Here is a 113,691-nt window from a genome sequence, read left to right as displayed (position 1 = left end):
GACGACCAGGACGGTGACGAAGCTGCCGATGGCGGCGATCTGGATGCCCTCGTAGGCGAAGCGCAGGACCAGGCAGGAGGCGGCCGCGGTGGCGAGCGAGCCGGCGGCGACGGCGATGCGGCGGGCGGTGTAGCCGTGGTCGTGGTCGACCCAGGTGGTGCCGAAGAAGCGCAGGGGCTCGGGGCGGGGGCCCGGGGAGCCCGCGGGGGTGGCCGGAGTGCCGTTCTTCTCGCTCACGCGTCGATTATCGCTCCGACGTGGGGGTGGGCTGCGTACGGGTTCCAAGAAAGCCACGTCGATCGGGTGCCAGTTCCGGCGAACCCGAACGGGCCGGGTTCCGGTTCCCGTGAACCGGAACCCGGGCGGGCTCAGGAGCAGCGTGGGCGGACGTAGCCGTCGCTTCCGGTGAGCACATAGGCGTCCGAGACGTACTCGCCGGTGTCGATGTTGTCCCAGATGTTCGACCTGCCGTAGGGACCGGTCACGTAGGTGCCCGGCGTCTGGCAGTAGATCGGGATTCTGGCGCCCTCGGGCAGGACGCGGACGATGGCGTACTGGGTGCCGGGGCCCCGGCGGACGTTCAGGCGGACGCCCGGTGCGACCGAGTAGTAGGGCACCGCGCTGGTCGTGGCCATGGCCGTGGTGGCCATGGCCGTGGCGACGGGCTCTGTCGAGTCGGCGCCGGACTCCTCGGATCTGTCGACCTCTTCGACACGATCTGCGGACATGATCGAACCTCCCCCGTTGATCCCCATGACGGCCATGGGGTCCCGTTGATTCCCCCAAATCACGCCACGCACACATGTGCGTGTTTGGAACATGGAGGCTAGCAAGCCGCCTCTGTCTCGTACGAGTCATCGACTAGGCTCCGTGCGTCGCGCGCGCCGACGAACAGCACGGGGGTGGTCCCATGGCGCCACAGCGGAACGCCGGAGCGGGCGCGGAAGCGGAACTTCCCGAGTACGCCGGTCACTACCGTCTTCAGGAGCGCCTGGGCTCCGGCGGAATGGGCGTTGTGCATCTGGCCCGGAGCACCTCGGGCATGCAGCTCGCGGTGAAGGTCGTGCATGCCGAGTTCGCCAGGGATCCCGAGTTCAGAGGGCGTTTCCGGCAGGAGGTCGGGGCGGCGCGCAGGGTCAGCGGGGCGTTCACCGCGCCCGTCGTGGACGCCGATCCGGAGGCCGAACGGCCCTGGATGGCCACGCTGTTCATCCCCGGCCCGACGCTCTCCGACCATGTGAAGCGGAATGGCCCGCTGGAGCCTTCGCAGTTGCGCCGGCTGATGGCGGGGCTGGCGGAGGCGCTGCGCGACATTCACCGGGTCGGCGTGGTGCACCGGGATCTCAAGCCGAGCAATGTGCTGCTCGCCGAGGACGGGCCGAAGGTCATCGACTTCGGTATTTCCCGGCCAAAGGACAGCGAGCTGCGGACCGAGACCGGGAAGTTGATCGGTACGCCGCCGTTCATGGCACCCGAGCAGTTCCGGCGGCCACGGGAGGTCGGGCCGGCCGCGGACATCTTCGCACTCGGGTCGGTGATGGTGCACGCGGCGACGGGACGGGGGCCGTTCGACTCGGACAGTCCGTATGTCGTCGCCTACCAGGTCGTCCATGACGAGCCGGAGCTGACCGGCGTACCGGAGAATCTGGCACCACTGGTGCTGCGCTGCCTCGCCAAGGAGCCCGAGGACCGGCCGATGCCCGACGAGCTGATGCGGGAGCTGCGGTCGGTGGCGGCGTCGTACGACACGCAGGCGTTCATTCCGGCGCCGCGGGCGAGTGCGTCGGACGAGAGCGTGGAGCCGCCGAGGGCGCCACGCGCCGAGCCGCCCCGCCCCCGTCCCGTAAGACGCCGGGCCAAGCTGGCGGCGCTCGGGGCGGGTGCCCTCGGGCTCGTCATGGTCGCCGCGCTGGCCTCGGTGCGGTTGCTCGGCGGGGACGACCCGAAGCCGCCGGACACCGCGCCGCGCTCCGCGTCGCCCGCCTTCAGCGCATGGGCGCAGGCACCCGCGCCCGGGAAGGGCACGCCCCAGTGTTCCTACGGCGCCGGGAAGGTGCTGTGCGCGCAGACCGGCCTCGTCTACGCGCTCGCCCCGGGGGACGGCCGTCTGCTGTGGCGGCATTCCGTCGACGCGTCGCACGTGAGCGGAGCGCCGACGGTGGCCGGCGGCCTCGTGCACCCGTCGTCAGGGCCGGGCAGTCGGCTGGAGGCGCTCGATCCCGCGACGGGCAAGGCGCGTTGGCAGCGGAAGATGCCCGCGTACAGCGCAGCGGTGAGCGTCAAGGGCATGCTGCTGCTCACCGGCGCCGGCGGCATGGTCACCGGCGTGGACGCCGCCACGGGTGACACCGAGTGGAAGCGTCCCGTCCCGGGGCACAAGGAGCCGTACTTCCTCACTTTCGCCGGAGATCCGCTGGCGTACACGGCGACCGCCTCCGCCGACGGGTCGGGCACCCGGGTCACCGCGGTGGATCCGGCCACGGGGGACGTGCGCTGGGACGCCCGGCTGAAGGGGTCGCTGGAGCCCGTCGGCGTGTCGGACGGGTCGGTCTTCCTGATCGCCGTCGACGGGATCTACGGCGAGACGAAGACCGTGGTCCGCTACACCCCCGCCGACCGGACCACGCGGCGTGTGACGCTGCCGCTGCCGGTCCAGCAGGCGCACGGCTCCGTGCGCGGGAGCGTCGTCCATCTCGTGGGCGCCGGGGGTGCACTGGTCGCCGTCGACATGGACAAGGGCGAGCAGATCTGGAACCAGGAGACGTCCGTGACGCGGATGTCGTCGCCCGTCGCCGACGGCCGCCGGGTGTACGTCAGCGCCCCCGACGGCCGGCTCCTCGCCGTGGACGCCCGCGACGGCAGGCTCCTGGGGCAGACGCCGGCCCGGCTCGCCGACAGCAGCGAAGGGGTGGCGGCCGTGCTGCCCGAGCCGCTGCTCGCCGACGGCCACGTCTACGCCTCCGCGCCGGACGGCACCGTGTTCGCCGTCGATGCCCGTACCCCGGCGGCCTGGTGACGTAGCCCAAGGCGAAGGGGCCGCCCCCGAAGGGACGGCCTCCTGCCGCCGACCTACGGGGGTCAGCCCAGCTTCGTCACGTCCCGCACCGCGCCCTTGTCCGCGCTGGTCGCCATCGCCGCGTACGCCCGCAGCGCCGCCGACACCTTGCGGTCGCGGTTCTTCGGGGCGTACGCCCCGTTCAACGCCTGCTCGCGGCGGGCGAGTTCCGCCTCGTCGACGAGCAACTCGATCGAGCGATTCGGGATGTCGATGCGGATCCGGTCGCCGTCCTCGACGAGGGCGATCGTGCCGCCGGACGCGGCCTCCGGGGAGGCGTGGCCGATGGACAGGCCCGAGGTGCCGCCGGAGAAGCGGCCGTCGGTGATCAGGGCGCAGGTCTTGCCGAGGCCGCGGCCCTTGAGGAAGGACGTCGGGTAGAGCATCTCCTGCATGCCGGGGCCGCCCTTGGGGCCCTCGTAGCGGATGACGACGACGTCGCCGTCCGTCACCTGCTTGTTGAGGATCTTCTCGACGGCCTCTTCCTGCGACTCGCAGACGACCGCCGGTCCCTCGAAGGTCCAGATGGACTCGTCGACGCCGGCCGTCTTCACCACGCAGCCGTCGACGGCCAGGTTGCCCTTGAGGACCGCGAGGCCGCCGTCCTTGGAGTACGCGTGCTCGACGCTGCGGATGCAGCCGCCCTCGGCGTCCTCGTCGAGCGCCTCCCAGCGCTCGGACTGCGAGAAGGCCTCTGCCGAGCGGACGCAGCCGGGGGCCGCGTGCCACAGCTCGACGGCCGCCGCCGAGGGCGAGCCGCCCCGCACGTCCCAGGTCTTCAGCCAGTCGGACAGGGAGGGGCTGTGGACGGCGTGCACGTCCTCGTTCAGCAGGCCGGCGCGGTGCAGTTCGCCGAGCAGGGCCGGGATGCCGCCGGCGCGGTGCACGTCCTCCATGTAGTACGTGCGGTCCTTGGCGACGTTGGGCGCGACCTTCGCCAGGCAGGGCACCCGGCGGCTGACGGCGTCGATCTGCTCGAGGCCGAACGGGACCTCCGCCTCCTGGGCGGCGGCCAGCAGGTGCAGGATCGTGTTGGTCGAGCCGCCCATGGCGATGTCGAGGGCCATGGCGTTCTCGAACGCCGCGAAGGTGGCGACGGAGCGCGGCAGGACCGTGTCGTCGTCCTGCTCGTAGTAGCGGCGCGTGATGTCCATCACCGTGCGAGCGGCATCGACGTAGAGCTGCTTGCGGGCCGTGTGGGTGGCCAGCACCGAGCCGTTGCCGGGCAGGGACAGGCCGATGGCCTCGGTCAGGCAGTTCATCGAGTTGGCGGTGAACATGCCGGAGCAGGAGCCGCAGGTCGGGCAGGCGTTCTCCTCGATACGGAGGATGTCCTCGTCCGAGATCTTGTCGTTCACCGCGTCGGAGATCGCATCGACCAGGTCGAGGGTGCGGACCGTGCCGTCGACCAGCGTGGCGCGGCCGGACTCCATGGGGCCGCCGGAGACGAAGACCGTCGGGATGTTCAGGCGCAGGGCCGCGTTCAGCATGCCCGGGGTGATCTTGTCGCAGTTGGAGATGCAGATCAGGGCGTCGGCGCAGTGGGCCTCGACCATGTACTCCACGCTGTCCGCGATGAGGTCGCGGGAGGGGAGCGAGTACAGCATGCCGCCGTGGCCCATCGCGATGCCGTCGTCGACGGCGATCGTGTTGAACTCGCGCGGGATGCCGCCCGCCTCACGGATCGCCTCGCTGACGATCCGCCCCACCGGCTGGAGGTGGGTGTGACCCGGGACGAACTCGGTGAAGGAGTTCGCGACGGCGATGATCGGCTTCCGGCCGATGTCCGCACCCGGTACACCGGAGGCGCGCATAAGGGCGCGGGCGCCCGCCATGTTGCGGCCGTGGGTGACTGTGCGGGACCTCAGCTCGGGCATCGTCGCTCGCTCCTTCAGAGACTGCGATCAGAGACTTCTGACTGTTGACGAGCGTACGCCGGTCATCCAGCGGGCGGGACGAGGTGTCCGGAATACGGGATGTATGTCTCGCGGGCCAGGTACCCGAACGTCACCGCCCGGTGAGATGCCCCTGCACCACCGGCGCCACCCGCGCGATGATCTCCTCCATGCCCACCGACGCGATCGGCTCGATCTTGATGACGTACCGCATCATCGCGATGCCCACCAGCTGCGCGGCCGCCAGCTCGGCGCGCAGTTCCGCGTCCGGGGCGTCGATCTCGCCGGCGATGCGGCGCAACAGCTGAGCGGTGACGAGCCGCCGGAAGACGGCGGCCGCGGCCTCGTTGTTGAACGCCGACCTGACGATGGCGAGCAGCGGCTTGCGGGTCACGGGGTTCTCCCAGAGCCCGAAAATGACGCGGGTCATGCGCTCCCCGACGTCGTCGAGAGGCCCTCCCAGCACCGCGTCCCGCGCCTTCAGGGCCGGGGCGAAGGCGACCTCCACCGCCGCCTCGAAGACCTGCTCCTTGGTGCCGAAGTAGTGGTGCACGAGGGCCGAGTCCACGCCGGCCGACTTGGCGATGCCGCGCACGGACGTCTTGTCGTAGCCGCGCTCGGAGAACTCCTCGCGGGCGGCGTCGAGGATGCGGTCGCGGGTGCCGGCGGATTCCGTACGAGGGGGGCGGCCCCGGCGTCGGCCGGCGGAGGCGTCGGTCACGGCCGGGACACCCTGACCGCCGAGGCCAGATGGAGCCGCGTGAAGGCGAGCGCCTCGGCGAGGTCGGCCTCGCGTTCGGCGCCGGACATCGCGCGGCGGGTGTTGACCTCGATGACGACATGCCCGTCGAAGCCGCTCAGGGCGAGCCGCTCCAGCACCTCGGCGCAGGGCTGGGTGCCGCGGCCGGGGACGAGGTGCTCGTCCTTGGCCGATCCCCTGCCGTCGGCGAGGTGGACGTGCCCCAGCCGGTCCCCCATGCGGTCGATCATGTGCAGCGCGTCGGCCCGGGCGGTCGCCGTATGGCTGAGATCGATCGTGAAGTGCCGGTAGTCGCCCTTCGTCACGTCCCAGTCGGGGGCGTAGGCGAGCATCTCGCGGTCGCGGTAGCGCCAGGGGTACATGTTCTCGACGGCGAACCGCACATCCGTCTCGCTGGCCATGCGCCAGATGCCGGCGACGAAGTCCCGGGCGTACTGGCGCTGCCAGCGGAACGGCGGGTGCACCACCACCGTGGAGGCCCCCAGCTTCTCGGCGGCGGCCTGGGCCCGCTGGAGCTTGGTCCACGGGTCCGTGGACCAGACGCGCTGTGTGATCAGCAGACAGGGGGCGTGGATGGCGAGGATCGGGATGCGGTGGTAGTCGCTCAGCCGCCGCAGTGCCTCCATGTCCTGGCTGACCGGGTCGGTCCACACCATGACCTCGACACCGTCGTACCCGAGGCGCGCGGCGATCTCGAAGGCCGTCGCCGTCGACTCCGGATAGACGGAGGCCGTCGACAGGGCGACCTTCGCATCCGGGATGCGCACCGCTGGTTCTGCCACGAAGGACAGAGTACGGGGCGGCACGGAGAACGCGGGAACCCATGGGTGTACGGCTGCCGGGAGGGCTCAGTACCGGCCAGGTGTGCGAACTGGGCCTATGCCGGATGGGTGGGGTGGGGGTGTGTGGCGGGGTTCACGCGGGGCGTGCACCCCACGCCTCTGTCACCCCACCGCCAACTGATCCAGCTTCCGCAGGATCACGCCCTCCCGCAGCGCCCACGGGCACACCTCCAGCGTCTCCACGCCGAACAGGTCCATCGCCCCCTCGGCCACCAGCGCCCCCGCCAGCAGTTGCCCCGCACGCCCCACCGAGACCCCGGGCAGTTCGGCACGCTGCGCAGCGGTCATCCCGGCCAGCCGCGGCACCCACGCCTCCAGGGACTCCCGCTTCAGCTCCCGCTGGGCGTACAGGCCCTCCGCCGAGCGCGCCGCGCCGGCGATCCGGGCGAGCTGCTTGAACGTCTTCGACGTGGCCACGACGTGATCAGGCGTCCCGCGCCGGCTGAATTCGCCGACCGTACGAGCGATCTCCGCCCGGACGTGCCGCCGTAGTGCCCTGATGTCCTCGGCCGCCGGCGGATCCCCGGGCAGCCACGCGGCCGTCAGCCGTCCCGCGCCCAGCGGCAGCGACACCGCGGCGTCCGGCTCCTCGTCGATGCCGTACGCGATCTCCAGGGACCCGCCCCCGATGTCCAGCACCAGCAGCTTCCCGGCCGACCATCCGAACCACCGCCGGGCGGCCAGGAAGGTCAGCCGCGCCTCGTCCTCGCCGGTGAGCACCTGCAGCTCGACGCCGGTCTCGCCCTTCACCCGGGCCAGCACGTCATCGGCGTTGCTGGCCTCGCGCACCGCGGACGTCGCGAACGGCAGCACTTCCTCGACGCCCTTGTCCTCGGCGGCCTGCAGCGCCTCCAGGACGACACCTATCAGCCTGTCGACGCCCTCGGGACCGATGGCCCCGCTGTCGTCGAGAAGCTGGGCAAGGCGCAGCTCCGCCTTGTGCGAGTGCGCGGGCAGCGGGCGCGCGCCAGGGTGTGCATCCACCACCAGCAGATGCACCGTGTTCGATCCCACGTCGAGGACACCGAGTCTCATGTACGGAACGCTACTGCCACCCGGTCGATCCTCCGTCCCCTCCGTCCTCGAAGTCGCAGGTACCGACGCCGTACCCTGGTCCCGTGCCAAAGACGAAAAAGGCGAAGAACGACAAGGCGGCCAAATCCGGCAAGGGTTCTTCGCAGGCAGAGTCAGCCATGACGTCGAAGAAGTCGAAGAAGTCCAAGAAGGGCTCCATGGAACCGGACGAGAAGGGGCTCGACTTCGCCCGCGCATGGGTGGAGTTCCCTGATCCGGCGGACGACGAGCAGGTCTTCCGCTGCGATCTGACATGGCTGACCTCCCGTTGGAACTGCATCTTCGGCAGCGGCTGCCAGGGCATCCAGGCGGGCCGCGCGGACGACGGCTGCTGCACGCTGGGCGCGCACTTCTCCGACGAGGACGACGAGAAGCGGGTCGCCGAGCATGTGGCGAGGCTCACGCCGGAGATCTGGCAGCACCACGACGAGGGCATGGAGCACGGCTGGATCTCGGAGGACGAGGACGGCGACCGGCAGACCCGTCCCTTCCAGGGCTCCTGCATCTTCCAGAACCGGCCCGGCTTCCCGGGCGGCGCGGGCTGCTCGCTGCACATCCTGGCCCTGAAGGAGGGCCGCGAGCCGCTGGAGACCAAGCCGGACGTCTGCTGGCAGCTTCCGATCCGGCGGACGTACGACTGGATCGAGCGGCCCGACGACACCCGTGTGCTCCAGGTGTCGATCGGCGAGTACGACCGCCGCGGCTGGGGACCGGGCGGCCACGACCTGCACTGGTGGTGCACCTCGGCGACCTCGGCGCACGGCGCGGGCGATCCGGTGTACGTGTCCTACCGGGCGGAGCTGACGGAACTGATGGGCAAGGCGGGCTACGACCGCCTGGTCGAGCTGTGCGAGGAGCGCCTGGCGTCGCACCTGCCCCTGCTGGCACCGCATCCGGCGGATCCTGTCGACTGAGCGGCGCTCAGCCCTACGACCCCGACGGGCTCGGCTCACCGCTTCCGCTGGGTGGTGGTGTCGAGTTCGTCGGGTCGGGCGGGTCGGGTGATGACGGCTCGGGCGACGAAGGCGGTGGCTCGCTCGTTGTGGGCTCGCTGGGGGTGGGGTCGGTCGGGGCCGGGTCGGACGGGGGCGGTGTCGTCGGGGTCGGGTCGGGTCCGGAGGACGAGGGCGGCGGGTCTGCGGGGGTTGCGGGGGTCGTCGGCTCGGTGGGGCGGGGAGCCGGGTCGGAGGGGCTCGGGGCGGTGCCGTAGCCCTCGATGGAGACGACGGCGCCGGCCGGTGCGATCGCCACGCGCGCGCTCCAGTGGCCGGAGGGCTCGCGCAACTGATCGACGTACACCTTGATCGTCAACGACTCGCCGGGCGCCAGCGTTCCCGCCGACCGGCTCAGATAGAGCCAGTGCGCCCCGGTGCTCGCCGACCAGCGCACCGGCGTGCGTCCCGTCGCCGTGAGGGTGATGAGGGTGGTGTCGCCGCTGCTGTCGGCCGCGACGTCGAGCTGCCCGGCGCCCGCCCCGCGCGCGCCGCTGACGCTGACGACCTCCACCAGGACGTCCGTCCCGTGCTCCTCGCCGAAGTGGCCGCCGGGCCGGGTGCCGGCGTTGCCGGTGTTCTCGTACCCGCCGTCGGCGGCCTCGCCGTCGAGGGCTCCGGGGCCGTGTGCCTCGCTCGCGCTGGCGGTGCCGCCGTCGGCGCCGTCGGCGGTCGGGGTGGACCGGTAGGCGGCCCACAGGGCGAGGACCGGGGCGGCGACGACGGTGGCGACGACGGTCGTCGTGACGGCACGCGCGCGTAGCCGGTCCCTGCGGGCGGCACGATCCTTCGGGTCCATCGGAAAGCCACGCCTGTCGAAGCGCGGCACGGCGCCGCCACGCGCGCGTGGCTGGTGCGCGAGGGCCATGTGCAGGGCCGCGCGGGGCGCCTGAAGGATGGGCAGTTCGGCGGGGGTGACGGCCGCGCCGGGCCACCGGCCGGGGATCGCGCGCTCGGCGGTGCGGCGGCAGCGCGGGCAGTCGTCGACGTGCCGGACCAGTTCGCGGCGCAGGGCCGTGCCGAGCACGAGCTGGTTGTCGCCGGTGAGGCGGGCGACGCTCGGGCAGGCGCCGATCTCGACGACGGCCAGGGCCGCGCGGGTGCGCTCGACCTCGCAGGCGGCGGAGGCGAGCAGTTCGCGGGCGGTGGCCAGGTCCAGGCCGAGGACGGCGGCGACCTCGTGCGCGGCGAGGTGGTGGCGCACGGCGAGTTCGAGGGCCTCGCGCTGCTCCGGGGTGGTGCCGGCGGCCTCCGGCCAGGCGAGCAGGGCGAGTTCGCGGCGCCGCTGCTCCTGGACCGCGTCGGCTTCCGTCCCGGCGGCCCGCTCCCCCGTCGGCCGCTGCGCGCCGGACCGCGCCGCATGGCTGCCCTGACGTTTCTGCTTGGCCTCGGCCAGCTTGCGCAGACACGCCCAGCGGGCCAGCGCGTACAGCCAGGGCCGGCGGTCCGCGGCGGCCTGAGGGACGCGCTGTCCGCGTCGCTCGGCGAGGGCGAGGACGTCGCCGAGGGCGGCGGTCGCGGCGTCGTGGTCGCACAGGACGGACAGGCAGTAGGTGAACAGCCCGTCCAGATAAGGTTCGTAGCGCGCGGGCGGCCGCTGCGCCAACGTACGCGCCGCCGCACGATCACGCGCCTCCCGGTGCGCCCGATGCGCGCCGGCGGTGCGGGTCGAGGTCTGGGGAGTGCTGCTCATCATTGGTGGACCGTAGGCGGCTCGCGGCGGCGCCTTCTGCCTGCTTGAGCTGTTTTAATCCATACGGGTGAAACGATCCCTCAATGGGGGACAGGAACGCGGGATTCCGTGGCTCGTCCATGACGAGCCCGGGTTGTCAGTGGTCTCGGCTACGGTTCCTCACATGGCTGCCCGTACCAAGACCACGAAGGACCGCCCGTCCTACCGCTGCACCGAGTGCGGCTGGCAGACGGCCAAGTGGCTCGGCCGCTGCCCCGAGTGCCAGGCGTGGGGGACGGTCGAGGAGTACGGCGCGCCTGCGGTCCGTACGACCGCGCCGGGGCGGGTGACGAGCTCTGCGCTGCCCATCGGGCAGGTCGACGGGCGGCAGGCGACCGCGCGCTCCACCGGGGTCGCCGAACTGGACCGGGTGCTCGGCGGGGGTCTGGTGCCCGGCGCCGTCGTGCTCCTCGCGGGCGAGCCGGGCGTCGGCAAGTCCACGCTGCTGCTGGACGTGGCGGCCAAGGCGGCGAGCGACGAGCACCGCACGCTGTATGTCACCGGCGAGGAGTCGGCGAGCCAGGTGCGGCTGCGCGCCGACCGCATCGGTGCCCTCGACGACCATCTGTATCTCGCGGCCGAGACCGATCTGGCCGCGGTGCTGGGCCACTTGGACGCGGTGAAGCCCTCGCTGCTCATCCTCGACTCCGTGCAGACCGTGGCCTCCCCCGAGATCGACGGCGCGCCAGGCGGCATGGCCCAGGTCCGCGAGGTGGCCGGCGCGCTGATCCGGGCCTCCAAGGAGCGCGGGATGTCCACGCTCCTTGTGGGACACGTCACCAAGGACGGGGCCATCGCCGGACCCCGCCTCCTGGAGCACCTCGTGGACGTGGTCCTCCACTTCGAGGGCGACCGGCACGCGCGCCTGCGCCTGGTGCGCGGCGTCAAGAACCGCTACGGAGCGACGGACGAGGTCGGCTGCTTCGAACTGCACGACGAGGGCATCACGGGCCTCGCCGACCCAAGCGGACTTTTCCTGACCCGCCGTGACGAACCGGTCCCCGGCACCTGTCTGACGGTCACCCTGGAGGGCCGCCGCCCCCTGGTCGCCGAGGTCCAGGCGCTCACCGTCGACTCGCAGATCCCCTCCCCCCGCCGCACCACGTCCGGTCTGGAGACCTCCCGGGTCTCGATGATGCTGGCCGTCCTCGAGCAGCGCGGCCGGATCAGCGCGCTCGGCAAGCGGGACATCTACTCCGCGACGGTCGGCGGGGTGAAGCTGTCGGAGCCCGCCGCCGACCTCGCCGTCGCCCTCGCGCTGGCCTCCGCCGCGAGTGACACACCTCTCCCCAAGAACCTCGTCGCGATCGGCGAGGTCGGCCTCGCGGGCGAGGTCAGACGGGTCACGGGCGTGCAGCGCAGGCTGGCCGAAGCCCACCGGCTGGGCTTCACCCACGCCCTCGTACCGGGCGACCCGGGCAAGATCCCTCCCGGCATGAAGGTGCTGGAAGTGGCCGACATGGGGGACGCGCTCCGGGTCCTTCCGCGCTCGCGTCGGCGAGAGGCCCCACGGGACGACGAGGACCGCCGGTAGACTTTGCCCTGGTCTCGCCCGTCCGTACGAACCGAATGTGCGAAACGGGAGCGCCCCAGAACCTGCGACCGGAGGAGTGCAGTGGCAGCCAACGACCGGGCAGCAGCTCCCGGAAAGTCCGGTGGGAGCTCCGGTGCCGATGGCCTGATGCGCGCCTCACTGAGCGCCGTGGCACCCGGCACGGCCCTGCGCGACGGCCTGGAGCGGATCCTCCGCGGCAATACCGGCGGACTGATCGTGCTCGGCTCCGACAAGACCGTCGAGGCGATGTGCACGGGCGGATTTGTCCTGGATGTCGAGTTCACGGCGACGCGGCTGCGCGAGCTGTGCAAGCTCGACGGCGGCATCGTGCTGTCGTCCGACATGTCGAAGATCCTGCGCGCGGGCGTCCAGCTCGTCCCGGACCCGACGATCCCCACCGAGGAGACCGGCACCCGGCACCGTACGGCGGACCGGGTCAGCAAGCAGGTCGGCTTCCCGGTCGTCTCGGTCTCCCAGTCGATGCGGCTCATCGCCCTGTACGTGGACGGGCACCGCCGCGTCCTGGAGGACTCGGCGGCGATCCTCTCCCGCGCCAACCAGGCCCTGGCCACCCTGGAGCGCTACAAGCTCCGCCTGGACGAGGTCGCGGGAACGTTGTCAGCGCTGGAGATCGAGGACCTGGTGACGGTCCGCGACGTCTCGGCGGTGGCGCAGCGCCTGGAGATGGTCCGGCGCATCGCGACCGAGATCGCCGAGTACGTGGTGGAGCTGGGCACCGACGGCCGCCTTCTGGCCCTCCAGTTGGACGAGTTGATCGCGGGCGTGGAGCCCGAGCGCGAGCTGGTGGTGCGCGACTACGTCCCCGAGCCGACGGCCAAGCGCTCCCGCACCGTCGACGAGGCGCTGTACGAGCTGGACGCCCTCACCCACGCCGAGCTGCTCGAACTGCCCACGGTGGCACGGGCGCTGGGCTACACCGGCTCCCCCGAGGCACTGGACTCGGCGGTGTCCCCGCGCGGCTTCCGGCTGCTGGCGAAGGTCCCGCGGCTGCCCGGCGCGATCATCGACCGCCTGGTGGAGCACTTCGGCGGTCTGCAGAAGCTGCTGGCCGCCAGCGTGGACGACCTGCAGACGGTGGACGGGGTCGGCGAGGCCCGGGCGCGCAGCGTGCGCGAGGGGCTGTCGCGGCTGGCGGAGAGCTCGATCCTGGAGCGGTACGTCTAGTAGGGCTGAAGGGGCGGCGGGGCTGTCATCGCGGCGCTTCCCGGCGGAGCGCTCAGTCGTTCTCCAGCACGAACGACGTCTGCGCCGTGCCGAACCCGGGCGTCTTGGCCTCCACCAGATACGTCCCCGGCCCGGCCGACCCGGCGGCGGGCGTCGCGCACTGCGGGGCGCTCGCCCTGCGGTCCCACTTCACGGTGTAGGTGATGCTCGAACCGGCGGGCACCCGGAACCGCAGGCTGCCGGAGACCTCGGGGCAGTCGGCGGAGGACCACAGGTCGTCCTCGGAGCCCGCCTGAGTGATCGTCACCACCGCGTTCTTCGGGCCGAGATCGACCTTGCAGTCGTAGGTGGAGGTGTTCGTCGCCGTCAGCAGCAGGGCGGGCGTCTCGCCGGGCTCGTACGCGTTGTCGCGGCTGCGTACCGTCAACTTCATCTGGCCCGAGACGCAGTCGGGCAGCGTGGAGTCCGAACCGACCGTGTCGTCCACACCAACGCCGCTGCCCGAGCCGCCGCCCGCGGACCCGCCGGAGCCCCCGGTGGTCGTACCGTCCCCGGACCCGCCACCGTCACCGGACCCCGAACCGCCCGAGCCCGAGCCGGGCGTCGACTCGTCGCGCCCGCCCGGCGCTTGGCTGATCGCCGGCCCGGAGCCCGAGGGACCCGGTGTGATCGTGGAGGGTGCGGGATTCTTGCCGTCGGATCCGCCCGCGTTGTTCTTGCCGCCTCCGTCGCCCGAGGTGAGCAGCCAGGTGAGCAGCAGTGCCAACAGGGCGACCACGGACAGCAGTACGGCCCTCCGTCGCCAGTAGATGGAGGAGGGAAGCGGCCCGACCGGATTGCGCAGAGATCCCACGGCGCAAACTGTACGAGAGATCCGCGCGTCAACCTGCGCCACCCGCCGCTCAGGACGACAACTTTTCCGGATCATCATCCCGGCAGGCGCCCGTCGTCCGCCGCACGCCCCCTGTCTTCCGTCAGGGGTGACACCTGTCGATCGCGGGGTGTGACGGTATCGGCGCCCCGCCTACGGTCCGTGACCATGGACTTCGAGGACGCGGAGCGCTACCGCGACATCACCGGCTTCGCCCGGCACACTCCAATGTGGGTACAGCACACGGCCGAGATATGGACGGAGGCCGGACTGCTGCTGTTCGCCGCGCTGTTCGTGGCCGCCTGGTGGCGGGCCCGGCGCGACACACCCCGGGCGTTCGCGATAGCGGCCCTTGCACCTGTGGCCACGGCTGTCGCGTATGTCTGCAGTGAGGGGCTCAAGTCCGGCGTCACGGAAGAACGTCCGTGCCGGGCGGTGGCCGGCGCCGTTCCCTCCCTCGCCGCCTGTCCGCCGCCCGGCGACTGGTCCTTCCCCAGCAACCACGCCACCATCGCGGGCGCCGCGGCGGTCGCCCTGGCCCTGACCAGGCGCGCGCTGCTGCGGCTGACGGTGCCGCTCGCGCTCCTGATGGCCTTCTCGCGGGTGTTCGTCGGGGTGCACTATCCGCGTGACGTCGCGGCGGGGCTGCTCCTCGGTGCCGTCGTCGCGGTGGTGGCCGTGCGGCTGGGCACTCGTCCGGCGGTCCGGCTCGCGGAGGCGATGCGGGCCTCGTCGGCATCGGCCGTGCGGTGGTTCACGGGGCCGGGGCCGGAGCGCGTCCCGGCGTCGTACGACATGCGCCGGGCCTCATGACGCCACCAGCCCCGCCTCGTACGCCACGATCGCCGCCTGTACGCGGTTGCGCACGCCCAGCCGGTCGAGCGTCGCGCTCACATACGCCTTCACGGTGCCCTCGACGAGGTGCAGGCGGGCGGCGATCTCCGGGTTGGACAGGCCCGCGCCGACGAGCCCGAGCACCTCGCGCTCGCGCGGGCTGAGTTCGGCCACGCGCGCGCGTGCGGCGGCCTCGCGACCGAGGCGTCCGTCGCTGCCGCCGAGGCCGTCGATGACGTACCGGGCCACCTTCGGCGACAGGAAGGCCGCGCCGCCCGCCACCGCCCGTACGCCGGCGATGAGTTCGTACGGGTCCCCCGACTTCAGCAGGAAGCCGGTGGCGCCACCGCCGAGCGCGCGGGCCACGTAAGCCTGTTCGGAGAAGGTGGTGAGCATCGCGACGGCCGTGCCGGGGGCGGTCCGTACGATCTCCTCCGCGGCGGCCAGCCCGTCCAGGCGGGGCATACGGATGTCCAGCAGGGCGACGTCGGGGCGGTGGGCCCGCGTCAGTTCGACGGCCGCGCGTCCGTCAGCGGCCTCCGCGACGACGTCGATCTCACCCCCGCTCGTCAGGATGGCGCGCACGCCGGCCCGCACCATCGCCTCGTCGTCGGCCAGCAGTACGCGGATCACGGTGCGAACTCCTTGTCAGCGGAAGTGTCTTGGGAGAGCCCGACCCTGGGGATCACGTCCTTGGCGACGAGTCGTCCCGCGTCGTCGAAGCAGAGCCGGAAGTGGTCGACGGAGACGAGGAGTTCGCCGCTCGCGCGGTAGTAGCGGCAGGCGCTGCCCTTCGGGGGCGGGCCGGGCGCGCGATCCACGGGCGCGTCGCGCACGGCGCGGTCCGGCAGGACCTGGGCGATGTCGTCCGCCGAGGCGCCCAGGCGCAGTTCGGCGTACGCGGCGGGCGGCAGCACCGAGTGGGTCTCGGTGTACGCGTACCAGGTGAACGCCCCGCCGACGAGCACGACGCCCGCGCCGACGGCGGCCACGAGGGCGAGGGCGACCCTGCGGCGGGCGTGGGTGAAGGGGGTGTGCGGGGCCGACGGCGCGCTGGGCGTGCGGGGCTGTTCGGGGACGTACGCCCGGACGCGGAAGCCGTCACCGTAGGGACCGGCCTCGAAGTCGCCGCCGACGGCGGTCACGGCGGCGCGGAGGGCTTGCAGCCCGGTGCCGCCGGAGGGCGCGGTCATCCGGTCGGCCACTGCGACACCCGGCCCGCCGTCACTGGCCACCGCGGCCGTCGTCCCCACCGCCGGGCCCGCGGCCGCCGTTCCGTCCGCCTCCCCCACCACCGCACCCCGCGCGCCACCACCAGTCACCGCGGCAATCGCCCCGTCCACCTCCCTCACCACCGCGCCCGGCCCATCACCACGGGCCACCTCGCCCGCCGCCCAATTCGCCTCCCCCACCGCCGGGCTCCGACCGCCACCATTAGTCACCTTGGCGACCGTCCCGTCCACCTCCGCCACCACCGCGCCCGGCTCACCACCGGCCACCGTGCCCGCCGCCCCATCCGCCTCCGCCCCCACCACCGCACCCGCCCCACCACCACTGGTCACCGTGACCGCCGCCCCATCCGCCTCCCTCACCACCGCCACCTTGACCCGGCCCCCCGGTGCGTGCCGGGCCGCGTTGGTCAGTGCCTCGCGGACCACCCGGTACAGGACGTGCTCGGCGACGCCGCCCGGAGGCGTCCCCAGCGCACCGGCAGTCCCGACTCGGCGGCTCGGGCGATGAGTTGCCCGATGGTCTCTCCCGGCGGGGTGAGGGCCAGCGGCTCGTCCTCCTCGCGCAGGACGCCGATGATGCGGTGCAGCCGGTCGGTGGCGTCGGCGGCGGCCGCGCGCAGGTCGGCGACGGCGGTGCGGTGGTGGTCGGGGAGGTCGGGGGCGACCTGGAGGGCGCCGGCGCGCAGCGCGATCAGGCTCAGCTCGTGGCCGAGGGAGTCGTGCATGTCCTGCGCGATCCGGGCCCGTTCGCGCAGCCGCGCCCGCTCCTCGGCGATGCCCCGCTCGCCCTCCAGGCGCGCGGCCCTGCTCCAGCCGGCCTCGGTGAGCCGACGGCTCTGGCGCCAGTAACGGCCGCCGAGCCACGGGAAGACACAGCCGAACAGCAGCGTGCCGGTCAGCACCACGCACTCCGGCGCCGGATCGACCCCGAACAGCGCGATCCTCGCCGCACCGAGACAGCCGACGCCGGCGAAGACGGCCACCGCGTACCGCACCCGCGCCGCGCGCAGCCCGAGCAGCAGCGCGAAGACGCCGAGCGCCGGGCCGTAGGAGACACTGAACAGGGCGGGGGCGGCGGCGAGGCTCAGTGCCGCCGTCAGCGCGAAGGCGGGCAGGGGGTGTCGCCGGGCCAGGGCGACCGCGGTGGCGATCAGGACGAGGCCGGCCAACTGCCGCCACGCGGCACGCGGCTCGTTCATGCCGAGCCGGTCGGCCGTGAGCGCCGGCGACACGAGGGCGGCCCACAGCAGACAGGCCCGCCATATGCGAGGACGTTCCATCCGCACGACGCTACAAGCGGGGGCCGGGGTGCGACTGCTGCCGATCGTCAGGTACGTCCCGAGTGCGCGGGTCGTGGGCGAGGCCCTCGACCGCGAGCATCAGCCGTCCGGCTCCTGCTCGGCGAGCAGCCGGCGGATGCCGCGCCGAGTCCGTCCTGTGTTCGAGGACGAGGGCATCAGCCGCAGCCACAGACGCACCACCACCGCCGCCTACCCACCGCGCCGCCCCCAGCATGGCAGGATCGGAAAGCCATGACTGCGCCCACGAAGCCCCCGCACCCCCACGCCGAAGCCAACCCCGACGGCCCCGACGGCCCCCTCGGCCGGCCGCTGCACAGCCCTGTCATCGACTGGTTCGACGACAACGCCCGCGACCTCCCCTGGCGGCGCCCCGAGGCCGGCCCCTGGGGGGTGATGGTCAGTGAGTTCATGCTGCAGCAGACGCCGGTCAACCGCGTGCTGCCGGTCTACCAGCAGTGGCTGTCCCGCTGGCCCCGCCCCGCCGACCTCGCGAAGGAGGCCCCCGGCGAGGCCGTCCGCGCCTGGGGCCGGCTCGGCTATCCACGCCGCGCGCTGCGGCTGCACGGCGCCGCCGTCGCCATAGCGGAACGGCACGGCGGCGACGTACCGACCGACCACGCCCAGCTCCTCGCGCTGCCCGGCATCGGCGAGTACACGGCGGCCGCCGTGGCGTCGTTCGCGTACGGCCAGCGGCACGCCGTCCTGGACACCAACGTCCGCCGTGTCTTCGCCCGCGCCGTCACCGGCGTGCAGTACCCGCCGAACGCCACCACCGCCGCCGAGCGCAAGCTCGCCCGCGCGCTGCTCCCTCAGGACGAGCGCACCGCCGCCCGCTGGGCCGCGGCCTCGATGGAGCTGGGCGCTCTGGTGTGCACCGCGAAGAACGAGTCCTGCCACCGCTGCCCGATCGCGGCGCAGTGCGCCTGGCGGCTCGCGGGCAAGCCGGCGCACGACGGCCCGCCGCGCCGCGGCCAGACGTACGCCGGGACCGACCGTCAGGTGCGCGGCAAGCTGCTCGCCGTGCTGCGCGACGCGCATGCGCCCGTTCCGCAGGCGGTGCTGGACCGGGTGTGGCACGAGCCGGTGCAGCGCGCCCGCGCCCTGGACGGTCTGGTGTCGGACGGGCTGGTGGAGCCGCTGCCGGGCGGGATGTACCGGCTGCCGCTGAGCTGAGGCACATCGCCGATCCGACCCGCATCGGCCGATCTGACACATCGGCAGTTCACAGGGACACGGCCCTCGCAACACACACTTCACAGCCGCCACACTGCCGAGACTTGGACATACCGCCACATAGCTGCATCAACTCTCCAGTCGTTTTGTCCTTTTCCTGATTCCGTTACACAACCGACGGACAGCCGAGCGCTAGCCGCAGGCTGCTTCGGACAGCGCCGTGACAACGCCTCCGTAGCTTCATTTCCGTACCCGACAGGCGGGGACGACTACGAAGCACAGGCAGCGAATCCGACGGCGAACAGACCGGTCGGGCACGGGGAATCTGGAGGCGGTCAACATGGCGCAGGGAGAGGTGCTCGAGTTCGAGGAGTACGTCCGCACCCGGCAGGACGCGCTGCTGCGCAGTGCCCGCCGGCTGGTCCCGGACCCGGTCGACGCCCAGGACCTGCTCCAGACCGCGCTGGTGCGGACGTACCACCGCTGGGACGGCATAGCGGACAAGCGGCTCGCGGACGCCTACCTGCGCCGCGTGATGATCAACACGCGGACCGAGTGGTGGCGGGCGCGCAAGCTGGAGGAAGTGCCCACCGAGCAGCTTCCGGACGCCTCGGTCGACGACGCCACCGAGCAGCACGCGGACCGCGCCCTGCTGATGGACATCATGAAGGTGCTGGCTCCCAAGCAGCGCAGCGTCGTGGTGCTGCGACACTGGGAGCAGATGTCCACGGAGGAGACGGCCGCGGCCCTCGGCATGTCGGCCGGAACGGTCAAGAGCACGCTGCACCGGGCGCTCGCCCGGCTCCGCGAGGAGCTGGAGAGCCGCGATCTGGACGCACGCGCGCTGGAGCGTGAGGAGCGGGAGCGTTGCGCGGCCTAGGCACGACGACGGGCGGCACCGGGCACACGGACACGGGTGACAGGGGCACGGACACCGGCCCCGGGAACCCGTACGGCGGCACCTTTCAGGCGGCGTTCACGGCGGTGGTCGTGGTCGTCGCCCTCGCCCTTTTCGCCTCCGCCTGCGCGACCGGCGGCACCGGCACCCGCGACGAGGGCCCGGCCCGCGCCGACATGGCGGGCGGCTCGACCGTCTCGCCGTCGGCCGTGTCGTCGCCGTCGGCCACGCCCACGCCGTCCGCCGTCCCGGACCGCAAGGAGGCCGCGCATCTGGTCAAGACGGACCCTTCGGTCTCGGCGCAGGTCAAGCGCGAGCTGACGCCGTGCGTGTCCGACGACTACCCCATCGACGTGTCGTACGGCGACCTGACCGGCGCGCCCGCGGAGGACATCGTGGTCAACGTGCTGTCCTGCGGCGACGGGGTCGGTGTGGCCTCGTACGTCTACCGCGAGCAGGACGGCTCGTACCGCAATGTGTTCAGCTCCGAGGAGCCCCCGGTCTACGCCGAGATCGATCGCGGCTACCTTGTGGTGACCAAGCAGGTGTACGCCCAGGACGACGCGCTGTCGAACCCGTCCAGCGAGGACGTGATCTCGTACCAGTGGGTCTCCGACCGCTTCGTCCTCAGGGACGACACCCGCACCGACTACGGCGACCTCGGCGACGGCGGGACGGCGTCGCCCGACAACTGAGGGCCGACGGCCGGCCGTGAACGCATCGGCCGCTCCGCGCGTCCCTCAAGTGGACATGTCGTGCGCGGCCGAGCAGCATCCGACGCACCCCCAGCAGAACACGAGGACTGAGAGCACCGGGATGGCAGACCAGACCCACGTCCTGTTCGTCGAGGACGACGACGTCATCCGCGAGGCCACCCAGCTCGCCCTGGAGCGGGACGGCTTCGCGGTCACCGCCATGCCCGACGGGCTGTCCGGCCTGGAGGCGTTCCGGGCGAACCGTCCCGACATCGCACTGCTGGACGTCATGGTGCCCGGCCTCGACGGAGTCAGCCTGTGCCGCCGTATCCGCGACGAGTCGACCGTGCCGGTGATCATGCTGTCGGCGCGCGCCGACTCGATCGACGTGGTGCTGGGCCTGGAGGCGGGCGCGGACGACTACGTGACCAAGCCGTTCGACGGTGCCGTGCTGGTCGCTCGGATCCGGGCGGTGCTGCGCCGCTTCGGACACGCGGGCCGCGCCGACCGGGCGGAGGAGGCCGGCGACGGCGCCGCCGGGAGTCTGCTGGCCTTCGGCGACCTGGAGGTCGACACCGAGGGCATGGAGGTGCGCCGGGCCGGGCAGCCCGTCGCGCTCACGCCGACCGAGATGCGGCTGCTGCTGGAGTTCTCGTCGGCGCCGGGCACGGTGCTGTCGCGGGACAAGCTGCTGGAGCGGGTGTGGGACTACGGCTGGGGCGGGGACACCCGGGTCGTCGACGTCCATGTGCAGCGGCTGCGGCAGAAGATCGGCCAGGACCGGATCGAGACGGTCCGTGGCTTCGGCTACAAGCTGAAGGCCTGAGCGGGGCCGGCATGCGGGGGATGTTCAGACGTCCGGCTCCCTCCGGCGCGGGGCGGGTCGGCCTCACGGAACCGGCGGAGATCGCCGCGGGGCAGAAGGCGGGTGTCCACATGGGTTCGCTCGTCGGTGGCCGGGTGCGCCCGCGCATCGGCGGCCGTATCGCCATACGCACGGGGCTGCGCTGGAAGCTGAGCGCGGCGATCGCCTTGGTCGGCGCGCTCGTGGCGATCGTGCTGAGCCTGGTGGTGCACAACCAGGCCCGGGTCTCGATGCTGGACAGCGCGCGCGACCTCGCGGACGAGCGCATCCAGATCGCCCAGCGCAGCTATGAGCAGTCCAAGCGGCTTAACTTCCCCAACCTCGCGATCGACGACCCGGAGCTGCCGGCGGCGCTGCGGACGAAGGTCGAGGAGGGCCGGCGGGCCACCTATGTCACCGACTCGCCGAGCGGCGCGCCCGACATCTGGGCGGCCGTGCCGCTGAACGACGGGCATGTGCTGTCGCTGCGCACCGGCTGGACCGACCGCAGTGAGCACATCCTCAACCGCCTCGACCAGGCCATGATCATCGGGTCCATCGCGGTGGTGCTGGGCGGCAGCGCGCTCGGTGTGCTCATCGGCGGGCAGCTCTCGCGCCGGCTGCGCAAGGCGGCGGCCGCGGCGAACCAGGTCGCCGGCGGCGAGCCGGACGTGCGGGTGCGGGACGCGATCGGGGGTGTCGTCCGGGACGAGACCGACGACCTCGCGAGCGCGGTGGACGCCATGGCGGACGCGCTCCAGCAGCGGCTGGACGCGGAGCGCCGGGTCACCGCGGACATCGCGCACGAGTTGCGCACCCCGGTGACCGGACTGCTGACGGCGGCCGAGCTGCTGCCGCCCGGGCGGCCCACCGAACTGGTCCTGGACCGGGCGAAGGCCATGCGCACGCTCGTCGAGGACGTCCTGGAGGTGGCCCGGCTGGACGGCGCCTCGGAGCGGGCCGAACTGCAGGACATCCTGCTGGGGGAGTTCGTCGGCCGGCGGGTCGCGGCGAAGGATCCCGGCATCGAGGTCCGGGTCGTGCATGAGTCGGAGGTCACGACCGACCCGCGGCGCCTGGAGCGGGTGCTGTTCAATCTGCTGGCCAACGCGGCACGGCACGGCAGGCCGCCGATCCAGGTCACGGTCGAGGGCCGGGTCATCCGGGTCCGCGACCACGGCCCCGGGTTCCCGCAGGAGCTGCTCGCCGACGGGCCCAGCCGGTTCCGCACGGGCAGCAGCGACCGCGCGGGCCACGGGCACGGCCTCGGCCTGACGATCGCGGCGGGCCAGGCCCGGGTGCTCGGCGCCCGCCTGACCTTCCGCAACGTGCGTCCGGCCGGGGCCCCGGACCATGTGCCGTCGGAGGGCGCGGTGGCCGTCCTGTGGCTCCCGGAGCACGCCCCGACGAGCACGGGGAGCTACCCGATGCTGCCGTAGCGTCCGGCAGCGTACGGCTCACTCGAACGGCTTGTCGAAGTCGAGTTCCGCGCTGCGCTCGGTCAGCGAGTACCAGTTGCCGTTGTCATCGCGGAAGATCGCCTCGATGCCGTACGGCCGCTCCTGGGGTTCCTGGATGAACTCCACCCCGCGCGCCTTGAAGGTCTCGTAGTCACCCCGGCAGTCATCGGTGTGGAACGCCCCGGCCCCGATGACGCCCTTGCCGACCAGCTTCTTCAGCGCCTCGGAGGACTCGGGGTCCAGACCCGGGCCGTCCAGGCTCATGAGCGCGAGCTCGACGTCCGGCTGTCCCTTGGCTCCTACGGTGACCCACCTCATGTCGCCCATCGACAGGTCGTTGCGCACCTCGAAGCCGATCTTCTCGGTGAAGAACGCCTTGGTCCGCGCCTGGTCGAACGTCCAGACGGTGGTGATGCCCAGCCCTTTGATCATGGCCCTGCTCTCCCCTGCTCTCCCTGTTCTGCCTTGCGGTTCCTTCCGTCACGTTAGGCAGAGGCGCCGTCAGCGCGCTTCTTCAGAGTTGCTGTCCTGCCGCCGGAAGCCCCCGGTCCAGAGCATCGCGTAGCACCCGGGTATCAGCGCGGCCCCGCGCCCGACGTGCTTGTCCCGGTACTCGCTCGGCGACAGCCCGGTGCGCGCCTTGAACTTCGCCGAGAACGTCCCGAGGCTGCTGAACCCGACGAGGTGGCATATCTCGGTGACGGTCAGATTGGCCGCCCGCAGATACTCCTCGGCCCGCTCGATCCGCCGGTGCGTCAGATATTGCCCGGGCGTCTCGCCGTACACCGCCTTGAAGGCCCGCACGAAGTGATACCGCGAGTACCCGGCGTGCGCGGCGACGGCGGCCAGGTCGAGCCCCGGGTCGGCCCACTCCCGGTCCATGGCGTCCTTGGCCAGCCGCAACTGCCGCACTTTGTCCATGCCGTCGATGGTGGCACGGGGCACTGACAATGCCCCTGAGCAGGGAAAGACCCCCCGTGGACAGGGAAAAGCCCCCGTGAACGGGGAAAGACCCCCGGTCACCCGAGGGCCTCTCCCAGCGTCGCGAGTCGTGGCCTCAGACGGCCTCCGCCATCGCCGCCTTCGGCTCCGTGTCCGTGCCGTCCGTGCCGTCCGAGCCGTCCGCGTCGGCCCCGTCCTTCGGCCCCTCCCCCTTGAGCGGCACCTCCTTGACGAACAGCGCCGCCGCCAGCGACAGCACGGCGATCACCGCACCCAGCAGGAACGCCGAGTGTGTGCCGGCCGACACCGCGTGCTGGTAGGCCTCCCGCGCCGCGTCCGGCAGCTTCGCCAGGCTCGCCGCGTCCAGTTGCGCCGACTGCTCGGTCACCCTGGAGCCCAGCGCCCCGGCCCGCTCGGCCATGACGTCCTGGACCCGGTTGTTGAACAGCGCGCCCATGATCGCGACGCCGAAGGAGGAGCCGAGCGTGCGGAACAGGGTGGTGGACGAGGACGCGACGCCCATGTCCTTCATCTCGACGCTGTTCTGCGCGACCAGCATGGTGATCTGCATCAGACAGCCCATGCCGAGGCCGACCACCGCCATGAAGACCCCGGAGGTGAAGCGGCCCGTGCCGGTGTCCATCGTGGACAGCAGGTACAGCCCGACGGCCATCAGCGCACTGCCGAGGACGGGGAAGACCTTGTAGCGCCCGGTGTTCGTGGTCACCCGCCCGGCGACCATCGAGGTGACCAGCATCGCGCCGAGCATCGGCAGCAGCAGAAGTCCGGAGTTGGTGGCGGAGGCGCCCTGCACCGACTGCTGGTACAGCGGCAGGAACAGCGTCGCGCCGAACATCACGAAGCCGGTGATGAAGCCGATCACCGACATCAGCGTGAAGTTGTGGCTGCGGAAGATGTGCAGCGGCACCACTGGCTCCGCGGCCCTGGTCTGCCAGAACACGAACCCGACGAGCGCGGCGACCCCGATGCCGATGAGCTCCATGATCCGTGCGGAGGTCCAGGCGTACTCCGTGCCGCCCCAGGTGGTCACCAGCACGATCGCGGTGATGCCCACGGTCAGCAGCGCCGCGCCCAGGTAGTCGATGCGCGCCTGCGCCCGCTTCTTCGGTAGATGCAGCACGGCACTGATCGCGGCGAGCGCGACGACGCCGAGCGGCAGGTTGATGTAGAACGCCCAGCGCCAGCCCCAGTGGTCGGTGATGGTGCCGCCGACCAGCGGTCCGCCGATCATCGCCAGCGCCATCACGCCGGCCATCATGCCCTGGTACTTGCCCCGCTCCCGGGGCGGGATCAGATCGCCGATGATCGCCATGACGCCGACCATCAGACCGCCCGCGCCGAGGCCCTGCACCGCCCGGAACGCGATGAGCTGGCCCATGTCCTGAGCCATGCCGCTGAGCGCGGAGCCGATCAGGAACAGCACGATCGACGACATGAACACGCCCTTGCGACCGTACATGTCGCCGAGCTTGCCCCACAGCGGGGTGGCGGCCGCGGTGGCCAGGGTGTACGCCGTGACGACCCACGACAGATGTTCCAGCCCGCCGAGTTCGCCCACGATCGTCGGCATCGCGGTGCCGATGATCATGTTGTCGAGCATCGCGAGCATCATCGTGATCATCAGCGCGAGCAGCACGACCCGGACACTCTTCGGCTGCTCTACGGGTTGCTCCCCCGCTCCCTTGTCGACTGCTTCGGTGTCCGCCATGATCCCCACTCCCCGGCTACTTACTTGACGCCCGGCTAGTTGTCTACACTCAAGGAAGGTAGGCGCGTAACTAGCCGGGCGTCAAGTAAGTTTGCTGGAAAGCCGAGGAGTACGAGGATGGGTGGCACCATGGACGGCACCAAGCAGCGGCGCCGCGGGGACACCCGCCAGCGCATCCAGGACGTGGCCCTCGAACTCTTCGCCGAGCAGGGGTACGAGAAGACCTCCCTGCGCGAGATCGCCGAGCGCCTCGAGGTCACGAAGGCGGCGCTGTACTACCACTTCAAGACCAAGGAAGAGATCATCGTCAGCCTCTTCGAGGATCTGACGAAGCCGATCGACGACCTGATCGAGTGGGGCAGGCGGCAGCCGCACTCACTCGACACCAAGCAGGAGATCGTCCGCCGCTACAGCGAGGCCCTGACCTACGCGGCCCCCCTGTTCCGCTTCATGCAGGAGAACCAGGCCACGGTCCGCGAGCTGAGCATCGGGGAGATGTTCAAGAACCGCATGCTCGGCATGCGCGACATCATCATCGACCCGGACGCCGACATGGTCGACCAGGTGCGCTGCATCAGCGCCCTGTTCACGATGCACGCCGGGATGTTCGTACTGAGGGACCTCGAAGGCGACCCCGAGGAGAAGCGCAAGGCCATCCTCGAGGTCGCCACGGACCTGGTCACCCAGGCGCACAAGGGCGCCCGGACGGCTCGCTGACTCAGATCGTCAGGCCCATGCCCCGAAGGAAGGCCACGGGGTCGATCGCGGAGCCGTAGTTGGCGGTCTTGCGGATCTCGAAGTGCAGGTGCGGGCCGCTGGAGTTACCGGTGTTGCCGGACTTGGCTATGTTCTGGCCGGTCTTGACGACCTGGCCGACCTTCACGTCGATGCGCGAGAGATGGGCGTACTGGGAGTAGGTCCCGTTGCCGTGCTTGATGACGATGGCGTTGCCGTACGCGGGACCGTCACCGGCGCCGTTGCCGCCGGCCTTGACGACGGTGCCGCCGTGCGCGGCCACGACCTGGGTGCCGCTCGGGACGGCGAAGTCCTGCCCGCTGTGGGTGGACTGCCACATGCCACCGGCCTGCGCGAAGCTGGCGGACTTCGTGTACTTCTTCACCGGCTTCACCCAGGAGACGGCCTTCTTGGCGGGCGCCTTCTTGGCGGGCGCCTTCTTGGCGGCGGCCTGGGCCTGTACGGCGGTGGAGACACCGGTGGCGGAGGTCATCTCGGCAGCGACCGCGCCTCCGGCGCCCAGTACGACCGAGGCCCCCAGGCCGGCGGCCAGCACAGCGGCACGGGTGCGGAACGCGGACGTACGGGGCGAACGAAGAGAAAAGCGCGGGGACATTCGAAACCTCACGGGGACGACGGCAGAGAAAACCACCCGGCACAGCAGGCGCCGCCGGATGGCCATCCCTTGGTAACCCCCGCCTCCTCGAACCCCAAAACCCCCTATCTACGACAGCGGCTAGTACTCCCCCGCAAAATTCCGTGCATCTTGACAGGGCACCCAATACGGACGAACCAGCGTCGACGCCGAAACAGATGGCCGATTTACGTACGGAAAGTCCGTTTTAGCCCGCGCTCGCGTTTCCACTATTCCCGCTAGTAACGGGCAAATCGCCTGTGCGGCATGTCACCGCCGAGCGCAATCAAGGGACCCCGGAATGTGACGGGCGCTACTCAGTGGACGCACGCCTCTGGCGACTTACCGCCCAGTAACCCTATCTTTCCCCTCACGCCATCCCCACCCACGAACATGCACGCGACAACAACACAGCGCACGTGACGTGAGAGGACTCCCCACATGACGCTTCGCCGCCCCTGGGTGCACCGCACAGCCGTGATCGGCGTCTCCGCGGTCGCCCTCGTGGCCCTCGCGGTCCCCGCCGAAGCCGCGACGCCGGCCACCGCGACGAGCACCTCCACCGCCACCACGGCCGCCGCCGAGGACGTCGACTACGACACCTGGCAGCGGGACTGCCAGGCGGTGATGGACCAGGCGCTGCCCTATCTGAAGCAGCGGATCGCCGACACCGAGCCGGGTGAGAAGCAGGCGATCGTCCTCGACATCGACAACACCACCCTGGAGACCGACTTCGGCTTCAGCTACCCGCAGCCGGCCAACGAGCCGGTCCTGGAGGTCGCCAAGTACGCCCAGGACCACGGCGTCGCGCTGTTCTTCGTCACCGCCCGCCCCGGCATCATCTACTCGGTGACCGACTACAACCTCAAGCACGTCGGCTACCAGGTCTCGGGGCTGTACGCGCGCGGCTTCCTCGACCTGTTCAAGGACGTCGCCGAGTACAAGACCGCCCAGCGCGTCGACATCGAGAACAAGGGCTACACGATCATCGCGAACATCGGCAACAGCGCCACCGACCTCTCCGGCGGCCACGCCGAGAAGACGTACAAACTCCCCGACTACGACGGGCAGTTGTCCTGATCCACCCGGCACAAGGTCACGGGGCCGGTACCTTTCGGGTACCGGCCCCACGACGCGGTGCGGGGCCCGACGGCTGGGGAGGCCCCATGAGCGCTGCCGACGAGTCACGCATCGAGCTCGCGGACGCCGTGCAGACCATCCGCGACGAACTGCTGACCGCGGCCCGGCGCTCGGCGGGGCAGGACATCGTCTTCGAACTCGGCGACATCCAGATGGAGTTCACCGTCGAGATACGCAAGGAGATCAAGGCCGGCGCGAAGGTGCGGGCCTGGGTCGTCGACGCGGGCGCGGACGGCACGAGAGCAGACAGCCGTACGCACAAGGTCTCCTTCACGTTGCGCGCCCAGGACGCCCGCGCCGGCGCGCCCCTGAAGATCCGCAACGACACGGAGGGAAGCGTCGGCGCGTTCGGCCGGGGCACCCCCTCGCCTCGGTGATGCTGCGCTCGGCCGTCGAGCGGTCCGTGGTGGTGCTGGCCGGATCGCAGGGCAGCGGGGTCATGCTGTCGCCCCGGCTGGTGCTGACCAGCGCCCACGTACTGCGGAACAGGGAATGGATCCGCACGGTCCATCCGGAGAGCGAGCAGCCCCTTCCCAGCCGGGCGGTCTGGCAGGACGAGGAGAGCGACGTGGCTCTCCTGCTCACCGGCGAGGAGCTGGTGGATCCGGAGCAGTGGGCGCTCGCCAGGCTGCGGTGGGGGGTCGTCGGCTCGCCCGATCCGCTGCCCGGCTGCCAGGTCGTCGGGTTTCCCGCCGTCCAACGCTTCGGCCCGGACCAGCAGTTGGAGTACGACCAGCTCACCGGCACCGTTCTGCCGATGGCGGGGCGGATCAGAACGATGCTGGTGTGCGAGTTCGACCGGGCTGCCGTCACCGCTCCCAGGCCCGGCGAGTCGCCGTTCGCGGGACTGTCCGGCGCCCCGGTGTTCGCCGGCTCCGTACTGATCGGCGTGGTGACCCAGGTGCCGGAGGGGCGGGACCACCGACGGGTCGAAGCGGTCCCCGTGCAGCGCGTCCTTCAGGCGCCGGGATTCCCGCACCATGTGATGGGAGCCGAGCCGGGCCATGTGCCCCCGGTGCTGGAGACCGTCGTACCCGGCCATCACCTTGACGACGAGCGGTTCGAGCAGCACTATGCGCGTGCCCTGAAGTCCCGGTACCGCAAGATCGAGATATTCGGGATCGACGAACTGGGCACCACCGAGACCAACTGGGATCTCGACACCGCGTATCTGAGCCTGGAGGCCCTGTCGGTTTCGCCGGGGCGGGAGAACGCCCCGGTGTCCAGGGCCGTCTCCGCGCCGCGCCGGATCAATGATCTGCTGGCCGACCGGCCACGGGTCGTGCTGCGCGGCGAGGCGGGCGCGGGCAAGACCACGCTGGTGTGGTGGCTCGCGTCCCACGCCGCCTGCGGCGCCCTCGATCACGAACTCGCCGAGCTGAACGACCTGGTGCCCTTCGTCATCCCCATGCGCAGCCTGCTGGCCCGGGCGATGTCCTTCCCCAGGCCGCAGGAACTGGCCACCGTCGCCGAGCTCCAGATCGACGAGGCACCGGAGGGCTGGGCGCGCCGCGTCCTGGAGGCCGGCCGGGCGCTGCTGCTGGTCGACGGCATGGACGAGGTACCGCCGGCGGACCGGGAGGAGGCGCGGCGCCGCCTCGCCGACCTGCTGGCGATGTATCCGCACAACCGCTGCCTGGTCACGGTACGGCCGCTGGCCGTGGCCGCCGACTGGCTCGACTCGGAGAACTTCGAGGAACTGCGGCTGCTGCCCATGCGGGACGAGGACATCCTGGCCTTCTCCAAGGCCTGGCACGCCGCCGCCCGCCTGGAGTGCGCGGGCTTCCGCGACCCCCACCGGGCCGCCGCCGAGGACACGAACCTGCGTGCGCTTCAGCAGGCCCTGGAACAGGAACTCGGGCGCAACCCCACGCTGCTCAACCTGTCCCGCACCCCGCTGCTGGCCGCGGTGGTCTGCGCGCTGCACCGGCGCCGCAGGGGCTTTCTGCCGGAGACCCGCTGGTCGCTGTACAACGCGGCGCTCACCATGCTGCTCGGCAGCCGGGACACCCTGCGCCGGGTCGGGGCGCCGGAGGGCATCACCCTCGGGGTCGAGGAGCACCAGCAGCTCCTCCAGCGGATCGCGGCCTGGCTGGCCCGCGGCGGGTACGCCGAGTTCAGCCACAAGCAGGCGCAACGTCAGATCGACCTCGCCATGCGGGGCATGCCCCAGGTGCGGCAGCAGGGCTCCGCCGAGGCCGTACTGACCCATCTGCTCAACCGCAGCGGTCTGCTCCAGGAACGCAACGAGATGGCCATCCAGTTCATCCACCGCACCTTCCAGGACTATCTGGCGGCGAAGGAACTCCAGGAGAGCGACGGCCTGGGCGAGCTGCTGAGCCATGCGGCCGACGAGGAGTGGCAGGACATCGTGCTGCTGGCCGTGGGCCACTGCCACCGCGGTGAGGTCCGCCGGCTCGTCGAAGGGCTGATCAAGAAGGGCGACGAGACGGAGGATCCCCGCACCCGCGGCGACATCCACCTCCTGGCCGCCCGCTGCGCGCTCAGCGCCGTGGTGCTGAACGAGGAGGTGCGCGAGCAGATCGCCGACCGCGTCCGCGCGCTGATCCCGCCCCGCGACGCCACCAGTACGGCCAAGCTGACGTCCCTGGGCCCCTATGTGCTGCCGCTGGTGCCCGAGGCCGGAGGGCTGAGTGCCGAGGAGGCCCAGTCGGTCGTGCACATGATCCGCGACATCGGCGGTCCGGCGTCCCTGCCCCTGCTGCGCCGCTTCGCCACGCACCCCGCGCACGAGGTCCGCAGGGTGCTGACCGCGACCTGGCCGCGCTACCCGGCGGACGACTACGCCCGCGAGGTCCTCGCCCACATGCCGCTGGAGGACGACGAGGTCGTCGTCGTCAACGCCGCGATGGCCTCCGCGCTGCGGTACTGCGGCCCCATCGGGCGCGTCTTCGTCAACATGCCGATCACCGGCGCGGACCTGGCGAAGGCCCTGCCGGAACACGGCATCCGCAGGCTCGACATACGCGAGAACCCGCTGCTGAACGACCTGTCGTTCGTCCGCAAGCTGTCCGGGCTGACGTCCCTGTCGCTCAGCGGGTGTCCGCGGGTGCGCACGCTGTCCGCGCTCGAAGGGCTGCCGCTCGGCTCGCTGCGCCTGGAGCTCTACGAGATGCAGAAGTCGGACCTGGCTCCCCTGCGGCGGCTCGAACAGCTCACCAGCCTGTCGCTGGTGGGGACACTGCTCGACAGCGAGATCCCGCTGCCCGCGGGGCACCCGACGGTCGAGAGTCTCCAGGTGACCAGCCAGACCACCATGATGATCAACGACCTGTCGCAGTGGCCCGCGCTCAGAAGCCTCATCGTGCGCGGCGACTGCCACGCGTACGCCCTGCTCCTGGCGGCCTCGCGGGCCCCCGCGCTCACCAGCCTCGACTTCTCCATCAGCTCGCTGAGACTGCCGCGCCAGGTCGTGCCCCCGCCCCTCAACAAGGAGGAGGAGCGGTTGCCGCGCAGACCGCGCGAGCTCGAACCCCTGCCGGCCATCCGCAGGCTGACGGTCCGGGGGGTGAACCACGGCGGCACCGCCAGGGACCTGGCGCGGGTGTTCCCGTCCCTGACCCGGCTCAGCATCGAGTGCGACGAGGACGCTCCCCTGGACCTGTCCCCGCTGCGCGATCACACCGGGCTGGTGATCCAGGTCAACGGGCGGGTGATGCCGCCGGTCAGCCGGGCGTGACATCGGAGCGGGGGCGGGAGCTGCCCGGGCGCCGGGCATGCGAAAGGGACCGGTGCTTCAGCACCGGTCCCTTTCGGTCGGCCTTACGGCCGTGAGGCTTACGCCTCCTTGCTCAGGTTCGGCCCGCCCGAGGGACCGGCCGCCTGCTCGATCGGCGGGACGTCCGGCAGGGCCGACTTCTCCTCGCCGCGGAAGGTGAAGGTCTTGGTCTCGCCCTCGCCCTCCGTGTCCACGACCACGATGTGGCCGGGGCGCAGCTCGCCGAAGAGGATCTTCTCCGACAGGGAGTCCTCGATCTCGCGCTGGATCGTGCGGCGCAGCGGCCGGGCGCCCAGCACGGGGTCGTAGCCCTTCTTGGACAGCAGCTCCTTGGCGGACTGGGAGAGCTCGATGCCCATGTCCCGGTCCTTCAGGCGCTCGTCCACCTTGCTGATCATCAGGTCGACGATCCGGAGGATGTCGTTCTGCGTGAGCTGCGGGAAGACGACCACGTCGTCGACGCGGTTGAGGAACTCGGGCCGGAAGTGCTGCTTGAGCTCGTCCTGGACCTTGTTCTTCATGCGCTCGTAGTTGCTCTTGGTGTCACCCGTGGCCGCGAAGCCCAGGTTGAAGCCCTTGGAGATGTCCCGGGTGCCGAGGTTGGTCGTCATGATGATGACCGTGTTCTTGAAGTCCACGACCCGGCCCTGGGAGTCGGTCAGGCGACCGTCCTCCAGGATCTGCAGCAGGCTGTTGAAGATGTCCGGGTGGGCCTTCTCGACCTCGTCGAAGAGGACGACGGAGAACGGCTTGCGACGGACCTTCTCGGTCAGCTGGCCGCCCTCTTCGTAGCCCACGTAGCCGGGGGGCGAACCGAACAGACGCGACACCGTGTGCTTCTCGCTGAACTCCGACATGTCGAGGGAGATCAGCGCGTCCTCGTCACCGAAGAGGAACTCGGCGAGCGCCTTGGAAAGCTCGGTCTTACCGACACCGGACGGGCCGGCGAAGATGAACGAGCCACCCGGACGCTTCGGGTCCTTCAGACCGGCGCGCGTACGGCGGATCGCCTTCGACAGCGCCTTGACGGCGTCGTCCTGGCCGATGACCCGCTTGTGGAGCTCGTCCTCCATGCGCAGCAGGCGGGACGACTCCTCCTCGGTGAGCTTGAAGACCGGGATGCCCGTGGCCGTGGCCAGCACCTCGGCGATCAGCTCGCCGTCGACCTCGGCGACGACGTCCATGTCGCCGGCCTTCCACTCCTTCTCCCGCTTGGCCTTGGCGGCCAGGAGCTGCTTCTCCTTGTCGCGCAGGGAGGCGGCCTTCTCGAAGTCCTGCGAGTCGATCGCGGACTCCTTGTCGCGGCGGACACCGGCGATCTTCTCGTCGAACTCGCGCAGGTCCGGCGGCGCGGTCATCCGGCGGATACGCATCCGGGAGCCGGCCTCGTCGATCAGGTCGATCGCCTTGTCCGGCAGGAAGCGGTCCGAGATGTACCGGTCGGCCAGAGTGGCGGCCTGGACCAGCGCCTCGTCGGTGATGGAGACCCGGTGGTGGGCCTCGTACCGGTCGCGCAGCCCCTTGAGGATCTCGATCGTGTGCGGCAGGGACGGCTCGGCGACCTGGATCGGCTGGAAGCGGCGCTCCAGGGCCGCGTCCTTCTCCAGGTGCTTGCGGTACTCGTCCAGGGTGGTCGCACCGATGGTCTGCAGCTCACCGCGGGCCAGCATCGGCTTCAGGATGGAGGCCGCGTCGATGGCGCCCTCGGCGGCACCCGCACCGACCAGCGTGTGCAGCTCGTCGATGAACAGGATGATGTCGCCGCGAGTGCGGATCTCCTTGAGCACCTTCTTCAGGCGCTCCTCGAAGTCACCGCGGTAGCGGGAGCCGGCGACCAGCGCGCCGAGGTCCAGGGTGTAGAGGTGCTTGTCCTTGAGGGTCTCGGGCACCTCGCCCTTGACGATGGCCTGGGCGAGGCCCTCCACGACGGCGGTCTTGCCGACGCCGGGCTCACCGATCAGGACCGGGTTGTTCTTGGTACGGCGGGACAGCACCTGCATGACCCGCTCGATCTCCTTCTCGCGCCCGATGACCGGGTCGAGCTTGGACTCACGAGCGGCCTGGGTGAGGTTCCGGCCGAACTGGTCGAGGACCAGGGACGTCGAGGGCGTGCCCTCGGCAGGCCCGCCGGCGGTGGCGGTCTCCTTGCCCTGGTAGCCGGAGAGCAGCTGGATCACCTGCTGCCGCACCCGGTTCAGATCTGCGCCCAGCTTGACCAGGACCTGGGCGGCGACGCCCTCGCCCTCACGGATCAGGCCGAGCAGGATGTGCTCCGTGCCGATGTAGTTGTGGCCCAGCTGAAGGGCCTCGCGGAGCGACAGCTCCAGGACCTTCTTGGCACGGGGGGTGAAGGGAATGTGGCCGGACGGCGCCTGCTGGCCCTGGCCGATGATCTCCTCCACCTGCTGGCGGACCGCCTCGAGCGAAATCCCGAGGCTCTCAAGGGCCTTGGCGGCGACACCCTCACCCTCGTGGATCAGGCCCAGGAGGATGTGCTCGGTGCCGATGTAGTTGTGGTTGAGCATCCGGGCTTCTTCCTGAGCCAGGACGACAACCCGCCGCGCGCGGTCGGTGAACCTCTCGAACATCGTTAATCGCTCCTCAGAGCGGTCAGGCAGTGGGGGGAACTTCCCCTCCCTGTCCTTCCGCAGCTTAGTCCCGCAAGCGGGGACCGCTCATTCCAACTGCCGACACCGTCGATGGCCTCCTGACCCCGCTAACGCCGACATCTGCTCCAACCCGATGGTGCGAGACGATGTTCCCGCAGGCCAGGTGGTTACCCTCACCATCAGTACGCCGATGGCGAACGTAAGACCCACTGTCCTGCGTGTCGCCCCCTCCCACTAGGGATGTCTTACCCGCTGGGACTGACACTCCATGCCGCGCCCCCCGGTTCCCTCCGCTACGGGCGAACAACCTTGCGCCACCCCACACCCCCGCGCGCCCCCTCGTTCGACACTCTGCGCATCCGTCAGTGCACCCAGCGTAACCCGCACGTCCATTCGGCGGTTGCACTTGGCATGGTCGGCACCCGCCCCACGGCCACCACCCGCCTCTCCACGGACCGAGCCGCGATCCCTCTCCCCCGTCGGCCGCTCGATCCGAGCGATCGGATCCGCCGTTGGTACGAGAACGAACTGGGCTGGCCGGTGGTGCCCGCGCTCCCCGGATCCCCGCCGAGCCTGCGCACGGGCCGGCGCTTCGACGTCCTGGACGTCCCGGCCGAGGCCGGCCGCGCGGCGCTGCGCCATCTGACCCCGCACTCCCCGGTGGCCGTCCGGGGCGACCGGATGCGGCTGCTCGTCGCGGCGGGCGCCGAGGACGAGGTGCCGGGGGTGCTGCGCTGGCTGGAATGGGGGGATCTGCCCCTGGATCTGAGAACGCTCGGCGAGGGCGACCTCATGGAGGCGCCGGTGCCTCCGGGACACGGGCCGCCGGAGATGGTGGGGGCGCCGGTGGTCGTACGGCACGCCGCCGGGGATCCGGGTCCGGCCGCGGCATCCGCCCGGGGCTCCCTCGGGGCCTGGGGGGCCGTGCAGCGGCCCGTCGATCCCGGGGACTGGGGGGCCGTACGGCATTCCGAGCCGGTGGGGCCCGGTGTCGTACGGCCGCTCGCCCTGGGCCGCTGTGGAGCCGCGCAGGGGGCCGCCGTGTGGCTGCGGCCCCCCGAGCCTGGGGGCGAGGTCGAAGCCTCGCTGCCGACCTTGTCGGCCCTCGGGGGCGGTGGGGGCGCCCCCGATCTCGTGCGGGTCCTGGACACGGTGGCAACGCAGTGCCACCGCCTTCGGCTGCGGCGCGCGTGCGCCCGGCCGTCGGCCTGTCCATAACGCAGGCCTTGCCCTTTGATCAGGCCGATCAGCTTGATCGGGCCGATCAGGCGTTGGCCTTCTCGTAAGCCTCGCGAATGGACGCCGGAACACGGCCGCGGTCGTTGACCTCGTAGCCGTTCTCCTTGGCCCATGCGCGGATCTGCGCGGTGTCCTGGCTGCCACCGGAAGCGGCGCGCGCCTTTCCGCGTCCACCCGAAGCGCGGCCTCCGGTACGACGACCGCCCTTCACGTAAGGCTCGAGAGCGCCACGGAGCTTGTCCGCATTGGCAGTCGTGAGATCGATCTCGTACGTCTTGCCGTCCAGCGCGAACGTCACGGTCTCGTCCGCCTCGCCGCCGTCGAGGTCGTCGACAAGAAGGACCTGAACCTTCTGTGCCACCGGATTTCCTTTCATCGATAACTTGAGGGCCTGGGGTCTGCGGCGTCCGCCGTTTCGCCGCCCCCTGTTATATGCAGTACTGCAGTACGTCGGAAAGCAAACCGCTTTTGCTGGAAAAACACAAACCCCCGGGAGAGACCCACTGGCCACTCCCGTCCGGAAACATGCGCGTTTCGGACATAGGGCACCTGGGCATGGCCTGTCGGGCGGAATACGGCTTCCGGAAGCTTGAGCAACCTTGAGGATCGCCGACGATCACAGATGCAGAAGCATCCGGCTGTTGCCCAAGGTGTTCGGTTTCACTCGTTCGAGACCGAGGAACTCAGCCACGCCCTCGTCATAGGAACGCAGCAGCTCCGCGTAGACATCGGTGTCGACCGGTGTCTCGCCGATCTCGACGAAGCCGTGCTTGCCGAAGAAGTCCACTTCGAAGGTCAGACAGAAAACACGTCGAACGCCGAGCCAGCGTGCGGTGTGCAGCAACTTCTCCAGCAACTGGTGTCCGACGCCGGCGCCCTTCAGGCCGGGCTTCACCGCGAGAGTGCGCACTTCCGCCAGGTCTTCCCACATCACGTGCAGGGCGCCGCAGCCGACGACCTCGCCGTTGTCGTCCCGTTCCGCGACCCAGAACTCCTGGATGTCCTCGTAAAGCGTCACCGTGGCTTTGTCGAGCAGGATGCGACGGCGGACGTACTCGTCAAGGAGACGACGCACCGCCGCGACATCGCTGGTACGGGCCCGGCGGACGGTGATGGCTTTTGCGGTGACTTCTGGGCTCTCCACCGAGGGGGTCTCGGCGGAGTGGCTCTCTGCTGACATGAGCGGACGCTATCGCCCGTCGGGGTCCTGTGCGGCGGCGGGGTTCTCGCGGGGGGTATCAGGGGTTTGGGGGCGACCGGTTTGACCGGCACGGGTTTGGCCGGCTCGGGTTTGACGGCCTTGGGTTTGGGGGGCGGCCTCGGTATCCGTGCCGGTGGTATCGGCGGCGCTGTGGCTATCGGTGCCGGTATCGCTGCTGCGGGTATCCGTGCCGGTATCGGCGCTCGTAACGCTGCCGCCGGTATCGGGGCGTTCCGGGGGTGCGGGGGTTTCCGGGCCCTGGACGATGCGTACGGCGTCCCGCAGGGCCTGGCGCTGTTCCTCGCTCATCATGCCGAAGAAGGCGACCAGCGCGGCGGCGGGGTTGTCACTCTGTGACCAGGCGTCGTTCATCAGGGCGGCGGCGTAGGCGGCTCGCGTGGAGACCGCCTCATATCGATAGGCCCGGCCTTCCGCTTCGCGGCGTACCCAGCCCTTCTGATGGAGATTGTCCAGAACGGTCATCACCGTGGTGTACGCGATGGACCGTTCCTGCTGAAGATCTTCCAGGACTTCTCGAACGGTCACCGGGCGGTTCCACTTCCACACCCGCGTCATGACCGCGTCTTCGAGTTCTCCCAATGGGCGAGGCACAACTCAGCACAATAGTGGGAGTTCTGGGTGTTGGCGTGCCGAGCAGGAACTTTCGCGGGCAAACGTGAACAAAAAGGGCGTGCGGTTCGGAAAGTGCCGGGCTTTGGGCTGGGCCGCGGCTCAGGCGTCCTGGCTCGTGGAGGCCTGGCGGGTGCCCTCCGCACGCGCGAGGACGGCGTCCACGACCGCGTCCTCCTTGGCCTTGTTGGCTCCGCCCTGGGTCTTCACGATCACCCTGATCACACCGATGAAGAAGATGGCCATGACGGTCGGGGGGAGGAGTGCGGAGACGTAGTCCATGCGTCCAGGGTAGCCAGGGGGTGGGCGCGGGAGGTGTGGGGGTTGCCCGGCCGGTGAGGGCCGGGCGGGGCGGCCAGGGGTGCTTCGGGTGGTCGGTGTCCGATGTTCGGGTCAGCCTGCGGCGAGCTGTTGGGGTGGGTTGGGGGGTGGCGGTGGGGTGGGCTTGCGACGGGGGAAGACCTCGCCGGGAGTGGGGATGGGGCGCGTCGGCTTGGGGGCGGGGGTGCGCTCCGGGCCCGGGGCGGGTTTCGGGGCGGCCGGTTTTTCGGCGGGCTTCTTGCGGGGTTGCTTGGACGGCTCCGGGGCGTTGGAGGCCTGGGCGGGGAGGCCTCCGGGGAGGGCCTGGAGGCGGGTGCGGGACGCGGGGATGGGCGGTCGGCAGCGGCGGAGGAGGGCGGCCGCGGTGGGGTTGCCGCGCAGGTTCTGGAGGGCGGCGAGGTCGTCGGCGGTCGGGGTGTAGCCGGTGCCGAGGGCCTCTTCGAGGAGGGTGAGGTAGCCGGCTGCGGTGCCGGGGAGGGCAGCGCGGTAGCGGGCGAGGTCGGCCATCAGGAAGGCACGCATCCGGGCGCCCTCGCGCATTGCCTCGTCGAGCGATTCGGCGAGGCGGAGACAGTCCTGGACGTCCTCGGCCGAGGCGGGGCTGGGGTGAAGGGCAAGAGCGAGGGCGCGGCGGAGCACACGCAGCTCCTCCACGCCGAACGCCATGCCGCCGCGGGATCCGTATGGCGTGGGCATGCGCCGACGATACGTGCTAATCAGACAAAAGCCGCATATAGGGATGGGTGTGGCGTGGGGTGACACTCGGGTGGTGGGGCGGGGTGTGGGTCGGGGACATGGCGGGGGGTGTGCTTCGCGTCAGCCGCGGGCATGCGGGGCGGCACGGGTGGTCGCGGGCGGGCACCCCGTCAGCGCCGGGCTGCGCGACCCGCCCCCGCTCGACCGACGGAGTCACATGCGGGAGACGTTGCGTTCGTAGACCAGGCGCAGCCCGATCAGGGTCAGCCACGGCTCGTGTTCGTCGATGACCGAGGATTCGCCCAGGACCATCGGCGCCAGCCCGCCCGTTGCGATGACCGTGACGTCGTCGGGGTCGTCCGCCAGTTCGCGGGCCATGCGGTTGACCACGCCGTCGACCTGGCCCGCGAAGCCGTAGATGATGCCGGACTGCATGGCCTCGACCGTGTTCTTGCCGATCACGCTGCGCGGCCGGGCCACCTCGATCTTGCGGAGCTGGGCGCCGCGGACGCCGAGCGCCTCGACCGAGATCTCGATGCCGGGGGCGATGACACCGCCGACGTACTCGCCGCGCGCGCTCACCGCGTCGAACGTCGTCGCCGTACCGAAGTCGACGACGATCGCGGGGCCGCCGTAGAGGTCCACCGCCGCCACCGCGTTGATGATGCGGTCGGCGCCGACCTCCTTGGGGTTGTCGGTCAGGATCGGTACGCCCGTCTTGACGCCGGGCTCCACCAGTACCGCGGGGACGTCGCCGTAGTAGCGGCGGGTCACCTCGCGCAGTTCGTGCAGGACCGAGGGGACGGTCGCGCAGATGGCGATGCCGTCGATGCCGTCGCCCAGCTCGTCGCCGAGGAGCGGGTGCATGCCCATCAGGCCCTGGAGGAGGACCGCCAGTTCGTCGGCCGTGCGACGGGCGTCCGTGGAGATGCGCCAGTGCTCGACGATGTCCTCGCCGTCGAAGAGGCCGAGGACGGTGTGCGTGTTGCCTACGTCGATTGTGAGGAGCATGCCCGTTCCTACTCCGCCGCTCGCAGGTCGAGGCCGATGTCCAGGATCGGCGAGGAGTGGGTGAGGGCCCCGACGGCCAGGTAGTCGACGCCGGTGTCCGCGTACGCCTTGGCGTTGTCCAGGGTCAGGCGGCCCGAGGCCTCGAGCGCCGCGCGGCCGGCCACGATCGCCACCGCCTCCTCGCACTCGCCCGGCGTGAAGTTGTCCAGGAGGATCAGATCCGCGCCCGCGTCGACCACCTCGCGCAGCTGGTGGAGGGTGTCCACCTCGACCTCGACGGGGACGTCCGGGAAGGTCTCGCGGACCGCCTTGAAGGCCTGTGCCACGCCGCCCGCGGCCACTACGTGGTTGTCCTTCACCAGGGCCGCGTCGGACAGCGACATGCGGTGGTTCACTCCGCCTCCGCAGCGCACCGCGTACTTCTCCAGCGCGCGCAGGCCCGGCGTCGTCTTGCGGGTGTCGCGGACCCTCGCCTTGGTGCCGTCCAGTACGTCCGCCCACGCGCGCGTGGCGGTCGCGATGCCCGACAGCCGGCAGAGGATGTTCAGGGCGCTGCGTTCGGCCGTCAGCAGGTCCCGGGTGCGGGTGGTGATGGAGAGGAGCTTCTGGCCCGCCTCCACCTCGTCGCCGTCCTCCACGTGGCGTACCACCTCGAACTCGTCCTCGCAGACGATCGAGACCACTGCTTCGGCGATCCTGAGGCCCGCCACGACGCCCGCCTCGCGTGCCGCGAAGTCGGCGGTCGCGGTCGCCTCCTCGGGGATCGTCGCGACCGTCGTCACGTCCACGCCATGGGCGAGATCTTCCTGGATGGCCACGTTGGCGATGTCCTCGACCTCGACCGGGTCGAGGCCCGCGTCGGCCAGGAGCTGGGCGAGCGCGGGGTCGAGGCCGCACTCCAGATACTCCTCGTCGGCACCGCAGGCGCAGTCGCCGCCGCAGCCGCCGTTCGAGGCGAGGGGAAGGTCGGGGGTGGTCACTGCTGTCACTGCTCCTGGGGCCGGGTCGGGGGGAAGTCTGCGGTGTCTGTGGTGTGCACGGCCAGTGTGCGGTCCGGGTTCAGGCGTACGACGATGTGGCGGCGCCATGTCGTGTCGTCGCGGTCGGGCCCGTCCTCGCGCCAGTGGCAGCCGCGCGTCTCCTCGCGCAGGTGCGCGGCGGCGACCAGGACGCGGGCCACGCACAGGAGGTTGGTGGCCTCCCAGGTGTCCACTCCGGGTTCGGCGGTCTTGCCGTTCTCGGCGAGGGCGTCGCGGGCCTCGGTGTGCAGTTGGTGGAGCTGGTCGGCGGCCTTGGCGAGGGAGTTCGCGGAGCGCAGGACGCCGGCGCCGTCGGTCATGATCCGCTGGATGGCGAAACGGGCCTCGGGCGCGAGCAGGGGGTGCTCGGGGGTCTCGGGGTACGGCACCGGGTGCGGGACGCGCGCGTGGAGGCCGTCGGCCGCGCGGGACGTGGCGATGTCCGCTGCGATGCGCTCGGCGTAGACCAGTCCCTCCAGGAGGGAGTTGGAGGCCAGGCGGTTGGCGCCGTGCACGCCTGTGCAGGCGACCTCGCCGCACGCGTACAGGCCGGGGACGGTCGTACGGCCGTGGGAGTCGGTGCGTACGCCGCCGGAGGCGTAGTGGGCGGCGGGCGCTATCGGGATGGGGTCGTGCACCGGGTCGATGCCGTGGGCGCGGCAGGCGGCCAGGATCGTCGGGAAGCGGTGCTCCCACATGTCGGCGCCGAAGTGGCGGGCGTCGAGGAACATGTGCTCGGCGTCCTGCTCCTGCATGCGCCGCATGATGCCCTTGGCGACGATGTCCCGGGGGGCCAGTTCGGCCAGTTCGTGCCGGCCCAGCATGAAGCGCACGCCGTCGGCGTCGACCAGGTGGGCGCCCTCGCCGCGTACGGCCTCGGAGACCAGGGGCTGCTGGCCCTCCGCCTCCGGGCCGAGGAACAGCACGGTGGGGTGGAACTGCACGAATTCGAGATCGCTGACCTCGGCGCCCGCTCGGAGCGCGAGCGCCACGCCGTCGCCCGTCGACACCGACGGGTTCGTCGTCGCCTGGAAGACCTGGCCCATGCCGCCGGTCGCCAGCACCACCGCGGGCGCGTGGACCGCCCCCACGCCGTCGTGCTGGCCCTCGCCCATGACGTGCAGGGTGACGCCGGCCGTGCGGCCGTCGGCGTCCGTGAGGAGGTCGAGGACGAGCGCGTTCTCGACCGTACGCAGACCACGCGCGCGTACGGCCTCCACCAATGCGCGGGAGATCTCCGCGCCGGTCGCGTCGCCTCCGGCGTGGGCGATACGGCGGCGGTGGTGGCCGCCCTCGCGGGTGAGCGCCAGTCCACCTTCGGAGGACTCGTCGAAGTGGGCGCCGGTCTCGATCAGCCGACGCACGGCGTCCGGACCCTCGGTCACGAGGATGCGGACCGCTTCCTCGTCGCACAGGCCCGCGCCCGCGACCAGGGTGTCGTCCAGGTGCTGCTCGGGGGTGTCGCCCTCGCCGAGGGCCGCGGCGATGCCGCCCTGGGCCCAGCGGGTGGAGCCGTCGTCGAGGCGGGCCTTGGTGACGACCACCGTCCTCAGGCCCGCGGCCTCGCAGCGCAGGGCCGCGGTGAGGCCGGCGACGCCGGAGCCGACGACCACGACGTCCGCGTCGATGGACCATCCGGGCTCGGGCGCGTGCAGTCGTATGCCTGTGCTGGTCACGAGGCGGCTCCGAAGATGAGGGTGACGTTGTCGATCAGCCGGGTCGTCCCGACCCGGGCCGCGACGGCGAGAACGGCCTCGCCCGTGAAGTCGTCGTCGATCTCGGTGAAGTCCGAGGGGTCGACGAGGGCGAGGTAGTCCAGTTCGAGCGGCGGGTCGAGGCGGGCGGCCTCGTCCAGAACCAGGCGGGCGGCGGCGCGCACGGCCGCCGCGGCGCCGGGCACGGCCTTGGCGACGGCGTGTGCGTCGGCCGCCGCGCGGGACTCCCCTATGGCGCTGAGCGCCTCGGCACGCGCACGCGTGGCGGGCACTTCGCGGGCCCGCGCGCGCAGCGCCTCCTGCGCCGCGTGCCGGTCGCGGCCCGCGAACAGGGCCTGGGAGAGCGCGAGCGCGGTGTGCCGTTCTTTGGGCGAGAGGTAGCGGTTGCGGCTGGAGAGCGCCAGGCCGTCCTCCTCGCGCACGGTGGGGACGCCGACGATCTCCATGCCGAAGTTCAGGTCGCGCACCATGCGGCGGATCAGCGCGAGCTGCTGGGCGTCCTTCTGCCCGTACAGGGCCACGTCGGGACGGGTGAGGTGGAGCAGCTTGGCGACGACGGTGAGCACGCCGTCGAAGTGGCCGGGGCGGGAAGAGCCCTCCAAGCGCTCCCCCATGGGGCCGGCGCTGATGCGGACCTGGGGTTCGCCGCCCGGGTAGACCTCCTCGACGGCGGGGGCGAACACGGCGTCCGCGCCCGCCTGTTCGGCGATCTTGAGGTCGGCCTCCAGGGTGCGCGGGTAGCGGTCGAGGTCCTCGCCCTTGCCGAACTGCAGCGGGTTCACGAAGACGGTGACGACGACCTCGCCGTCCGGTCCGGCGATCCCGCGCGCGGTGCGGATCAGGGTGGCGTGGCCCTCGTGCAGGGCGCCCATGGTCATCACGACGGCGCGGCGCCCGGCACGCGTGCGTGCGTGCAGTTCGTCGGCGGTACGCAGCAGGGTGGTGGTCATCGGGCGTCTCCCTCGGCGCCGTTGGTCCCGCCTGCGAGTACCCCGAGAAGGTCCTCGGCGAGTTCCGGCTTGAGCAGTCCGTGCGCAAGCGCGCGGTCGGCGGTCGCGCGGGCCATCGCGAGATAGCCGGCGACGGTCTGCGGGGCGTGCCGGCGCAACTCGCTGACGTGCGCGGCGACGGTTCCGGCGTCCCCGCGCGCGACGGGGCCGGTCAGGGCGGCGTCGCCGGAGCGCAGGGCGTTGTCGAGGGCGGCGCCGAGCAGCGGGCCGAGCATCCGGTCGGGGGCGGCGACGCCTGCCTCGCGCAGCAGCTCCATGGCCTGGGCGACGAGCGTGACCAGGTGGTTGGCGCCCAGGGCGAGCGCCGCGTGGTACAGCGGGCGCATCTCCTCGGCGATCCACTCCGGCTCGCCGCCCATCTCGATGACGAGGGCCTCGGCGGCCAGCCGCAGCTCCTCGGGGGCGGTGACGCCGAAGGAGCAGCCGGCGAGGCGCTGGACGTCCACGGGGGTGCCGGTGAAGGTCATCGCCGGGTGCAGAGCCAGCGGCAGCGCGCCCGCGCGCAGGGCGGGGTCCAGGACCTTGACGCCGTACCGCCCGGAGGTGTGCGCCAGCAGTTGGCCGGGGCGTACGGCCCCGGTCTCGGCAAGCCCCTCGACCAGGCCGGGCAGCGCGTCGTCCGGGACGGTGAGCAGGACCAGCTCGGCGCGCGCGAGGACTTCGGCGGGCGGCACGAGCGGCACGTCGGGGAGCATCCGCTGGGCCCGTCGCCGGGAGGCGTCGGAGACCCCGGACACGGCCACCGGGCGGTGCCCGGCGAGCTGGAGGGACGCGGCGAGCGCGGGGCCCACGCGGCCGGCGCCGACGACACCGACGGTGAGCCGCGCGGGGCGGTCCTTGGGATCTGGCTGTTGGCTTGTACTCACGCGACGGCGGCCTTCCCGTTCCAGTCCGCTCGGGGTACCGGACGATTTCTCGTCATGTTAACGCGATTGGTTCGAGAGGCGTTCGGTTGTCCACAGGCTGTGGGTTATCGCACGCCGCGCACCCATGGAACGCGGCACGGAAAACACGGGTGCCCGCGCGAGCCGACGCGGGGCATGATCCGGTGATGAGTAGTGATGCGACACAGAAGAGCGAACGCCCGCTGGAGCCGATATCCGACGAGGACCGGCGCAAGCGGCTGCATGAGCGGCGCATCGCCGCCCAGCGCAGCGCGCGGCGCGTGTTCGCGCGCCACGGTTTCCAGGAGACCCTCCGGGAGCGCCTGGCTCTGCTGGACGCGGCAAAAGACGTGTACGACCTGGACGAACCGTCGGACATCTACGGCAACGGCGTCGTCAAGGCCGTGGAGGAGAAGGTCGCCGCACTGCTCGGCCTGGAGGCCGCCGCGTTCTTCCCGACGGGCACGATGGCCCAGCAGGTGGCCCTGCGCTGCTGGGCCGGCCGTACCGGGAACCCGACGGTCGCCCTGCATGCGCTGGCCCACCCCGAGGTGCACGAAAGAAACGCGTTCAGCCAGGTCAGCGGCCTGCGCCCGGTCCGCCTGACGAGCGAGGCGCGGCTGCCGACCGCCGCCGAGGTACGCGACTTCGACGAGCCCTTCGGGGCCCTGATGCTCGAACTGCCCCTCAGGGACGCCGGTTTCGTACTGCCCACCTGGCAGGAGCTCACCGACATCGTGGAGGCGGCGCGGGAGCGCGACGCGGTGGTGCACTTCGACGGCGCGCGCCTGTGGGAGTCCACCGTCCATTTCGATCGCCCGCTGGCGGAGATCGCGGGTCTGGCGGACAGCGTGTACGTGTCGTTCTACAAGTCGCTCGACGGGTTCGGGGGCGCGGCGCTGGCCGGCCCGAAGACCCTGGTCGAGGAGGCGGAGGCCTGGCGGCACCGGTACGGGGGCCAGGTGTTCCAGCAGTTCCCCACAGCGCTGTCGGCCCTGGTCGGCCTGGAGCGGGAGCTGCCGCGGCTGCCGGAGTACGTGGCCCACGCGCACCTGGTGGCCACCGCGTTGCGCGAGGGCTTCGCGACGGCCGGCCTGCCGTGGGCGCGCGTGTACCCCGAGGTGCCGCACACCCACGACTTCCAGGTCTGGCTGCCGTACGACGCCGAGGTGGCCGTGGAGGCGGCGGTACGGACGGCCGAGCAGACCAAGACCATGCTCTTCGCCTACCCGTGGGACCAGAAGGGCCCGGGCCTGTCCTTCACCGAGGTCCATGTACGGGCCCCCGGCCTGGAGTGGACGGCGGACGACGTGAAGACGGCGGTCGCCGAGTTCGTGGCCCAACTGCCCCAGGAGGTCATCAGGTAGAGCGCGGCCGCACATGCAGCCACCGGCCCAGAGCCTGCCGTATCCGCCCGCGGGCCGGGCGCCCGGCGACGACGGCCCGGAACCGGTGGTGGTCGCGCCACTCGCGCACGACCTGCCAGTCGTGGGTGCCGGGCGGGGGCGGGGCGACCTCGCCGAGCCGGACGGCGCGGTAGGTGTCGAGGAGGTGCTGCTGCGTGATGCTCATGGCTAAAGGGCCTCTCGGGACGTAGGAGAGATGACGTACGTGGTGATCGGGCTCCGCGGCTGCCCCGGTGACCCCAGGTTCACCTCCCCGTGACCGCCGCGTCGCGTCGATTGACGGCGGCCGTCAATCGAGGGCCGCGTTGTCAGTGGCGGCGGGCACCATGGGGACATGAGCGTGACGATCGACATCGCGCGGCTGCGGCCGGAGAGTGTCGCCGTCGTGCCCTCGCCCCTGGCCGAGCTCGGCATGGCGCTGCACGCGCTGTCGGAGCCGGGGCACCACCCGGGCCTGCAGGGCTGGGTGACGGGCGTGACGGCCCGCCTTGACTCGCACCTGGCCGACCGGATGTGCGAGGCCGACTTCCTGTGGCGGTCGACGTTCTCGGATCTGTTCATGCCCTTCGCCGGCGTCCCGGGCCGCTGCACCCTCCCGGGGGCCACGCTGGCGGAGGAGCTGGACCAGCTCGACAAGCTGACGGACGAGCAGTTCGTGGACGCCGCCCTGGAGTTCACCTGTGCCCTGCCGTACAACACCCGCGGGCCCCACGCGCTCTCCGACGCCGAGGTACGGCACCGGGCGCTGGACCTCGCCGCCGCGCGCGGGCCGCAGCAACTGCGCTTCAGCGAGCGGCTGCTGGCGGATCCGCCGCGGATCCGGGCCTGGCTGCGGCAGTTCCTCCAGGACTGCGACGAGGCGTTCTTCGCGGAGACCTGGTCCCGGCTGCGCCACCAGCTCGCCGCGGACGCCCGTCACAAGACGGACCTCCTGCGCCACAAGGGCCTCGCGGAGGCGCTGGCCGCGGTGTCCCCGGCGGTGACCCTCGACGAGACCGCCGCGCGGATCACGGTCGACAAGCTGGGCGAGGGCCATACGGCCGTGGGGGACGGCCGGCTCCTCCTCGTCCCGACCAGCCTGGGCTGGCCCCACCTGATGGTTCTGCACCGCCACGACTGGCAGCCGGTGCTGCACTACCCGGCCGGCTCCTCCGAGCCGGCCGCCCCGCCCACGCTCGAGCAGTTGGCGCTGCGGATGACCGCGCTCTCCCACCCGGTACGGATGCGCATCTGCCGCAACCTGGCCCGCAGTGCCTACACCACGGGCGAACTGGCGCAGGCGCACGGCATGACGGCGCCGGAGATATCCCGGCACCTGGGCGTCCTGAAGAAGGCGGGCCTGCTCACCACCCGCCGCCGCGGGCGGTACGTCCAGCACCAGCTCGACGTGACGATGGTGGCCCGGCTGGGCAGCGACTTCCTGGAGGGGATCCTCAGATAGCGCCCGCGCGGGCTGTACGTCACGCGCAGGGCCGTACGTCAGTCGAACCGGATGTGCCGGATCCCGACCCCCGCCTGCCGCAGCCGGGTCCGCAGCGCGCCCTCGCTGTTGGGCCGCAGCCGCAGACCGGCCAGGACGGCGATGCGGTCCGCGGTCTTCGGCACGGTCGAGTGGTCCGTCCACAGCTGCTCGGCGAACTCCGGCTCGCGCAGCCGCTCCAGACAGTGGTCGAGCTGCCGCACGGCCCAGCTCTCGCGGCGCAGTCCGGCGTTCTTCCCGGCGACGTACCGAAGGATGTGCCCGAAGCCGCGCTCACGCAGCCGCCGCAGAACGGTCTCGCGCTCGGCGAGGAGTGTGAAGTGCCGTACGTCATGGCCGAGTTCACCCAGTCGCCCGACCGTCTCGGCGAAGTAGTCGGAGTCGGTGACCGTCATGGGGGCGATCACCACACCGTCGTGCTTGGTGAGGGCGAGGTCGAGGACCTCGACGACGCCCTGCCGCCAGGAGGTCAGGTCCTGGAAGTCGCCGCGCAGTTCGGGCGGGAGCGTGCGCCGCAGGCCGAAGCCGATGTGCTCGGGGTCGCAGATGACGCTGCCGGGCAGCCGGCGCCGGATCTCGTGTGCGGTCTGTGTCTTGCCGCCCCCGAAGGGGCCGTTGATCCACAGGAGCATGGCGCAGACCCTAGTGCCCGCCGGCCCGCACCAGCCCCGTCTCGTACGCCAGGACGACCACCTGCACCCGGTCCCTGAGGCCCAGCTTGGTCAGGATGCGGCCGACATGGGTCTTCACGGTCGCCTCGGACAGCACCAGCCGGGCGGCGATCTCGCCGTTCGACAGGCCCTGGGCGACCAGCACCATGACCTCGCGCTCGCGGTCGGTCAGCCGCTCCAGCTCCTTGTGCTGGGGCTCCTTGCCGCTGGACGGCAACATGGGCGCGAACCGGTCGAGCAGGCGCCGGGTCGTCGACGGGGCGACCACGGCGTCGCCGCTGTGCACCGCGCGGATGGCGCCGAGGAGCTCGCCGGGCGGCACGTCCTTGAGCATGAAGCCGGAGGCGCCCGCCTTCAGCCCGGAGAAGGCGTACTCGTCCAGGTCGAAGGTGGTCAGGATCAGCACCTTGGGCGGGTCGGGCTCCGAGCAGATGCGGCGGGTGGTCTCCACGCCGTCCAGCTTCGGCATGCGCACGTCCATCAGCACGACGTCGACGGGGGTCGAGCGCAGCACCTGGAGGGCCTCGACGCCGTCGCCCGCCTCCGCGACGACCTCCATGTCCGGCTGGGCGGCGAGCACCATCCGGAACCCGGTGCGCAGCAGCACCTGGTCGTCGACGAGCATCACGCGGATCGTCATCGGGGTCCTCTTCCGTGTCTTCCGTATCCGTCTACAGGGCCATTACAGGTGTCAGCAATGGGCATGGCCGGTCGTCAGTGTGCTGGTTTGAGCGGCAGCAGCGCACTGATGCGGAATCCTCCGCCGGGGCGCGGTCCCGCGTCCAGGGTGCCGCCGACCATGCCCACCCGCTCGCGCATGCCGATCAGTCCGTGCCCCTGGCCGTCGGCGCCGCCGTCCTCGTACAGCTCGTGCGGGGCGCCCTTGCCGTCGTCCTCGACGAGCAGCCCGAGCCCGTCGTCGAAGTAGACCAGGCGCACGCTGGCGCCCGTGTTCGGGCCGCCGTGCTTGCGGGTGTTCGTCAGCGCCTCCTGCACGATGCGGTACGCCGTCAGCTCGACGCCGCTGGGCAGCGGGCGGGGGGTGCCCTCGATCTTGAAGTCGACCGGGAGGCCGGAGGTGCGGCACTGCTGGATGAGCTCGTCGATCTGCTCGACGTCGGGCTGCGGGACGTACTCGCCGCCCTCCTGGTGTTCGCCGGTGCGCAGCACGCCGAGCAGGCGGCGCATCTCGGCGAGGGCCTGGCGGCCGGTGGAGGAGATGGTCTCCAGGGCCTTCTTGGCCTGGTCGGGGGCGGCGTCGAGGACGTAGGCGGCGCCGTCGGCCTGCACCACCATCACGGAGACGTTGTGCGCGACCACGTCGTGCAGCTCGCGCGCGATCCGGGCGCGTTCGGCGGCGACCGCGACCTTGGCCTGTGCCTCGCGCTCCTTCTCGAGCCGGGTCGCGCGCTCCTCGAGCTGCTCGTAGTAGGCGCGGCGGGTGCGGATCGAGTCGCCCAGCACCCAGGCGAGCACGAACGGCACGGTCAGGAAGATGATCAGGGCGATGCTGCCCAGGACGCTGGAGTCCTGCTCCGGCCAGCGGAACTGGGCCAGCGGCGACGCGCACAGGCCCACGCCGAGCGCGAGCCGGGAGGCCCAGCGGGCGCCGGTCGCGGCCACGGTGTAGACGATCACCAGGAAGGCGAAGTTGGCGGGTGTCGTCGCCACGTTCAGCACCAGTTGTGCCAGTCCCACGCCGATGGCGAGCACCAGCATCTTCTCCGGCATGCGCCGGCGCAGCGCGACCACCAGGCCCAGCAGCAGGACCACCGTGACGATGGCCGCCTCGGAATCCGTGCCCGGAGGGTTCTGCCCGCCCTCGTCCCAGACGGCCACGGTGACCACAGAGATCCCGAACAGGAAGACGGCCCAGAAGCTGTCGACCCATGTCGGGTGCCTGCGGATGAAGTCGTAGAGGCGCTGCACGTAACCCAGCGTAGGGAAGCGAGATGCGTGCAGGGGTCAACCGGAGGGCCGATCCGCACCCCGCGCGCGTACTCCCCAAGGTGGAGGCTGCGTTCCTCTGGGCGCTTAGCCTGGTCCGGTGACAGCAGAGGCGGCGGGCGAGTGGCGCGGGTGGCGCGCGGCGGCGGAATCGGCGCTCTACGGGCCGGGCGGCTTCTACCGCCGCCCCGAGGGACCGGCCGGCCACTTCCGTACGTCCGTCCACGCCTCGCCGCTCTTCGCCCGCGCCGTGGCCCATCTGCTGTGCCGGGTCGACGAGTCGCTGGGCCACCCCGCCACCCTCGGCTTCGTGGACATGGCGGCGGGCCGCGGTGAGCTGGTCGCGGGCGTACTGGCCGCCCTGCCCGCCGAGGTGGCGGCACGCACGCGTGCGTACGCCGTCGAGATCGCCGACCGCCCCGAAGGCCTGGATCACCGCATCGAGTGGCTGCCGGAGCCCCCGCCCCGGATCACGGGCCTGCTGTTCGCCAACGAGTGGCTCGACAACGTCCCCGTCGAGGTCGCGCAGGCGGACTCCGCGGGCGTAGCGCGCCGGGTCCTGGTACGGCCGGACGGCACCGAGCGCCTCGGGGAGCCGGTCGCCGGGGCGGAGGCGCGGTGGCTGGGGCGGTGGTGGCCGTTGGGCGGCACCGAGGGAGCGCGGGTCGAGATCGGCCTGCCCAGGGACGAGGCCTGGGCCGCCGCGGTCGGGACGCTGGAGCGGGGCCTCGCGGTCGCCGTGGACTACGCGCACACGGCGGCGGCACGACCGCCCTTCGGCACCCTGACGGGCTTTCGCGAGGGCCGTGAGACGGCGCCCGTGCCGGACGGTTCGTGCGACATCACGGCACATGTGGCGCTGGACGCGTGCGCGCTGCCCGGCGCCCGCCTGCTGTCCCAGCGCGACGCGCTGCACGCCCTGGGCATCACCGGCGCACGCCCCCCGCTCGAGCTGGCCTCCACCCGCCCGGCGGAGTACGTACGGGCCCTGGCGACCGCGGGCGAGGCGGCCGAGCTGACGGCGACGGGCGGACTGGGGGACTTCGGCTGGCTCACGCAGCCGGTTGGGATTCCGGACGTACTGGCGCCTTGAAGCAGGCACGCCCTACTTGTCGATGTCCCCCACCACGAAGAACATCGACCCCAGGATCGCCACCATGTCCGCGACCAGCGTCCCCGGCAGCAGCTCGACCAGCGCCTGGATGTTGTTGTACGAGGCGGAGCGCAGCTTCAGCCGGTACGGGGTCTTCTCGCCCTTGCTGACGAGGTAGTAGCCGTTGATGCCGAGCGGATTCTCGGTCCACGCGTACGTGTGCCCCTCGGGGGCCTTCAGCACCTTGGGGAGCCGCTGGTTGACGGGCCCGGGCGGCAGCTCGGCGAGCCGGTCGAGGCAGGCGTCGGCGAGGTCGAGGGAGTTGTGGGCCTGCGCCAGCAGACACTCGAAGCGAGCGAGGCAGTCGCCCTCCTTGCGCGTCACGACCTTCAGGACGTCCCCCAGCTCGCCGTAAGCGAGGTAGGGCTCGTCGCGCCGCAGATCGAAGTCCACGCCCGAGCCGCGCGCGATCGGCCCGCTCACGCCGTAGGCGTGCACGGTCTCCGGCCTGAGGACGCCCACGCCCCGCGTGCGCCCCCGGAAGATCTCGTTGCCGATCACCAGGTCGTCGAAGCGGTCCATGCGCGAGCGCACGTCGGCGACGACGGCACGCGCGCGCGTGGTCCACCCGGCCGGCAGGTCCTCCTTCAGCCCGCCCACCCGGTTGAACATGTAGTGCATGCGCCCGCCGGAGACCTCCTCCATCACATGCTGGAGCTCCTCGCGCTCCGTGAAGGCGTAGAAGATCGGCGTGATTCCGCCGAGCTCCAGCGGATAGGACCCGAGGAACATCAGGTGATTGAGGACGCGGTTGAGCTCCGCGAGCAACGTCCGGGTCCACACGGCCCGTGCGGGTACCTCCATACCGAGCATGCGTTCGACAGCGAGGACGACGCCCAGCTCGTTGGAGAAGGCCGACAGCCAGTCGTGGCGGTTGGCGAGCATGATGATCTGCCGGTAGTCCCGCGCCTCGAAGAGCTTCTCCGCCCCGCGGTGCATATAGCCGATCACGGGCTCCGCGCTCACGATGCGCTCGCCGTCCAGCACGAGCCGCAGCCGCAGCACGCCGTGCGTGGACGGGTGCTGGGGCCCGATGTTGAGCACCATGTCGGTGCTCTCAGCGGCGCCGCCGATGCCGACCGTGGTCTCCGTCCTGGGAGTCATGGACACAGTCTCTCCTACGTACGCTGGCCTCATGGAGACGGGGAGCCCGGAGAACACGGGTATGGCGGAACAGGAGCGGACAGCGGCCGAGCAGGAGCGGGCAGCGGCCGAACCGGAGTGGACCGGGCTGCCACCGGGCGTGCTCCGCATGCGCCGGCTGTTGCTGGTGGTGTGGCTGGGCCTGCTGACGATCGGCCTGGCCGCGCTGCTCGGCCTGCTCGCGGGACCGGCCTGGGCGGCCTTCGCACTGCTGCCCCTGGCGCTGATGGTGTGGGGCTGGGTGATGCTCGGCCGCAACTGGCGTTCGTGGCGCTACGCCGAGCGCGCCGACGACCTGCTGCTCAGCCGGGGCGTGCTGTGGCGCCAGGAGACGGTGGTGCCGTATGGCCGTATGCAGCTCGTCGAGGTCACCTCGGGCCCCGTCGCACGCCACTTCGGCCTGGCCGGCGTGCAACTGCACACGGCGGCTGCGGCGACCGACGCGACCATCCCCGGTCTCGACCCGGCGGAGGCGGAACGGCTGCGCGACCGGCTCACCGAGCTGGGCGAGGCACGATCGGCGGGGCTGTGACGGCGCCGGGCGTCGACGACGCCGTACGCGATCAGCGCCCCGTGACCGAACACCGCCTGCACCCGATCACACCCCTCAGGCGCGCGTGGGCCCCGGTGGCGGTCCTGATCGGCTGGGCGGTGCACGACCCCGACCAGGCGCAGCGCCAACTGACCAGACTGACCACGACCACCCTCCTGCTGGCACTGGCCGTGATCCTGCCGGCGGCCGCCCTCTACGGCTTCCTCACCTGGTGGTTCACCCACTTCGCGGTGACCGACACCGAGTTGCGCATCCGTACCGGGCTGGTGTTCCGGCGCAGCGCGCACATCCGGCTGGAACGCATCCAGGCGATCGACGTCACTCAGCCGCTGCTCGCGCGCGTGGCGGGCGTGGCGAAGCTGAAACTGGACGTCATAGGCACGGACAAGAAGGACGAACTCGCCTTCCTGGGCGCGGAGGAGGCGCGCACCCTGCGCGCGGAACTCCTGGCCCGCGCGGCGGGTTTCGCCCCCGAGACGGCACACGAGATAGGCGAGGCCCCCTCCCACCAGCTGCTGCAGGTCCCGCCACGGGTCCTGGCCGTATCCCTCGTCCTCACCGGCGCGACCTGGGGATCGCTGGCGGCCGCGGTGGTCGTACCGACGATCCTCTGGCTGACCACGCAGAGCGCCTGGACGGTCCTGGCCACCGCGATTCCCCTGGTCGGTGCGGCGGGGGCGAGCAGCGTGGGTCGCTTCGTCACCGAGTACGAGTGGACGGTGGGCGAGTCTCAGGACGGGCTGCGCATCGACCACGGCCTCCTCGACCGCGCCCATGAGACGGTGCCGCCGGGGCGGGTCCAGACGGTACGGATCGTCGAGCCGCTGCTGTGGCGGCGGCGCGGCTGGGTGCGCGTGGAGCTGGACGTGGCGGGCTCCTCCAACTCCCTCCTGCTTCCCGTGGCCCCGCGCGAGGTCGCCGAGTCGGTCATCGCGCGCGTACTGCCCGGAGTGACGGTCCCGCCGCTCGCGTCCCTCTCCCGTCCCCCGCGCCGAGCGGCATGGTGTGTGCCCCTGTGGTGGCGCGGCTACGCCCTGACGATCACGGACGCGGTCTTCGCCGCCCGGACGGGCCTCTTCCGCCGAAGCCTCGCCCTGGTCCCGCACGCCAAGGTCCAAAGCGTCCGCCTGACCCAAGGGCCCTGGGAGCGTCGCTGGGGCCTCGCCGACGTTCACGTGGACACCGGGGCCAACAAGACGGTGACGGCCCGTCTGAGGCCCGCCGAGGAGGCGTCAAACCTCCTGCACGGCCAGGCGGACCGCTCCCGAACTGGCCGCCGCGACGCCCGCCCGGACCGCTGGATGGCGTAAATCACCGCGGGGGGCGCCTCAAAGGGTTCCTCGCCCCCAGGGGCTCCGCCCCTTCGACCCCGGGCGCTCTCTGGGGGCGACGCCCCCAGACCCCCGCTGCCGGCCCTGAACGGGCCTTGTCCTCAAACGCCGGACGGGCTGGATTGTGCGGGCCGACGTTGAAAGGTGACGCCCCCCAGCGGGTGGGTGGGGGCTCGGGACGGCGACGGCCTGACCTCGAACGCCGGACGGGCTGGAGGGTGCGGGCCGACGTTGAAAGGTGACGCCCCCAGCGGGCGGGTGGGGGCTCGGGACGGCAAGGACCTGACCTCACACGCCGAACGAGCTGAAAGGTGCGGATCCGCGTCGAGGAGGTCGGCGGGCCCTCAACCCGTCATCAGGAGACCGCGCTCCGCAGCCCCTGCACATCAATCTGCTCCGTCTCGTCATGAGCCGTCAGATCGATGACCTGCCCAACGCCCCGCGACTCCTCGTCCGCCGGCTTGAACTCGGCCTCGGACTCGGCCTTGTGCAGCGCGAGGGCCTCCTGCCCGACCACATCGGCGAGGTCCTCGTTCTGGACGGACTCCAACGCGGAGGGACCGGCCCCCTTCTTCGTACCGAAGAAGTCGAAACCGCCTTCCACCGCCGGACGCCGCACAGGCGTAGCCGGCGCGACGGCCACCGCGGTCGGCGCGATGAAGTGCCCCGACGGCTGCTGAGCCGCGGGCAGGGCCGGCCGGGCCGGGGCGAGTGCGCCTGCCGGGGTGACGGCGGCCGCGTGCTCATGCCCGTCGACCGCCCCGGACTTCCCCTGCGGGTCGTCCTCCAGCGCGGGCTCGGTCTCCGACCCGCCGGTCCCCTCCGCCTCGCCGGCCCCGGACCCGTCCTTCACAGGCTCACCGTCGGAAGGACCATCGCCCTTCGGGGGCTCGTCGTTCGGAGGCTCGTCCTTCGGAGCCTCCCCCTTCGAGGCCCCGTCCTTCACCGACTCGTTCTTCACGGACTCGTTCTTCGACGGCTCGTTCTTCAGGGACACGTCCTTCGGCGGCTCGTTCTTCAGGGACGTGTCCTTCGCGGACTCATCCACCCCTGGCTCGCCCTCAGCCGACTCGTCCCCGGCCGAAACCGGTTCGTCCCCCGCCGGCACCCCGTCCTCATCGAACCGCGCCAACGCCGCCTTGGCCCGCAGAAACAGCCGAGACCCCTCCGGCGAGAAGACCCCGGACGCCCCCTCAGCCACGTCAGCCACGTCAGCCACGTCACCAGCCTCGGATCCGACCTCGGTCTCATCCTGGGCCTCGGCCGCGGGCTCCACCTCACCCGCACCGTCAACCGGCCCCGCCGGCAACGCCTTCGCCGGAGCCGCCGCCTCTATCTCCAGAACCCGGCGCTCCTCCAGCACACTCGCCCGCTCGGTCTCCGAGGTGGCATACCGCCGCAACAGCGCCGCGTGCTCATTACGCAGCCCCGCCAGCTCCGCCCGCTTCCCCCGCAGCCGCTGCTCCAGCTTCACCCGAAGCTCGCGCGACTCCTCGAGGTCGGTCTCCAGCTCGGCGACCCGCTCCTCATGCCGCCACTCGTCGCTCGCACGCGCGCGCGTGAGGTCGGCGACCTGCTTGCCCGCCTGCGTGTCCCAGCGGCGCATGACGACCGCACCGACGACCGCCGTCGCCGCGGCGGCCCCGGCCAGGCCGCGCAGCACCATGGCCTCGGTGAACACCCAGGGGGCGAGCGCACAGACAACGGACACGCCAGCGATCGCCGACGGGGGCAGCAGCCTGTGCAAGGGCGGTGAATGGCGGTGACGTCCACGTGGCATGGCCAGAAACTTACCGCGCGTAGGCGAATCTTGGTGCCCCGCCCCGTAAAAACACGGCCATCCTGAGCCGTTCACACGCCATCGGCAATCAGAACAGCCGCCGAATTGCCCAAGAACCAAGATCACAAAGCCCTGGAGGCCACGTCAGCCCGCACGCAATCCCCGCTCAACCGCCCGCTCATCCACTCCAATGTCCCCGGAATCTCCCGCCGCCAGGTGTTGAAGTTGTGCCCTCCGCTTTCGAGGATGATCGACGACATCCGGGTCACCCCGTTCGCCTTCACCCGCTCAATGAACTTCAACGTGTCCTTGTAGTTGGATTCTCCAACTTTGCTGCTGCTGACGAGCAGTGAAGTGTCCGGCGCCGGCATGTGCTTGAGGTACCACCACAGGTTCGCGCGATTGCGCAGTTCCCTGTCGCCCTGGAAGAGATCCCCCGTCGTGGCGTCGATCGGCGCCTTGTAGTACGCGGAGAGCCCGGCCCCCGCGCCGTACACCCGCGGATGGTGCATGGCGAGCTTCAACGCGCAGTAGCCACCGGTGGAGTCCCCGATGATCCCCCAGCCACCGGGCCCGTCACCCACCCTGTAGTGCCCGCTCACGGCATCCGGCAGATCCTTCGCGAAGAACGTCTCGGTCTGCGGCCCGCCGGGAATGTCCACGCACTCCGTGTCCCGCGGCGGCGCCACCGTCGGCCGCATCATGACCAGCACCATCGGCCGCATACGGCCGTCCGCGACCAACCTCCCGGCCGTGCGCGGATAGTCCAGCTTGTCCACCAGCGCCCGGGCCGTCCCCGGATACCCGGTCAGCACGACGGCCGCCGGGAACGTACGCGTGCGATATCGCGGCTGAAAATACTCGGGCGGCAGAGAGACGAACGCGGGCGTGGCGATGTGCGACGTACGGCCCACGAGCCGGATCTTCTGGATCTGCCCGCCCACCTCCGGCCGCGCGCTCACCGCCCCCGGCACCCGCTGTGTGTCGACGACCTCCAGCCCTTCGCGCCCACGCCCCGGCGTGTGGTCCACGACGACCCCCTGCCCGTCCTCCTGCCCGAACAGGTCGGCCCAGCTCGCGTAGAACCCGAAGGCCTGGTTGGCGACGAGACCCACCGCCGCGAAGATCGCCAACTGTGTGGCCAGCAGCAGCCCGACCCGCCCGGCGACCGCCCGCAGCCCTCCCCTCGCCAGCCGTGGCCACAGCCATACCGTGCCGACGAACAGCCCTGCGGCGACCGCGACCGCCAACGCCAGCACCTTGTCGCTCGTGAGACCCATGCCTGATTCCTGCCTGCGCTCTCCCCCGGGCGGCGCCGGCCGCGTCGACACGCCGACCACGCCGCCTCCCCTGCTCCTTCGCAGAGGCTTGCCCCGGACTTTCCTTGGCCTTTGAAACGGTTTTGGGGAGCCGAGTGAACCTCTCCCCTCGAGACACCGTCCTAGAGGGCGCAATGTCGCCGGATGCCCGAATCGGCACCGGATCCAAGGTCTCTCGCAGAACTAATGGGATGCGATGTCTGTCAGGACAGATGTGGAAATGTCGGGCAAGGTTCCTCAACGATCGGGCCAGGTAGGCCGACTGTCGAGCCGCGTACGGCACGTGCTGCGCGGCCCGCGCCCCGAGGCCGTCCCCGTCCTCCTCGGCCGGGCCTGCGCCCTGGTCGGCCTGCTGGACATCGCCGCGGGCGTCTTCCCGCGCTTCCGGCACAGCCGTATGCACGCCATCGCCGAGGTGCTGCCGGGCTCGACAGGCCCGTTCGCGGCCGCGCTCTCGCTCAGCGCCGGCGTGCTGTTGCTGCTGCTCGCGCACGGCCTCAAGCGCGGCAAGCGACGGGCCTGGCGCGCGGCCGTCGTCCTGCTGCCGGCCGGAGCGGTGGCGCAGTTCACATACCGCCACTCCCTCATCGGCGTCCTCATCTCCTTCGCCCTGCTCGCACCACTGCTGCGCCACCGCGACCAGTTCGCCGCACTGCCCGACCCGCGCAGCAGGTGGCGCGCGCTGGCCAACTTCGTCCTCATGGGTGCCGGTTCGCTCGCCCTCGGCCTCGTCATCGTCAACGCCCACCCCGAGACCCTGGTGGGCGACCCGAGCCTGGCCGACCGCATCACCCACGTCCTGTACGGCCTGTTCGGCTTCGAGGGCCCGGTCGACTACCACGGCACCACCTCCTGGACGGTCGCCTTCTCCCTCGGCGCCCTCGGCCTGCTCACCGCCGTCACCACCATCTACCTGGCCTTCCGCCCCGAGCACCCGGCGGCACACCTGACCGAGGACGACGAGGACCGGCTGCGCGCCCTGCTGGCCAAGCACGGCGGCCGCGACTCCCTCGGCCACTTCGCGCTGCGCCGCGACAAGGCCGTCGTCTTCTCCCCCAGCGGCAAGGCCGCGGTGACCTACCGCGTCGTCTCCGGCGTGATGCTCGCCAGCGGCGACCCCATCGGCGACGTCGAGGCCTGGCCCGGCGCCATCGAGCGCTTCATGGACGAGGCCAAGGCCCACTCCTGGACCCCGGCCGTCATGGGCTGCTCCGAGACCGGCGCCGAGGTGTGGACCCGCGAGACCGGTCTCGACGCCCTCGAACTGGGCGACGAGGCGGTGGTGGACGTCCCGGATTTCTCGCTCACCGGCCGCGCGATGCGCAACGTGCGCCAGATGGTCAAGCGCATCGAGCGCGCCGGTTACGAGACCCGGGTACGACGTGTCCGTGACCTCGGCGAGACCGAGCTGGAGCGCATCCGCCGGGCCGCCGACGACTGGCGCGGCACCGACACCGAGCGCGGCTTCTCCATGGCCCTGGGCCGCGTCGGCGACCCGGCCGACGGCGACTGCCTCATCGCCACCGCCCACAGAATTGAAGGGGCGGCGCGAAGCGCCTCAGGTAGGGCGGTGGTGGGCGACGGGTGGGACGACGAGGAGCCCGGTCCGTACGGCGACCTCAAGGCGATCCTGCACTTCGTGCCCTGGGGCACGGACGGCGTCTCGCTGGACCTGATGCGCCGTGACCGCTCGGCCGACCCCGGCATGAACGAGCTGCTCATCGTCGCCGCCCTCCAGGCCGCCCCGAAGTTCGGCATCGCGCGCGTGTCGCTCAACTTCGCCATGTTCCGCTCGGCGCTCGCACGCGGCGAGAAGATCGGCGCGGGTCCGGTGCTGCGCGCCTGGCGCGGGCTGCTGGTCTTCCTGTCCCGCTGGTTCCAGATCGAGTCCCTGTACAAGTTCAACGCCAAGTTCCGGCCCCGCTGGGAGCCCCGCTTCGTGGTCTACCGCGCCTCGGCCGACCTGCCCCGCCTCGGCTTCGCCGCCATGCAGGCCGAGGGCTTCGTGAACCTGGCCCTGCCACTGCCGCGCTTCCTGCGCCACCGCAAGGCAGCACCCCGCCCGTGCCCGCACCGGGTGGCGGAGCGGGACGTCCGGGCGGCGTAACCGCCGCGCCCGTACCCGGCCCGGTCCCACCCGCGGCCGTCCCAGCCCGGCCCGAGCGGCAGCCCCCACCCCCCAAGGCTCCCGCTCGGGCCGCGGCACGTCCCGGACCGCGCTGGGCCTACGCTGAACATATGAGCAAGCAGAGCGGACGCGGGCGTGTCGCGGGCCTTCCGGCGTGGGACCGCTGCGCGGTCATGGGAGTGGTCAACGTGACCCCCGACTCCTTCTCCGACGGCGGCCGCTGGTTCGACACCACCTCCGCCGTCAAGCACGGCCTCGCCCTGGTCGAGGAGGGCGCCGACCTGGTCGACGTCGGCGGCGAGTCCACCCGCCCCGGAGCCACCCGGGTCGACGAGGACGAAGAGCTGCGCCGCGTCATCCCCGTCGTCCGCGGCCTCGCCGCCGGAGGCGTCACGGTCTCCGTCGACACCATGCGCGCCTCCGTCGCCGAGCAGTCCCTCGCCGCCGGCGCCGCACTCGTCAACGACGTCAGCGGCGGCCTCGCCGACCCCGCGATGATCCCGGTCGTCGCCGACGCCGGAGCCCCCTTCGTCGTCATGCACTGGCGCGGCTTCCTCGAGGGCGGCAACGTCAAGGGCGTCTACGACGACGTCGTCGCCGAGGTCGTCGAGGAGCTGCACGCGCGCGTGCAGGCCGTTCTGGCCGGCGGCATCGCCCCCGACCGCATCGTCGTCGACCCCGGCCTCGGCTTCTCCAAGAACGCCGAGCACGACCTCGTCCTCCTCGCCCACCTCGACCGCCTGCTCGCCCTCGGCCACCCCCTCCTCGTCGCCGCCTCCCGCAAGCGGTTCCTCGGCCGGGTCCTCGCCGGAGCGGAGGGCGCGCCGCCGCCCGCCCGGGAGCGCGACGCCGCCACGGCCGCCGTCTCGGCACTCGCGGCGCACGCCGGCGCGTGGGCGGTGCGCGTACACGAGGTACGCGCCACGACGGACGCGGTGCGCGTCGCACGCGCCATCGAGGCGGCACGCGACATCGAGGAGGCGCGCGGCGCCGCCGACGCGCCCGGCGCGAACACCGCCGAGACCGGCGACCCGCACGGCGCCGAAGGAGCCCGGTGAGCGCCCCCCACACCGACGTCGAACAAGTGGAAGCCGCCAACACCGCCTTCTACGAGGCAGTGGAGCGCGGCGACTTCGAGGAGCTGTCCTCGCTCTGGCTCACCCCCTCCGACCTCGGCGTCGACGAGACCTACCACGACCCGGCCGACACCGGCGTGATCTCCTGCGTGCACCCCGGCTGGCCGGTGCTCACCGGACGCGGCGAGGTCCTCAGGTCGTACGCCCTGATCATGGCGAACACCGACTACATCCAGTTCTTCCTCACCGACGTACATGTCTCCGTCACCGGCGACACCGCCCTGGTGACCTGCACCGAGAACATCCTCAGCGGCGGCCCCGCGCCCGACGCCGGACAGGAGCTCGGACCGCTCGTGGGCCAGCTCGTGGTCGCCACGAACGTGTTCCGGCGCACGCCCGACGGCTGGAAGATGTGGTCGCACCACGCCTCGCCGGTGCTCGCCGAAAACGACGAGGAAGAAGGCGACGAGACCCCCTCCTGAGTGGGTAGGCGACCGAGTAGGAACCACCGCAGGGACCACCACGGGACCACCCCAGGGCCCCGGCGGGACCAAGAAGTGGTTGGAATCACGCGTGTGCGGGTAGGGGCGGCTACCAACCCGTGAGCCGCCGGGTTCCCCAGGGGAAACACACGATGAATCCTGCCGGCCCCGGACCGGGCCCACACCCCCGTGGCCCGGTTCTGTCAGTGCCCGCAGGTAGATTCGTTCGAGGCCGGTGTGCCGCCCGCACACGGCATCGACCGGCCGTCAACGACGATTGCAGGAGTGATTCGCGTGGATCGTGTCGCGCTGCGCGGCCTGAAGGCCCGCGGGTACCACGGTGTGTTCCCGGAGGAACGCAGGGAGGGCCAGACCTTCGTCGTGGACCTCGTCCTGGGCCTGGACACCCGGCCTGCCGCCGCCGACGACGACCTGGCGAAGACCGTGCACTACGGCATCGTGGCGGAGGAGGTCGTGGCCGTCGTCGAGGGCGAGCCGGTCGACCTCATCGAGACGCTCGCCGCACGCGTCGCCCAGGTCTGTCTGAAGCACGAAGGGGTCCAGGAGGTCGAGGTCACCGTCCACAAGCCGGACGCGCCGATCACGGTCCCCTTCGACGACGTGACCGTCACCATCACCCGGAGCCGAGTATGACCGCACCCTTCACCAAGGGCCCCGGCGACCCGACCGTACAGCCGGTACCCGCCTCCGTCGTCGAGAAGGTCGACGCCGCCGACACCACCCTGCACAACCCCAAACGGGCCGTGCTCTCCCTCGGCTCCAACCTGGGCAACCGCCTGGAGACCCTGCAGGGCGCCATCGACGCCCTGGAGGACACCCCCGGCGTACGCATCAAGGGCGTCTCCCCCGTCTACGAGACCGAACCGTGGGGCGTGGATCCCGCCACCCAGCCCACCTACTTCAACGCGATCGTGGTCCTCAAGACCACCCTCCCCCCGTCCTCCCTCCTGGAGCGGGCGCACGCGGTCGAGGAGGCCTTCCACCGGGTCCGCGACGAGCGCTGGGGCGCACGCACCCTCGACGTCGACATCGTCGCCTACGCCGACCTCGTCTCCGACGACCCGCACCTCACCCTGCCCCACCCGCGCGCCCACGAACGGGCCTTCGTCCTCGCCCCCTGGCACGACCTGGAGCCCGAGGCCCGGTTGCCGGGCCGCGGCGCGGTCGCCGATCTGCTCGGCACGGTCCCCCGGGACGGCATCGCGCCGCGCGAGGACCTGGAACTCCGGCTGCCCGAGTAGTCGTTAAGGTCAAGACGACCACAATCCGCAGGCACCCGGGGGAGCTGAAGGAACACCGTGAGAGAGCTGCGCATCAGGACGCTGGCCGGCGTGTTCATCGTCGCCGGCGTCCTGTCCTGGGCGGGCGCCCGCCTCTGGAACGCCGTGGGGACCCTGCCCAGCGTCCCCCTGGCCGCCCCCATCGTCCTGGCGATCATCGCCGTGATCCTGTTGTCCACGGCGCTGTCGATCCGCGCCCGCCTGAGGGCCCAGCGCGAACGCCGCCCCGAGGCCAAGGGCGTCGACCCTCTGATGGCGGCCCGCGCGGTCGTCTTCGGCCAGGCCAGCGCCCTGGTGGCCGCCCTCGTCGCCGGCATGTACGGCGGCACCGGCGTCTTCCTCCTGGAATCCCTCGACATCCCCGCCCGCCGCGACCAGGCCATCTACGCCGGCTTCTCGGTCCTGGCCGGTATCGGCGTCATAGTGGCGGCCATCTTCCTGGAGCGAGTGTGCAAACTCCCGGAGGACGACGAACACAACGGCACGGGGGCGGCACCGACGGTGTGACGCGCCCGGCTCACCAGGGCCGGCGAGCCAGGTGTCCGTTGACCAGAAAGCCGGGGCGCACCGACAACCGCCGCCATCTCGCGCAGGAACGGCACGTTGCCGCTGACCACGGGCACCACTGACAATCGGGTCAGCGCGCCAGTATCAGGCTCATTGCCTCGGCTCGGGTCGTAGCATCCCGAAGCTGACCGCGCACCGCCGACGTCGTGGTCTTGGCACCGGGCTTACGGATACCGCGCACCGACATGCACATGTGCTCGGCCTCGACGACGACGATCACACCCCGGGCCTCGAGGATCTTCATGAGGGAGTCGGCAACCTGCGTGGTGAGTCGTTCCTGCACCTGCAGACGGCGAGCGAACACCTCAACCAGCCGGGCAAGCTTCGACAGACCTGTGATCTTGCCGCTTTCAGCCGGAATGTACCCAATGTGAGCTACGCCATGGAATGGCAACATATGATGTTCACACAAACTGACGATTTCGATGTCCTTCACCAAGACCATCTCGTCATGCCCGATATCGAACGTAGTCGTCAGGACATCCTCGGGCACCTGCGCATGCCCCGCCAACAACTCCCGATAAGCCCGAGCCACCCGCGCCGGAGTCTCCCGAAGCCCCTCCCGGTCGGGATCCTCCCCGACCGCGATCAGCAGCTCACGTACGGCGTTCTCGGCGCGCTTCTCGTCGAACTCGCCGATGAAGCCCTCGCCATCCAGCGTCACGGGGTCGGTCATGTGGTGCCTCGTTCCTCTGCGGGTCGCGCGCGTGTGTGTGGGCCACGTGCGCGTCTGAACTGCGGGCATAAGGAAATGCCGCGCCCCCCAGGCTAGAACCAGGGGGGCGCGGCATCCATTCCGGGCCAGGTGCGGGCCTGGCCGGGGCGTCAGCTCTCGGGACGCTCCTCAGGGGCCGGTTCGGCCGCCGGGGCGGGCTCCGTCACCGTCGACTTGGCGGTGCTGATCGCCGGGGTCACGCCGTTGGCGCCGTTCGTCAGTGCGAGCTCCTTGGGGGAGAGCACCGGCGGACGGGTGGACGGCGTACGGCGGGAGGACCCGGTCCAGGCGGGCCGCGGCGGGCGCTTGACGATCGGGGCGAAGATCTCGGCGATCTCCTCCTTGCCGAGCGTCTCCTTCTCCAGCAGCGCGAGCACGAGGTTGTCGAGGACGTCGCGGTTCTCGACCAGGATCTCCCAGGCCTCGTTGTGCGCGTTCTCGATGAGCTTCTTGACCTCCTCGTCCACCAGCGCGGCGACCTCTTCCGAGTAGTCGCGCTGGTGAGCCATCTCACGTCCGAGGAAGGGCTCGCTGTTGTCGCCGCCGAACTTGATGGCGCCCAGACGCTCGGTCATGCCGTACTGGGTGACCATCGCGCGGGCGGTGGTCGTGGCCTTCTCGATGTCGTTCGCCGCACCCGTGGTCGGGTCGTGGAAGACGAGTTCCTCGGCCGCGCGGCCGCCCAGCATGTAGGCGAGCTGGTCCAGCATCTCGTTGCGGGTGGTCGAGTACTTGTCCTCGTCCGGCAGGACCATCGTGTAGCCGAGGGCGCGGCCTCTGGACAGGATCGTGATCTTGTGGACCGGGTCGGAGTTCGGGGAGGCCGCCGCGACCAGGGCGTGTCCGCCCTCGTGGTACGCGGTGATCTTCTTCTCCTTGTCCGACATGATCCGGGTCCGCTTCTGCGGGCCCGCCACGACGCGGTCGATGGCCTCGTCCAGCATCTGGTTGTCGACCAGCTTCTTGTCCGAGCGGGCGGTGAGCAGCGCGGCCTCGTTGAGGACGTTGCTCAGGTCCGCGCCGGTGAAGCCCGGGGTGCGGCGGGCGACCGCCGCCAGGTCGACGTCCGGTGCGACCGGCTTGCCCTTCTGGTGGACCTTGAGGATCTCCAGACGGCCCTGCATGTCCGGGCGGTCGACCGCGATCTGGCGGTCGAAGCGGCCGGGGCGGAGCAGTGCCGGGTCGAGGATGTCGGGCCGGTTGGTCGCGGCGATGAGGATCACGCCGCCCTTGACGTCGAAGCCGTCCATCTCGACGAGGAGCTGGTTCAGGGTCTGCTCGCGCTCGTCGTGACCGCCGCCGAGGCCGGCGCCGCGATGGCGGCCGACCGCGTCGATCTCGTCGACGAAGACGATCGCCGGGGCGTTCGCCTTGGCCTGCTCGAACAGGTCACGGACTCGGGAGGCACCGACACCGACGAACATCTCGACGAAGTCGGAACCGGAGATCGAGTAGAAGGGGACGCCCGCCTCGCCGGCGACGGCGCGCGCGAGGAGCGTCTTGCCGGTGCCGGGAGGCCCGTAGAGCAGTACGCCCTTGGGGATCTTGGCACCCACGGCCTGGAACTTCGCCGGCTCCTGGAGGAACTCCTTGATCTCGTGGAGTTCCTCGACGGCCTCGTCCGAGCCCGCGACGTCGGCGAACGTCGTCTTCGGGGTGTCCTTGGTGATGAGCTTCGCCTTGGACTTGCCGAAGTTCATGACTCGGGAGCCGCCGCCCTGCATCTGATTCATCAGGAACAGGAACACGACGACGATGAGGACGAAGGGAAGCAGGGAGAGCAGGATGCCGACGAACGGGTTCTGCTTGGACGGCGAGACCGTGTAGCCGTCCGTGATCTGCTTCTGCTCGTACTTGTTCTGCAGTGTGTTGGCGATGGCCACGCCCTGGTCGCCGATGTAGCTCGCCTGGATCTTGGTGGCGCCCTCGACCTTTTGGCCGTCCTTGAGCTGGACCTTGATGGTGTTGTCGTCACCAGTGGTCAGCTTCGCCGAATCGACCTTGTTCTCATTGATCGCCTGGACGACCTGGCCGGTGTCCACCGTCTTGTAGCCGCCGGACGAGCCGACGACCTGCATCAACACGACCACGGCAAGGACGGCCAGCACGATCCACATGACCGGCCCACGGAAGTATCGCTTCACGTCCATCCATACGGAGCGGTGCCGCCCCGTCCCTCCTGCCATAGTGAGTTTGATAAGACAGTTCTTCTGACGGTACCCCAGCATTGTCGCCCGTAGCCGCACGGGACGGTCTGCAAGCCCGTCTGCATGCTCCAACGGCGCGAAACCCGCTGGGGTTCCCGATCGTCCTACAAAGACGGCCCTGTCGGCTCAGCCGCCGTAGACATGGGGCGCGAGCGTACCGACGAACGGGAGGTTGCGGTACTTCTCGGCGTAGTCGAGGCCGTAGCCGACGACGAACTCGTTGGGGATGTCGAAGCCGACCCACTCGACGTCGATGGCGACCTTCGCGGCGTCCGGCTTGCGCAGCAGGGTGCAGATCTTCAGGGACTCGGGCTCGCGGGAGCCGAGGTTGTTGATCAGCCAGGACAGGGTCAGGCCGGAGTCGATGATGTCCTCGACGATGAGGACGTGCTTGCCCTTGATGTCGGTGTCGAGGTCCTTGAGGATCCGCACGACCCCGGAGGACTGGGTGCCGGCGCCGTACGACGACACGGCCATCCAGTCCATGGTGACGGGGGTGGACAGCGCCCTGGCGAGGTCGGCCATCACCATCACCGCGCCCTTGAGGACGCCGACGATCAGCAGGTCCTTGCCCTCGTACTCCGCGTCGATCTTCGCTGCCAGCTCGGCCAGCTTGGCGTCGATCTCTTCTTTGGTGATGAGCACCTGCTGGAGGTCGGCACCCATGTCTTTCGCGTCCACCCGCATCACTTTCGGTCGGTCGTCCCGCATTCCTGGCCGGCCGGCCCCTCCGCGACGTGCCTCGGAGGGGTCGGGGATCAGCCTTGCCGAATCACCAGTCTGCCACCCTGCCGCTGGGCGACGACTTTGCCCGGGAGGTTGACGGCTCCCTGGCCGCGCCAGCCGGTGATCAGACGGTCGACTTCCTCGATGTGCCGGGCGAACAGGGAACCGGCGGGCGCCCCGGCGTCGATGGCGGCGCGGCGCAGGACCCGGCGGCGTACGGCGGGCGGCAGCGCGTACAGCTTGGCGCACTCCAGCAGGCCGGCCGCGTCGCGTACGGCGGCCTCGGCCTGGCCGGCCCAGGCGTCCAGGGCGTCGGCGTCGTCGCGGGAGAGCTGGGCGGTGCGGGCGAGGGCTTCGACGACGCCCTTGCCGAGCGCCTTCTCCAGGGCGGGCAGCCCTTCCTGGCGCAGGCGCGAACGCGTGTACGCGGGGTCGGAGTTGTGGGGGTCGTCCCAGACCGGCAGGGACTGGACCATGCAGGCCTTGCGGGCGGTCTGCCGGTCGAGGCCGAGGAAGGGGCGCCGGTAGCGGCCGCCGGCCCCCGAGACCGCGGCCATTCCGGACAGGGAGCGGATGCCGGAGCCGCGGGCGAGCCCGAGCAGGACGGTCTCGGCCTGGTCGTCGCGGGTGTGGCCGAGCAGGACGGCGGCGGCGCCGTGGCGGACGGCGGCGTCGTCGAGGGCGGCGTAGCGGGCGTCGCGGGCGGCGGCTTCGGGTCCGCCGGTGCGGCCGACGGTCACGGCGATGGACTCGGCGGGGTCGAGGCCGAGTTCGCGCAGGCGCAGGACGACTTCGTCGGCGCGCAGGTCGGAGCCGGGCTGCAGACCGTGGTCGACGGTGATGCCGCCGGCGCGGATGCCGAGTTTGGGGGCTTCGAACGCGAGGGCGGAGGCGAGGGCCATGGAGTCGGCGCCGCCGGAGCACGCCGCGAGCACGAGCGGGGAGGGGGGTCGCTCGTGTGGGGCGGCGTGCGGGGTCTTGGGCGGGGTCGCGCGGGGGAGCTCGTACGGCGGTTCGGGTGCCGTGCCGTGGCCGGCCGCGGCGCGGGTGGGGTCGTACGCGGCGGTGGCGGACGTGGTGATCGCCGACGTCACGAACGGCGCCGTCGGCTGCGTCAGGGGCGGCGCCTCGTAGGAGGTCGCGCGCGGGCCGCCGGGCGCTGGTACGTCGGTGGTGCGGTTGTGTTCGGTGAGGATGTCGTGGAGGACGCGGCGGACCGCCAGGCGTATCGCCGCGACCGCAGGATGGGGACCCATGTCCGGTTCCCTTCATGAAGTTGTCGGGGGGTGAGCCCGAGCTCGGTCACTCAGAGTGTGTAGATGGTGACAGAACCGGGCCGTTCCCCGAGCATTGCACGCCTACCCATGGCTCACGGTCCCTCGGACGGGTGATTGGAGGGGCGTTCGCCTGCCGTCGGCCGGATTCGGTTCACGACCTTCGTATGAGATTCACAACGCGGCGCGCGATTCACGACTCCGCCTTGCGGTGCACCCGCGCGATCCAGTCCGCGGGTTTGGCGATCTCCGCCTTGGTGGGGAGGGTGTTGGGGGAGGTCCACACGCGGTTGAAGCCGTCCATGCCGACCTGCTCCACGACGGCCCGCACGAAGCGTTCGCCGTCGCGGTACTGGCGGAGTTTGGCGTCCAGGCCCAGCAGTTTGCGCAGGGCCATGTCCAGTCGGGAGGCGCCCTTGGCGCGGCGCTGCTGGAATTTCTCGCGGATCTCGGCGACGGAGGGCACCACGGCCGGGCCGACGCCGTCCATGACGAAGTCGGCGTGGCCCTCCAACAGGGACATCACGGCGGTGAGACGGCCGAGGATCTCCCGCTGGGCCGGGGTCTGCACGAGTTCCACGAAGGAGCGCCCGCCGTCGTCCTCCTCGGCCTCGGGCCGGCCGCCCGAGAGGGACTGCGCGGCCTCGCGGATGCGTTCCAGGACGGTCATGGGGTCGACGTCGGTCTCCCCCAAGAAAGACTGGATTTCGCCCTCCAGGTGGTCCCGCAGCCAGGGCACCGCGCTGAACTGGGTGCGGTGGGTCTCCTCGTGCAGGCACACCCAGAGGCGGAAGTCGTGGGGCTGGACGTCGAGTTCGCGTTCGACGTGCACGATGTTCGGGGCGACGAGCAGGAGGCGGCCGCCGCCGTTCTCGCCCGCGGGGAGTTCGCGGGTGGCGGGGGCGAAGGTCTCGTACTGGCCGAGGACGCGGGAGGCGAGGAAGGACAGCAGCATTCCGAGTTCGACGCCGGTGACCTTGCCGCCGACGGCGCCGAGGACCGCGCCGCCGGGGCTGCTGGTGCGGCGTTCCGACATCTTGTCGAGGAGGGGCTTGAGGATCTCGCGGAAGCCGGCCACGTTCGCCCGGACCCAGCTGGGGCGGTCGACGACGAGGACGGGGGTGTCGTGGATGTCGTCCGTGCCCATCCGGGTGAAGCCCCGGACGTGTTCCTCCGAGGACTTGGCGTGTCGGCGCAGCTCGGCGACGACGGCCCGGGCCTCGTCGCGGCTCACCTCGGGGCCCGGCCGTACGAGCCGGGTCGCGGTCGCCACCGCGAGATTCCAGTCGACCATCTCGGCACCACCGATGCTCGTCATGTGTCAACCGTACGTGAGCGCTCCCTCTTGGGGCAGGCCGTGGAGCTCCGGCCGTGGGCGGCCCTAGCCGCAGCCGCACGACGCCAGTGCCGTCGCCGTCCTGTCCAGCGCCGACTGTGCCGCGTCCCGACTCGTCGTGCCCGTCGCCAGGAACGCGAAGGCGAGGAGGTGGCCGTCCTGGTCGACGGCGGTGCCGGCCAGGGCGTTGACGCCGGTCAGGGTGCCGGTCTTGGCCCGGACGACGCCGGCTGCGCCGTCCGTGTAGCGGCTGGTCAGGGTGCCGGTGAAGCCGGCCACGGGGAGGCCGGTCAGGATCGGGCGGAGCTGCGGGTGGGCCGGGTCGGCCGCCTTGGCCAGGAGGGCCGTGAGGAGGTCGGCGGTGAGTCTGTCGGCGCGGTTGAGGCCGCTGCCGTCCTTGAACTCGGCGCCCGCCACCGGGAGGCCGAGCCTCTTGAGCCGGGCGCCGATCGCCTTGCCGGCGCCGTCGAAGTCGGCGCGTGCGCCGCTCGCCACGGCGGTGTGGCGGGCCAGGGCCTCGGCGATGTCGTTGTCGCTGTTGGTGAGCATGCGCTCGACCAGGGCGGACAGCGGCGGTGAGGAGACCTCGGCGAGCGGCTGGGCGCGGTTCGTCGCCTTGGACGGGCCGGGTGCGGTGGTCTTGACGCCGCGGTCGGCGAGGAGGTCGGCGAACTTGGCCGCCGCGTCCTTGGCCGGGTCCGGCACCCGGTCCGCCGTGCCGCTGGTGGAGTCGTTCGTGCGGCCCTGGTCGACCATCAGGGCGCTGACGGGGGCGAGATTGACGTTCTTGCCGATCGGGTGCCGTTCGGGTCCGGCGTAGAGCGTCTTGTCGTACGAGAGGGTGACCTGGCGTACGTCCCGTTTCTTCAGGGCCGCGGCCGTCCGGTCGGCCAGGTCGCGCAGGCTCGCCCAGCCGTCGGCCTCCTCGCGGGCGGTGAGGGTGGGGTCGCCGCCGCCGACCAGGACCAGTTCCTTCGTGTCGGGTTCCATGGCGGTGCGGGTGGTGAGGCGGTGGTCGGGGCCGAGCGCGGCGAGGGCGGCCGCGGCGGTGGCGATCTTCGTCGTGGAGGCGGGGACGAGGGCCTCGGCGACGCCCTCGCCGTACAGGCGCTCGCCGCTGGTCACGTCCACGATGGCCGCCGACATGTGGCTGCCCAGCTCCGGGGCGTCCAGGAGAGGGCCGACGAGTTCGGCCAGGGCCTTGCCGTTCGGGGCCGACTTCACGGCGCTGGTGCCGCCGCCCAGGCCGGTCAGGACGGAGGCGGCGCTGGGGGCGGGGCGGGGTCCGTCGGCCGTCGTATCGGAAGAACCGGAGGAACCTGAGGAATCGGAAGAACCGGAGGAATCTGCCGCATCGGTATTACGCCCGTGATCTGCGCCACCCGTGCGCTCCTGGGCGACCGCCCGGTCCCGCTCGGCCGTACGCTGACCGGTGGAGTCCCAGGGGCCGGCGGCGGTCACCACTCCGGCGGCCAGCGCCAGTCCGGCGGTGGCGGCGCCCGCGGTGTACTGCCAGGTCTTCGGCCTCGTGATCCGTACGGCCGTCGCGGCGCGGGCGAGACGTGGGCGTACGGCCTGGGCGGCCCGTGCCAGACGGGGTCGGACGGCGCCCGCGAGCCGCGTCACATGCGGTCTCGCGGCTCGCCACGGCCTCAGCTCCGGCACGACCACCAGCCCCTTTCGCGATCACACACCTGCGTGAGGGACACTTAACCACCAGAACTATGTGTTGATCATGGAGGAGCCACCGGTGGAGTTCGACGTCACGATCGAGATCCCGAAGGGTTCGCGCAACAAGTACGAGGTGGACCACGAGACCGGTCGGATCCGCCTGGACCGTCGCCTCTTCACCTCGACCGCCTACCCGACCGACTACGGCTTCGTCGAGAACACCCTCGGCGAGGACGGCGACCCGCTGGACGCGCTGGTCATCCTCGACGAGCCGACCTTCCCGGGCTGCCTGATCAAGTGCCGCGCGATCGGCATGTTCCGGATGACGGACGAGGCCGGTGGCGACGACAAGCTGCTGTGCGTGCCGGCGACGGACCCGCGGGTGGAGCACCTGCGTGACATCCACCACGTCTCGGAGTTCGACCGCCTGGAGATCCAGCACTTCTTCGAGGTCTACAAGGACCTGGAGCCCGGCAAGTCGGTCGAGGGCGCCGACTGGGTGGGCCGCACCGAGGCCGAGGCCGAGATCGAGCGGTCGTACAAGCGCTTCAAGGACCAGGGCGGCCACTGAGCCACCGGCGGGCGACTTGCCGGTCGCTTCCCGCCAAGTGAACGGGCTGCACGCACACGCGTGCAGCCCGTTCGCGTGTCTGTGCGCATACTGAGTGGCTGCAGGAGGTGTCGTAAAGGGAGCGCTACGCAGGTGACGGACGCGGAGGACCGCAAGCCGCAGTCGGACGAGGCGAGGATGGCCTTCGCCCCGCCCGCCGGTATCGAGGTGGGGGACAGCGAGTCGGAGACCACCTCCGAGTTCGCCCTTCCCAAGGGGCTGGATGTGCTGCACCCGCCGGTCCAGGAACCCGAGGGATCGGCGTTCAGCACGCCGAGCGGCTACAGCGTGGAGGACGCGCCGCCCGCGTTCACCCCTGCCACCGGCATCCCGCGGATAAGCCTGACCAAGGACCTGCCCTGGCAGGACCGGATGCGCACGATGCTGCGCATGCCGGTGGCCGAGCGGCCCGCGCCCGAGCCGATGCCGAAGGCGGAGGAGGAGGGCCCGGCCGTCCCGCGCGTGCTGGACCTGACCCTGCGTATCGGTGAGCTGCTGCTGGCGGGCGGTGAGGGCGCGGAGGACGTGGAGGCGGCGATGTTCGCGGTCTGCCGCTCCTACGGCCTGGACCGCTGCGAGCCGAACGTCACCTTCACGCTGCTGTCGGTCTCGTACCAGCCGTCGCTGGTGGACGATCCGGTGTCGGCGTCGCGCACGGTGCGGCGGCGCGGCACCGACTACACGCGCCTGGCGGCCGTGTACCGGCTCGTGGACGACCTCAGCGACCCGGAGACCCACATCTCCCTGGAGGAGGCCTACGGGCGGCTCGCGGAGATCCGCCGCAACCGGCACCCGTACCCGACCTGGGTGCTGACCGGGGCGAGCGGGCTGCTCGCGGGCGCGGCCTCCGTACTGGTCGGCGGTGGGGTGCTGGTGTTCTTCGCCGCCGCGATCGGCGCGATGCTCGGCGACCGGCTGGCGTGGCTGTGCTCGGGGCGCGGGCTGCCGGAGTTCTACCAGTTCACGGTGGCCGCCATGCCCCCCGCGGCGATGGGGATCGCGCTGACGCTGACGCACGTCGATGTGAAGGCGTCCGCGGTCATCACCGGTGGGCTGTTCGCGCTGCTGCCCGGGCGGGCCCTGGTGGCGGGCGTGCAGGACGGGCTGACCGGCTACTACATCACCGCGTCCGCGCGGCTGCTGGAGGTCCTGTACCTCTTCGTCGGCATCGTCGTCGGGGTGCTGGTGGTCCTGTACTTCGGGGTCAACCTCGGTGCCGAGCTCGACCCCGACGCGGCGCTGAACATCCCCAACCGGCCGTACTGGCAGATCGCCGCGTCGATGCTGCTGGCGCTGACCTTCGCGGTGCTGCTCCAGCAGGAACGATCCACCGTGCTGGCCGTGACCCTCAACGGGGGCGTCGCCTGGGTGGTGTACGGCGCCATGCGCTACCCCGGTGAGCTGTCCCCGGTCGCTTCCACGGCCGTCGCCGCGGGCGTGGTGGGGTTGTTCGGGCAGTTGATGGCGCGGTACCAGTTCGCGTCGGCGCTGCCGTACACCACCGCCGCGATCGCGCCCCTGCTGCCGGGTTCCGCCACCTACTTCGGGCTGCTGTCGATCGCGCAGAACAAGGTGGACGCGGGGCTGGTCTGGCTGGCCACGGCGGCGTCCCTGGCCATGGCCATCGCCATCGGGGTGAACCTCGGCTCCGAGATCTCCCGGTTGTTCCTGCGGATCGGGTCGCCGGAGAAGCGGCGAGCCGCCAAGCGGACTCGGGGATTCTGAGTGCCTGGCGGCTCGGTCACCTGCTCGGGGGCGTTTCAGTAGCCGCCCTGGTTCGGCGGGTACTGCTGGTTCTGGTGGCCGTAACCCTGCGGGTACTGCTGGGCGTACGGCTGCTGCGGGGGCTGCTGGCCGTAGCCGCCGTACTGCTGGTCGTAGCCGTACTGCTGGCCCTGCTGGTTGCCGTACGGCTGCTGGGGCTGGTCGTCGGACGGGATGCGGCGCAGCTGGGTCGTCGCGTCGTCCATCTGCGGGTGCGGCTGGTGCTGTGCGGCGGCGGGAGCCTCGGCGGCGGCGCGCTTCTTCTTGGCGCGCTCCCGCAGGAACTCGATGATGATCGGGACCACCGAGACGAAGACGATGAGGACGAGGATCGCCTCGACGTTGGTCTTGATGAACTCGATCTGGCCGAGCCAGTAGCCCGCGAGGGTGACGCCGCAGCCCCAGGCGATGCCGCCGACGACGTTGTACGTGAGGAACGTGGCGTATTTCATACGGCCGGCGCCCGCCACGATGGGGGCGAAGGTGCGCACGATCGGCACGAAGCGGGCGAGGACGATCGCCTTGGGGCCGTACTTCTCCATGAACTCGTGCGCCTTCTCCAGGTTCTCCTGTTTGAAGAGCCTGGAGTTGGGGCGGTTGAAGAGCTTCGGGCCGAAGAACTTGCCGATCATGTAACCGACCTGGTCGCCGATGACGGCGGCCAGGACGATGAGCGTGCAGACCAGCCACAGGGGCTGGGTGATGTAGTTCCCCTCGGCCACGAACAGGCCCGCCGTGAACAGCAGGGAGTCCCCGGGCAGGAACGCGAAGAGGCCGGACTCGGCGAAGACGATCAGCAGGATGCCGGGGAGGCTGAAGGTCTCGATCAGATAGTCCGGGCTGAGCCACTCGGGGCCGAGCGCAAGCGTGGTCACGGGAATGTGGCTCCTGCGGGAAAGGGGCGGGCGGGCTGTGACAGGCGGGTCAAAAATATCAACGCCGCACCGGTCGCCCAGGTTCCATGGACCCGTTCAGGATGCACTGTGCGCCCGCTGGGACAAAGCTGTGAGGCATGGGCATCGAAGAGTACGGCGGCGGGCAGGGCCCCCAGCCGGACGTTCTGGTAGTGACCACGAATGACGTCCCCGGGTACCGGGTCACACAGGTCCTCGGCGAGGTCTTCGGACTGACCGTGCGCTCCCGGCACGTCGGCAGTCAGATCGGCGCCGGCCTGAAGTCGCTGGTGGGCGGTGAGCTCAAGGGGCTCACCAAGACGCTGGTGGAGACCCGGAACCAGGCCATGGATCGGCTCGTCGAGCAGGCACGCGCGCGCGGCGCGAACGCGGTGCTGATGTTCCGGTTCGACGTGACCGAGGCGGCGGACGTGGGCACCGAGGTGTGTGCCTACGGGACCGCGGTGGTCCTGGCCCGGGAGTGACCCGTACGGCCGCCCGGGCCAGGGCCCTTATGCGGTGCGGCGGTCGGCGTTCGCGAGGATCGCTTCCCTCAGGTGCTCGGCGAGACCTGGGTGCATGGCGTCGTAGAACGCCTTGAAGCGCTCGTCGGAGACGTACATCTCGCCGAAGCACCGGTGCATCTCGTAGGGGACCTCGAAGTAGTACCTGCTGATCTGCTGCCGGTGTTCCTCGGCGAGGTTCATGGCCGCCTCGCCGGACGGCTGCCCGCCGGCCGCCACCAGGGCCGCGTACCGCTCGCCCCAGTCGTCGACCTCGGCCTGAATGCGCTTCCAGTCCTCCTTGGTGTACGTGGCGGCGCGGCGCTGGGACTCGGCGTACGCCTCGGTGTCGCCCCAGCGTGCCTCCGCCTCCTCCCGGTACTGCTCGGGGTCCTTGTCCCCGAAGACCTCGAAGCGCTCCTCCGGTGTCAGGTTGATCCCCATATTGCGTGCCTCCATGGCGTGCTCCACGGCCGCCGCCATCTTCTGCAGCTTCTCGATCCGGGCGGTCAGCAGCTCGTGCTGCCGGCGCAGGTGTACGCGCGGGTCCGCGTCCGGGTCGTCGAGCAGGGCGGCGACCTCCTCGAGCGGGAAGCCGAGCTCGCGGTAGAACAGGATCTGCTGCAGCCGGTCGAGGTCGGCGTCGTTGTAGCGCCGGTGGCCCGCGTGGCTGCGCTCGCCGGGTACGAGCAGGCCGATGTCGTCGTAGTGGTGCAGGGTGCGCACCGTCACTCCGGCGAATCGGGCGACCTGTCCCACGGAGTAGCTCACTTCCGCTCCCTTCTCGGTACGCGCTCCACGGTGGCTCCTCACGTGACGTGAGGTGCAAGCCCGTTGCCGCGCCGGTGTCGCCCGGCTTCGAAATGAAGCGTCCGTTATGCCTGCTTATGGTGAGCCCGTGGCCCAGGACACCGCGCGGCAGACGCCCCCCGCTCCGGCGACCCCGGCGCGCATGCTGCTGCCGTCGATCCTGCCCGCCCTGGTCGTGGGCGTGATGGCGAGCCTGCTGCTCCTGGGGGTGAGCGAGGCGGCCGAGGCGCTCCAGGACGTGCTGTGGGGCGAGCTGCCGGACGCCCTGGGGGTGGGCCGCTATTCGGTGCTGTGGATGCTGGTGATGCTCACCGCCACCGGGATCGCGGTGGGCCTGGTGGTGTGGAAGGCGCCGGGGCATGCCGGGCCCGATCCGGCCACCATCGGCCTGGACGCGCCCGTGCTGCCGCTGTCGGTGCTGCCCGGGCTGGCGCTGGCGACGGCGCTGATGCGATGGGGGTGCCCCCGCGCGAGGTTGTTCGAGCGTGGGGGAGGGCGGGCCGGCCTGGGCCCGGAGAACCCGATCATCGCGGTGAACGTGGGCCTGGCGTACTGGCTGGGCCACCGTCTGGTGCCCCGGGCCCCGGGGCGACTGTGGCCGGTGCTGGCGGAGGCGGCGACGATCGGCGCGCTGTTCGGGACGCCGGTCGCGGCGGCGCTGCTGCTGTCGGAGGCGCTGGCGTCGCGTGAGACGCGGGGCGCGCTGTGGGACAACGTGTTCGCGCCGCTGGTGTCGGCCGCGGCCGGGGCGATGACCGTCAACCTGGTGGCCGAGCCCAGCTTCGACCTGGATCTGCCCGCGTTCGGGCGTCCCGGCTGGGCGGATGTGCTGGCGGCGCTGGTGATCGCCTCGGTGGCGGCACTGCTGGGCGCGGCGTACGGCAACTTCAGGAGTGGGCGGCTCATCCAGGCAGAGCCGCTCGGCGCTAACCGCGGCCTCACCGCCCACACCCCTGTGCCATTCATCACCCGGCAGGGCTGGGTGAGCGTCTCTGAGTGGCGTCGCGACACCGGGGTGTCCCGGTGTTCAGGCACGGCTGCATGCCGGACGTACGCCAATCGCCTTCGCACCCTGGTGCCGCTCGGCAAGCGCTCGGCCCGTGTGAGTACGTCCCTCCGGACGCTGGTTGGCCCTGCCGACAGAGCCGTCGGGCCAAAGAGGGTGCCCGACGTCGCCTGGGCGCCGGGCGCGCGCACACATACTGTCACAGAATCACTACGGACCGCTAATCGTGGCCCGCCTGTTCACCGCCGCCGTCCTGGTCGCCTCGCCCTCGGTCATCGCCCTGTTGTGCATCGCCTCGCTGCCGGCCTGGCTGCTGGTGACGGGGCGGCCCCAGATGCAGTTGCGCGCGGACGGAACCCCGGTCCGCTGACACCCGTTCATCAATGCAGGAGGCAGGCCCATGTCGTTGCACAAAGGCCCCCAGGGCCCCGACGAGCGTCACCTGTCCGTGAACCCCTTCTACGGCGAGGCGAACCCGGTCGGCGGCATGACCGACGCCCCGCCCACGCACCGGCTGCCCGATGCGCCCCTGGCGCCGTCGACGGCGTATCAGCTGGTGCACGACGAGCTGATGCTGGACGGCAACTCCCGGCTCAACCTGGCCACTTTCGTCACCACCTGGATGGAGCCGCAGGCCAATGTGCTGATGGCGGAGTGCCGGGACAAGAACATGATCGACAAGGACGAGTACCCGCGCACCGCCGAGCTGGAGCGGCGCTGCGTGGCGATGCTCGCCGATCTGTGGCACGCGCCCGATCCGTCGGCGGCCGTGGGCTGTTCGACGACCGGCTCCAGCGAGGCGTGCATGCTCGCGGGGATGGCGCTCAAGCGCCGTTGGGCGAAGCGCAACGCCGACCGCTACCCGGGGGCGCGCCCGAACCTGGTGATGGGGATCAACGTCCAGGTCTGCTGGGACAAGTTCTGCACCTTCTGGGAGGTCGAGCCCCGCCTGGTGCCGATGGAGGGCGAGCGGTTCCATCTCGATCCGCAGGCGGCGGCCGGGCTGTGCGACGAGAACACCATCGGGGTCGTCGGGATCCTCGGCTCCACCTTCGACGGCTCCTACGAGCCCGTCGCGGACCTGTGCGCGGCCCTCGACGCCCTCCAGGAGCGCACGGGGCTCGACATCCCGGTGCACGTCGACGGCGCGTCCGGCGGCATGGTGGCGCCCTTCCTCGACGAGGACCTTCAGTGGGACTTCCGGCTGCCGAGGGTGGCCTCGATCAACACCTCGGGGCACAAGTACGGGCTCGTCTACCCCGGTGTCGGCTGGGCGCTGTGGCGGGACGCCGAGGCGCTGCCCGAGGAGCTGGTCTTCCGCGTCAACTACCTGGGCGGCGACATGCCGACCTTCGCGCTGAACTTCTCCCGGCCGGGCGCCCAGGTCGTGGCGCAGTACTACTCGTTCCTGCGGCTGGGCCGCCAGGGCTACCGGGCGGTGCAGCAGACCGCGCGGGACGTGGCCGGCCGGCTCGCCCAGGCCGTCGAGAAGCTCGGCGACTTCCGGCTGCTGACCCGGGGCGACCAGTTGCCGGTGTTCGCCTTCACCACGGCCCCGGACGTGCGGGCGTACGACGTCTTCGACGTCTCCCGGCGGATGCGGGAGAACGGCTGGCTGGTCCCGGCGTACACCTTCCCTCCCAACCGCCAGGACCTGTCGGTGCTGCGGGTCGTGTGCCGCAACGGATTCTCCGCCGACCTCGCCGAGCTGTTCGTGGAGGACCTCAGCCGCTGCCTGCCGGAGCTGCGCCGGCAGCCGCACCCCTTCACCCGGGACAAGGAGGCGGCCACCGGCTTCCACCACTAGAAGGCGGCTACAGGCCGTTGGAAGGCCGCTAACGGCTCATGCGTGCGAACCGCCGTACGGCCAGCGGGAAGAACACCGCCAGGAGGACCAACGGCCATACGACCGCCGCCGCCAGGTGCGCGGTGCCCGCCCCGGCGAACAGGTCCCGTACGGCCGTCGCCGTGTGGGACATCGGGTTCCGGTCGACGACCGTGGCCAGCCAGTCGGGCATGGACTCGGGCAGGGCGAGCGCGTTGGACAGGAAGGCGATCGGCCAGACCAGGATCTGCACCGCCTGCACCATCTCCGGCTTCCCGGCCACCAGCGCCAGATGGATGCCGATCCACAGCATGGCGAACCGGAAGAGCAGAAGCAGCCCGAAGGCGCCCAGGAAGGCCCCGGGGCCGCCGTCCACGCGCCAGCCGAGGGCGAGGCCGACGCCCATGAGGACGAGCAGCGACAGCGCCGACTGGAGCATGTCGGCCGCGGAACGGCCCACCAGGACCGCCCCGTTGGTCATCGGCATGGACCGGAAGCGGTCGATCACGCCCTTGTTGAGGTCCTGGGTGACCGCGATCATCGTGCCCTCCAGGCCGAAGGCCATGGTGAGCGCGAGCATCCCGGGCACGAGATAGTCGATGTAGGAACCCTCGACCCCCCGGCCGCCGCCGATCAGATAGCCGAACATCAGCAGCAGCATCACGGGAAAGACCAGGTTGACCACGACCTGCACGGGCTGCCGCGCCCAGTGGGCGAGTTCGCGGCGGGTCATGGTCCAGGAGTCGGTCAGCGCGTGCGCGCCGGCGCTCGTGCTCATACTCATGCGGGCTCCTTCACTCGGTGCTCGTCCCCGGTGAGGCGCAGGAACACCTCGTCCAGCGTCGGCCGGCGCAGGGCGACGTCCACCGCCTCGATTCCGGCCGCCTCCAGGGCCCGTACGACGCCGGAGAGCGCCGCCATCCGGTCGGTGACCGGGGCGCTGAGCAGCCGGCGGTCGGGGTCCACGGAGACGGTGTCCTTCGGTACCGGCAGCAGGGCGACGGCGGCGCCCAGTTGACCCGCGTCGCGCAGGACGACGTCGATGCGGTCGCCGCCGGTCAGCGCCTTCAGCTCGTCCGCCGTGCCGTCGGCGACGACCCGGCCGGCGTCCACGACCGAGATGCGGTCGGCGAGTTGGTCGGCCTCCTCCAGGTACTGGGTGGTGAGCAGGACCGTGGTGCCGGCGCCGACCAGGGAGCGCACGGCGGACCAGACCTCGGCGCGGCCGCGCGGGTCGAGTCCGGTGGTGGGTTCGTCCAGGAAGAGCACCTCCGGGTTGGTGATGAGCGATGCGGCCAGGTCCAGCCGGCGGCGCATGCCTCCGCTGTACTGCTTGACCGGCTTGCGGCCGGCGTCGGCCAGGCCGAAGCGCTCCAGGAGCTCGTCGGCGCGCCCGCGCGCGCGGCGGGCGCCGAGGTGGTGGAGGCGGCCGAACATCTCCAGGTTCTGGTGCCCGCCCAACTCCTCGTCCACGGCCGCGTGCTGGCCCAGCAGGCCGATGCGCAGGCGCACCTCGTACGCCTGGCGCAGCACGTCGCGCCCGGCCACCTCGACGCGGCCGCCGTCCGGCCGCAGCAGGGTGGACAGGATCCGGACCAGGGTGGTCTTGCCGGCCCCGTTCGGGCCGAGCACCGAGTGCACGGTGCCGCGCGCGACCGTGAGGTCGAGCCCGTCCAGTGCGTATCTGCCGGCTTTGCCGCCGTACCTCTTGCGTGCCCCTTCGACGGTGATCGCCGCGTCGGCCACTGATTCTCCCTCGCTAGTCAAACTTGACTACCAGCTCGAAGGTAAAGCAGCGCTCAGAGGTAGTCAAACTTGATTAGAGGGCGTCCCCGGGATGGGACTCCCCCGTCGCGTACGGGTTCTCCTCGCCCTCGGCCAGCACGCCGACGAACGGGTCGCCCTCGTCGGCGAACGTGTAGGCGCCCTTCTCCAGCCGCTCGATCAGCCCGCCGGTCCAGGCCCGCTCGGAGTCCGCCGTGTGGACCCACATGTTCATGATCTCGCCGATGTGGCCCAGCTGCTCGGGCCCGTCCTCGGGCACGTAGTGGGCCACGACGGAGGCCCGCCACTCCTCGATCCGCCGGGTCCGCTCCTTCAGGAGCGTCACGGCCTCCGCCCTCGGCAGATCGACCATGAAGCCGACGGCCGCCGTCTTCACGTCGCCCCGCTGGTCGTAGGTGACCAGCGCGTCACGCAGCAGCGCGAAGTACTCCTCGATGCCGGCGTCCGTCAGTTCGTACTCCACGCGCGGCGGGCCGCCCGCTGTGGACGGCGCGATCTCGTGCGCGTGCAGCAGGTCCTGCTTCGCCATCTGCTTGAGCGCGTGGTAGATCGAGCCGGGCTTGGCGTTGGACCACTCGTGCGCGCCCCAGTACTCCAGATCGTTGCGCACCTGGTAGCCGTGGGCGCGGCCGTGCATACGGACCGCGCCGAGCACGAGGAGACGGATCGCTGACATGCGGTCCAGGTTATGACCTCACATTGACATGCGGTCCAGGTCATGCCCTCACATTCCGGCGAGGGCAACCAGCTCAAAGGCCGTCTTCCCGTCCAGGGACTCCCGGATGACATCCGCGTGCCCCGCGTGCCGGGCCGTCTCGCGGATCAGGTGCAGAACCAGCCAGCGCATCGACACACGGCCCTCCGGCGGGAACCACGGCTGGTCCGGCAGGGCGAAGGTGTCGTCGAGGCTCGGTACGGAGCGGATGAACGCCTCCGTGTCCGCGGCCACCTTCTCCCAGTACGCGAGCTGCGACTCGACGCTCTCGCCGGCCACGAGGACGAAGCACTCGTGCCAGTTGCTCTCGTCGCGCACGACGGCAGGCGCCTCGCCCTTGGCCCGCGCGACCCAGCCCTGCTCGACCTCGGCGACATGCTTGACCAGCCCCGCCAGGGACAGCTCGCTCGCACTGGGACGGGAGCTCGCCTGCTCGTCCGTCAGCCCGAGCACCGCCCGCCGGATCCCGCCGCGCTGCTCCGCCAGGAAGGAGAGCAGGGCTCCGCGCTCGTCGCCGTACTCCTCGGCCGGAACGTGAGTGACCATGACCGCCGCCTTTCGTCGGAACCGGGGGCCCTCGCCCCCTTTCACCGACGAAACTACGGGCCCTTGCGGTCAGGTTCTGTCCGCAAGGGCCCGTCGAGTCGTGCGACATCCGGGAGAGCTAGAACGGGAACCCGCTCCGGCCGTGCTGGACCGAGATCCACTTGGTCGTGGTGAACGAGTCCAGCATCGTCTCGCCGTTCAGGCGGCCGAGGCCGGAGTGCTTCTCGCCGCCGAACGGGACGATCGGCTCGTCGTGGACGGTGCCGTCGTTCACATGGAACATGCCCGTGTCGATCTGCTTGGCGAAGGCGACGCCGCGCTCGATGTCACCCGTGTGGACGGCTCCGCTCAGGCCGTACGGGGTGTCGTTGACCAGGCGTACGGCCTCCTCCTCGCCGTCGAACGGGATGAGGAAGGCGACCGGGCCGAAGACCTCCTGCCGCAGCAGGGGCGAGTCGGCCGGGAGGCCGGTCAGCACGGACGGCTCGACCAGGTTGTCCCGCGTCGTGCCGCGCACCAGGGCCGTCGCGCCCTCGGCGACGGCCTGCTCGACGGTGCCCGAAACGGCGTCCGCCTGGGAGGAGTTGATGACCGGGCCGATCACGGTCTCGGGGTCGCGCGGGTCGCCGACCTTGAGGGTCTTGACCTTGGCGACGAACTTCTCGGTGAACTCGTCCGCGACCGAGCGGTCCACGAGGACACGGTTCGCGGCCATGCAGACCTGGCCCTGATGGACGTAGCGGCTGAAGACCGCCGCGTCGACCGCGTAGTCGATGTCGGCGTCGTCGAGGACCACCAGCGCGCTGTTGCCGCCGAGTTCGAGGACCGAGCGCTTGAAGTGCGAGGCACAGACCGTGGCGACGTGGCGGCCGACCTTGTCGGAGCCGGTGAAGGAGATGACCTTCGGGACCGGGTGCTCGATGAAGGCGTCGCCGATCTCGGCGATGTCGGTGATGACGACATTGAGCAGGCCGGCGGGCAGGCCCGCATCCTCGAAGATCTTCGCGACCATGGAGCCGCCGCAGATCGGGGTGTTCTGGTGCGGCTTGAGCACCACGCCGTTGCCGAGCGCGAGGGCCGGGGCGACCGACTTGATCGACAGGAGGAAGGGGAAGTTGAAGGGGCTGATCACGCCCACGACACCGACCGGCACGCGGTAGACGCGGTTCTCCTTGCCGTCCACCGGCGAGGGGATGATCTTGCCCTCGGGGCGCAGCGCCAGGTGGACCGCCTCGCGCAGGAACTCCTTGGCGAGGTGGAGTTCGAACGCCGCCTTCAGCCGGGTGCCGCCGAGCTCGGCGATGATCACCTCGGCGATCTCCTGCTCGCGGTCCTCGATCAGCCGCAGCGCCTTCTCGAAGACGGCACGGCGGGCGTACGGATTGGTCGTGGCCCACTGCTTCTGGGCGCGGGCGGCCGCCGTGTAGGCGTCGTCGATCTCGTCGGCCGTGGCTATGGTGATCGACGCCAGCTTCTCGCCGTCGTACGGGTTGAAGTCGATGATGTCCCAGGAGCCGGTGCCCGGGCGCCACTCACCGTCGATGTACTGCTGAGCCAGGTCGGTGAAGTAGGACGACGACATGTGATCCCTCAATCCCTAGCGGACACCGGTCGACTGATCACTCGAGCAGGATCGCCTTGATCGTCTTCACGGTCTGATCACACGTCATCGTACTTGTGTTTCAAGAGAGTTGAAGGAGTCCCCGCAGAAGATCCCGGCTCTCGTCCGGACCTGGGCTGTCCTGCTGGAGTTCCTTCAGGGCCTTCTCGTACTGGGCGACGTCCTCGTGCTTGTCGAGGTAGAGGGCGCTGGTGAGCTGCTCCAGGTAGACGACGTCGGAGAGGTCGGACTCCGGGAAGCTGAGGATGGTGAAGGCGCCGGACTCCCCGGAGTGGCCGCCGAAGCCGAACGGCATGACCTGCAGCCGTACGTTGGGCCGCTGGGAGACCTCGATCAGGTGCTGGAGCTGGCCGCGCATCACCTCGCGGTCGCCGTAGGGGCGGCGCAGGGCGGCCTCGTCCAGGACGATGTGGAACTCGGGGGCGTTCTCGGCGACCAGGTACTTCTGCCGCTCCAGGCGCAGCGCCACGCGCTTTTCGATGTCGGCCGCGCTGGCACCCTTCATGCCGCGCCCGACGACCGCGTGGGCGTAGGCCTCGGTCTGCAACAGGCCGTGCACGAACTGCACCTCGTACGCCCGGATGAGGCTGGCCGCGCCCTCCAGGCCGACATAGGTGGGGAACCAGCTCGGCAGGACGTCGGAGTAGCTGTGCCACCAGCCGGCGACGTTGGCCTCACGGGCGAGGGAGAGCAGCGAGGCGCGCTCCTGCTCGTCCGTGATGCCGTACAGCGTCAGCAGGTCTTCGACGTCCCGCGTTTTGAAGCTCACCCGGCCCAACTCCATCCGGCTGATCTTCGACTCGGAGGCACGGATCGAGTAACCCGCCGCCTCGCGCGTGATCCCTCGCGCTTCCCGCAGTCGCCTCAGTTGCGAGCCGAGCAGCATGCGCCGCACCACCGATCCGGGCTCTCCCGCGCTCACGTTCGCCAGCCTCCCCAACCGTCTTCAGGGCCCGCAGTCTGCCACTAAATCACTCCGAGCAGTACTCGTCCGATTACAGAGACGGAAAGAAGACAAGGATTCCTCGCGGGGAGAGTGGTCCGGAAGACAAGGAGAGCGGTGGAAGTTGGCGGAAAAAATGGCCAACAAGCGGTACGGGAGTAACCAATTCGGTCACGTGCACGTGCATCTGCCCTTGCATCTGCTCTGCGCATCAGAAACCATGGTCCCGCGCAACCGCTGCATCGCAACGACCGCGAACTCCCGGGAGTGCCTCGCATGGGGACGAATGGATCGACCATGCTCGAGCCGTTACGGCAGGGCCTTCCGCCACTGGATCCCGCAGCAGTCTCCAGCGCCGCGTCCTGCGCTCTGCCCGCCCGTTACGAAGCGGTGCGTGAGGCCCGGAAGTTCACCGGGCGGACCCTGGAGCAGTGGGAACTGGACCATCGGTTCGACGACGTGTGCCTCGTGGTCTCGGAGCTGGTGACGAACGCGCTGCGGCATGCGCTGCCGGCTGGTGCGTCGCGGCTGCCCGAGCAGACGCCGCCCGTGCGGCTGCACCTGATGCGGTGGACCGAGCGGCTGGTGTGCGCGGTGCGCGATCCCAGCCATGACAGTCCCGTCGCGCGCGATTCCGACGACTTCTCGGCCGAGTCCGGGCGCGGGTTGTTCCTCGTCGACTCCTTCAGTGACGGCTGGGGATGGCATCCGCTGGCAGGGACGCTCAGCGGGAAGGTGGTCTGGGCGCTGTTCCGGCTGCAACCGGGGCAGGCGCCGATGGGGAGATCGGCGGACTGAGGGCTGCGGGGCTGGATGGCTCCGGGGTTCTACGCGCGTTACGGAGCGATAGGCGCCGATTGCCCTGAGTTCGGCTGAGTTTTGCTGAGCTGTGCGATGGGCCGGCTCGGTCAGCTCGTGACCAGGTGGTCGAACTCGCCGTCCTTGACGCCCAGGAGCATGGCCTCGATCTCGGCGCGGGTGTAGACGAGTGCGGGGCCGTCCGGGAAGCGGGAGTTGCGCACGGCGACGTCTCCGCCGGGCAGCCGCGCGAACTCCACGCACGAGCCCTGCGAGTTGCTGTGCCTGCTCTTCTGCCAGGCCACCCCGTTCAGATCCGTGGCTGCCATGCCGTTGTACACGTCGTGGTCCACAGGTCGCTCCCCGGTGGTGCGGTGGCTCGGAGGCCATTGAGGCATGAGGTGGTGCAGTGGTGCGGCAGTCAACTGCTTCCGGATCATAGCTCTGTTCACGTGCAACTGCATGAGCAGATGCACGTGCACGCGGGGTGTTCCTGTGGTTACTCCTGTGACGTACGCGGGCTCAGATACGTTCCAGCGTGTTCACCCAATCCCTCGTGCACTAGGGAGACGCCTTCCGCGTCCTTCTTGTTCCAAACTCCAAGTAACTTCCCAATAGGTGGAGTTGGGGGGCTTCGAGGGCGCCCCGGCGCCGGGGCGCCCTGTGTCAGCGCGTCGTGTACGGCAGCAATGCCATTTCGCGGGCGTTCTTGATCGCCTTCGCCAGTTGGCGCTGTTGTTGGACCGTGACTCGGGTCACCCGGCGGCTGCGGATCTTGCCTCGGTCGGAGATGAAGCGGCGCAGCAGGTCCGTGTCCTTGTAGTCGATGTAGGTGATGCCGGCCTGGTCCAGGGGGTTCGGCTTCTTCGTGGGCCGGCGGTCGGGCTTGCGGGGCATGGGGTGTCAGACCTCCAGGAGGGTGTCGAAGGCGGGCGGGAGCTGTTTCCAGGCGTCACGGCCCGCGGCGTACTCGGCATCGGTGAGCAGGCACGACTCCAGGAGCCGTTCCAGGCCGTCGCGGTCCAGGCCGGGGGACGTGAAGACCAGGTGCTGGCAGCAGTCGCCGTGCTCGGGGTGCCAGTCCAGCGCGGCGGCCGCCCGGCGTACCGGCGGGACCATGTCCCAGGCGGCGTCGGGAAGCGAGGCCAGCCAGGGGCCCACGCTCTCGACGCAGAGGGCGCCTCCCGCGGCGTCCCAGTGCAGCAGCACGTCGGGCTTGTCGGCGAGCCAGAAGCGGCCCCGGCTGCGGGCCGCGGCGCAGGTGATGTCCTCCAGGGCCTCGTACAGCCGCTCGGGGTGGAAGGGGCGGCGGCGGTGCCAGACCAGGGTGGAGACACCGTGCGCGTCGGCCTCGGCGGGGAGCAGCGCGCACGCCGGGTGCTGGGCCGCCGCCGCCGACTCGACGTCGAAGCCCGCCAGCGCCGCCCGGGCCAGCTCGCCCTCGGCCGGGCCCGGTGCGCCCGCCAGGTCGCCGTGGCCGATCGGGACCTGGCGGGCCGTCGGGTGGAGCTGGGCGAGCAGCTCGCGGTCCTCGTCGTCGGCCTCCGGCGAGGTGGCCACGGCCAGGACGGGGGCGTACTCCAGCTGGCGTGCGAACGTGTCGGCGACCGTGCGCTGGTCCGTCGCCGCCGCCGCGAGTCCGCCCTCGGCCAGGTCGTCGCCGTTGCCCAGGTACGGCAGGACCAGCGCCGGGTCGACCGCGGTGATCACACCGGTGACCACGAGTCCGCCGGCCGTGACCACCTCGGCCATCGCCTTCGGCTCCACCGAGTCCCAGAGTTCGACGATCGCCATGCGGGTGCCGTCCGCGTCCTGGATCCTCAGCAGTTCCGGCACCAGGTCCTCGCGCAGGGCGCAGCAGGCGCAGTCGTTGACCAGGGGGGCCTCGCCGGTGCTGACGAGGCCGGTGGCGTCGCGGATCGTCCGTACCACCGTGCCGGCCGCTGCAGTGGCCAGGTCGTGGTGGAGTACGACGCTGTCGGGGACGTCGGCGAGCAGCCGCTCCACGGCCGCCTTGCGGGCGTCGGCGTGCAGGCCGCCGACGATCACGACGGAGAGCATCAGCCCTTCTTTCCGTACCGGCGCTCGAAGCGCTCCACGCGGCCGGCGGTGTCCAGGACGCGGGCCGTGCCGGTGTAGAAGGGGTGGCTGACGTTCGAGATCTCGACGTCGACGACGGGGTAGGTGTTGCCGTCCTCCCACTCGATGGTCTTCTCGGTCGGTACGCCGGCGAGCGTGGAGCGGGTCAGGAACGCGTGGTTCGCGGCGCGGTCGCGGAAGACGACGGGGCCGTAGGCGGGGTGAATGCCGTCGCGCATGGTGGTCTCAGCGCTCCTCTCGGAAGTCGACGTGGCGGCCGACGACCGGGTCGTACTTGCGCAGCGTCATGCGGTCGGGGTCGTTGCGGCGGTTCTTGCGGGTCACATAGGTGTAGCCGGTGCCGGCGGTGGACCGGAGCTTGATGACCGGGCGGAGTTCGTTGCGTGCCATGCTGCTATCTTACTGAAAATGAATTCCATTAACAGCCGTGACTGAGAGAGGTTCGTCACCGTGTCCGCTCACTGCATGCTGACCGGGGCTCAGCCCGGGTTCGGCAACACCATTTCCCACTCGCACCGGCGCACTTCCCGCCGCTTCGACCCCAACATCCAGACCAAGCGCTACTGGCTGCCCAGCGAGGGCCGGCATGTGCGGCTGCGACTGAGCGCCAAGGGGATCAAGACGGTCGACGTCATCGGCGTCGAGGCTGCCGTCGCCCGGATCCGTGCGCGAGGGGTGAAGGTCTGATGGCCAAGAAGAGCAAGATCGCGAAGAACCAGCAGCGGCAGGAGGTCGTCGCCCGGTACGCCGCGCGGCGGGCCGAGCTGAAGGAGATCATCCGCCGGCCGTCGTCCACCGATGCCGAACGGCTCGCCGCCCAGGAGGAACTGCGCAAGCAGCCGAGGGACGCGAGCGCCACGCGCGTACGCAATCGCGACCAGGTGGACGGGCGGCCGCGCGGCTACTTCCGGGCCTTCGGGCTGTCCCGGGTCAGCCTGCGCGAGCAGGCGCACGCCGGGTATCTGCCGGGGGTGCGCAAGGCGTCCTGGTAGGGGCGGGCAGGTCCTGGGCCCGGACCGGACTCCCTGGTAACTTGCTGCGGTCGTTTCGGCCAAGTGGGCCGATTCGGCCGTATGCCGACCGCTACAGCTTGGGAGCTTCCAGTGACCTCGGCGACCTTCTCGCGTACGCGCGCACTGTCCGGCCGGCGGGTGCGGGTCGCGGCCGCGGCCGCGACCCTGGCGGGCGCGCTCGCGCTGACCGCCTGCAGCGGCGGTGGCGACTCCGACGACAGCTCCTCCTCGGACAGCCCCAGCGCCTCCGCGACCACCGGCGCCGACACCGGCGGTGGTACGGACGGCGGCGCGGGCGGCGGGTCCGCGTCCGGCGGCCTGGAGGGAAGCTGGCTCGCCACGACCGACGGCAAGGCCGTCGCACTGGTCGTCACCGGCGAGGAGGCCGGGCTCTTCGCGACCGGCGGGACCGTGTGCAGCGGGACCGCCGGCGAGGAGGGCGGCAAGCGGACGATCCGGCTCAAGTGCACCGACGGCAGCAAGGACCGGGCGGCCGGAACGGTCGACTCCGTCGACGGCCGGCAGTTGAAGGTGACCTGGGAAGGCGACCTCGGCGAGGAGACGTACACCAAGGCGGAGGGCGGCAAGCTGCCGACGGGGCTGCCCACGGCCGGTCTGGGATCGTGATGTCCGATCGGTGACCGGCCGCTCGATCGATACGGTCATCCAGGTCATCCCCCGATCGGTCACGGCTGATCACCGACGCCACCCCCCTGAGGACCCATGCGCGCCACACCCCTCACCGTCGCCGCCCTCGCCGCGGCCCTCCTCCTGACCGCCTGCGACGACGGCGGGGACGGAGACAAGAGCACGGAGGCCGGCTCCAAGGCCGCGGCCGGCTGCGTCGCCGCGCTGGCCGTGGAGTTCGGGCCGGCCAACGCCGCCCCCGCCGCCGGCGACACCGGCAACGTGCCCGTCACCGTCACCAACCGCGGCGACGCCGACTGCGCCCTGGCCGGGCTGCCCGGCGTCGAGTTCACCGCGGGCGGCACGAGGGCCGCCGTCCCGCCCGACGAGGCCGCCGGGGCCGTCGCGCAGCGGAAGACGACCCTCACGAAGGGCGCCTCCACGTCCTTCACGCTCACCTACGTCCGGGGCGAGGAGGGCAGCGCCAAGAGCCTCGCCGTACGGAAGGCTCAGGTGCGGCTGCCCGGGTCCGCCAAGACGCACGGCTTCGAGTGGTCGTACGGCGCCGTCGCGCTCAAGACCGACGGGAAGACCCCGGACGCCTCGCTGAGCGGGTTCCAGCGGTCCGGCGACTGACGCGGCTCAGCGCAGCGGCCGACGGGGGGACATCCGCGCCCGGTCGGCCGCCTCCGAGCCCTCCACCCAGCCCGCCTCGTCGCTGACGCCGCGCAGGCGGGTCGTGGTGGTCTGCGGGAACATCCGGTCCAGGCGGGCGGTGACCGCGACCTCGCGGGAGGCCAGGACCGGGAGCAGGTCCTCGGTCACCGGCGTGCGCGCCGCCGCGGTCAGGCGGGTGCCGATGCGGTGGGCGTAGGCCGCCAGGAACGACTGCCGGAAGGTCTTGGTCCGCTTGCGGCCGCCCGCGCGCTGCGCCGCCTCCGCCTTCGTCATCGCGGTCTGGGCCTGCACCAGGAGCGAGGTGTGCAGGAGTTCGACCACCTCCAGGTCCGCCTCGAAGCCGACGACCGTGGAGAAGCCGAAGGGTTCGTTCCACACGGCGCGGCAGTGGTTGGCGGTCGCCACCGCGTCCAGCAGCACGGCCTTCGCCTGTTCGTACGGCGGCTCCACACCGATCCGGCAGGCGCCGGGGGCGTCCTTGGCGGCGGCCGGCGCACGGGACGCGAGCAGGGCCTCGTCGATGCTGTGCCGGGACATCAGCTCCTGCGCCTTGGCACTGAGCGCCTCCGCCTCCTCGGCGAACCCGGTCGCCTCGGCCTTCGCCAGCAGCGCGCGGATCCGGGTGAGCATGCGGGACTCGGGCCTCGGATCCGAGGTGGCCGGCTGCTCCAGGGGTTCCAGTGCGGGCAGGCGCAGCAGGAGGCGGTACAGCTCCAGGACGGCGGTCGCGTGCGAGAAGCGGTCCGTGCGGGGCGGGGCCCCGGTGGGCAGGTCGTCGAGCTGTGCGCGCCAGCGGGGGCCGCGCGGGGCGGCGTGCGGCGCCTGCGCGCGGATCAGCGCCGCGAGCAGTCGTATGTGCACGTCGTCCAGGTCGCGGCGTACGAGCCGTACGACATCCGCCGGCTGCCAGCCGCGCCGCCAGGCCGCCGCCACGAACTCCTCGCCACGCCGGGCGAGTTCGGCGTCCGCCCCGGGGTCGGCGGCGAGGAGGGAGGCGCCGGTGTCGAGCGTGGTGTGCTCGGTGTCGTAGAGAGCGGACTCGAAGGCGCGGTCGACGGTGCTGGGCGTGCTCACCAGGGGATCGTAAGTCCGCGCGGGGCGCCGAGAGTGCATGTCAACCTCCGGTTGACACTCAGCTGCCGTCAACCTACGGTTGACACATGTCGACGAACCCGAACATCACGTCATCCGTACGCCTCGACGAACTCATCGCGGCCATCAAGAAGGTCCACGACGAGCCCCTCGACCAGCTCCAGGACGCGGTGATCGCCGCCGATCACCTCGGCGAGGTGGCCGACCATCTGATCGGCCACTTCGTGGACCAGGCCCGCCGGTCGGGCGCCTCCTGGACCGACATCGGCAAGAGCATGGGGGTCACCCGGCAGGCCGCGCAGAAGCGGTTCGTGCCCAAGGAGGGCACCGACCTCGACCCCCAGCAGGGCTTCGGCCGCTACACGCCGCGTGCCCGCAACGTGGTGATGGCCGCCCACAACGAGGCCGTCGCCGCCCGCAACCCCGAGGGCCGCCCCGAGCACCTCGTCCTCGGTCTGCTGGCCGAGCCGGACGGCATCGCCGCCAAGGCGATCACGGCACAGGGCGTCCTCCTGGACTCGGTGCGCCAAGCCGCCACCGCCGCGCTGCCGGCCGCCGCCGACGAGGTCCCCGAGCTCATCCCCTACGGCTCCGACGCCAAGAAGGTCCTGGAGCTCACCTTCCGCGAGGCCCTGCGCCTCGGCCACAACTACATCGGCACCGAGCACATCCTGCTGGCCCTGCTGGAGTTCGAGAACGGCACCGGCGTCCTGTACGGACTCGGCCTCACCAAGCAGGCGGCGGAGGAGTACGTCGTCGAGGCCCTCTCCCAGTTCCTCAAGAGCGGTGAGGAGACCGCCAAGGCAGCCCGCGAGCAGGGCGAAGGCGAGAGCTGAGGCCGTTGTCAGACCCGGGTGCCACACTCTCAGCATGGCCGACCGGTGGGCGCTCGCTCCGGCCGAGGACGGTGGCGTGGAGGTCGCCCCCCTCGGTCCGGACGGGCTGCTCGCGGGACCGGTGCGCCGGGAGCCGGATCCGGCCACGGCCGTGCGCGGGCGGCCGGAGGTCGCACGGTGGGTGTGGCGTTCCACCGCCGAGGTCTATCCGCGGCTGCTCGCCACGGGGGTGCGAGTCGAGCGGTGCTACGACGTCGAGGACGCCGAGACGCTCCTGCTCGGCCACGAGGGGCGCTACGGCGAGCCGAGATCGGCCGCGGCGGCGCTCGCCCGGCTGCGCGGCGCCCCCGTGCCGCCCGACCCGCCCCAGCGCGCGGCCGAACCGGGCTCGCAGTCCCCGCTCTTCGAGCCGCAGGCGGTCCATGTGCCGCTCGCCGACCTCGTCGAGGTGTACGCCGAGCAGCAGCGGCGGCACGACCGGACGGCGAACCCGGAGCGGATGCGGCTGCTGACGGCGGCTGAGTCGGCGGGGATGCTCGTGGCCGCCGAGATGAACCGGGCCGGGCTGCCGTGGAGCGCCGAGGTGCACCGCCGGGTGCTGCACGAGCTGCTGGGCGAGCGGTACGCGGGCGGCGGGGAGCCACGGCGGCTGGCCGAGTTGGCGGACGAGGTGTCGGCGGCGTTCGGGCGCCGGGTGCGGCCCGATCTGCCGGCCGATGTGATCAAGGCCTTCGCGCAGGCCGGCATCAAGATCAGATCAACCCGTCGCTGGGAGATCGAGAGCCTCGACCATCCGGCCGTGAAACCGCTGGTCGAGTACAAGAAGCTGTACCGGGTCTGGGTGGCCCACGGCTGGTCCTGGCTGCAGGACTGGGTGCGCGAGGGGCGGTTCAGACCGGAGTTCCTCGCGGGCGGGACGGTCACCGGGCGGTGGGTGACCAACGGCGGGGGCGGGCTGCAGATCCCGAAGGTCATCCGGCGTGCGGTGGTCGCGGACTCCGGCTGGCGGCTCGTGGTGGCCGACGCCGACCAGATGGAGCCGCGCGTGCTCGCCGCGATCTCCCGCGACCCCGGGCTGATGGAGGTGGCCGGCCGGGAGACCGACCTCTACCAGTCCGTCTCCGACCGCGCCTTCTCCGGCGACCGCGCGCAGGCCAAGCTCGCCGTGCTGGGTGCCGTCTACGGCCAGACCTCCGGAGACGGGCTGAAGAACCTCGCCACGCTCAGACGCCGCTTCCCCAGGGCGGTGGCGTACGTCGACGAGGCGGCGCGGGCGGGCGAGGAGGGACGGCTCGTGCGGACGTGGCTGGGACGAACCTGTCCGCCGGCGGCCGGGGCGGTCGACGACATCGCCGAGGAGGCCGGGATCCCGGTCGCGGAGGGGCCCGACGACCCGGCCGAGGGCGCCGGAGCGCAGGAGTGGGTGCCGGGCTACGCCTCCACCAACTCCCGCGCCCGGGGCCGCTTCGCCCGCAACTTCGTCGTGCAGGGCAGCGCCGCCGACTGGGCCCTGCTGCTGCTCGCCGCGCTGCGGCAGGCCTGTGCGGACATGGCGGCGGAGCTGGTGTTCTTCCAGCACGACGAGGTGATCGTGCACTGTCCCGAGGAGGAGGCCGAGGCGGTGGTGAAGGCGATCCGGGAGGCGGCGGAGCTGGCCGGGCGGCTGACGTTCGGTCGGACGCCGGTGCGGTTTCCGTTCACGACGGCGGTGGTGGAGTGCTACGCGGACGCCAAGTGATCAACGCGATCAACGCGTGTCACGGAACACATTTGGCCGGACTCCGGTGTTCCGTTGTCATGGCTTAATCTGATCACTGCATCGGGTCCGGCCCGACGGCGCGCGCGTAGATGCGCAGCTCGGGGGAGCGTCGCCGCCGTGGCCGGATCCGGGGAACGGCCCCTGCGGGCTTGCGCGTTGGCCCTCCCGCTTGCCTTTTGGACCGGCCCTCCCGGTCAGATGACCGGCGGCCGTCCCAGGAGGCACAGCCGCCACACCGTGCGCCATCGCATGGGCCGCCGCCGGCCGGCCGGTTCCCGCAGACCCTCCAGGAAGCCGCCGAACCAGGCACGCAGTCCGCCGCCCGACCGGGTGCGGGCCAGGGTGAGCAGGACCCAGATGCCGAGATGGACCGGGATCAGCGGCAGCGGCAGCCGACGGCGGGTCAGCCAGACGCGGTTGCGGGCGGTCACGCGGTGGTAGATGGCGTGCCGGGCCGGCGAGGTCTTCGGGTGCTGCAGGAGGAGTTCGGGAGCGTACAGAATGCGCCAGCCCGCGTCGACGGCCCGCCAGGCCAGATCGGTCTCCTCGTGGGCGAAGAAGAACTCGGCGGGCCAGTCCCCGGTCTCGGCCAGCATCGCCATGCTCAGCGCGTGCCCGCCGCCGAGGAAGCCGGTGACGTAACCGCCCCTGAGCGGATCGGACTTGCCGATCCTGGGCACGTGCCGCCGCTGGGTCTCCCCGTGCTCGTCGGCGATGCGGAAGCCGACGATGCCGAGCCGGTCGTCGGCGGCGTACAGATCCCGTACCCGGCGCAGTACGTCGGCGTCGACGAGGAGCCCGTCGTCGTCCAGTTCCACCACGACATCGACGTCCCCGAAGTCGCGCAGCCGCTCGATGGCCACGTTGCGCCCGCCCGGGCAGCCCAGGTTCTCATCCAGCTCGATCGGTGTGAACTCACCGGGCAGCGCCAGCCGTTCGGCGAACTCGGGCAACGGGCAGCCGTTGCCGACGACGACGATCCGGTCGGGGGCGAGATCCTGCTTGGCCACGGACTCGAGCAGCGCGTCGACCTCGACGGGCCGGTTGCCCATCGTCACCACGGCGACCGCGATCCTCGGTTCCGCCATACCCGCCCTCACCCTCGAACCGGCTTCGATTACCGCCGCGATGCTAGTGGTTCACGGTAAGGACTTCTTAAGTTCGCTGTATTGGGGGTGGTGCCCGTTCAGGCCCGCAGCGGGTTGAAGCGCACGGCCGCCATCACGTACCAGGCGGTCGCTCCCACATGCCGATACGGGTAGTACCCGAATCCGAACCCCGTATCGAGCGGACTGCTGGCGGACACGACCCCCGCCCGATCGGGCAGCGCCCGCCCGCCCACGGTCTGTCCGCCGCCGAGCAGGTCCTGGGCCCGCTCGACGGAGTCGAGCAGCCGCCGCGCCCGCGCCTCGTCGCCCCGTCCGCACCGCTCCCGCAGGGCGAGCGCGAGATGGGCGGTCCCCTCGAACCACACGCCATTGCGGTCCGGCTTGGGCTGGGAGTCGGCGATCGGCGCGTCCTCGTCGGCGAGCAGGCTGGCGGAGCTGAAGGTGACGCCCTCGTACGACTGCCCCGCCGGCACCGTGCTGTTGCGCCGCCCGGAGTGATCGAGCACGGCCAGCTCACGGGCGGCCCAGTCCAGCGACGAGGCGTGGGCACGGGAGCCGAGGGCGAGGTGGGTCCAGGTCTGTGTGTCCTCGGGGACGGGCGACGTATTGATGGTCACCCCGTCGTTGGTCCCGGTGTAGAAGAACCCACCGTCGCCCTCCCACATCCTCTCGACGAACTCCCGGGCCCGCGCACGCCGCTCCAGCCACACCCGGTCCCCCGTCAGCCGGGCGAGCCGCCCGAACAGACAGACGAGGTCGGTGTTGTGCTCGGTGGAGGTGAAGGGCAGTTTCTGATTGCCGCCATCGACCCCGAACTTGTACCCGCCCAGCGGTTCATCGGTCCGGCCGTTGCGCTCGATCCACTCCCCGATCCGCACGGCACCGCCGAGAAACCGCCGCTTCCCGGTCCGCCCGGCGAGCGCCGCGAGCGCGATCCCGGCCCAGGCCATGTCCCCCACGGCCGTCCCCGTGAACCCGAACTGCGTCCCGACATTGACGCTCCCGTCCGCCCGCACGAACCCGTCCGGCTGCAGCGAGCCGTCGTAGAAGGTGTACGGCCCGACGTTGTAGCCCTGCCGAAGCCGACCGTCGTCGTGGACCGGGTCATGCGCCTGGGCGTACAGCAGCGCGTCCCCGAGCGAGACGGCCCGCCGCCGCCCGCCCGTCGTGCCGGCGGCGAGGAAGGCGAGGATCGCGAGGGCGTTGTCGTAGGTGAACGCGGTGCTGAACAGCCCGGCCTGGTCGGTGTAGCTCTGGGCGAGGCGGGTGGTGCCGTGGTCGGGGTAGGCGTCCATGGCCGCGGCGAGGAAGGCCCGGGCGCGACGCCGCGCGGAACCTCCGGAATCGGCGTGCGCGACCCCGGTGCCGGTGAGGGCCACGGCGCCGAGACCGAGGCCGGTGCCGATGAGCGTGCGACGACTGAGCCCTGAGCCGCGTCTGTCGATCGTGCCGGTCATGGGTCTCCCTCGGAGTTTGAGAGCGCTCTCAGGATGCGGGTGCGGGCTCATTCTGCTGGTGCGGAGGGGGTGGGTCAACGCTCTTGAAGATCGCAGCAGTTGGGGAGCAACGAGTAGCGATCGGAAGGACTGCGACTGAGATCCGGTCAATGGGTAAGCACCGCCTGAAACTTGACGTCTCAATCGGGCATTCGTGATCGCGGAGCGGCCTAACTGCCGTGCATGCCCCCCGCACAACGTCCGCACGCCCACGCTCGGCGCGTCCGTGCCGGCCCAGGTGGCGGTCGCGGCTCCCGCAACCGGCACGACCACCACCACCGACCTCGCCCAGTACGTGAACCCCCTTCGTCGGCACGAAGCCTGGCGGCCCCGACTTCGGCACCGGCGGCGGCGCGGGCAACACCTTCCCGGGTGCCGTCGCCCCGTTCGGGATGGTCCAGTGGAGCCCGGACACCGACCGTTCGCAGCCGGGCGGTCACCACTACGGACTGCGGCTTGTCGCGCGGTCCGCCCGACCGCGTGATCATCGCTCGGCGCCACGACAGCCGGCTTCTGGAGGGACGCACGGTTTCCAAGCACCGGTTGCCAGAGGCCCACCGCTCCGCGAAGCCGGAAGCCCTCGCGGAAGCTCCTCGGGGCAGGACGCGGACGCGGCGCTCAGCCGCCGACCTCTCCGGCGTCGATGCGCCGGCCGCGCGAGGCGTCCACCACGACGGGGATGCCGTCCGGGATCCGTCCTTCGAGCCGGTCGAGCAGGGACTGCACCGGCGGGAGTTCTCCCGGAACACGAACGTGGACGTACAGCGTCCGGGAATTCGCGTCGACACTCGTGACGGACGCGTCCGGCTCGTCGGCGAGCCACTGCTGCGCCGCGTCCTTGGTCCGGCCGGTCCACACGTTGAGCAGCAACGTGGCCACGGTGTTGGCCGTCAGCGGAACGAGCACGACGACGAACAGCAGGGCCATGGCGGCCGTTGCCCTGCCGGCGGGGCGCCCGGCCGCTCTGTCTGCCTCCGCGGCGTAACCGAGCGAGGCGAACACCACCATGCCGGCGAAGACCAGGGCGAAGAGGTTCGACACGAACAGCGCCAGCGCGCCCAGAGCCAGCCATCCCGACAGCTTGCCCAGGCACACCCCTGCCACCACCAGGGGCGGGACGAGGGAGATGGCGATCGCGACTCCGGGCAGCACGGCGGCGACGTCCCGACGGGCCAGTGCGACCGCGCCGGCCAGGCCGGTCGCCAGGGCGGCGATCAGGTCCATCAGGCCCGGCGACGTCCGCGACGAGATCTGGCTGTTGGACAGCAGGTCGTAGTCGCGGGGCAGAGCCACCGATATGACCATCCCGACCGCGATCACCAACAGGCACGCGAGGAGGACGACCACGGCCGATCCGGTGCGGCGGCGCTGCACCGACCCGAGGGCGATACCCATGATCGGCGTGGAGAGCGGTGCGATGATCATGGCGCCGATCACGGTCGCCGTCGAGTCCGTGAGCACCCCGCCGGCCGCGATGACCGCCGACAGCGTCAGCATCGTCCAGAAGGCCGAGCGCTTGGACGTGGTGTCCCCGGCGGACAGGATCAGATCCTGGGTCAGTTCGTCCAGCGAGCGGCGCTGAGCGGCCGGCAGGACACGGGCGCGAACCTTGCTGATCATGCCTCCAAACAACCACGATCAGCACGTTCCGACGGGCAGGACACGGGCCCACGGCCGCGACCCGGTCCTGGGCTCAGTGGACGTTCAGTCGGTCATGAACCAACCCCGTACCTGAGCCTCGTGATCGGCATAGCGCTCGCCGGAAGAACCGCCACTCGTTGAACGTCCCGTCCGGCCCGCCCTCACCGCTCGCCCCGTTGTCGGAGGCGGCCACGATGATCGTGTTGTCGAGCTCGCCCGAGGACTCCAGGAAGTCGAGCACCCGGCCGAGCTGGGCGTCGCTGTACTGACGTAACCTGCGAAGACCTCGGCCATTCTGACGAACAGCCGCTGCTCGTCGGCGCTGAGGTCGTCCCAGGGACGCACGGTGTCGAGCAGCGGCCACGGCCGGCCGTCCGGCCCGCTCACCACGGGCTCGCCGTGCGGATTGACCGAGGAGAGCCGCGTGTTCTCCGGCAGCAGGCCGATCTCCTTCTGACGTCGCAGAATGTCGGGGCGGATCGCCTCGTAGCCCTCGTCGAAGACGCCCTTGTACCGGTCGGCCCACTCCTTGAACACATGGTGGGGTGCGTGGGCCGCGTCGAGGGAGAGGTACATGAAGGACATCCGCGTCATCACCAGCTCCGTCACCCTCGTCGAAGCCCGCGACCCCAGGACGAACCAGCCACCGACGCGGGTCGTGGCCGCCACCGCGATCGCCTCCCCCTCCTCCGCGACCTGATGCTGTGCGGCCCCGGCGTCCGCGCAATCAAGACATGAGGCGGCGTGAAGGGACAACCAACTCTGGGCTTCGCTGTTCCGGTTGGCATCCTGGCGGTCCACTGGCTGAACTCGCGGACGGCGGGCGATGCACGGGTGGCACGGTTCAGCGGGGAGAGGGACCCAGGTTGTCCCATGGGGAGGCAGGTGCTGGGTCCTTGCGTGGAGGTGCGCCGGCGGGGTTGCCCTGGGGGTGCTGATTGATCCAGCCCAGGCCGCCGATGTCGAGTCGGTGGCGGGCTCGGGTGACGGCGACGTAGGCGAGTCGGGCTTCCGCGTCGTCGATGTCGCCGGGCAAGGGGTCGCCGTTCCCGTCGCACTCCTCCTGGTCCACCGGTTCGGTGAAGTCCTCACCGATGCGGACGGACGCCCATTCGCGGCCCTTGGCCTTATGGGCGGTGGACACCACGATCTCGGCGCCCTGCTCGACGGAGAGCCGGTCCACCGCGTCGAGGATGACATCGACACCGTGTTCATCGACGAGGTCGACCAACGGCAGGAGGTCACGGCCGGAGGGGTCGTATTCGGCGTACTCCTGCAGTTCGCCCCAGGACTCGAAGAGGATCAGCTCCGGGTGGGTGCAGCGCTTGCCGGCCTTGAGGTCGCGGGCGGCCCGCGCCAGCGCACGCAGGGACTCCCCGCCACCGACCAGCGCGACGCGGCGACCCGCCCCCAGCAGACGCATGACTTCGAGCATGGCCCCGACGTTGGACCGGCACAGGATGGCGTCCGGTTCCTCGACGCGTTCGAGGCGCGTGCTGATCGCGGGGGTGCCGGTGAGCCGGATCGGGGAGTCGACGATGTGGAGCCACCGGTTGGCCTCCTCCGCCAGCGCCGAGCCGAAGCGGAAGGACTGGGACAGGGCCAGTTGCGTACCGTCGAAGTCGCTCATGACATCCCGGGCACCACGCCAGCCGTAGATGGCCTGGGCCGAGTCACCGACCATCACCAACTGGGTATGGCCCCGCTGGTCGTTGAAGACCTTCTCGACGACGGGGTTGGTGTCCTGGGCCTCGTCGAGCAGCAGGAAATCCGCTCGGATCACGGGTTCGGTCAGTGCCCAGATCTTCAGATAGTGGTCGTGGTCGAAGCGGACGACGCCTTCCTGCGGATTCTGCAGGTCGTCCCATGCTCTGGTCGCGTACGGCAGGACGACGTCGATGAGTTGGGCATGCAGGTCTTCCGCTTCGATGCCGCGCATCCGCGGGACGTGGTGGCGCTTGATGGTGCTGTCCGCGGACTGGCAGAAGCGGGTGACAGTCCGCAGCACGGTGTACGAGAGGGCCTTGTTGGTGACGTTCCGCTCACCGATGCGCATGCGCATGTTGACGGCTATGCCGAGGGAAGCACCGGTCTTCCAGCCGGGGACCCTGGGAGCATTCAGGCGGGATGCGTACCTGTGGCCCACGGCGCCGAAGGCCAGCGAGTGCGCGGTCTTGCACAGCACGTTGCCGGGGAACTTGTGGGCCGCGTCGGTGGCGATGGACTTGTTGAAGGCGATGTACCGTCCGCGTCTGTCAGTACTCGCGGCGAGCATGGTCAACGTCGTGGTTTTGCCGGTTCCCGCGCCCGCCTGGAGCACCACATGATCCCCGCGCCGGAACGCATCGACGGCCGTGCTCTGCTCAGGGGTTGGTGCGGGCATCGTGCTCCCCAAGGGTGAGTGCGGCTCCAGAGGGCAACATCACCGTGACACAGAGAGATCATGCGTGTCCGGTGATCACGAACTTCGCTCCCGACTTCCGCAGGGCTGCCACATGACGCACGCGCGCGGCAAGCCGACGGCAAGACTTGCTCGCCCGGTGCCGAGCCGGATCCGGTCGCCGCGGGGCGGGCCACGTCTTCCACATCAGAGGTCGGGATGAGCCCAGGATGAGCACGGGGCCCTTCTGCCTGTGCGGTCGGGTACGTCGACGTGGAGCAACTTGAGCAGGCCGACGGTGACTACCCGGTAGGCATTCCCCAGGCGACACGGACGTCAATGAGTCGAAACATAAAGAATCGGATTCGGCGCACACTCTGGGCAACAAGCCGAGCCCTCAAGATGCAATCTGGCAACGACCAAAGCCGAAGTGACCCTCACGTCGGCGATGGGGGTCGGTGACCGCGACAGCCGAAACATCAGAGAGGCCCGGCCGTCCGACCGGACTCCCGATACAGGGCGGCCCACGCCGGGCCCCCGAGAAGGGGAGCGGGGCAGGGCCGGCTCGTGCAGCAGAGGCCAGGAACTCAGCAAGATGTCGGTCGGGATGCGGGATGAGAGAAAAGTGACTCGCGACGGCGGGCTCAGACCGGGCACCTCGCACCACCATGCCCACCACGCCGCCAAGCTCGTCGCCCCGCATCGGGCTGCCGCTGAAGCCTGCGGAGCCCCGACAGCCGCCGTCGCCTCCGCCCAGCACCGCCTGGATCCATCCCTCCACCTGCCGTGCGCGCAGCCGGCCCGCCCACCACAGGCCCCAGGGGCCGGGTTTCGTGTAACCGTTTGGGGCGACTGTGACGTAAGTGTTGACGGGCGGGAGACGCGGCCTTACTTTCTGGCCGAAGTTCCGAACCTAGTTCGATATATCGAACAGTGGGGGTCTTCGGATCGACTGACGAAGGGACGACGACAGTGATCCGCACCCGCGCGGGAGCCCGCACACGCAGAGGGAGATGGACGGCGATGGTCATCGCCGTACTCACCCTGCTGCTGGGCGCCACCATCCAGCCCGCCACCGCCGCCGACGGGCGGCCGTTCACCAATCCGGTCAAGTCGCAGAAGGGCGCCGATCCCTGGATCGAGTTCCACAACGGCAACTACTACTTGATCACCACGTCCTGGTCCGACGTGCTGACCATGCGCAAGTCGCCCACCCTCGCCGGGCTCGCCACCGCTCCCAGCGTGCAGGTGTGGAAGGACACCGACACCTCCCGGGGCTGCAACTTCTGGGCTCCCGAGATGCACTTCTTCAACAACAAGTGGTACGTGTACTACGTCGGTGGCGCCTGCGTCAGCGACTACCTCGGCACCCAGCGCTCCCACGTGCTGGAAAGCGTGGGCTCCGACCCCATGGGGCCGTACGTCTACAAGAACAAGATCAAGCCCACCGGCTCGGACCCCTGGCTCATCGACGCCAGCGTTCTGGAGGTCGGCAGCAACCTGTACATGGTGGGCAGCGCCAACACCACCAACGGCACCCAGAACCTCGTCATCGCCCCGATGAGCAACCCCTACACCGTCAGCGGCACGCTGCGCACCATCTCGCAGCCCACCCTGAGCTGGGAGCGCCAGGGCGGCACGGTGAACGAGGGCCCGGAGGCGCTGCAACGGAACGGCAAGACGTTCCTGGTCTACTCCGCCAGCGGCTGCTGGACCCCCGACTACAAGCTGGGCCAACTCGAACTGACCGGCAGTGACCCGCTGCAGGCCTCCTCCTGGACGAAGAAGCAGACCCCCGTATTCCAGCGGGACAGCGCGGCCAACGTCCACGGCCCCGGCCACAACGGCTTCTTCACCTCGCCGGACGGCACGGAGAACTGGATCGTCTACCACGCCCGCAACGACACCTCGACGGACGGCTGCGACAACAACCGCACCACCCGCGCGCAGAAGTTCACCTGGAACGCGGACGGCACGCCGAACTTCGGCACCCCGGTCGCCCTCGGCACGACACTGCCCGGCCCCTCCGGCGAGACGGCGGCCACCCCGACCGCTTACACCCTGGTCAACCGCAACAGCGGCAAGTGCCTGGACGTCGAGGGCGGCAACACCGCCGACGGTACGAACATCCTCCAGTGGACCTGCAACGGCGGCGCCAACCAGAAGTGGCGGATCGAGGACCTGGCCGACGACACCAGCCGCCTGGTGAACGTCAGGACGGGCAAGGCCATGGACACCACCAACTGCGCGACCGCCGACGGCACCGACATCCGGCAGTGGTCCTGGCTGAACAACAACTGCCAGCGGTTCCGCCTCATCCACACCGCCACCGGTGACTACGTGCGGATCGTGAACGAGAACAGCGGCAAGGTCGCCGACGTGGCCAACTGCAGCACCGGCGACGGCGCCGACGTACGCCTCTGGTCCTGGCTGAACAACAACTGCCAGCAGTGGCAGCTCAGGCCCGTCAGCTGACGGACCTGATGAGCGGACCACGGCCCCGGTACCCGCAGCGGGTACCGGGACCGTGGTGTGTCGCGCGTGCGGCGGGAGGGCCCGGACGCGCCCATGGCGGCCGACCGGCCGTTCCGCCGGGTCGGCCGGCCGTACGGCGGCACTCAGCCGGCCGCCGAAAGACTCTCGGCCGCACGGGCCGACGCAGAGGTCCGCCCGCGCCCCGTCCCCACCCACGTCGCCATCCCCATACCGTGCCCGCGGCTCCGACAGCACACCGCATTCGACTATGCCCCGGTCGCACACTCCAGCGAGGTCCCGGAACGATGGATGACGCTCCGTGCCGACGGTGCCCGGCTCACCGCGCTCGGCCTGGACCGCCGCGTGGAATGGTGGCGGGTCGACGACAAGCACAGGGCAGGGGCACGCGGCCATCTGGATCAGATACTCCAAATTGACCGCCACACCCGAGCCGTTGCGGCTGAACAAGGCATATCGGCGGCCACCGGAGACCTTGGACCGGAAGGCCGGCAGCACGACGTACCCGGCAGAGTCCACATGCAGCACCCGCGCGTCGAGCGCCGCCAGGAATCCCGCCGCCTCGTCCGCCCGAAGACCCCGCCAGGACACAGCCAGGCGCGGCGAAAGCACATCAGACCGCACGGCCGCGAACCCGACCGCCCATGCCTGCAGCAGCGCGTCAAGCCGCCCCACCGCATCCGGGTACCGGACTTCTGCCGTCCTGGTCAGCTCCTCGGACTGCCCAACCGCCCCTGCAGGCCTTCCGTCTCGATTCGCGCGGCGGGCTGCAGCTCTCCGTAACTGGCCCACGCCCCGGCTCAAGTAGAGGGCAAACGCATTCTCCTGTCGACGGCGTCTTCACCGTCGACGCCCAGCCCGCACGCTGGTGGAGTGCCTCAACACTGTCGGCTGGGCCCGCGGGATCCGCATACTGAACTTGCACCGATGTCCTGGTGAGCGACACGTCGACAGCACGCTACTGATCGCAGCCTTCGACGTCACGAAACTGCATTGATCCAGTCGTCCCCAGGCGGCGGCACGAAGAAGTAGCCGCCGCCCGTGGTGAGCAGGTACTTTGCCATGGCCTCTCCCTCCAGTCGCTTCTGCACGGCTTCGAAGCCTTTGGCCAGATCGCGCTGGAAGCAGGAGAAGATGAGTCCCTGGTCGTCGTCTCCTCCGCGGTAGTTGTAGCCTCGCCGGACCATGGGCGGAGGGTTGCGCCGGTCCGGGGCTGCCCTGCGGACGTGGGCGTCAAGTGGTGTGATCTTGCCTTGGGGATCGGTCGGGAAGACGGGCCGCTCGGTGCTGGGAGTTCCGTCCAGCCACCGCCCGTCTCTTCGCCGGCCGATGATGCGCTCCTGCTCGTGGATGGTGTCGCGGTCCCAGAAATCGGTCGCGAGCCGGATGATCCGTACGACCTGGTAGCTTCCCCCAACCGCCCAGGACGGCTCGCTCTGGGCGCCGGTGACGATCGCGCGGTCGGCGGTTCCGGCCGAGGTAGCGGGGTTTCCGTAGCCCTCGGTGAAGTGGAAGGGATTGCGGGCCAGACCCCTGCCGTCCTGCGTACGGTTCTCGGGGCGCAGGCCGGCCATGCGCCAGCGGACCCGCCACTGCGGCAGCGCGTCCAGCGTCTGGTCCGCCGCCTTGCTCACCGCCTGGGCTGAGGTACCGGTGACCTGGAGCAGGAGGTCACCGTGCGACTGGGCGGGATCCAGCACGTCGCCCGTGAAGGACGGCATTCGCTTGAGGTGTCGGGGCCGTTCTGCCCTTTCGGGAAGCAGGCTGTGGCCCACCGCGAGCCACGCCGCGATGCTGTCGCCATCGGTCGCCGTGACAGCGCGATGTGCCGCACGAAATGCTCCGATACGGTGCTGCCTGCTTGCACCGAGGTCAAGGGAGATGAGCTGCGCATACGGCAACGGTGCGGCACCGCGCAGATAGGCCGGCTCTTCCTCCTGCTGAGAAGACTCGCTGTTCAGGACCGCGGCGCTTGCAGCGGCGAGTCCACTGACTCCGAGGGCGGCAGCCGTCGACGCGCGCAGTAGTCCGCGCCTGCTGTGCGCCGTCACAGAACGGCCCCTCCCAGCGGACGCAAAGCGTCAGTGTCGTAACGGTTGAGTCGGGAAAGCGGGCTGGGCACGGACGTGTTCTCGTGTGGTAACGAATCCGTAGGGCGTCTCATCACTCGATGACAATCTCGGGAGCGACTCCGAGGACCAGGTTGTCGAGAGCGGCAGGCATTTCACCGAAGTGAGCCAGCCAGTCCGCGACGAGGTATATGGCCGATTTCTCGTCGATGGCGAGGAAGAATCGCCCTTGATCCAGTTCGCCGATCGGGAACAAGGACGCGCCGACTTCTTCGCCCCACTCGGAGAACCGGTCCTCTTCTCCGTACGCCAGACTGGGATCCAGTTCGAACGGCTCGCGTGCGCGGCTGATCCCCGGCGCGCTGACGTCGACGGAAATGCCGCCGAACTCCGCGAGAAACTTCTCAGCAGCATCGTGCATGATGATCCCGCGCTGCTCAAACTGCTCCCGCCATTCAGCTGTCTGTACGTGGCGCCCTTCGCGCCATCCAGCTGATCGCAGGACTTCTTCGGTCTCTGCCGAGAACCTCGTCATACTACTTCCCCGTCAAGAAATCCAGGTTGAGTTCTTTCACCAGTGCCTTGCAGCTGTTACATGGACCCACAGGGTATCCGTGTTTGGGGTGCTTGACGTTTGACCGGATGACGACAGCCGCGACCTTCGAGCCGGTCGGATCCATCCCGTTCCCGAGTGCGTTGCTGAGGCAGATGGGCAGGCCGCACTTTCCATGTCCCGAACCGCGCTGCGCGGGTGGAATTTTGTTGAGGATGTCCTGGACTCGGGGATGCAACGCGGGCGGAGTCCCCCGGACGCTCGTGTGACGGATCACCTGCCCATTGGGCAGTTCAACTGCCTCAGCCACAGACGGCCTCAGCCTGCCGGGGCGAATGGCCGAGGCCTGGTCAGCGAGGCCACGTGCGGCCCGCACCGCGGACTCACCGGCGCGCAGACCGCCGAGGCCGCCCTCGAGACAGCCCAGGAGCGCGGCTCCGCCGACCTGTCCCCAGTTGACTTTGCGTCCCGACAGCCGCTGCGCGCCCCAGTCGAGGAATCCTCCGAGCCCACCGCCGATGACGCAGCCGACGACCATGGGGTTGTTGCCGGAGGGGTCGGTGTAGGTCGTCGGAGAGGAGAGGGCGTACTGGTAGAGGTTGGTGCCGCCGGCGTAGCCGATGGGGTCCTGGGAGATGAAGCGGCCGGTCTGCGGGTCGTAGTAACGGTTGCGGTAGTAGAGCAGGCCGGTGCCGTCGTCCTCGCGGCCGGTGAAGGTGTACGGGTTCGAGGTCGCCGTGCCGGAGACGGTAGGTGTGCCATGAGGATCGTAGGCGTAGGTCGTGGCGATGGTTCCGTCGGCGCTCGCCAGGCCGACCACGCTGCCGAGGGCGTCGGTCAGGTAGGCCTGGGTCGTACCGCCTTCGGTGCGGGTGAGGAACTCGTCCAGCCCCGAAGTGGCCACCGTGGCGGTGGTCGCGCCCGCACTGTCCTGCTCAGCCAGCGGGTTGGCGCCGTCAGTGAGGTAGCGGGTGGTGGCATCGCTGATGGTTTTCGAGATGCGTCCGCCGACCGGGTTGTAGCCGAACGACGACGTTGTTCCCGTCCTTGTCAGGCCGGTCAGCTCGCCACGGGCGTTCCAGGTGTAGGTGCGGAGGCCGTCGTTGGTGAGCTGCCCGTCCGCGTCGTAGGTAAAGGTACGCCCGTCGTAGCCGGTAATGCGGTTGTCCTTGCCGAACTGCGTCCCGGTCTCGGCGGCGGGCAGGGTCACCTTCGCCAGCGAGCCGGTCAGCCCGGCCTGCAGGGCGCGCTCGTCCCGGGTGTACTTCAGGTCACCAATGGTCGTGTCGCCCTGCGTGTACACGATGGACTTGATGACGCCGGTGGTGTCGTAGTCGGTGGTGCGCGTGATGCCACCGGGCAGGGACGCCGTCTTCTCCCGGCCCGCGTCGTCCAGGCCGAAGGTGACCTCGTGGCTGCCCGACGTGACGGAGGTCAGGACGTCCGAAGTGTCGTAGCCGTACGTCGTGCTCGCCCCGGCCGCCGTCATCCCGGTGCGGCGGTCCGCGGCGTCGTAGTCGTAGCTGACCGTGCCTGTGGGGCCGGTGGTCGAGGCTGGACGGTCGTAGACGTCGTAGGTGAAGGACTGATTGCCGGCTTGGCTGTCGGTGATCTGCTTGAGCAGGTCGTTGTCGTCATAGCCGTAGGTGACGGTGGATTCGGCCTGCCCTGCGTCATCGACGCCGTACCGGACGCTCTTGAGCCGGCCCAGCAGGTCGTAGTCGGCCATGGCTGACGTGCCGGATCGGCTGGTCGCCTTCTTCAGGAACCCGGCCGCGTCGTACTCGAACAGGGACTGCGCGCCGAGCGGGTCGGTCGCCGTTTCGGGGCGATCGGCGTCGTCGTAGGCCCAGGTGGTGGTGTGGTCGCGGGCGTCGGTGAGGGTGGTGAGGTTGCCGTTCTCGTCGTAGTCGAGGGCCGTGGTGTAGCCCAGCGGGTCGGTGATCTTGCGGGGCTGGTTGAGCTTGTCGTACGTCACGGTGGTCGACGAGCCCGACGCGTCGGTCAGCGCGCTCGGCCGGCCCACGGCATCCGTGAACTGGACAACGGTCCGGCCTTCGGCGTCCGTGATCGCCGCGAGATCGCCGTTGCTGTAGGTGTAGGTCGTCACCGCGTTCGAGGCGTCGGTGATCGTCCTGACCTGTCCGGCGCTGTTGTACGTGTAGGAGGTCGCGCGTCCTTCGGCGTCGGTGGTCTTGGTCAGGTTGCCGTCGGCGTCGTAGGTGAATGTGGTCGTGTGACCGAGTGCGTCGGTGATGCTGCTCGGCTGATCGTAAGCACCGCCGTAGACCACCGTCCTGGTGGTGCGGGCGTCGTCGGTGCCGGCGAGCTCGACCGTCCCGGTCAGGTGGCCGTCGGTGTCGTAGGACAGCTCGGTGCGGCGCCCGTAGGGGTCGGTCACGGCGTCGATGCGGTGGCCTGTGCCGCGCTCGTAGACCGTCTTGCGGGCGAGGTCGGTGCCGTAGGCCTCGGTGTCCGAGACGCCGTAGCCGCCGTCGAACTCCACCCGCCGCACCGCCCCGCCCGGTTGGGTCACCTGGGTCGCCGTGACCTCGCCGGTGCCGGTCACGGTGTAGGCAAAGGTGTACTTCGCGCCCTCGGTCAGTGTCTGCTGCTCGACTCGGCCGTCCGCGTCGTAGGTGTTGGTCATGTAGACGATGCCGCGGGCGTCCGTCGCGGTGGCGATGCGGTTGGAGGTGCCGTCGTAGGTGTACGAACTCACCTTCCCGGCCGGGTCGGTGACCGTCGCCAGCCGCCCCTCACCGTCGTATGTGTACAAGACTGTGCGGCCGGCGTTGTCCCGTGCCTCGGTCACGCGGTTCTGCGTGTCATAGGTGAGCGTGATCCAGCGTCCGCCGGAGGTGACCAGCCGGGTGATCCCGCCCCGGTTGCCGTTGGTGCGGGTGAGGGTCAGGGTGTTGCCGTAGCGGTCGCGGATCTCCTTCAGCGGGGCGTACTGCGGGAACTCCCACACGCTGCCGTCGGGGAAGGTCAGGTCCCAGCCGGATCTGCTGTTCCACTCGATCGTCGTGCCGCGGAAGCTGCCGGTGGTGTCCTCCGGCTCGAAGACGGCGTCGTTGAAGCTGGTGCCGTCGGAGGTGCGGACGTAGTGCACCTTCTGGCCGCCGGGGAGGTAGAGGTCGACCTCCTGGTACTGCTCCTCGGAGTGCAGGAACGCGTTGTAGACGAGGTCCCGTCCGATGCCGAAGGCGCGTTTTTCGGTGTCGCCCTGCCAGTAGGTCCGGGTCACCTCGACGGGGGTGAGGGAGTCCTCGACCGCCAGGTCGGTGCGGGTGTCGGTGAGCAGGCCCGTCGACAGGTCGACCGGGTCACCGGACAGCCAGTCGATCGCGCCGTCCAGCCAGGAGGTGGCCCACGCAGGCAGCGACGGGGTGTTGAACATGGCGCCGTGGAAGGCCCACACCCGGGTCTCGGCGTCCGGGACCACCTGGGTACCGTCGGCGCTCACCTCGCCGTGCCCGTAGACGTACCAGCCCTTGCCGTCGGGGTCGTAGTCCATGAAGTCGACTCGGGTGCCCGGCGGTTCATGCGTGTAGTTCGGGTAGATGATCTGCGCGCCCTCGGGGAACACATACGTCCCGCCGGGCTGCACGGTGAAGTAGACGGGGACGACGCCGTCCTTCGGCAGCGGGAACGGCGGCCGGTCGATCGGGATCGCCGTGATGCCGAGTTCGGTGACCACCGTGCCGTTCTCGTCGCGGACCACCGAGCCCTTGGGGAGACGGACCTCAAGGCCCGGGATCTGCGGGGTGGTCAGCACGACGTCCTTCTTCGCGGGGGCGTCGAAGGTGACGGTGTGCTTGGTGTCCAGCGGCGTCATCCACACCGGGAAGCCGAGGTCCACGGACGTTCCGGCCTTGGGGTGGATGCGAATGTCGAAGCGGCCGTAGGCGCGCTTCTTCGTGTCGGCCGTGCTGCCGTCAACGACCAGGGTGGTGGCGTTCGCGCTGATACCGGTGAGCAGGAAGCGGCCCTTCGCATCCGTGCGCGTGGTCTTGTCGCCGACCCGGACAGTGACCCTGGCCAGGGGCTTTCCGTTCAGTTTGAGCACGTGTCCCGTGAGCGCGGTCTTGCCCGGCGGTGCGCGCAGCTTCGCCGGCGCCTTCGGCGTCGTACCGCGCCGGGTCAGCCAGTCCCTGCCCTTGAGGTTGTGCTTGTCGGGCTGCCAGGCGTCGGCGCCGGTCGGGACGATGCCGTCGCCGCTGTTGTCACCAGCGCTCTTCGCCGAGGCTTCGGTCTCCTGCTCCTTGCCTTCTGCGGCACTGTCTGCTGCGGAGCTCGTGGTCACGGTGGTCGACAGGCCGATGCTGTACGCACCCGTCCTCATCGACGCGGGATCCACGGTGACGGTGTATGTGCCGTCGGCCGGCAGCTCCGGCACAGCGTACGAGGTCGTACTCGTGGACATGTACCTCTCGTCGACCAGCCACGCCCCGTCCGGCCCGTACACCGACAGGTACCAGGCGTACGGCGGCGTGCTGCCCAGGCCGACGGTGAGTTCCTGCCCCGCCGTGCCGGTGAAGGTGAACCGGGCGTTCTGGCCGGCGGTGCCGATCGTGGCGTCCCGGGCCTCGCCGTCCACCGTGAGGGCGCCCGCCTGCACGTCAGGGACGAGCGTGGCGGTGGTACTGCCGGTCACCGGATTGCTCGGCTGGAGCAGCAGACGGTACGTGCCCGCTGTGAGGGGAGCTCTCAAGTCCGCCTCGTCCGCGGACAGGAAGCCGAGGTTCGTCTGCTCGGTCGCCCCTGGCTCCAGCAGCGCGATCCGCGTGCTTCCGGTGATCGTGGTGTCGCTGAACACCACGGCGGCGCCGTCCCCGTCGGCCGCCTCCAGCGTGTACTCCAGTTGCTGTCCGGGCCGGGTGATCGTCCCCGTGCGGGCGGTCTCCGACAGGGCGCCCGCCTCGGCCGGAGTGGACAGCCACAGCGTCACGCCGCCGGTGCCGGCGATCTGCGGCTCCAGCAACAGGGCGTAGGACGAACCTGCTGTCAGACCGGTCAGGTTCAGTGCCTGGGTGGAGTTCTTGGTCATCAGACCGACGTAGTCGCCGTCTGCGCCCTCGGAGCCGACCAGGTTGATGTAGGTGGTCTGGTCGATGCTGTTGCCGGTGAGCCCCACACCGAGGTAGTCGCCGTCGGAGCCGGTGAACGTCGCCCGCACCCGTTGTCCGGGACGGGTGATGGTGACCGGCAGCGAGTCGCCGTCCACGGCGAGGTCGACGGCCAGGTCGGCTGAGAGGGTCAGCTTGGCACTGCCCTGGGCGCCGTCGCGCGGATCCATGATCACCGTATAGGTTCCGGTTTCCGGCAGGTCGGGCAGCCCCTGTGTCCGTGCCCTGGAGGCGCTCACCGTCGCGGAGTCGACCACCTCGGCGCCGGACGGTGCGACGACGGTGAGACTGAAGGAGCTGGTGAACGCGTTCTCCGTGACGCCGAGCGACAGGTCGTCCCCTGTCGTCGCGTTGAACGTCGCCTCGGCGTCCTGCCCGGGACGGCTGACCGTCGCGACGGCTGCGTCCCCAGTGCTGCTCAACTGCCCCACGCCCACGGGCCGGGACAAAGTGAGGGCCAGTGTTCCGGTGCCGATCCGGGCGGGCTCCGCCTCCAACCGGTAAGTGCCCGTCTGCGCCAGCGCGCCGCTGTCCCAGTCCGTGGTGTCTTCGGAAGAGACGAGGAAGCTGTCCACGCTGCTGCCGTCCGGAGCGTACAGCCGCAAGGAGACGTAGGAGGCGAAGCCCGTGGACGTGACGCCGAGCGACACTTTCTGTCCGGCTTCGGCGGTGAAGGAGGAGGTACCGTCCTGCCCGGGCCGGGTGATCCCCATCTGCACGGCCGCGCCCTCTGTGTCGAGTGCCCCCGCCTCTGCGTAGTGCGAGACCGTGACCTGCGCGGTGCCGGTCGCACCGTCCGCGGGATCGAGATAGAGGGTGTACGTCCCGCTCGCCGGCAGCGCGTCAATGTCCAGCGACCCGTCGGACTCCTTGGACACGGACAGGGAATCCAGCTGATCCCCGTCGGGCTCATACAGGCGCACAGACGTCCCGGCGGTCATGCCGGCGGTGTCGACGCCGAGGCTGAAGGAGTCCCCCTTCGACGCGGCGAACGTCCACAAACCGTCCTGCCCGGCCCGGCTCATCGCCGTGGCGGCCGGATCGTCGGTGAAGCGCAGCTCCCCGCCCACCGGATGAGACATGGTCACATTCACGGCGCCGGCGATGTCCGAAGAGGGATCGATCACCAGGGTGTAGGTCCCGGAGACCGGGAGATCACGCACCTCGTAGTCGCTCGAAACGCCGTAGACACGACCGCCGCTGCCCACGGTCTCGCCCCGTGGATCCACCAGGTCCACGACCGCTGAAGGATCGAACGTGGACTCGGTGAAGCCCACGGAGACATCCTCGCCCTGCTCGGCGTCGAACAGCACCCGGGCACGCTTGCCAGGCTCGGTCACCGCGACGGAGACCGGGTCCTCGTCGCCCACCGACATGCGGACCGTGGTCTCGAACTCCTCCTCACCTTCCGCGAGCGGCACGGTGAAGTCCTCGGGCGAGGTCGTCCTTCCAGCCGGGGTCTGGACGGTGATCCGTCCGGTGGTCGTGGTCTCGGGCACCCTCACGGTGAGAGCGGTGCTGGTGACGCCGACCAACTCAGCGAGGGTCCCGCCGTTGAACCGGACAAGATTGTCCGCAGCCTCAGTCGCGAACCCCGATCCCGTGATGACCACTTCGGTCCCGGCAGGCCCCGCCGAGGGCTCCACCAAGGTGATGGCCGGACCGGCGGGCGCCACGGTGAAGGTCTCGGTGGACTCGGCGGTGGTTCCGCCGACGGTCACGGCCACCGGCCCGTCATCCGCGCCGTCCGGGACAGTCACCACCAGACGAGTCGCCGACGCCTCGCTCACCTCGGCGGTCGAATCACCGAACGCCACCGTGTTGTCCACGACGGTGGCGGAGAACCCGGTGCCGGACAAGGTGACCTCAGCACCGGGCGCGGCACTGACAGGAACGACCGACAGCACCGACAGCGTGCTGGAGGCGAACCGGTCGATACCGAGCCGGTTGCCGGCCTCGTCGTACCGGTAGCGAGCGGTCTCACCGCCGGGATCGGTCAGGCCAACGAGGCGACCTGCGGCATCGTAGGCGTAGACGGCGTTATCGGTGGTGGGTTCGGCAGCGGCCTCCACCTGTGCGGGTGCGGACTCGGCCGTCTCCTGGGTCGGCAGGGTGTCCGCCGCCTCAGTGGTGGCATTGGTGGGTTTGGGTTCCGGCGGTACTGCCTCGGCCGACACGGTTCCCACAGCCAGCGCGAGAACCAGCGCCCCCACAGTCACCAGTCGCCGTCTGCCGTCACCGACCACAGCGCGAAAACGCCCGCCCCTGTTCCGCATGTGCCCTCCCCAAGGCACTCACGGGTCACTCCAGCCCCGTGAACCCCCACCGTCATCGCACGAGGTGTCACACCGTAGGGGTGTAGGGTCATGTACGCGACATGCGTGGCGGTATCTGGCCGAGATTGATCCCACCGCACAGGCTGCCGTGATCACTCCAAGCGCTCGCGATACGCCTGAACTCAGCTGGGCATCAACCGACCAGTCGGGGACGGATTCCGCCGCTCCAGGCGTGCACAATGAAGCACTTGACGGCTTGGATACGACGGTGCCCGCAAGTCATCGCACACTCTTGCGGTCAGCCCTCCGTGCACGCTCCGACTTTTCGGGGATGGCGGTCTGCCAGCTCGGTGGCACCTCGAAACGTGGCAAGAAGCGGTTCCTGCGTGTGCTCACGGCCCATCATCACCAGGACCCGAGTTGGACGTGAAAGCTGTCAGGACCGGACAGTCCCGCCGCCGCCGATAGCCCCCTCGGAGACCGGTGGATTCCACCCGTCGGGCAGGGACAGCGACAGTCCCCTGACGGAGTTTCACGCACGGCTGTCCACCGGTTGTCCACCGGGACCCGTTACGCCAGCCTGATTTATCCCCTACGAGCAAGCAAAAGACCAGTTCAGAGCCCTACTTCGCCGATCTCGTCATAGAAACCGAACCCCCGACCCACGCATTACGATGCACAGGCAGACAGTGCCCGATTTGCCGAGATTCCAAGGTCACCCAAAACAAGAAACCCAGGTCAAAGGCTTGACCTGGGGTTCACCATGGAGCCGCCTTCGGGATTCGAACCCGAGACCTACGCATTACGAGACCGTGAGGGATCGTGTTGCCGGATACCGCGTGATGATGCCGAGTGATGTCGTGCCTGATCAGAGCACTTGCGGCAGGTTGCCCTCTGCTACTTCATGCTGCCCCGTCCAAAGGCGTCCGGCCACCCCATGGCCCCCGGAAGGTGCCCGCCGCCCCTGGAAGTCACCCACCGCCGGCTGTTGGGTCCGAACACTACGGGCCCAGCTCACGCCCCGCGTCACGGCGTCCGCTCGTGCGGACCGGTTCCCCCCTGTAGTGCGCGCACGCCACGGAAGTCCACCCGTGGGACGGCTCTGTCCGCCGTATCATGACGGCACACGGGAAGGAGCACCGTCCATGAGTGTCGACGCGATCACGCACACCGAGTTCCCCGCGGGATACGTGGTGTTCTTCGGCGCCGACGGAAAGATCATCATGACCCCGCAGAGCGAAGAGCACTCCAGCACGATCAGGTCGATGCAGATCGACTCTCTCGCCCTCGGCCGTCACGCGAAGGTCACCTCGGACGTCTACATCGACTTCCCCGCCGACGAGAACTCCGCCCCCGACCTGGCCATCCTGCGCGAGGACGCGCGCAAAGAGGGCAAGCGCTACAGCTTCGAGGACGTCCTGTTGATCTCGGAGGTCGTCTCCACGTCCTCGGCACGCAAGGATTACGACGACTGCACTGCGAAGTACGGCCGGTACGGCATCCCCGTCTACCTCGTCGTGGATCCCTACGCCCGGGAAGTCGTCCTGCACACCGAGCCCACCTCCAGCGGCTACAGCACCGCCCACACCCGCGCATACGGCACAGGCAAGCTCCCCATCCCCCTGGCCGACGGCCGCACCTTCACCCTCGACCTCGACGAACTCCCCCTGCCGGACCCGGCGCCCGACACTCACTGAGTCTGAGAAAACGCGTCCCGAAGCAGGAAGAGGCCCGGCAGCCGGTCGGCGAGGGCATGATCATCGAAACAGCGACTGAAGAGCTCCACGCATTGGGCTGCCCGGGGTTCGGTGATCACTCCCGGGGTTTTCCTGTCCTTCCCGCCCCATTCTGGCCCCGGGAAGGCCCGGCGGTGGGCTGGGCCGGGCTCCGTCGGGAGGATTCCAGTTCTGGCCCCGGCGACAATAGAACGTCCAGCGCACCAACCTTGCGACGCGAGGACGCTCGTCTCACATCCCGCACCGTTCATCCGGTGCGGGGCAGGCTCGGCCATCACCGACTTGGTCCGCTCCGTCGTCGCCCCCGCCGTCCTCATTGCCGACCAAGCCGAGACCGCGATCGTCGAGGCCCCGAACCCGGCCGGCCTGGACGAAGTCGACGAGATCCCCCGGTCGAGCAGATCGAGGCCCCGCCCCCGAGTACGAGCGCGCCGCCGACCAGGCCCGCCGCACTGACCGTGGCGAGCGCGCCGCGAAGAAGGTCCTCGAGAGGCTGCCCGCCGGCACCCACGGCACATGGCGCGTCTTCCGCGCTCCGTCCTCGCGGCAGGCCCCGGACCTCGCCGAGATCACCCGCATCTTCCAAGGCCCACGGCCTCGCCCCGTCTCGACGAAGGCCTGCACCCCGAGCCTCAAGGTCGAGCTCGCCGAGGCCGCACCCGTCGACGTCGATACCGCGGTCCTCGTCAGCACCTAGCAGTTGCCCAGGATCCCTAAAAAGGCGCATTTTACGCACTTCGTAGCAGGGCGGTAACCGGTCTCGGGGCGACGTCCCCCGAACGGAGAAGGACCGCCTGTTCCGCCCTCGCTGTCGGTAACGGCTGAATCGTGGACCGGGGGCATCAGATGAAAAGTGGACCTCACGCTGTCAGTAGATGTTGGTCATTCAATGCCACGAAGTTAAGGCCCTGTTGGCGGTGTCAAGGGTGTCGGGAGACAGAAGGGGCCTCTGCTATCCAGGGGA

General features: G+C 70.6%; 101 protein-coding genes and 2 pseudogenes (1 of these 103 only partly in view). 41 read left to right on the top strand and 62 right to left on the bottom strand.

Features of this window, described 5'->3' with window-relative positions:
- On the bottom strand, positions 1-237 hold the 5' portion of the coding sequence (locus ACP4J3_RS37310) for an EamA/RhaT family transporter (protein WP_426540753.1). It extends 267 nt beyond the left edge of the window; only the first 237 of its 504 coding nucleotides appear in the window; the start codon lies at positions 235-237; the stop codon falls past the left edge of the window.
- Between the two features lie 131 nt (positions 238-368).
- Positions 369-728 carry an SH3 domain-containing protein gene (locus ACP4J3_RS37305; RefSeq protein WP_426540752.1) on the bottom strand — a complete coding sequence of 120 codons (360 nt, stop codon included), beginning with the start codon at positions 726-728 and terminating at the stop codon, positions 369-371.
- Between the two features lie 182 nt (positions 729-910).
- On the opposite strand from ACP4J3_RS37305, the gene ACP4J3_RS37300 reads away from it, so the two are divergent.
- Entirely contained in the window at positions 911-3,016 is a 2,106-nt protein-coding gene (locus tag ACP4J3_RS37300) for a protein kinase domain-containing protein (protein WP_426540751.1), read from the top strand.
- A gap of 62 nt (positions 3,017-3,078) precedes the next feature.
- Here ACP4J3_RS37300 and ilvD read toward each other — a convergent pair whose 3' ends face one another.
- The 4 genes from ilvD to ACP4J3_RS37280 all read right to left on the bottom strand — a co-directional run bounded on the left by ilvD (position 3,079) and on the right by ACP4J3_RS37280 (position 7,587).
- Positions 3,079-4,932 (bottom strand): dihydroxy-acid dehydratase, encoded by a 1,854-nt coding sequence (gene ilvD / locus ACP4J3_RS37295; RefSeq protein WP_426540750.1) that lies wholly within the window; start codon positions 4,930-4,932, stop codon positions 3,079-3,081.
- 130 nt (positions 4,933-5,062) lie between these two features.
- Entirely contained in the window at positions 5,063-5,671 is a 609-nt protein-coding gene (locus ACP4J3_RS37290; RefSeq protein WP_426540749.1) for a TetR family transcriptional regulator, read from the bottom strand.
- Positions 5,668-6,492: a sugar phosphate isomerase/epimerase family protein gene (locus ACP4J3_RS37285; RefSeq protein ID WP_426540748.1), complete on the bottom strand. Its 825-nt coding sequence runs from the start codon at positions 6,490-6,492 to the stop codon at positions 5,668-5,670. The genes ACP4J3_RS37290 and ACP4J3_RS37285 overlap by 4 nt, the downstream gene beginning before the upstream one ends.
- Positions 6,493-6,654: 162 nt before the next feature.
- Entirely contained in the window at positions 6,655-7,587 is a 933-nt protein-coding gene (locus ACP4J3_RS37280; RefSeq protein ID WP_426540747.1) for a Ppx/GppA family phosphatase, read from the bottom strand.
- Positions 7,588-7,670: 83 nt separating this feature from the next.
- Between ACP4J3_RS37280 and ACP4J3_RS37275 the strand changes: the two genes are divergently transcribed.
- Positions 7,671-8,540, top strand: a complete 870-nt coding sequence (locus ACP4J3_RS37275; RefSeq protein ID WP_426540746.1) for a hypothetical protein — start codon at positions 7,671-7,673, stop codon at positions 8,538-8,540.
- A 13-nt stretch (positions 8,541-8,553) separates the two neighbouring features.
- On the opposite strand, the gene ACP4J3_RS37270 is transcribed toward ACP4J3_RS37275, so the two are convergent.
- Positions 8,554-10,314, bottom strand: coding sequence for a BACON domain-containing protein (locus ACP4J3_RS37270; protein WP_426540745.1), 1,761 nt, complete (start codon positions 10,312-10,314; stop codon positions 8,554-8,556).
- Positions 10,315-10,474: 160 nt separating this feature from the next.
- Between ACP4J3_RS37270 and radA the strand changes: the two genes are divergently transcribed.
- Together radA and disA are read left to right on the top strand one after the other, a co-directional pair.
- Entirely contained in the window at positions 10,475-11,884 is a 1,410-nt protein-coding gene (gene radA, locus ACP4J3_RS37265; RefSeq protein WP_426540744.1) for a DNA repair protein RadA, read from the top strand.
- Positions 11,885-11,965: 81 nt separating this feature from the next.
- Positions 11,966-13,090 (top strand): DNA integrity scanning diadenylate cyclase DisA, encoded by a 1,125-nt coding sequence (gene disA / locus ACP4J3_RS37260; protein ID WP_194042436.1) that lies wholly within the window; start codon positions 11,966-11,968, stop codon positions 13,088-13,090.
- A 52-nt stretch (positions 13,091-13,142) separates the two neighbouring features.
- Here the strand turns inward: disA and ACP4J3_RS37255 are convergent, their stop codons facing one another.
- Positions 13,143-13,943, bottom strand: coding sequence for a hypothetical protein (locus ACP4J3_RS37255; protein ID WP_426540743.1), 801 nt, complete (start codon positions 13,941-13,943; stop codon positions 13,143-13,145).
- Positions 13,944-14,129: 186 nt separating this feature from the next.
- On the opposite strand from ACP4J3_RS37255, the gene ACP4J3_RS37250 reads away from it, so the two are divergent.
- A complete protein-coding gene (locus tag ACP4J3_RS37250) occupies positions 14,130-14,774 on the top strand; it encodes a phosphatase PAP2 family protein (protein WP_426540742.1) in 645 nt (214 codons plus the stop codon).
- Here ACP4J3_RS37250 and ACP4J3_RS37245 read toward each other — a convergent pair.
- The 3 genes from ACP4J3_RS37245 to ACP4J3_RS37235 are packed head-to-tail and all read right to left on the bottom strand — an operon-like array spanning position 14,769 to position 17,307.
- A complete protein-coding gene (locus tag ACP4J3_RS37245; RefSeq protein ID WP_426540741.1) occupies positions 14,769-15,428 on the bottom strand; it encodes a response regulator transcription factor in 660 nt (219 codons plus the stop codon). The two genes, ACP4J3_RS37250 and ACP4J3_RS37245, sit on opposite strands and share 6 nt — an antisense overlap.
- On the bottom strand, positions 15,425-16,387 hold the full coding sequence (locus ACP4J3_RS37240; RefSeq protein WP_426540740.1) for a hypothetical protein: 963 nt from the start codon (positions 16,385-16,387) through the stop codon (positions 15,425-15,427). The genes ACP4J3_RS37245 and ACP4J3_RS37240 overlap by 4 nt, the downstream gene beginning before the upstream one ends.
- Before the next feature lie 47 nt (positions 16,388-16,434).
- Positions 16,435-17,307 (bottom strand): histidine kinase, encoded by an 873-nt coding sequence (locus tag ACP4J3_RS37235; protein ID WP_426540739.1) that lies wholly within the window; start codon positions 17,305-17,307, stop codon positions 16,435-16,437.
- Between the two features lie 252 nt (positions 17,308-17,559).
- Here ACP4J3_RS37235 and ACP4J3_RS37230 point away from each other — a divergent pair, with 252 nt between their 5' ends.
- The 5 genes from ACP4J3_RS37230 to cseC all read left to right on the top strand — a co-directional run bounded on the left by ACP4J3_RS37230 (position 17,560) and on the right by cseC (position 22,377).
- A complete protein-coding gene (locus ACP4J3_RS37230) occupies positions 17,560-18,501 on the top strand; it encodes an A/G-specific adenine glycosylase (protein ID WP_426540738.1) in 942 nt (313 codons plus the stop codon).
- A 340-nt stretch (positions 18,502-18,841) separates the two neighbouring features.
- Positions 18,842-19,381 (top strand): SigE family RNA polymerase sigma factor, encoded by a 540-nt coding sequence (locus ACP4J3_RS37225; RefSeq protein WP_019756474.1) that lies wholly within the window; start codon positions 18,842-18,844, stop codon positions 19,379-19,381.
- A complete protein-coding gene (locus tag ACP4J3_RS37220) occupies positions 19,369-20,094 on the top strand; it encodes a hypothetical protein (protein WP_426540737.1) in 726 nt (241 codons plus the stop codon). Before ACP4J3_RS37225 ends, ACP4J3_RS37220 begins: the two co-directional genes overlap by 13 nt.
- Positions 20,095-20,215: 121 nt before the next feature.
- Positions 20,216-20,920: a two-component system response regulator CseB gene (gene cseB, locus ACP4J3_RS37215; protein WP_426540736.1), complete on the top strand. Its 705-nt coding sequence runs from the start codon at positions 20,216-20,218 to the stop codon at positions 20,918-20,920.
- Positions 20,809-22,377 carry a two-component system sensor histidine kinase CseC gene (cseC, locus tag ACP4J3_RS37210; RefSeq protein WP_426540766.1) on the top strand — a complete coding sequence of 523 codons (1,569 nt, stop codon included), beginning with the start codon at positions 20,809-20,811 and terminating at the stop codon, positions 22,375-22,377. Before cseB ends, cseC begins: the two co-directional genes overlap by 112 nt.
- Before the next feature lie 18 nt (positions 22,378-22,395).
- Here the strand turns inward: cseC and ACP4J3_RS37205 are convergent, their stop codons facing one another.
- The 3 genes from ACP4J3_RS37205 to ACP4J3_RS37195 all read right to left on the bottom strand — a co-directional run bounded on the left by ACP4J3_RS37205 (position 22,396) and on the right by ACP4J3_RS37195 (position 25,069).
- The gene (locus ACP4J3_RS37205; RefSeq protein ID WP_426540735.1) at positions 22,396-22,830 is read right to left on the bottom strand and encodes a VOC family protein; all 435 of its coding nucleotides are present in this window, start codon (positions 22,828-22,830) and stop codon (positions 22,396-22,398) included.
- A 69-nt stretch (positions 22,831-22,899) separates the two neighbouring features.
- On the bottom strand, positions 22,900-23,319 hold the full coding sequence (locus ACP4J3_RS37200; RefSeq protein WP_426540734.1) for a helix-turn-helix transcriptional regulator: 420 nt from the start codon (positions 23,317-23,319) through the stop codon (positions 22,900-22,902).
- Between the two features lie 136 nt (positions 23,320-23,455).
- On the bottom strand, positions 23,456-25,069 hold the full coding sequence (locus ACP4J3_RS37195) for an MDR family MFS transporter (RefSeq protein WP_426540733.1): 1,614 nt from the start codon (positions 25,067-25,069) through the stop codon (positions 23,456-23,458).
- Between the two features lie 117 nt (positions 25,070-25,186).
- Here ACP4J3_RS37195 and ACP4J3_RS37190 point away from each other — a divergent pair, with 117 nt between their 5' ends.
- Positions 25,187-25,786 (top strand): TetR/AcrR family transcriptional regulator, encoded by a 600-nt coding sequence (locus tag ACP4J3_RS37190; RefSeq protein ID WP_426540732.1) that lies wholly within the window; start codon positions 25,187-25,189, stop codon positions 25,784-25,786.
- Between the two features lies 1 nt (position 25,787).
- On the opposite strand, the gene ACP4J3_RS37185 is transcribed toward ACP4J3_RS37190, so the two are convergent.
- Positions 25,788-26,420: a M23 family metallopeptidase gene (locus ACP4J3_RS37185; RefSeq protein ID WP_426540731.1), complete on the bottom strand. Its 633-nt coding sequence runs from the start codon at positions 26,418-26,420 to the stop codon at positions 25,788-25,790.
- Between the two features lie 459 nt (positions 26,421-26,879).
- Between ACP4J3_RS37185 and ACP4J3_RS37180 the strand changes: the two genes are divergently transcribed.
- The 3 genes from ACP4J3_RS37180 (at position 26,880) to ACP4J3_RS37170 (ending at position 31,278) form a co-directional block, all read left to right on the top strand.
- Positions 26,880-27,518, top strand: a complete 639-nt coding sequence (locus ACP4J3_RS37180; protein WP_426540730.1) for an HAD family acid phosphatase — start codon at positions 26,880-26,882, stop codon at positions 27,516-27,518.
- Positions 27,519-27,604: 86 nt separating this feature from the next.
- Complete coding sequence (locus ACP4J3_RS37175; RefSeq protein ID WP_426540729.1) at positions 27,605-27,955, top strand: trypco2 family protein; 351 nt, start codon at positions 27,605-27,607, stop codon at positions 27,953-27,955.
- Entirely contained in the window at positions 27,955-31,278 is a 3,324-nt protein-coding gene (locus tag ACP4J3_RS37170; protein ID WP_426540765.1) for an NACHT domain-containing protein, read from the top strand. Before ACP4J3_RS37175 ends, ACP4J3_RS37170 begins: the two co-directional genes overlap by 1 nt.
- Positions 31,279-31,376: 98 nt before the next feature.
- On the opposite strand, the gene ACP4J3_RS37165 is transcribed toward ACP4J3_RS37170, so the two are convergent.
- A complete protein-coding gene (locus ACP4J3_RS37165; protein ID WP_426540728.1) occupies positions 31,377-33,905 on the bottom strand; it encodes an ATP-dependent Clp protease ATP-binding subunit in 2,529 nt (842 codons plus the stop codon).
- 432 nt (positions 33,906-34,337) lie between these two features.
- Here ACP4J3_RS37165 and ACP4J3_RS37160 point away from each other — a divergent pair, with 432 nt between their 5' ends.
- The gene (locus tag ACP4J3_RS37160) at positions 34,338-35,144 is read left to right on the top strand and encodes an SCO3374 family protein (protein WP_426540727.1); all 807 of its coding nucleotides are present in this window, start codon (positions 34,338-34,340) and stop codon (positions 35,142-35,144) included.
- A 46-nt stretch (positions 35,145-35,190) separates the two neighbouring features.
- On the opposite strand, the gene ACP4J3_RS37155 is transcribed toward ACP4J3_RS37160, so the two are convergent.
- From ACP4J3_RS37155 to ACP4J3_RS37110, 10 genes are all read right to left on the bottom strand, one after another.
- Complete coding sequence (locus tag ACP4J3_RS37155; protein ID WP_426540726.1) at positions 35,191-35,526, bottom strand: histone-like nucleoid-structuring protein Lsr2; 336 nt, start codon at positions 35,524-35,526, stop codon at positions 35,191-35,193.
- Positions 35,527-35,781: 255 nt separating this feature from the next.
- Positions 35,782-36,345, bottom strand: coding sequence for an amino-acid N-acetyltransferase (locus ACP4J3_RS37150; protein ID WP_194042473.1), 564 nt, complete (start codon positions 36,343-36,345; stop codon positions 35,782-35,784).
- A gap of 9 nt (positions 36,346-36,354) precedes the next feature.
- Positions 36,355-36,942, bottom strand: a complete 588-nt coding sequence (locus tag ACP4J3_RS37145; RefSeq protein WP_426540725.1) for a BlaI/MecI/CopY family transcriptional regulator — start codon at positions 36,940-36,942, stop codon at positions 36,355-36,357.
- Positions 36,943-37,098: 156 nt separating this feature from the next.
- A complete protein-coding gene (locus ACP4J3_RS37140) occupies positions 37,099-37,278 on the bottom strand; it encodes a hypothetical protein (RefSeq protein WP_426540724.1) in 180 nt (59 codons plus the stop codon).
- Positions 37,279-37,389: 111 nt separating this feature from the next.
- Positions 37,390-37,983: a hypothetical protein gene (locus tag ACP4J3_RS37135; RefSeq protein ID WP_426540764.1), complete on the bottom strand. Its 594-nt coding sequence runs from the start codon at positions 37,981-37,983 to the stop codon at positions 37,390-37,392.
- A 243-nt stretch (positions 37,984-38,226) separates the two neighbouring features.
- Positions 38,227-39,024, bottom strand: a complete 798-nt coding sequence (locus ACP4J3_RS37130; RefSeq protein WP_426540723.1) for a type III pantothenate kinase — start codon at positions 39,022-39,024, stop codon at positions 38,227-38,229.
- Between the two features lie 8 nt (positions 39,025-39,032).
- Positions 39,033-40,004: a carboxylating nicotinate-nucleotide diphosphorylase gene (gene nadC, locus ACP4J3_RS37125; protein ID WP_426540722.1), complete on the bottom strand. Its 972-nt coding sequence runs from the start codon at positions 40,002-40,004 to the stop codon at positions 39,033-39,035.
- Positions 40,005-40,009: 5 nt separating this feature from the next.
- Positions 40,010-41,719 carry an L-aspartate oxidase gene (locus ACP4J3_RS37120; protein WP_426540721.1) on the bottom strand — a complete coding sequence of 570 codons (1,710 nt, stop codon included), beginning with the start codon at positions 41,717-41,719 and terminating at the stop codon, positions 40,010-40,012.
- The gene (gene panC, locus ACP4J3_RS37115; RefSeq protein WP_426540720.1) at positions 41,716-42,708 is read right to left on the bottom strand and encodes a pantoate--beta-alanine ligase; all 993 of its coding nucleotides are present in this window, start codon (positions 42,706-42,708) and stop codon (positions 41,716-41,718) included. The genes ACP4J3_RS37120 and panC overlap by 4 nt, the downstream gene beginning before the upstream one ends.
- Complete coding sequence (locus tag ACP4J3_RS37110) at positions 42,705-43,634, bottom strand: Rossmann-like and DUF2520 domain-containing protein (RefSeq protein WP_426540719.1); 930 nt, start codon at positions 43,632-43,634, stop codon at positions 42,705-42,707. Before ACP4J3_RS37110 ends, panC begins: the two co-directional genes overlap by 4 nt.
- Before the next feature lie 185 nt (positions 43,635-43,819).
- Here ACP4J3_RS37110 and ACP4J3_RS37105 point away from each other — a divergent pair, with 185 nt between their 5' ends.
- The gene (locus ACP4J3_RS37105; RefSeq protein WP_426540718.1) at positions 43,820-45,019 is read left to right on the top strand and encodes a threonine aldolase family protein; all 1,200 of its coding nucleotides are present in this window, start codon (positions 43,820-43,822) and stop codon (positions 45,017-45,019) included.
- Here the strand turns inward: ACP4J3_RS37105 and ACP4J3_RS37100 are convergent.
- Positions 45,012-45,224, bottom strand: coding sequence for a hypothetical protein (locus tag ACP4J3_RS37100; RefSeq protein WP_426540717.1), 213 nt, complete (start codon positions 45,222-45,224; stop codon positions 45,012-45,014). The genes ACP4J3_RS37105 and ACP4J3_RS37100 overlap by 8 nt on opposite strands.
- A gap of 168 nt (positions 45,225-45,392) precedes the next feature.
- On the opposite strand from ACP4J3_RS37100, the gene ACP4J3_RS37095 reads away from it, so the two are divergent.
- A complete protein-coding gene (locus tag ACP4J3_RS37095) occupies positions 45,393-46,499 on the top strand; it encodes a DUF5937 family protein (protein WP_426540716.1) in 1,107 nt (368 codons plus the stop codon).
- Positions 46,500-46,537: 38 nt separating this feature from the next.
- Here the strand turns inward: ACP4J3_RS37095 and ACP4J3_RS37090 are convergent, their stop codons facing one another.
- The 3 genes from ACP4J3_RS37090 to ACP4J3_RS37080 all read right to left on the bottom strand — a co-directional run bounded on the left by ACP4J3_RS37090 (position 46,538) and on the right by ACP4J3_RS37080 (position 49,138).
- Positions 46,538-47,170 (bottom strand): AAA family ATPase, encoded by a 633-nt coding sequence (locus tag ACP4J3_RS37090; RefSeq protein ID WP_426540715.1) that lies wholly within the window; start codon positions 47,168-47,170, stop codon positions 46,538-46,540.
- A gap of 10 nt (positions 47,171-47,180) precedes the next feature.
- Positions 47,181-47,849 (bottom strand): response regulator, encoded by a 669-nt coding sequence (locus tag ACP4J3_RS37085; RefSeq protein ID WP_426540714.1) that lies wholly within the window; start codon positions 47,847-47,849, stop codon positions 47,181-47,183.
- A gap of 74 nt (positions 47,850-47,923) precedes the next feature.
- Positions 47,924-49,138: a sensor histidine kinase gene (locus tag ACP4J3_RS37080; RefSeq protein ID WP_426540713.1), complete on the bottom strand. Its 1,215-nt coding sequence runs from the start codon at positions 49,136-49,138 to the stop codon at positions 47,924-47,926.
- A gap of 118 nt (positions 49,139-49,256) precedes the next feature.
- Here ACP4J3_RS37080 and ACP4J3_RS37075 point away from each other — a divergent pair, with 118 nt between their 5' ends.
- Positions 49,257-50,249, top strand: coding sequence for an SAM-dependent methyltransferase (locus ACP4J3_RS37075; RefSeq protein WP_426540712.1), 993 nt, complete (start codon positions 49,257-49,259; stop codon positions 50,247-50,249).
- Positions 50,250-50,261: 12 nt separating this feature from the next.
- Here ACP4J3_RS37075 and ACP4J3_RS37070 read toward each other — a convergent pair whose 3' ends face one another.
- The gene (locus ACP4J3_RS37070) at positions 50,262-51,413 is read right to left on the bottom strand and encodes an NADH-quinone oxidoreductase subunit D (protein ID WP_426540711.1); all 1,152 of its coding nucleotides are present in this window, start codon (positions 51,411-51,413) and stop codon (positions 50,262-50,264) included.
- A 31-nt stretch (positions 51,414-51,444) separates the two neighbouring features.
- On the opposite strand from ACP4J3_RS37070, the gene ACP4J3_RS37065 reads away from it, so the two are divergent.
- Both ACP4J3_RS37065 and ACP4J3_RS37060 read left to right on the top strand, forming a co-directional pair.
- The gene (locus tag ACP4J3_RS37065) at positions 51,445-51,984 is read left to right on the top strand and encodes a PH domain-containing protein (protein ID WP_426540710.1); all 540 of its coding nucleotides are present in this window, start codon (positions 51,445-51,447) and stop codon (positions 51,982-51,984) included.
- Positions 51,981-53,315 (top strand): PH domain-containing protein, encoded by a 1,335-nt coding sequence (locus tag ACP4J3_RS37060; RefSeq protein WP_426540709.1) that lies wholly within the window; start codon positions 51,981-51,983, stop codon positions 53,313-53,315. Before ACP4J3_RS37065 ends, ACP4J3_RS37060 begins: the two co-directional genes overlap by 4 nt.
- Positions 53,316-53,691: 376 nt before the next feature.
- On the opposite strand, the gene ACP4J3_RS37055 is transcribed toward ACP4J3_RS37060, so the two are convergent.
- Positions 53,692-55,116, bottom strand: coding sequence for a hypothetical protein (locus ACP4J3_RS37055; protein WP_426540708.1), 1,425 nt, complete (start codon positions 55,114-55,116; stop codon positions 53,692-53,694).
- A gap of 122 nt (positions 55,117-55,238) precedes the next feature.
- Positions 55,239-56,396 carry an alpha/beta hydrolase gene (locus ACP4J3_RS37050; RefSeq protein WP_426540707.1) on the bottom strand — a complete coding sequence of 386 codons (1,158 nt, stop codon included), beginning with the start codon at positions 56,394-56,396 and terminating at the stop codon, positions 55,239-55,241.
- A gap of 259 nt (positions 56,397-56,655) precedes the next feature.
- Here ACP4J3_RS37050 and ACP4J3_RS37045 point away from each other — a divergent pair, with 259 nt between their 5' ends.
- The 6 genes from ACP4J3_RS37045 (at position 56,656) to ACP4J3_RS37020 (ending at position 61,929) form a co-directional block, all read left to right on the top strand.
- Entirely contained in the window at positions 56,656-58,542 is a 1,887-nt protein-coding gene (locus ACP4J3_RS37045; protein WP_426540706.1) for a phosphatidylglycerol lysyltransferase domain-containing protein, read from the top strand.
- A 131-nt stretch (positions 58,543-58,673) separates the two neighbouring features.
- Positions 58,674-59,621, top strand: a complete 948-nt coding sequence (gene folP / locus ACP4J3_RS37040) for a dihydropteroate synthase (protein ID WP_426540705.1) — start codon at positions 58,674-58,676, stop codon at positions 59,619-59,621.
- Positions 59,618-60,121 carry a nuclear transport factor 2 family protein gene (locus ACP4J3_RS37035; RefSeq protein WP_426540704.1) on the top strand — a complete coding sequence of 168 codons (504 nt, stop codon included), beginning with the start codon at positions 59,618-59,620 and terminating at the stop codon, positions 60,119-60,121. Before folP ends, ACP4J3_RS37035 begins: the two co-directional genes overlap by 4 nt.
- Positions 60,122-60,415: 294 nt before the next feature.
- Positions 60,416-60,775, top strand: a complete 360-nt coding sequence (gene folB, locus ACP4J3_RS37030) for a dihydroneopterin aldolase (RefSeq protein ID WP_426540703.1) — start codon at positions 60,416-60,418, stop codon at positions 60,773-60,775.
- On the top strand, positions 60,772-61,383 hold the full coding sequence (gene folK, locus ACP4J3_RS37025; protein ID WP_426540702.1) for a 2-amino-4-hydroxy-6-hydroxymethyldihydropteridine diphosphokinase: 612 nt from the start codon (positions 60,772-60,774) through the stop codon (positions 61,381-61,383). The genes folB and folK overlap by 4 nt, the downstream gene beginning before the upstream one ends.
- A 57-nt stretch (positions 61,384-61,440) precedes the next feature.
- Positions 61,441-61,929 carry a DUF3180 domain-containing protein gene (locus tag ACP4J3_RS37020; RefSeq protein ID WP_426540701.1) on the top strand — a complete coding sequence of 163 codons (489 nt, stop codon included), beginning with the start codon at positions 61,441-61,443 and terminating at the stop codon, positions 61,927-61,929.
- A 130-nt stretch (positions 61,930-62,059) separates the two neighbouring features.
- On the opposite strand, the gene folE is transcribed toward ACP4J3_RS37020, so the two are convergent.
- From folE to dacB, 7 genes and pseudogenes are all read right to left on the bottom strand, one after another.
- Positions 62,060-62,665, bottom strand: coding sequence for a GTP cyclohydrolase I FolE (gene folE, locus ACP4J3_RS37015; RefSeq protein WP_426540700.1), 606 nt, complete (start codon positions 62,663-62,665; stop codon positions 62,060-62,062).
- A 149-nt stretch (positions 62,666-62,814) separates the two neighbouring features.
- Positions 62,815-64,854: an ATP-dependent zinc metalloprotease FtsH gene (gene ftsH, locus ACP4J3_RS37010; protein WP_426540699.1), complete on the bottom strand. Its 2,040-nt coding sequence runs from the start codon at positions 64,852-64,854 to the stop codon at positions 62,815-62,817.
- Between the two features lie 183 nt (positions 64,855-65,037).
- On the bottom strand, positions 65,038-65,598 hold the full coding sequence (gene hpt / locus ACP4J3_RS37005) for a hypoxanthine phosphoribosyltransferase (protein ID WP_426540763.1): 561 nt from the start codon (positions 65,596-65,598) through the stop codon (positions 65,038-65,040).
- A gap of 71 nt (positions 65,599-65,669) precedes the next feature.
- Positions 65,670-66,719 (bottom strand): tRNA lysidine(34) synthetase TilS, encoded by a 1,050-nt coding sequence (tilS, locus tag ACP4J3_RS37000; RefSeq protein WP_426540762.1) that lies wholly within the window; start codon positions 66,717-66,719, stop codon positions 65,670-65,672.
- Between the two features lie 45 nt (positions 66,720-66,764).
- Positions 66,765-66,893, bottom strand: a pseudogene (locus ACP4J3_RS36995) (tRNA lysidine(34) synthetase TilS); the annotation flags it as partial.
- A gap of 211 nt (positions 66,894-67,104) precedes the next feature.
- Complete coding sequence (locus tag ACP4J3_RS36990) at positions 67,105-68,229, bottom strand: zinc-dependent metalloprotease (protein WP_426540698.1); 1,125 nt, start codon at positions 68,227-68,229, stop codon at positions 67,105-67,107.
- Positions 68,230-68,292: 63 nt separating this feature from the next.
- Positions 68,293-69,918 (bottom strand): D-alanyl-D-alanine carboxypeptidase/D-alanyl-D-alanine endopeptidase, encoded by a 1,626-nt coding sequence (dacB, locus tag ACP4J3_RS36985; protein WP_426540697.1) that lies wholly within the window; start codon positions 69,916-69,918, stop codon positions 68,293-68,295.
- A gap of 79 nt (positions 69,919-69,997) precedes the next feature.
- On the opposite strand from dacB, the gene ACP4J3_RS36980 reads away from it, so the two are divergent.
- Entirely contained in the window at positions 69,998-70,489 is a 492-nt protein-coding gene (locus ACP4J3_RS36980; protein ID WP_031487466.1) for an inorganic diphosphatase, read from the top strand.
- A gap of 132 nt (positions 70,490-70,621) precedes the next feature.
- Positions 70,622-72,253, top strand: a complete 1,632-nt coding sequence (locus ACP4J3_RS36975) for a threonine/serine ThrE exporter family protein (protein WP_426540696.1) — start codon at positions 70,622-70,624, stop codon at positions 72,251-72,253.
- Between the two features lie 35 nt (positions 72,254-72,288).
- Here ACP4J3_RS36975 and ACP4J3_RS36970 read toward each other — a convergent pair whose 3' ends face one another.
- Positions 72,289-73,167 (bottom strand): DedA family protein, encoded by an 879-nt coding sequence (locus ACP4J3_RS36970; RefSeq protein ID WP_426540695.1) that lies wholly within the window; start codon positions 73,165-73,167, stop codon positions 72,289-72,291.
- Between the two features lie 137 nt (positions 73,168-73,304).
- Here ACP4J3_RS36970 and ACP4J3_RS36965 point away from each other — a divergent pair, with 137 nt between their 5' ends.
- A complete protein-coding gene (locus ACP4J3_RS36965) occupies positions 73,305-73,670 on the top strand; it encodes a YbjQ family protein (protein ID WP_426540694.1) in 366 nt (121 codons plus the stop codon).
- Positions 73,671-73,697: 27 nt separating this feature from the next.
- On the opposite strand, the gene ACP4J3_RS36960 is transcribed toward ACP4J3_RS36965, so the two are convergent.
- The gene (locus ACP4J3_RS36960; RefSeq protein WP_426540693.1) at positions 73,698-74,459 is read right to left on the bottom strand and encodes a MerR family transcriptional regulator; all 762 of its coding nucleotides are present in this window, start codon (positions 74,457-74,459) and stop codon (positions 73,698-73,700) included.
- Between the two features lie 127 nt (positions 74,460-74,586).
- Between ACP4J3_RS36960 and ACP4J3_RS36955 the strand changes: the two are divergent.
- Together ACP4J3_RS36955 and ACP4J3_RS36950 are read left to right on the top strand one after the other, a co-directional pair.
- Positions 74,587-75,874, top strand: a pseudogene (locus tag ACP4J3_RS36955) (chloride channel protein).
- A 30-nt stretch (positions 75,875-75,904) separates the two neighbouring features.
- Positions 75,905-77,311, top strand: coding sequence for a glutamate decarboxylase (locus tag ACP4J3_RS36950; RefSeq protein ID WP_426540692.1), 1,407 nt, complete (start codon positions 75,905-75,907; stop codon positions 77,309-77,311).
- 28 nt (positions 77,312-77,339) lie between these two features.
- Here the strand turns inward: ACP4J3_RS36950 and ACP4J3_RS36945 are convergent, their stop codons facing one another.
- The 6 genes from ACP4J3_RS36945 to ACP4J3_RS36920 form a co-directional block, all read right to left on the bottom strand.
- The gene (locus ACP4J3_RS36945; protein ID WP_426540691.1) at positions 77,340-78,113 is read right to left on the bottom strand and encodes an ABC transporter permease; all 774 of its coding nucleotides are present in this window, start codon (positions 78,111-78,113) and stop codon (positions 77,340-77,342) included.
- Complete coding sequence (locus tag ACP4J3_RS36940; RefSeq protein WP_426540690.1) at positions 78,110-79,075, bottom strand: ATP-binding cassette domain-containing protein; 966 nt, start codon at positions 79,073-79,075, stop codon at positions 78,110-78,112. The genes ACP4J3_RS36945 and ACP4J3_RS36940 overlap by 4 nt, the downstream gene beginning before the upstream one ends.
- A 73-nt stretch (positions 79,076-79,148) precedes the next feature.
- Positions 79,149-79,790, bottom strand: a complete 642-nt coding sequence (locus tag ACP4J3_RS36935) for a PadR family transcriptional regulator (RefSeq protein WP_426540689.1) — start codon at positions 79,788-79,790, stop codon at positions 79,149-79,151.
- A gap of 48 nt (positions 79,791-79,838) precedes the next feature.
- Entirely contained in the window at positions 79,839-80,375 is a 537-nt protein-coding gene (locus tag ACP4J3_RS36930; protein ID WP_426540688.1) for a DinB family protein, read from the bottom strand.
- A 118-nt stretch (positions 80,376-80,493) separates the two neighbouring features.
- Positions 80,494-81,957: an aldehyde dehydrogenase family protein gene (locus tag ACP4J3_RS36925; protein ID WP_426540687.1), complete on the bottom strand. Its 1,464-nt coding sequence runs from the start codon at positions 81,955-81,957 to the stop codon at positions 80,494-80,496.
- Positions 81,958-82,057: 100 nt separating this feature from the next.
- A complete protein-coding gene (locus ACP4J3_RS36920) occupies positions 82,058-82,882 on the bottom strand; it encodes a helix-turn-helix domain-containing protein (protein ID WP_426540761.1) in 825 nt (274 codons plus the stop codon).
- 354 nt (positions 82,883-83,236) lie between these two features.
- On the opposite strand from ACP4J3_RS36920, the gene ACP4J3_RS36915 reads away from it, so the two are divergent.
- Positions 83,237-83,737, top strand: coding sequence for an ATP-binding protein (locus tag ACP4J3_RS36915; RefSeq protein ID WP_426540686.1), 501 nt, complete (start codon positions 83,237-83,239; stop codon positions 83,735-83,737).
- 110 nt (positions 83,738-83,847) lie between these two features.
- On the opposite strand, the gene ACP4J3_RS36910 is transcribed toward ACP4J3_RS36915, so the two are convergent.
- The 5 genes from ACP4J3_RS36910 to rpmG form a co-directional block, all read right to left on the bottom strand.
- Entirely contained in the window at positions 83,848-84,135 is a 288-nt protein-coding gene (locus ACP4J3_RS36910) for a DUF397 domain-containing protein (RefSeq protein ID WP_426540760.1), read from the bottom strand.
- 268 nt (positions 84,136-84,403) lie between these two features.
- On the bottom strand, positions 84,404-84,634 hold the full coding sequence (gene rpsR, locus ACP4J3_RS36905) for a 30S ribosomal protein S18 (RefSeq protein WP_194042593.1): 231 nt from the start codon (positions 84,632-84,634) through the stop codon (positions 84,404-84,406).
- A gap of 6 nt (positions 84,635-84,640) precedes the next feature.
- Positions 84,641-85,798 carry a CobW family GTP-binding protein gene (locus ACP4J3_RS36900; protein ID WP_426540685.1) on the bottom strand — a complete coding sequence of 386 codons (1,158 nt, stop codon included), beginning with the start codon at positions 85,796-85,798 and terminating at the stop codon, positions 84,641-84,643.
- Complete coding sequence (locus tag ACP4J3_RS36895) at positions 85,798-86,055, bottom strand: type B 50S ribosomal protein L31 (RefSeq protein ID WP_426540684.1); 258 nt, start codon at positions 86,053-86,055, stop codon at positions 85,798-85,800. The genes ACP4J3_RS36900 and ACP4J3_RS36895 overlap by 1 nt, the downstream gene beginning before the upstream one ends.
- Before the next feature lie 7 nt (positions 86,056-86,062).
- Positions 86,063-86,227 carry a 50S ribosomal protein L33 gene (gene rpmG / locus ACP4J3_RS36890; protein WP_003999141.1) on the bottom strand — a complete coding sequence of 55 codons (165 nt, stop codon included), beginning with the start codon at positions 86,225-86,227 and terminating at the stop codon, positions 86,063-86,065.
- A 60-nt stretch (positions 86,228-86,287) separates the two neighbouring features.
- On the opposite strand from rpmG, the gene rpmB reads away from it, so the two are divergent.
- The 4 genes from rpmB (at position 86,288) to ACP4J3_RS36870 (ending at position 88,113) form a co-directional block, all read left to right on the top strand.
- The gene (gene rpmB / locus ACP4J3_RS36885; RefSeq protein ID WP_126393989.1) at positions 86,288-86,524 is read left to right on the top strand and encodes a 50S ribosomal protein L28; all 237 of its coding nucleotides are present in this window, start codon (positions 86,288-86,290) and stop codon (positions 86,522-86,524) included.
- Positions 86,524-86,829 (top strand): 30S ribosomal protein S14, encoded by a 306-nt coding sequence (gene rpsN / locus ACP4J3_RS36880; protein ID WP_426540683.1) that lies wholly within the window; start codon positions 86,524-86,526, stop codon positions 86,827-86,829. The genes rpmB and rpsN overlap by 1 nt, the downstream gene beginning before the upstream one ends.
- Before the next feature lie 111 nt (positions 86,830-86,940).
- Positions 86,941-87,477 (top strand): hypothetical protein, encoded by a 537-nt coding sequence (locus tag ACP4J3_RS36875; RefSeq protein WP_426540682.1) that lies wholly within the window; start codon positions 86,941-86,943, stop codon positions 87,475-87,477.
- A gap of 96 nt (positions 87,478-87,573) precedes the next feature.
- Positions 87,574-88,113: a DUF4232 domain-containing protein gene (locus ACP4J3_RS36870; protein ID WP_426540681.1), complete on the top strand. Its 540-nt coding sequence runs from the start codon at positions 87,574-87,576 to the stop codon at positions 88,111-88,113.
- A 6-nt stretch (positions 88,114-88,119) separates the two neighbouring features.
- Here the strand turns inward: ACP4J3_RS36870 and ACP4J3_RS36865 are convergent, their stop codons facing one another.
- The gene (locus ACP4J3_RS36865; RefSeq protein ID WP_426540680.1) at positions 88,120-89,268 is read right to left on the bottom strand and encodes a DUF2786 domain-containing protein; all 1,149 of its coding nucleotides are present in this window, start codon (positions 89,266-89,268) and stop codon (positions 88,120-88,122) included.
- 47 nt (positions 89,269-89,315) lie between these two features.
- On the opposite strand from ACP4J3_RS36865, the gene ACP4J3_RS36860 reads away from it, so the two are divergent.
- Positions 89,316-90,083, top strand: a complete 768-nt coding sequence (locus ACP4J3_RS36860; protein ID WP_426540679.1) for a Clp protease N-terminal domain-containing protein — start codon at positions 89,316-89,318, stop codon at positions 90,081-90,083.
- Between the two features lie 34 nt (positions 90,084-90,117).
- Entirely contained in the window at positions 90,118-91,821 is a 1,704-nt protein-coding gene (locus ACP4J3_RS36855; protein ID WP_426540678.1) for a bifunctional 3'-5' exonuclease/DNA polymerase, read from the top strand.
- 215 nt (positions 91,822-92,036) lie between these two features.
- Here ACP4J3_RS36855 and ACP4J3_RS36850 read toward each other — a convergent pair whose 3' ends face one another.
- The 4 genes from ACP4J3_RS36850 to ACP4J3_RS36835 form a co-directional block, all read right to left on the bottom strand.
- Positions 92,037-92,930, bottom strand: a complete 894-nt coding sequence (locus ACP4J3_RS36850; RefSeq protein WP_426540677.1) for a glycosyltransferase family 2 protein — start codon at positions 92,928-92,930, stop codon at positions 92,037-92,039.
- 98 nt (positions 92,931-93,028) lie between these two features.
- On the bottom strand, positions 93,029-94,408 hold the full coding sequence (locus tag ACP4J3_RS36845) for a Tat pathway signal sequence domain protein (RefSeq protein ID WP_426540676.1): 1,380 nt from the start codon (positions 94,406-94,408) through the stop codon (positions 93,029-93,031).
- Positions 94,409-95,065: 657 nt separating this feature from the next.
- Positions 95,066-96,067, bottom strand: coding sequence for a DUF389 domain-containing protein (locus tag ACP4J3_RS36840; protein ID WP_426540675.1), 1,002 nt, complete (start codon positions 96,065-96,067; stop codon positions 95,066-95,068).
- 73 nt (positions 96,068-96,140) lie between these two features.
- A complete protein-coding gene (locus ACP4J3_RS36835; RefSeq protein ID WP_426540674.1) occupies positions 96,141-96,329 on the bottom strand; it encodes a hypothetical protein in 189 nt (62 codons plus the stop codon).
- A gap of 333 nt (positions 96,330-96,662) precedes the next feature.
- Here ACP4J3_RS36835 and ACP4J3_RS36830 point away from each other — a divergent pair, with 333 nt between their 5' ends.
- Complete coding sequence (locus tag ACP4J3_RS36830) at positions 96,663-96,788, top strand: hypothetical protein (RefSeq protein WP_426540673.1); 126 nt, start codon at positions 96,663-96,665, stop codon at positions 96,786-96,788.
- A gap of 144 nt (positions 96,789-96,932) precedes the next feature.
- On the opposite strand, the gene ACP4J3_RS36825 is transcribed toward ACP4J3_RS36830, so the two are convergent.
- Positions 96,933-98,471, bottom strand: a complete 1,539-nt coding sequence (locus ACP4J3_RS36825; protein ID WP_426540672.1) for a UvrD-helicase domain-containing protein — start codon at positions 98,469-98,471, stop codon at positions 96,933-96,935.
- Between the two features lie 1,020 nt (positions 98,472-99,491).
- Between ACP4J3_RS36825 and ACP4J3_RS36820 the strand changes: the two genes are divergently transcribed.
- Positions 99,492-100,943, top strand: coding sequence for a family 43 glycosylhydrolase (locus ACP4J3_RS36820; RefSeq protein WP_426540671.1), 1,452 nt, complete (start codon positions 99,492-99,494; stop codon positions 100,941-100,943).
- A 998-nt stretch (positions 100,944-101,941) separates the two neighbouring features.
- Here ACP4J3_RS36820 and ACP4J3_RS36815 read toward each other — a convergent pair.
- From ACP4J3_RS36815 to ACP4J3_RS36805, 3 genes are all read right to left on the bottom strand, one after another.
- Positions 101,942-102,862 carry a Dyp-type peroxidase gene (locus tag ACP4J3_RS36815; protein WP_426540759.1) on the bottom strand — a complete coding sequence of 307 codons (921 nt, stop codon included), beginning with the start codon at positions 102,860-102,862 and terminating at the stop codon, positions 101,942-101,944.
- A 262-nt stretch (positions 102,863-103,124) separates the two neighbouring features.
- Positions 103,125-103,565, bottom strand: coding sequence for an SUKH-3 domain-containing protein (locus ACP4J3_RS36810; RefSeq protein WP_426540670.1), 441 nt, complete (start codon positions 103,563-103,565; stop codon positions 103,125-103,127).
- A gap of 1 nt (position 103,566) precedes the next feature.
- Positions 103,567-110,892, bottom strand: coding sequence for an RHS repeat-associated core domain-containing protein (locus ACP4J3_RS36805; protein ID WP_426540669.1), 7,326 nt, complete (start codon positions 110,890-110,892; stop codon positions 103,567-103,569).
- A 1,244-nt stretch (positions 110,893-112,136) separates the two neighbouring features.
- On the opposite strand from ACP4J3_RS36805, the gene ACP4J3_RS36800 reads away from it, so the two are divergent.
- The gene (locus tag ACP4J3_RS36800; protein WP_426540668.1) at positions 112,137-112,688 is read left to right on the top strand and encodes a Uma2 family endonuclease; all 552 of its coding nucleotides are present in this window, start codon (positions 112,137-112,139) and stop codon (positions 112,686-112,688) included.
- Positions 112,689-113,691: the final 1,003 nt, after the last annotated feature.

The organism is Streptomyces sp. UG1, assembly GCF_049974585.1.
Taxonomy (GTDB): domain Bacteria; phylum Actinomycetota; class Actinomycetes; order Streptomycetales; family Streptomycetaceae; genus Streptomyces.
The sequence above is the reverse complement of the archived record's forward strand: the minus strand, read 5'-3'. Positions and strand labels throughout refer to the sequence as shown.

Coding starts and splice junctions, on each gene's coding strand:
- ACP4J3_RS37305 (WP_426540752.1), bottom strand. CDS start 728: ATGTCCGCAGATCGTGTCGAAGAGGTCGACAGATCCGAGGAGTCCGGC.
- ACP4J3_RS37300 (WP_426540751.1), top strand. CDS start 911: ATGGCGCCACAGCGGAACGCCGGAGCGGGCGCGGAAGCGGAACTTCCC.
- ilvD (WP_426540750.1), bottom strand. CDS start 4,932: ATGCCCGAGCTGAGGTCCCGCACAGTCACCCACGGCCGCAACATGGCG.
- ACP4J3_RS37280 (WP_426540747.1), bottom strand. CDS start 7,587: ATGAGACTCGGTGTCCTCGACGTGGGATCGAACACGGTGCATCTGCTG.
- ACP4J3_RS37270 (WP_426540745.1), bottom strand. CDS start 10,314: ATGATGAGCAGCACTCCCCAGACCTCGACCCGCACCGCCGGCGCGCAT.
- radA (WP_426540744.1), top strand. CDS start 10,475: ATGGCTGCCCGTACCAAGACCACGAAGGACCGCCCGTCCTACCGCTGC.
- ACP4J3_RS37250 (WP_426540742.1), top strand. CDS start 14,130: ATGGACTTCGAGGACGCGGAGCGCTACCGCGACATCACCGGCTTCGCC.
- ACP4J3_RS37235 (WP_426540739.1), bottom strand. CDS start 17,307: ATGGAACGTCCTCGCATATGGCGGGCCTGTCTGCTGTGGGCCGCCCTC.
- ACP4J3_RS37230 (WP_426540738.1), top strand. CDS start 17,560: ATGACTGCGCCCACGAAGCCCCCGCACCCCCACGCCGAAGCCAACCCC.
- ACP4J3_RS37225 (WP_019756474.1), top strand. CDS start 18,842: ATGGCGCAGGGAGAGGTGCTCGAGTTCGAGGAGTACGTCCGCACCCGG.
- cseB (WP_426540736.1), top strand. CDS start 20,216: ATGGCAGACCAGACCCACGTCCTGTTCGTCGAGGACGACGACGTCATC.
- ACP4J3_RS37205 (WP_426540735.1), bottom strand. CDS start 22,830: ATGATCAAAGGGCTGGGCATCACCACCGTCTGGACGTTCGACCAGGCG.
- ACP4J3_RS37200 (WP_426540734.1), bottom strand. CDS start 23,319: ATGGACAAAGTGCGGCAGTTGCGGCTGGCCAAGGACGCCATGGACCGG.
- ACP4J3_RS37195 (WP_426540733.1), bottom strand. CDS start 25,069: ATGGCGGACACCGAAGCAGTCGACAAGGGAGCGGGGGAGCAACCCGTA.
- ACP4J3_RS37190 (WP_426540732.1), top strand. CDS start 25,187: ATGGGTGGCACCATGGACGGCACCAAGCAGCGGCGCCGCGGGGACACC.
- ACP4J3_RS37185 (WP_426540731.1), bottom strand. CDS start 26,420: ATGTCCCCGCGCTTTTCTCTTCGTTCGCCCCGTACGTCCGCGTTCCGC.
- ACP4J3_RS37180 (WP_426540730.1), top strand. CDS start 26,880: ATGACGCTTCGCCGCCCCTGGGTGCACCGCACAGCCGTGATCGGCGTC.
- ACP4J3_RS37175 (WP_426540729.1), top strand. CDS start 27,605: ATGAGCGCTGCCGACGAGTCACGCATCGAGCTCGCGGACGCCGTGCAG.
- ACP4J3_RS37170 (WP_426540765.1), top strand. CDS start 27,955: ATGCTGCGCTCGGCCGTCGAGCGGTCCGTGGTGGTGCTGGCCGGATCG.
- ACP4J3_RS37165 (WP_426540728.1), bottom strand. CDS start 33,905: ATGTTCGAGAGGTTCACCGACCGCGCGCGGCGGGTTGTCGTCCTGGCT.
- ACP4J3_RS37160 (WP_426540727.1), top strand. CDS start 34,338: ATGGTCGGCACCCGCCCCACGGCCACCACCCGCCTCTCCACGGACCGA.
- ACP4J3_RS37150 (WP_194042473.1), bottom strand. CDS start 36,345: ATGTCAGCAGAGAGCCACTCCGCCGAGACCCCCTCGGTGGAGAGCCCA.
- ACP4J3_RS37145 (WP_426540725.1), bottom strand. CDS start 36,942: ATGACGCGGGTGTGGAAGTGGAACCGCCCGGTGACCGTTCGAGAAGTC.
- ACP4J3_RS37140 (WP_426540724.1), bottom strand. CDS start 37,278: ATGGACTACGTCTCCGCACTCCTCCCCCCGACCGTCATGGCCATCTTC.
- ACP4J3_RS37135 (WP_426540764.1), bottom strand. CDS start 37,983: ATGGCGTTCGGCGTGGAGGAGCTGCGTGTGCTCCGCCGCGCCCTCGCT.
- ACP4J3_RS37130 (WP_426540723.1), bottom strand. CDS start 39,024: ATGCTCCTCACAATCGACGTAGGCAACACGCACACCGTCCTCGGCCTC.
- panC (WP_426540720.1), bottom strand. CDS start 42,708: ATGACCACCACCCTGCTGCGTACCGCCGACGAACTGCACGCACGCACG.
- ACP4J3_RS37105 (WP_426540718.1), top strand. CDS start 43,820: ATGAGTAGTGATGCGACACAGAAGAGCGAACGCCCGCTGGAGCCGATA.
- ACP4J3_RS37100 (WP_426540717.1), bottom strand. CDS start 45,224: ATGAGCATCACGCAGCAGCACCTCCTCGACACCTACCGCGCCGTCCGG.
- ACP4J3_RS37095 (WP_426540716.1), top strand. CDS start 45,393: ATGAGCGTGACGATCGACATCGCGCGGCTGCGGCCGGAGAGTGTCGCC.
- ACP4J3_RS37090 (WP_426540715.1), bottom strand. CDS start 47,170: ATGCTCCTGTGGATCAACGGCCCCTTCGGGGGCGGCAAGACACAGACC.
- ACP4J3_RS37085 (WP_426540714.1), bottom strand. CDS start 47,849: ATGACGATCCGCGTGATGCTCGTCGACGACCAGGTGCTGCTGCGCACC.
- ACP4J3_RS37070 (WP_426540711.1), bottom strand. CDS start 51,413: ATGACTCCCAGGACGGAGACCACGGTCGGCATCGGCGGCGCCGCTGAG.
- ACP4J3_RS37065 (WP_426540710.1), top strand. CDS start 51,445: ATGGAGACGGGGAGCCCGGAGAACACGGGTATGGCGGAACAGGAGCGG.
- ACP4J3_RS37055 (WP_426540708.1), bottom strand. CDS start 55,116: ATGCCACGTGGACGTCACCGCCATTCACCGCCCTTGCACAGGCTGCTG.
- ACP4J3_RS37050 (WP_426540707.1), bottom strand. CDS start 56,396: ATGGGTCTCACGAGCGACAAGGTGCTGGCGTTGGCGGTCGCGGTCGCC.
- ACP4J3_RS37045 (WP_426540706.1), top strand. CDS start 56,656: ATGTCGGGCAAGGTTCCTCAACGATCGGGCCAGGTAGGCCGACTGTCG.
- folP (WP_426540705.1), top strand. CDS start 58,674: ATGAGCAAGCAGAGCGGACGCGGGCGTGTCGCGGGCCTTCCGGCGTGG.
- folK (WP_426540702.1), top strand. CDS start 60,772: ATGACCGCACCCTTCACCAAGGGCCCCGGCGACCCGACCGTACAGCCG.
- folE (WP_426540700.1), bottom strand. CDS start 62,665: ATGACCGACCCCGTGACGCTGGATGGCGAGGGCTTCATCGGCGAGTTC.
- ftsH (WP_426540699.1), bottom strand. CDS start 64,854: ATGGACGTGAAGCGATACTTCCGTGGGCCGGTCATGTGGATCGTGCTG.
- hpt (WP_426540763.1), bottom strand. CDS start 65,598: ATGCGGGTGGACGCGAAAGACATGGGTGCCGACCTCCAGCAGGTGCTC.
- ACP4J3_RS36990 (WP_426540698.1), bottom strand. CDS start 68,229: ATGACGAGCATCGGTGGTGCCGAGATGGTCGACTGGAATCTCGCGGTG.
- ACP4J3_RS36965 (WP_426540694.1), top strand. CDS start 73,305: ATGGGCATCGAAGAGTACGGCGGCGGGCAGGGCCCCCAGCCGGACGTT.
- ACP4J3_RS36950 (WP_426540692.1), top strand. CDS start 75,905: ATGTCGTTGCACAAAGGCCCCCAGGGCCCCGACGAGCGTCACCTGTCC.
- ACP4J3_RS36945 (WP_426540691.1), bottom strand. CDS start 78,113: ATGAGTATGAGCACGAGCGCCGGCGCGCACGCGCTGACCGACTCCTGG.
- ACP4J3_RS36935 (WP_426540689.1), bottom strand. CDS start 79,790: ATGTCAGCGATCCGTCTCCTCGTGCTCGGCGCGGTCCGTATGCACGGC.
- ACP4J3_RS36930 (WP_426540688.1), bottom strand. CDS start 80,375: ATGGTCACTCACGTTCCGGCCGAGGAGTACGGCGACGAGCGCGGAGCC.
- ACP4J3_RS36925 (WP_426540687.1), bottom strand. CDS start 81,957: ATGTCGTCGTCCTACTTCACCGACCTGGCTCAGCAGTACATCGACGGT.
- ACP4J3_RS36920 (WP_426540761.1), bottom strand. CDS start 82,882: ATGCTGCTCGGCTCGCAACTGAGGCGACTGCGGGAAGCGCGAGGGATC.
- ACP4J3_RS36915 (WP_426540686.1), top strand. CDS start 83,237: ATGCTCGAGCCGTTACGGCAGGGCCTTCCGCCACTGGATCCCGCAGCA.
- ACP4J3_RS36910 (WP_426540760.1), bottom strand. CDS start 84,135: ATGCCTCAATGGCCTCCGAGCCACCGCACCACCGGGGAGCGACCTGTG.
- rpsR (WP_194042593.1), bottom strand. CDS start 84,634: ATGCCCCGCAAGCCCGACCGCCGGCCCACGAAGAAGCCGAACCCCCTG.
- ACP4J3_RS36900 (WP_426540685.1), bottom strand. CDS start 85,798: ATGCTCTCCGTCGTGATCGTCGGCGGCCTGCACGCCGACGCCCGCAAG.
- ACP4J3_RS36895 (WP_426540684.1), bottom strand. CDS start 86,055: ATGCGCGACGGCATTCACCCCGCCTACGGCCCCGTCGTCTTCCGCGAC.
- rpmG (WP_003999141.1), bottom strand. CDS start 86,227: ATGGCACGCAACGAACTCCGCCCGGTCATCAAGCTCCGGTCCACCGCC.
- rpsN (WP_426540683.1), top strand. CDS start 86,524: ATGGCCAAGAAGAGCAAGATCGCGAAGAACCAGCAGCGGCAGGAGGTC.
- ACP4J3_RS36870 (WP_426540681.1), top strand. CDS start 87,574: ATGCGCGCCACACCCCTCACCGTCGCCGCCCTCGCCGCGGCCCTCCTC.
- ACP4J3_RS36865 (WP_426540680.1), bottom strand. CDS start 89,268: ATGCACTCTCGGCGCCCCGCGCGGACTTACGATCCCCTGGTGAGCACG.
- ACP4J3_RS36860 (WP_426540679.1), top strand. CDS start 89,316: ATGTCGACGAACCCGAACATCACGTCATCCGTACGCCTCGACGAACTC.
- ACP4J3_RS36855 (WP_426540678.1), top strand. CDS start 90,118: ATGGCCGACCGGTGGGCGCTCGCTCCGGCCGAGGACGGTGGCGTGGAG.
- ACP4J3_RS36850 (WP_426540677.1), bottom strand. CDS start 92,930: ATGGCGGAACCGAGGATCGCGGTCGCCGTGGTGACGATGGGCAACCGG.
- ACP4J3_RS36845 (WP_426540676.1), bottom strand. CDS start 94,408: ATGACCGGCACGATCGACAGACGCGGCTCAGGGCTCAGTCGTCGCACG.
- ACP4J3_RS36840 (WP_426540675.1), bottom strand. CDS start 96,067: ATGATCAGCAAGGTTCGCGCCCGTGTCCTGCCGGCCGCTCAGCGCCGC.
- ACP4J3_RS36830 (WP_426540673.1), top strand. CDS start 96,663: ATGAAGGACATCCGCGTCATCACCAGCTCCGTCACCCTCGTCGAAGCC.
- ACP4J3_RS36825 (WP_426540672.1), bottom strand. CDS start 98,471: ATGCCCGCACCAACCCCTGAGCAGAGCACGGCCGTCGATGCGTTCCGG.
- ACP4J3_RS36820 (WP_426540671.1), top strand. CDS start 99,492: ATGGTCATCGCCGTACTCACCCTGCTGCTGGGCGCCACCATCCAGCCC.
- ACP4J3_RS36810 (WP_426540670.1), bottom strand. CDS start 103,565: ATGACGAGGTTCTCGGCAGAGACCGAAGAAGTCCTGCGATCAGCTGGA.
- ACP4J3_RS36800 (WP_426540668.1), top strand. CDS start 112,137: ATGAGTGTCGACGCGATCACGCACACCGAGTTCCCCGCGGGATACGTG.